General features: G+C 53.4%; 88 protein-coding genes and 2 pseudogenes (1 of these 90 running past the window's edge). 48 read left to right on the plus strand and 42 right to left on the minus strand.

Annotation, left to right across the window (positions count from 1 at the left end):
• From CEK71_RS18970 to CEK71_RS18975, 3 genes are all read left to right on the plus strand, one after another.
• On the plus strand, window positions 1–34 hold the 3' end of the coding sequence (locus tag CEK71_RS18970; RefSeq protein ID WP_088620849.1) for an Rpn family recombination-promoting nuclease/putative transposase. Its footprint begins 878 nt before the window's first position; the window shows 34 of its 912 coding nt (coding positions 879–912); its start codon lies beyond the left edge, outside the window; the stop codon is at window positions 32–34.
• 375 nt (window positions 35–409) lie between these two features.
• The gene (locus CEK71_RS22830; RefSeq protein WP_157679422.1) at window positions 410–622 is read left to right on the plus strand and encodes a hypothetical protein; all 213 of its coding nucleotides are present in this window, start codon (window positions 410–412) and stop codon (window positions 620–622) included.
• Between the two features lie 350 nt (window positions 623–972).
• Window positions 973–1,347: a DUF7674 family protein gene (locus CEK71_RS18975; RefSeq protein ID WP_088620850.1), complete on the plus strand. Its 375-nt coding sequence runs from the start codon at window positions 973–975 to the stop codon at window positions 1,345–1,347.
• 1,142 nt (window positions 1,348–2,489) lie between these two features.
• On the opposite strand, the gene hxlAB is transcribed toward CEK71_RS18975, so the two are convergent.
• The 11 genes from hxlAB to CEK71_RS19035 form a co-directional block, all read right to left on the minus strand.
• A complete protein-coding gene (hxlAB, locus tag CEK71_RS18985; RefSeq protein WP_088620852.1) occupies window positions 2,490–3,665 on the minus strand; it encodes a bifunctional 3-hexulose-6-phosphate synthase/6-phospho-3-hexuloisomerase in 1,176 nt (391 codons plus the stop codon).
• A 249-nt stretch (window positions 3,666–3,914) separates the two neighbouring features.
• Window positions 3,915–4,913, minus strand: a complete 999-nt coding sequence (locus CEK71_RS18990) for a chemotaxis protein CheB (protein ID WP_232463840.1) — start codon at window positions 4,911–4,913, stop codon at window positions 3,915–3,917.
• Between the two features lie 24 nt (window positions 4,914–4,937).
• A complete protein-coding gene (locus tag CEK71_RS18995) occupies window positions 4,938–7,082 on the minus strand; it encodes a hybrid sensor histidine kinase/response regulator (protein ID WP_103975732.1) in 2,145 nt (714 codons plus the stop codon).
• 417 nt (window positions 7,083–7,499) lie between these two features.
• The gene (locus CEK71_RS19000; protein WP_088620855.1) at window positions 7,500–9,296 is read right to left on the minus strand and encodes a methyl-accepting chemotaxis protein; all 1,797 of its coding nucleotides are present in this window, start codon (window positions 9,294–9,296) and stop codon (window positions 7,500–7,502) included.
• Between the two features lie 23 nt (window positions 9,297–9,319).
• Window positions 9,320–10,360 carry a chemotaxis protein CheW gene (locus CEK71_RS19005; RefSeq protein ID WP_088620856.1) on the minus strand — a complete coding sequence of 347 codons (1,041 nt, stop codon included), beginning with the start codon at window positions 10,358–10,360 and terminating at the stop codon, window positions 9,320–9,322.
• Between the two features lie 9 nt (window positions 10,361–10,369).
• A complete protein-coding gene (locus CEK71_RS19010; RefSeq protein ID WP_088620857.1) occupies window positions 10,370–11,731 on the minus strand; it encodes a CheR family methyltransferase in 1,362 nt (453 codons plus the stop codon).
• Between the two features lie 5 nt (window positions 11,732–11,736).
• The gene (locus CEK71_RS19015) at window positions 11,737–12,744 is read right to left on the minus strand and encodes a diguanylate cyclase (protein WP_232463692.1); all 1,008 of its coding nucleotides are present in this window, start codon (window positions 12,742–12,744) and stop codon (window positions 11,737–11,739) included.
• Window positions 12,745–12,955: 211 nt separating this feature from the next.
• Window positions 12,956–13,789: a thymidylate synthase gene (gene thyA / locus CEK71_RS19020; protein ID WP_088620858.1), complete on the minus strand. Its 834-nt coding sequence runs from the start codon at window positions 13,787–13,789 to the stop codon at window positions 12,956–12,958.
• 567 nt (window positions 13,790–14,356) lie between these two features.
• A complete protein-coding gene (locus tag CEK71_RS24000) occupies window positions 14,357–15,892 on the minus strand; it encodes a calcium-binding protein (protein ID WP_198328333.1) in 1,536 nt (511 codons plus the stop codon).
• Window positions 15,893–16,081: 189 nt separating this feature from the next.
• Window positions 16,082–16,921 (minus strand): formylglycine-generating enzyme family protein, encoded by an 840-nt coding sequence (locus tag CEK71_RS19030; protein WP_157679426.1) that lies wholly within the window; start codon window positions 16,919–16,921, stop codon window positions 16,082–16,084.
• Window positions 16,922–16,951: 30 nt separating this feature from the next.
• Entirely contained in the window at window positions 16,952–18,682 is a 1,731-nt protein-coding gene (locus CEK71_RS19035; protein WP_088620861.1) for an NACHT domain-containing protein, read from the minus strand.
• Window positions 18,683–18,911: 229 nt separating this feature from the next.
• On the opposite strand from CEK71_RS19035, the gene CEK71_RS19040 reads away from it, so the two are divergent.
• From CEK71_RS19040 to CEK71_RS19065, 6 genes are all read left to right on the plus strand, one after another.
• Window positions 18,912–19,913 (plus strand): helix-turn-helix domain-containing protein, encoded by a 1,002-nt coding sequence (locus tag CEK71_RS19040; RefSeq protein WP_088620862.1) that lies wholly within the window; start codon window positions 18,912–18,914, stop codon window positions 19,911–19,913.
• A 195-nt stretch (window positions 19,914–20,108) separates the two neighbouring features.
• Complete coding sequence (locus CEK71_RS19045; protein WP_088620863.1) at window positions 20,109–21,398, plus strand: SDR family oxidoreductase; 1,290 nt, start codon at window positions 20,109–20,111, stop codon at window positions 21,396–21,398.
• Window positions 21,395–21,868, plus strand: a complete 474-nt coding sequence (locus tag CEK71_RS19050) for a DUF2269 family protein (RefSeq protein ID WP_088620864.1) — start codon at window positions 21,395–21,397, stop codon at window positions 21,866–21,868. The genes CEK71_RS19045 and CEK71_RS19050 overlap by 4 nt, the downstream gene beginning before the upstream one ends.
• Window positions 21,869–21,871: 3 nt before the next feature.
• Window positions 21,872–22,501 (plus strand): DUF4166 domain-containing protein, encoded by a 630-nt coding sequence (locus CEK71_RS19055; RefSeq protein ID WP_088620865.1) that lies wholly within the window; start codon window positions 21,872–21,874, stop codon window positions 22,499–22,501.
• 129 nt (window positions 22,502–22,630) lie between these two features.
• The gene (locus CEK71_RS19060) at window positions 22,631–23,581 is read left to right on the plus strand and encodes a ZIP family metal transporter (RefSeq protein ID WP_088620866.1); all 951 of its coding nucleotides are present in this window, start codon (window positions 22,631–22,633) and stop codon (window positions 23,579–23,581) included.
• 168 nt (window positions 23,582–23,749) lie between these two features.
• Window positions 23,750–24,445: a TMEM165/GDT1 family protein gene (locus CEK71_RS19065; protein ID WP_088620867.1), complete on the plus strand. Its 696-nt coding sequence runs from the start codon at window positions 23,750–23,752 to the stop codon at window positions 24,443–24,445.
• Here CEK71_RS19065 and CEK71_RS19070 read toward each other — a convergent pair.
• Window positions 24,442–26,376 (minus strand): heavy metal translocating P-type ATPase, encoded by a 1,935-nt coding sequence (locus CEK71_RS19070; RefSeq protein ID WP_088620868.1) that lies wholly within the window; start codon window positions 26,374–26,376, stop codon window positions 24,442–24,444. The two genes, CEK71_RS19065 and CEK71_RS19070, sit on opposite strands and share 4 nt — an antisense overlap.
• The gene (locus CEK71_RS19075; RefSeq protein ID WP_088620869.1) at window positions 26,373–26,942 is read right to left on the minus strand and encodes a cytochrome b/b6 domain-containing protein; all 570 of its coding nucleotides are present in this window, start codon (window positions 26,940–26,942) and stop codon (window positions 26,373–26,375) included. Before CEK71_RS19075 ends, CEK71_RS19070 begins: the two co-directional genes overlap by 4 nt.
• Window positions 26,943–27,712: 770 nt before the next feature.
• Here CEK71_RS19075 and CEK71_RS19080 point away from each other — a divergent pair.
• Window positions 27,713–30,847, plus strand: a complete 3,135-nt coding sequence (locus CEK71_RS19080) for a hypothetical protein (protein WP_088620870.1) — start codon at window positions 27,713–27,715, stop codon at window positions 30,845–30,847.
• A gap of 124 nt (window positions 30,848–30,971) precedes the next feature.
• Here the strand turns inward: CEK71_RS19080 and CEK71_RS19085 are convergent, their stop codons facing one another.
• Together CEK71_RS19085 and CEK71_RS22835 are read right to left on the minus strand one after the other, a co-directional pair.
• On the minus strand, window positions 30,972–31,502 hold the full coding sequence (locus CEK71_RS19085; protein WP_269766574.1) for an RtcB family protein: 531 nt from the start codon (window positions 31,500–31,502) through the stop codon (window positions 30,972–30,974).
• A gap of 710 nt (window positions 31,503–32,212) precedes the next feature.
• Entirely contained in the window at window positions 32,213–32,389 is a 177-nt protein-coding gene (locus tag CEK71_RS22835) for a hypothetical protein (RefSeq protein ID WP_157679428.1), read from the minus strand.
• A 226-nt stretch (window positions 32,390–32,615) separates the two neighbouring features.
• Between CEK71_RS22835 and CEK71_RS19090 the strand changes: the two genes are divergently transcribed.
• The 7 genes from CEK71_RS19090 (at window position 32,616) to CEK71_RS22845 (ending at window position 40,665) form a co-directional block, all read left to right on the plus strand.
• Window positions 32,616–33,425 carry an alpha/beta fold hydrolase gene (locus tag CEK71_RS19090; RefSeq protein ID WP_088620872.1) on the plus strand — a complete coding sequence of 270 codons (810 nt, stop codon included), beginning with the start codon at window positions 32,616–32,618 and terminating at the stop codon, window positions 33,423–33,425.
• A 203-nt stretch (window positions 33,426–33,628) separates the two neighbouring features.
• Entirely contained in the window at window positions 33,629–35,221 is a 1,593-nt protein-coding gene (locus CEK71_RS19095; RefSeq protein WP_088620873.1) for a multicopper oxidase family protein, read from the plus strand.
• A gap of 527 nt (window positions 35,222–35,748) precedes the next feature.
• Window positions 35,749–35,934 (plus strand): hypothetical protein, encoded by a 186-nt coding sequence (locus CEK71_RS22840; RefSeq protein WP_157679430.1) that lies wholly within the window; start codon window positions 35,749–35,751, stop codon window positions 35,932–35,934.
• Window positions 35,931–36,479, plus strand: a complete 549-nt coding sequence (locus tag CEK71_RS19100; RefSeq protein WP_088620874.1) for a hypothetical protein — start codon at window positions 35,931–35,933, stop codon at window positions 36,477–36,479. Before CEK71_RS22840 ends, CEK71_RS19100 begins: the two co-directional genes overlap by 4 nt.
• Window positions 36,480–36,712: 233 nt before the next feature.
• Window positions 36,713–39,532 carry an excinuclease ABC subunit UvrA gene (gene uvrA, locus CEK71_RS19105; protein WP_088620875.1) on the plus strand — a complete coding sequence of 940 codons (2,820 nt, stop codon included), beginning with the start codon at window positions 36,713–36,715 and terminating at the stop codon, window positions 39,530–39,532.
• Between the two features lie 367 nt (window positions 39,533–39,899).
• On the plus strand, window positions 39,900–40,244 hold the full coding sequence (locus CEK71_RS19110; protein WP_088620876.1) for a hypothetical protein: 345 nt from the start codon (window positions 39,900–39,902) through the stop codon (window positions 40,242–40,244).
• Between the two features lie 247 nt (window positions 40,245–40,491).
• Entirely contained in the window at window positions 40,492–40,665 is a 174-nt protein-coding gene (locus CEK71_RS22845; protein ID WP_157679432.1) for a hypothetical protein, read from the plus strand.
• A gap of 142 nt (window positions 40,666–40,807) precedes the next feature.
• Here the strand turns inward: CEK71_RS22845 and CEK71_RS19115 are convergent, their stop codons facing one another.
• Complete coding sequence (locus CEK71_RS19115; protein WP_088620877.1) at window positions 40,808–41,164, minus strand: hypothetical protein; 357 nt, start codon at window positions 41,162–41,164, stop codon at window positions 40,808–40,810.
• Between the two features lie 212 nt (window positions 41,165–41,376).
• Here CEK71_RS19115 and CEK71_RS19120 point away from each other — a divergent pair, with 212 nt between their 5' ends.
• On the plus strand, window positions 41,377–42,345 hold the full coding sequence (locus CEK71_RS19120; protein WP_198328335.1) for a uroporphyrinogen decarboxylase family protein: 969 nt from the start codon (window positions 41,377–41,379) through the stop codon (window positions 42,343–42,345).
• A complete protein-coding gene (locus CEK71_RS19125; protein ID WP_088620879.1) occupies window positions 42,335–44,692 on the plus strand; it encodes an AMP-binding protein in 2,358 nt (785 codons plus the stop codon). The genes CEK71_RS19120 and CEK71_RS19125 overlap by 11 nt, the downstream gene beginning before the upstream one ends.
• Before the next feature lie 131 nt (window positions 44,693–44,823).
• Here the strand turns inward: CEK71_RS19125 and rsmD are convergent, their stop codons facing one another.
• Both rsmD and CEK71_RS19135 read right to left on the minus strand, forming a co-directional pair.
• Window positions 44,824–45,384: a 16S rRNA (guanine(966)-N(2))-methyltransferase RsmD gene (gene rsmD / locus CEK71_RS19130; RefSeq protein ID WP_088620880.1), complete on the minus strand. Its 561-nt coding sequence runs from the start codon at window positions 45,382–45,384 to the stop codon at window positions 44,824–44,826.
• Window positions 45,374–46,675, minus strand: coding sequence for a M16 family metallopeptidase (locus CEK71_RS19135; protein WP_088620881.1), 1,302 nt, complete (start codon window positions 46,673–46,675; stop codon window positions 45,374–45,376). Before CEK71_RS19135 ends, rsmD begins: the two co-directional genes overlap by 11 nt.
• Window positions 46,676–47,302: 627 nt before the next feature.
• Here CEK71_RS19135 and CEK71_RS19140 point away from each other — a divergent pair.
• Complete coding sequence (locus tag CEK71_RS19140; protein ID WP_088620882.1) at window positions 47,303–48,910, plus strand: MFS transporter; 1,608 nt, start codon at window positions 47,303–47,305, stop codon at window positions 48,908–48,910.
• Window positions 48,911–49,159: 249 nt separating this feature from the next.
• Here CEK71_RS19140 and CEK71_RS19145 read toward each other — a convergent pair whose 3' ends face one another.
• Complete coding sequence (locus CEK71_RS19145; RefSeq protein WP_088620883.1) at window positions 49,160–50,710, minus strand: cytochrome c family protein; 1,551 nt, start codon at window positions 50,708–50,710, stop codon at window positions 49,160–49,162.
• A gap of 65 nt (window positions 50,711–50,775) precedes the next feature.
• Window positions 50,776–52,488, minus strand: coding sequence for a hypothetical protein (locus tag CEK71_RS19150; RefSeq protein ID WP_088621698.1), 1,713 nt, complete (start codon window positions 52,486–52,488; stop codon window positions 50,776–50,778).
• Between the two features lie 1,044 nt (window positions 52,489–53,532).
• On the opposite strand from CEK71_RS19150, the gene CEK71_RS19160 reads away from it, so the two are divergent.
• The 11 genes from CEK71_RS19160 (at window position 53,533) to CEK71_RS19210 (ending at window position 61,940) form a co-directional block, all read left to right on the plus strand.
• Window positions 53,533–54,609, plus strand: coding sequence for a hydrogenase small subunit (locus CEK71_RS19160; protein WP_088620884.1), 1,077 nt, complete (start codon window positions 53,533–53,535; stop codon window positions 54,607–54,609).
• Window positions 54,609–56,405 (plus strand): nickel-dependent hydrogenase large subunit, encoded by a 1,797-nt coding sequence (locus tag CEK71_RS19165; protein ID WP_088620885.1) that lies wholly within the window; start codon window positions 54,609–54,611, stop codon window positions 56,403–56,405. The genes CEK71_RS19160 and CEK71_RS19165 overlap by 1 nt, the downstream gene beginning before the upstream one ends.
• A 13-nt stretch (window positions 56,406–56,418) precedes the next feature.
• Window positions 56,419–57,018: a HupE/UreJ family protein gene (locus CEK71_RS19170; RefSeq protein WP_088620886.1), complete on the plus strand. Its 600-nt coding sequence runs from the start codon at window positions 56,419–56,421 to the stop codon at window positions 57,016–57,018.
• A gap of 9 nt (window positions 57,019–57,027) precedes the next feature.
• The gene (gene cybH / locus CEK71_RS19175; RefSeq protein ID WP_088620887.1) at window positions 57,028–57,738 is read left to right on the plus strand and encodes a Ni/Fe-hydrogenase, b-type cytochrome subunit; all 711 of its coding nucleotides are present in this window, start codon (window positions 57,028–57,030) and stop codon (window positions 57,736–57,738) included.
• 2 nt (window positions 57,739–57,740) lie between these two features.
• On the plus strand, window positions 57,741–58,412 hold the full coding sequence (locus CEK71_RS19180; RefSeq protein WP_088620888.1) for a HyaD/HybD family hydrogenase maturation endopeptidase: 672 nt from the start codon (window positions 57,741–57,743) through the stop codon (window positions 58,410–58,412).
• A complete protein-coding gene (locus CEK71_RS19185; protein WP_088620889.1) occupies window positions 58,412–58,720 on the plus strand; it encodes a HypC/HybG/HupF family hydrogenase formation chaperone in 309 nt (102 codons plus the stop codon). The genes CEK71_RS19180 and CEK71_RS19185 overlap by 1 nt, the downstream gene beginning before the upstream one ends.
• Window positions 58,717–59,136 (plus strand): thioredoxin domain-containing protein, encoded by a 420-nt coding sequence (locus CEK71_RS19190; RefSeq protein WP_088620890.1) that lies wholly within the window; start codon window positions 58,717–58,719, stop codon window positions 59,134–59,136. The genes CEK71_RS19185 and CEK71_RS19190 overlap by 4 nt, the downstream gene beginning before the upstream one ends.
• A gap of 83 nt (window positions 59,137–59,219) precedes the next feature.
• Window positions 59,220–60,068 carry a hydrogenase expression/formation protein gene (locus tag CEK71_RS19195; RefSeq protein WP_088620891.1) on the plus strand — a complete coding sequence of 283 codons (849 nt, stop codon included), beginning with the start codon at window positions 59,220–59,222 and terminating at the stop codon, window positions 60,066–60,068.
• A complete protein-coding gene (locus CEK71_RS19200) occupies window positions 60,065–60,286 on the plus strand; it encodes a rubredoxin (protein ID WP_088620892.1) in 222 nt (73 codons plus the stop codon). The genes CEK71_RS19195 and CEK71_RS19200 overlap by 4 nt, the downstream gene beginning before the upstream one ends.
• Window positions 60,286–60,756 (plus strand): [NiFe]-hydrogenase assembly chaperone HybE, encoded by a 471-nt coding sequence (gene hybE, locus CEK71_RS19205; protein WP_088620893.1) that lies wholly within the window; start codon window positions 60,286–60,288, stop codon window positions 60,754–60,756. Before CEK71_RS19200 ends, hybE begins: the two co-directional genes overlap by 1 nt.
• Window positions 60,753–61,940, plus strand: a complete 1,188-nt coding sequence (locus tag CEK71_RS19210) for a Ni,Fe-hydrogenase I large subunit (RefSeq protein WP_088620894.1) — start codon at window positions 60,753–60,755, stop codon at window positions 61,938–61,940. The genes hybE and CEK71_RS19210 overlap by 4 nt, the downstream gene beginning before the upstream one ends.
• 233 nt (window positions 61,941–62,173) lie before the next feature.
• Here the strand turns inward: CEK71_RS19210 and CEK71_RS19215 are convergent, their stop codons facing one another.
• The 3 genes from CEK71_RS19215 to CEK71_RS19225 form a co-directional block, all read right to left on the minus strand.
• Window positions 62,174–62,617 carry a hypothetical protein gene (locus tag CEK71_RS19215; protein ID WP_088620895.1) on the minus strand — a complete coding sequence of 148 codons (444 nt, stop codon included), beginning with the start codon at window positions 62,615–62,617 and terminating at the stop codon, window positions 62,174–62,176.
• A 326-nt stretch (window positions 62,618–62,943) separates the two neighbouring features.
• The gene (locus CEK71_RS19220) at window positions 62,944–63,321 is read right to left on the minus strand and encodes a hypothetical protein (RefSeq protein ID WP_088620896.1); all 378 of its coding nucleotides are present in this window, start codon (window positions 63,319–63,321) and stop codon (window positions 62,944–62,946) included.
• 39 nt (window positions 63,322–63,360) lie between these two features.
• Window positions 63,361–63,774 (minus strand): hypothetical protein, encoded by a 414-nt coding sequence (locus tag CEK71_RS19225; RefSeq protein WP_088620897.1) that lies wholly within the window; start codon window positions 63,772–63,774, stop codon window positions 63,361–63,363.
• Window positions 63,775–64,069: 295 nt separating this feature from the next.
• Here CEK71_RS19225 and CEK71_RS19230 point away from each other — a divergent pair, with 295 nt between their 5' ends.
• Window positions 64,070–65,047 carry a type II secretion system F family protein gene (locus CEK71_RS19230; protein WP_088620898.1) on the plus strand — a complete coding sequence of 326 codons (978 nt, stop codon included), beginning with the start codon at window positions 64,070–64,072 and terminating at the stop codon, window positions 65,045–65,047.
• A gap of 59 nt (window positions 65,048–65,106) precedes the next feature.
• On the opposite strand, the gene CEK71_RS19235 is transcribed toward CEK71_RS19230, so the two are convergent.
• Together CEK71_RS19235 and CEK71_RS19240 are read right to left on the minus strand one after the other, a co-directional pair.
• On the minus strand, window positions 65,107–67,233 hold the full coding sequence (locus CEK71_RS19235) for an FG-GAP repeat domain-containing protein (protein WP_088620899.1): 2,127 nt from the start codon (window positions 67,231–67,233) through the stop codon (window positions 65,107–65,109).
• A gap of 294 nt (window positions 67,234–67,527) precedes the next feature.
• The gene (locus CEK71_RS19240; RefSeq protein WP_088620900.1) at window positions 67,528–69,684 is read right to left on the minus strand and encodes an FG-GAP repeat domain-containing protein; all 2,157 of its coding nucleotides are present in this window, start codon (window positions 69,682–69,684) and stop codon (window positions 67,528–67,530) included.
• Between the two features lie 465 nt (window positions 69,685–70,149).
• Here CEK71_RS19240 and nhaD point away from each other — a divergent pair, with 465 nt between their 5' ends.
• The 6 genes from nhaD to CEK71_RS19275 all read left to right on the plus strand — a co-directional run bounded on the left by nhaD (window position 70,150) and on the right by CEK71_RS19275 (window position 76,565).
• A complete protein-coding gene (gene nhaD / locus CEK71_RS19250) occupies window positions 70,150–71,607 on the plus strand; it encodes a sodium:proton antiporter NhaD (RefSeq protein WP_088620902.1) in 1,458 nt (485 codons plus the stop codon).
• Window positions 71,607–72,776 (plus strand): porin, encoded by a 1,170-nt coding sequence (locus tag CEK71_RS19255; RefSeq protein WP_088620903.1) that lies wholly within the window; start codon window positions 71,607–71,609, stop codon window positions 72,774–72,776. Before nhaD ends, CEK71_RS19255 begins: the two co-directional genes overlap by 1 nt.
• A 102-nt stretch (window positions 72,777–72,878) precedes the next feature.
• A complete protein-coding gene (locus tag CEK71_RS19260) occupies window positions 72,879–73,892 on the plus strand; it encodes an FAD:protein FMN transferase (RefSeq protein WP_198328337.1) in 1,014 nt (337 codons plus the stop codon).
• Window positions 73,892–75,454 (plus strand): ATP-binding protein, encoded by a 1,563-nt coding sequence (locus CEK71_RS19265; protein WP_088620904.1) that lies wholly within the window; start codon window positions 73,892–73,894, stop codon window positions 75,452–75,454. Before CEK71_RS19260 ends, CEK71_RS19265 begins: the two co-directional genes overlap by 1 nt.
• Complete coding sequence (locus tag CEK71_RS19270) at window positions 75,451–76,155, plus strand: response regulator (RefSeq protein WP_088620905.1); 705 nt, start codon at window positions 75,451–75,453, stop codon at window positions 76,153–76,155. The genes CEK71_RS19265 and CEK71_RS19270 overlap by 4 nt, the downstream gene beginning before the upstream one ends.
• The gene (locus CEK71_RS19275) at window positions 76,152–76,565 is read left to right on the plus strand and encodes a hypothetical protein (protein ID WP_088620906.1); all 414 of its coding nucleotides are present in this window, start codon (window positions 76,152–76,154) and stop codon (window positions 76,563–76,565) included. The genes CEK71_RS19270 and CEK71_RS19275 overlap by 4 nt, the downstream gene beginning before the upstream one ends.
• A gap of 457 nt (window positions 76,566–77,022) precedes the next feature.
• Here CEK71_RS19275 and CEK71_RS19280 read toward each other — a convergent pair whose 3' ends face one another.
• From CEK71_RS19280 to CEK71_RS19325, 12 genes and pseudogenes are all read right to left on the minus strand, one after another.
• A complete protein-coding gene (locus tag CEK71_RS19280; RefSeq protein WP_088620907.1) occupies window positions 77,023–77,610 on the minus strand; it encodes a LysM peptidoglycan-binding domain-containing protein in 588 nt (195 codons plus the stop codon).
• The gene (locus CEK71_RS19285) at window positions 77,610–78,785 is read right to left on the minus strand and encodes a hypothetical protein (protein WP_088620908.1); all 1,176 of its coding nucleotides are present in this window, start codon (window positions 78,783–78,785) and stop codon (window positions 77,610–77,612) included. The genes CEK71_RS19280 and CEK71_RS19285 overlap by 1 nt, the downstream gene beginning before the upstream one ends.
• A 362-nt stretch (window positions 78,786–79,147) precedes the next feature.
• Window positions 79,148–81,940 carry a hypothetical protein gene (locus tag CEK71_RS19290; protein WP_088620909.1) on the minus strand — a complete coding sequence of 931 codons (2,793 nt, stop codon included), beginning with the start codon at window positions 81,938–81,940 and terminating at the stop codon, window positions 79,148–79,150.
• Window positions 81,941–82,130: 190 nt separating this feature from the next.
• A complete protein-coding gene (locus tag CEK71_RS24005) occupies window positions 82,131–84,956 on the minus strand; it encodes a hypothetical protein (protein ID WP_088620910.1) in 2,826 nt (941 codons plus the stop codon).
• A gap of 279 nt (window positions 84,957–85,235) precedes the next feature.
• On the minus strand, window positions 85,236–87,302 hold the full coding sequence (locus CEK71_RS19300; RefSeq protein ID WP_088620911.1) for a hypothetical protein: 2,067 nt from the start codon (window positions 87,300–87,302) through the stop codon (window positions 85,236–85,238).
• Between the two features lie 177 nt (window positions 87,303–87,479).
• On the minus strand, window positions 87,480–88,190 hold the full coding sequence (locus CEK71_RS19305; protein ID WP_088620912.1) for an NHL repeat-containing protein: 711 nt from the start codon (window positions 88,188–88,190) through the stop codon (window positions 87,480–87,482).
• A 194-nt stretch (window positions 88,191–88,384) separates the two neighbouring features.
• A complete protein-coding gene (locus CEK71_RS24205) occupies window positions 88,385–88,876 on the minus strand; it encodes a M10 family metallopeptidase C-terminal domain-containing protein (protein WP_408630498.1) in 492 nt (163 codons plus the stop codon).
• 81 nt (window positions 88,877–88,957) lie between these two features.
• Window positions 88,958–89,152 (minus strand): annotated as a pseudogene (locus CEK71_RS24210) (hypothetical protein); the annotation flags it as partial.
• Window positions 89,149–90,480, minus strand: coding sequence for a delta-60 repeat domain-containing protein (locus CEK71_RS19315; RefSeq protein WP_088620914.1), 1,332 nt, complete (start codon window positions 90,478–90,480; stop codon window positions 89,149–89,151). The gene CEK71_RS19315 and the pseudogene CEK71_RS24210, both read right to left, overlap by 4 nt.
• Window positions 90,481–90,611: 131 nt before the next feature.
• Window positions 90,612–90,932, minus strand: a pseudogene (locus CEK71_RS19320) (delta-60 repeat domain-containing protein); the annotation flags it as partial.
• Window positions 90,933–91,350: 418 nt separating this feature from the next.
• On the minus strand, window positions 91,351–91,473 hold the full coding sequence (locus CEK71_RS24010; RefSeq protein ID WP_269766576.1) for a hypothetical protein: 123 nt from the start codon (window positions 91,471–91,473) through the stop codon (window positions 91,351–91,353).
• Window positions 91,474–91,678: 205 nt separating this feature from the next.
• The gene (locus CEK71_RS19325) at window positions 91,679–92,500 is read right to left on the minus strand and encodes an FkbM family methyltransferase (RefSeq protein ID WP_088620916.1); all 822 of its coding nucleotides are present in this window, start codon (window positions 92,498–92,500) and stop codon (window positions 91,679–91,681) included.
• A gap of 361 nt (window positions 92,501–92,861) precedes the next feature.
• Here CEK71_RS19325 and CEK71_RS19330 point away from each other — a divergent pair, with 361 nt between their 5' ends.
• Window positions 92,862–93,569: a hypothetical protein gene (locus CEK71_RS19330; protein ID WP_157679434.1), complete on the plus strand. Its 708-nt coding sequence runs from the start codon at window positions 92,862–92,864 to the stop codon at window positions 93,567–93,569.
• Window positions 93,570–93,639: 70 nt separating this feature from the next.
• Entirely contained in the window at window positions 93,640–94,491 is an 852-nt protein-coding gene (locus CEK71_RS19335; protein ID WP_088620918.1) for a sterol desaturase family protein, read from the plus strand.
• Window positions 94,492–94,615: 124 nt separating this feature from the next.
• On the opposite strand, the gene CEK71_RS19340 is transcribed toward CEK71_RS19335, so the two are convergent.
• Window positions 94,616–95,764 (minus strand): PDDEXK nuclease domain-containing protein, encoded by a 1,149-nt coding sequence (locus CEK71_RS19340; protein ID WP_198328339.1) that lies wholly within the window; start codon window positions 95,762–95,764, stop codon window positions 94,616–94,618.
• Window positions 95,765–95,930: 166 nt separating this feature from the next.
• Complete coding sequence (lnt, locus tag CEK71_RS19345; protein WP_088620920.1) at window positions 95,931–97,490, minus strand: apolipoprotein N-acyltransferase; 1,560 nt, start codon at window positions 97,488–97,490, stop codon at window positions 95,931–95,933.
• Window positions 97,491–97,809: 319 nt separating this feature from the next.
• Between lnt and CEK71_RS19350 the strand changes: the two genes are divergently transcribed.
• Entirely contained in the window at window positions 97,810–98,139 is a 330-nt protein-coding gene (locus CEK71_RS19350) for a hypothetical protein (protein WP_232463694.1), read from the plus strand.
• A gap of 97 nt (window positions 98,140–98,236) precedes the next feature.
• Window positions 98,237–100,522 (plus strand): EAL domain-containing protein, encoded by a 2,286-nt coding sequence (locus tag CEK71_RS19355; protein WP_088620922.1) that lies wholly within the window; start codon window positions 98,237–98,239, stop codon window positions 100,520–100,522.
• Window positions 100,523–100,943: 421 nt separating this feature from the next.
• Here CEK71_RS19355 and CEK71_RS19360 read toward each other — a convergent pair whose 3' ends face one another.
• On the minus strand, window positions 100,944–102,377 hold the full coding sequence (locus CEK71_RS19360) for a TolC family protein (protein ID WP_088620923.1): 1,434 nt from the start codon (window positions 102,375–102,377) through the stop codon (window positions 100,944–100,946).
• Window positions 102,364–105,540, minus strand: a complete 3,177-nt coding sequence (locus tag CEK71_RS19365) for an efflux RND transporter permease subunit (protein WP_088620924.1) — start codon at window positions 105,538–105,540, stop codon at window positions 102,364–102,366. The genes CEK71_RS19360 and CEK71_RS19365 overlap by 14 nt, the downstream gene beginning before the upstream one ends.
• A 1,179-nt stretch (window positions 105,541–106,719) precedes the next feature.
• On the opposite strand from CEK71_RS19365, the gene CEK71_RS19370 reads away from it, so the two are divergent.
• On the plus strand, window positions 106,720–107,619 hold the full coding sequence (locus tag CEK71_RS19370) for a heme-binding protein (protein ID WP_157679436.1): 900 nt from the start codon (window positions 106,720–106,722) through the stop codon (window positions 107,617–107,619).
• 97 nt (window positions 107,620–107,716) lie between these two features.
• On the opposite strand, the gene murI is transcribed toward CEK71_RS19370, so the two are convergent.
• A complete protein-coding gene (murI, locus tag CEK71_RS19375) occupies window positions 107,717–108,541 on the minus strand; it encodes a glutamate racemase (protein WP_088620926.1) in 825 nt (274 codons plus the stop codon).
• 542 nt (window positions 108,542–109,083) lie between these two features.
• Here murI and CEK71_RS19385 point away from each other — a divergent pair.
• From CEK71_RS19385 to CEK71_RS19410, 5 genes are all read left to right on the plus strand, one after another.
• Complete coding sequence (locus CEK71_RS19385; protein ID WP_088620928.1) at window positions 109,084–111,000, plus strand: hypothetical protein; 1,917 nt, start codon at window positions 109,084–109,086, stop codon at window positions 110,998–111,000.
• A gap of 134 nt (window positions 111,001–111,134) precedes the next feature.
• Complete coding sequence (locus CEK71_RS19390) at window positions 111,135–111,698, plus strand: YceI family protein (RefSeq protein ID WP_157679438.1); 564 nt, start codon at window positions 111,135–111,137, stop codon at window positions 111,696–111,698.
• 181 nt (window positions 111,699–111,879) lie between these two features.
• Window positions 111,880–112,626: a YceI family protein gene (locus CEK71_RS19395; RefSeq protein ID WP_157679440.1), complete on the plus strand. Its 747-nt coding sequence runs from the start codon at window positions 111,880–111,882 to the stop codon at window positions 112,624–112,626.
• A 214-nt stretch (window positions 112,627–112,840) separates the two neighbouring features.
• Complete coding sequence (locus CEK71_RS19405; protein WP_088620932.1) at window positions 112,841–113,380, plus strand: cytochrome b; 540 nt, start codon at window positions 112,841–112,843, stop codon at window positions 113,378–113,380.
• A 210-nt stretch (window positions 113,381–113,590) separates the two neighbouring features.
• The gene (locus CEK71_RS19410) at window positions 113,591–115,231 is read left to right on the plus strand and encodes a phospholipase D family protein (RefSeq protein ID WP_088620933.1); all 1,641 of its coding nucleotides are present in this window, start codon (window positions 113,591–113,593) and stop codon (window positions 115,229–115,231) included.
• The last annotated feature ends 112 nt before the right edge of the window (window positions 115,232–115,343 follow it).

Here is a 115,343-nt window from a genome sequence, read left to right on the forward strand (position 1 = left end):
AGGATTAGATCCGCAAACGCTGGAGAATTTATAGGGCTAGTTTGGCAAAGCCCCCAAACCCCACGACGTGACCATGAAAAAGTTCGTCATATTCGCCGCCGTGGGATATTCATTTTATTTTTTAAGCTGCCTGTGCGGCAGTAAATAAGCCAACAAAACACCACCCATTATCCAAGAATTTCTAAGCTGCCTGTGCGGCAGTAAACCTCAGTCTTTTGACTTGATAAACCAAGGTATCTTTCTAAGCTGCCTGTGCGGCAGTAAACGCCCAACAAGCGCAAAACCAAAACCGTGCGATTTTCTAAGCTGCCTGTGCGGCAGTAAACTAGACATCTTTCCTAAATATTGCTGACTATATAAACGTTGACAGGTTAAAATATCAAGTTTTACCCTAAACCACCAAAAAGCCATGAAACCGTATGCCCAGCTACCCACCGACAACCCCGAAGAATACAAACGCCTTGTCGGGTTGTCAAAAGAAGATTTCCAGCACCTCAACAGCAAGCTGTGCGTTTACATCGGCCCTTGCTTGGAACGAAAGCACCGTAACCCGCCCAGACAAAAGACATCGGCAAGGGGGTTGCTGAACTTCCATAAAAGGAAGAAAAAACATTGTTTCTGAACAGAATTTCCTTAACTTAATGGCAGTGACAGCGTACCCTACGGTGAATTGTAAAAGCCGAAAACTTGGCCGTTCACAGTTATGCTAAGTTATGGTAGATTGAACTTAAATAGGACTTCCGGTTGGTTGCTGGTGTTGTTGGGATTGGAGGTGTTGTGATTTCCGCGTTGTACGGCAGTGCGGTGTGGCGGGCTTTTCCGGTTCTGGTTTAAATGTCCTTTTTTCATGCCCAATAAGCCAGTTAAAGGGACTGCCCGCTATTCCACTGGCGAAGTTAGTTTTTTCAAAGGTAAGCGGCTGCTTTAGGCCATCAGGCGGGTAGCCTTTTACCGTAACGTTGGGTGGAATATATGCCAGTCTTAGAAATGTACGAAGAATTTAGGGTCGAGTTTCCAGAACTCACCGCAAAATCAGATATTGAACACTGTAAATACTGGGGTGAAGTTGATCCTGAATTTGCTTACAGTTGGTTTGGAAGCCTCGCAAATACATTAAATAAAGAGATGTCACGGGGAATTGATGTAAAAACGTATAAAAATCAGTTTGAGTTTTTTCACAGCAAGTACATAACTGGCGATAGTGAAGTAAAAAACTGCATTGATGTCTCGTTTATAGAAAACCTATTTTGGCAAGTAGTGCCTGAAAAAGCCTTGCCTTATTGGCAAGCCTTACCGCTACCATTAAAGGAGTTGTATCTGGATTTTTATGGGCATTCTCCGCGCTAACTTTTCTATCAAACTGAACTCACTGACCGGAGGTGATTTTGCAGGTTTATTTTATAATCAAGGTCAGTGGCTTCGTTTCGCTGTCGTTAGCGGCGAACCCCTTGCGGTAAGGTTATCCCTATCATAATTAGCTAAGGTCGGGCATACTGTCTACCCGACCTTTTTGCTAACAAGCTACTGAGGTGCAGAAAACATGCCCAGCCTATTCGAAAAAGTTATTCAGCAAGCCGCCTCGTTGCCTATCGAAATTCAGGACGAAATAGCTGGATAATGGCTAGAGGATCTGGCAAAAAACCTTGCAGCAACCGCAGGAGCAGTGGCTGTCAGAACTGGCCTTGGAAGCGTTGCGCCAGTCAGCACGCGGTGAGATGTTGGCAAGGGGATTCGATGAAATCTGAATTGACCCCAGAGTTTTTAGGGCAGTTCCGCGTTTTACCGAATAGGGTCAGACAAACTACCAGAAAAAACTATCGCTTATGAAAACTAAAGAAGATACTGAACCCGATAGGCTAGCCGAATACAATTTTGATTATACAAAGGCAAAACCCAACAGGTTTGCCAGCACCGCACCAACCGTTACGGTCACGTTAGACGCGGATGTCGCGGCTATTTTTACTAAGAAGGAGTACAGGAAGCGAAACGGAAGTGGAGCGGTGTACGACGCCCCCCGCGTAGCCGTAGGGGCCGGGCGTGTTGACGGAGTTGGAGCGCAAGCGGAAGCGTAGTCAACATGCAAGGCCATCCCGAAACGGCGTCAAGTCATTTGCGCAGGCCAGTGGTGCACAGCGTACCGAAGGGGAGTTGTGTATCGCGGCCGGAGCAGGACGAAGGCGGGCAGCCGAAGGCAATAATCGCCAGGAAAATTTTTCGCCGCTAAAATCGGATGGATCCCATTTTAGCTTTCGCGAAAAATCCTGGCGCGCCTGTTCTGAATCGGTAAACAAAGCCCTAAGAGCTATTTTGTCGGCTTTGCCAAGCACAAAAACAAGCTAAATAATGGGCTTAAGTGTGGGGCTTTCCGATTGTGGCCTAAATATCCTCACAAGCCAGCCAAAGAGAAACTCCGCCCATCACCAACAAAAACACCCCTAAACGGGGTGTTTTCAAACAAATCCTTACCAACCAAGTCTAAACCCAGCCGCTTATTCCAAATTCGCGTGGCGGTAACGCATTTCTTCTTCCGCTATACCCTTCTCATGAATCAAATGCGCGATATACGATTCTAAGAAGAACAAGGTGGACAGTTCAAACACCGTACCCATCGGCATTCCATAAACTTTGCTGTATTGCTCAGGCACGCCGATTTGGAACACGTCGTCGGCCATATCGCCAATGGTTGAGCTGCCTTTGGTGGTGATCAGCAAAATGTCCGCCCGCAGTTCCACGGCGCGTTTAGTGAAGGCGATCAATTGTTCGGTTTCGCCGGAGCCGGAGATGATAATCAGCAAGTCGCCGCGTTTAATGCTGGGGGTGACGATTTCACCGACGACGCTGACGGTGTAGCCGCTGTGCATCAGGCGCATGGCGAAGAATTTGGCGATCAGGCCCGAACGTCCCGCCCCGCACAAGAACACACGTTTGGCTTTATCCAACAGCCGGGTCAGGCGGATGGCATTCGCTTGGTCGGTGGCGCTCAGGATGGCACCGATTTTGTTAATGACCATTTGCTGATGGGTGGATTTGCCGTCGGCAATGTCGCGGATTTGTTTGGCGGCTTCGGCGGGGGAGGCCGCGCCGTAAATCGCCGCGCCGACGACGATAATATCCGCGCCGGCTTCCACCACTTGTTTGACGGTGCTGGCTTTAATGCCGCCCGCAACGGAAACGCGGACTTTTAAGCCCAAGGCGGTAATGGCTTGTAAGTCGGCAAACGGGGTTTGTCCGGCGGCTTGGGCATCGAGTCCGGTATGGACACCGATGATATTCGCGCCCAGTTCGGCGGCGGCTTGTGCACAGGCCACTTTGTCGGGGACGTTGATTAAGTCGATTTGCGCTTCGGCCCGGTGGGCTTTGGCGGCGTTAATGACCCCGGCGATGGTTGCCATGCCCGATACGCCCAGCACGGTACAAATGTCGGCCCCGGCGGCATAAAACGGTGTGGCTTCGTATTCGCCCGCGTCCATCGTCTTTAAATCCACTAAGATCAATTTGTCGGGGAATTTAGCCCGCAACGCCTTAACCATGTCCACGCCGTTATGCTTGATGCAGGGGGTGCCGATTTCAAAAATATCAATATACGGCCCGGCCTGTTCGGCTAAGCTGAGGGTTTGGTCAAAATCCAGCGAATCTAACGCCAGTTGTATTAATGGTCTAGCCATGATGTGTACTCCTCTCTTGTAATTATAATTTTTTCCAAGGCTCAGGCGGGCTGTGCGTGTTTATGCGCCGGGCCTGCGCGGGTTAACGCCCACCTAATGGGGGCAAACTGTAAAACAGGACGGTGCGGATGTCAATTTTCTCCCAGCTAGGTAGGCGTGTTTTAACTCTAGTCCAGCTCCCGTTCCCTTCGGCTTCGCTCAGGGAACGGGAGCTTTGCTCGGAGCGGCGTGGATGGCTTTGGCTTTGGGTTAAACCGCCTGGCATAACAGCTCGGCAATTTGTTCCAAGTTAAGGACTTTTTGCGCCGCGCCATTATCAATGGCGGCTTTGGGCATCCCAAACACCACACAACTGGCTTCGTCTTGGACGATGGTCTGGCCGCCCGCTTGGGCGATGGCTTTCAGGCCACCCGCGCCATCATCGCCCATGCCAGTCAATAACACGGCAATGCACAAGCTGCCATAGTGTTTGGCAATAGAATGGAAAGCGACATCCACCGAGGGGTAGTGCAAGTATTCGGGGGCGTGGCTGTAGGCAAAACGGCCATAGCCATCCAGTTCGAGATTGGCATGGTCGGGCGCGAAATAAATTCGTCCGGGTTCAGGAGATTCGCCAACGGCGGCAACACTGACTTTCAGCTTCACTTTGCCGCCTAACCAGAGCAGGAAGGGATCTAAAAAGCCTTTGCTGATATGTTGGATACACACGATGGGCAATGGATAATGGGCGGGCAGTTTCGCCAGCACCGCCTCAAGGGCTTGCGGGCCACCAGTCGACGCGCCAATCATCAAGATTTTTTGTCGGGGGGTAGCACTAACAAGCTGGGCGGCTAAAGCAGGCCTTGCTGTTTGTGGCTGGGCTTTGCGCCTGAACACGCTGACCCCGGCTAAGACTTTCAGTTTGCGGGCCAGCAGTTGGCCCGCTTCCGGGTCGGTGCTTAAGGTAGCGGCGGGCAAGGCTTCAATGGCTCCCGCCGCTAACTGCGCGTTGCTTAGGGCTTGGCTGTCCGGCGTTGCGGGGCTCATGATCAAGATAGGGGTGGGGCATTGATCCATCAATTGTTGGGTTAGTCTTAACGCCCCTATTAATTGCGCGTCGCTCACCACGACATCCGGCTTAAGCAGACTGATTTCTGTCAAAGCTTGTGGCGCGGTGCTGGCGGTGCCGGCCAGCCCTAAACCTGTGGCTAGATTTAAGGCGCTTTTCAAGGTTGTCAACAGAAAAGGATCATCAGTGACTAAAAACACACGGATCAAGGTCAGCACTCCTGGCTAAATAAGGGTTTTTAAGGTGTCCAGCAATAGGCGGTGGTCGAACGCACCTTTGCTTAAATAGGCGTTCACGCCCAATTCCAAGGCGCGTTGCCGATCATTGGGCTTATCCATTGCGCTGAGCAAAATAATCGGTAAATTTTTATACCGTGTTTGGCTACGGATTTTTTCGGTGAGGGCAAGGCCGTCCATATTGGGCATAGTGACATCGCTGACCACGGCGGTAAACGTATTGCCCACTAATTTTTCGTAGGCATCGCGTCCGTCCACCGCCGCTGTGACGGCATAACCGGCTTTTTCCAAGACCCGCTTAATTTGGGTACGCGCGGTAATGGAGTCCTCAGCGTATAAAATATGCGGCTTGACGGTTTGTTGGGCGGGTGGGGCAGGGTCGGCTTTGATGGTAATGGCGGTTTTTTTACCGTAGGCGGTTCTGACCAAGTCATAAGGGTTTAAGACAATGCAGACCTCGCCGTTGCCTAAGACGGTCACGCCGCTGATATTGCGCACCCGCTTTAACAGCCCGCCTAAAGGCTTGAGGAGAATCTCCTGTTCGTCCAACAATCTATCGACCAACACGGCTATCCGTCCGTATTTTACGGCGATAATCACCGCTAACCCATACTGTTTTTTGGTGGGCACATCGGGCAATTCCAGCAGGTCGCTTAAATGTGCCACCGAAACGGCTTGGTTTTCCTGTAACAAAGTTTGGTAGCCGTCGATATTAAACAGTTGCTCGGCGCTGACGCTGCGGATCAGTTCAATGGCTTCCATCGGCAGGGCGTAGTAGTGTTTTTGTTGCTCGACCAAGATCACTTTTGTAGTGGCTAGGGTGATCGGCAAAACGATGTGGATACTGGTGCCTTGGCCTGGGCTGGAATCGATTTCAATATGGCCTTTGAGTTGCTCGACTTTGCTGCGGACAATCGCCATCCCTAAGCCGCGTCCTGAAATGTCATTGATTTGGTCGGTTGTGGACAGGCCTTGGCTAAAGATCAAATCTTGGATTTGCCTATCGCTCATTGCCGCCAGTTCATCCGCCGAATAGAGCTTATGCTGTAAGGCGCGGGCCTTGATTTTTGCGACATCAAGCCCTGCGCCGTCATCTTTGACGACAATGACAATGGTCGAGGGGGTTTGGCGTGCGCTCAGGCGTATCGTACCGACAGTGGGTTTGCCTTGCGCTTGGCGCTGCTGTGGGCTTTCAATGGCATGGTCGATAGCGTTGCGGAGCAGGTGTATTAAGGGGTCTTTAATTTCTTCAATGACCCGTTTATCGGCTACCGTGTCATCGCCTTCAATCAGCAAATTCACTTGCTTATGTTGTTGTTTGGCAATGTCGCGCACCATGCGCGGAAACAGGTTGAACGTGGTCGAGAACGGCAGCAGGCGGATGGAGCGGATACCGAAACCGATTTCGGTGTTTAAATAATCAAAACGGTTACTGTCCTCATGCAGTTGGCTGCGCAAGGTTTGCAGGCGGGTTTCAATAGCGGCCAGATCTGGGCTGTTAGTAGGGTAGTGTTGTTGTTTCCATTCATCCCAAAGAAAGATAATGTCGTTCACATCGTGAAGGCGTTGCGCTAAGCGGTTTTTATTGACGGTCAGCTCACTGACATGGGTCATCAGGCTGTCCAGCTGTTGGGTACCGACCCGTATGGTGTCAATCTTACTGGTATGCCCGCCGGAGGTATAGGCTTCGGTAGATTCCGTCAGTACCTCTTCGCCTGGTTCCGGCTGATTGACGGGTAACGGGCCGCTGGCGCGGGCGGCAGTTCCGGCCAATTCTGCAAAAATAAGCGCTATGTCCTTATTATAGGGGATATCGGTAAGGGCGGCTTCCGCCAACCCCCGCAAATCGTCAACACCATGATAGAGCCGCTCAATGACCCCTACTTCTAAAGGTTGGCCCGTGTGCTGCGAGGCTTTTAAGACGGTTTCAAAATGATGCGCAACTTTTTCCATATTACTGACCCCCAGCATCCGCGCCAAGCCTTTCAGGCTATGCGCTTCGCGGAACACCTCGTCCATAGAGGCGGTCAGGGCCGGCTGTTTTTCCAAATGCAATAAGTGCTGCTCCAAATTGTGCAGACGCTCTTCGCATTCTGCCTTAAACATTTGCCGCAGGTCGGGATCATCGATCATAAGGTTAACTGATGTTACGCAGACATATAAAAACAAATAATGAGTCGCTATCGCGACGGTTTTTTTAATCGGGTTCTCGCACCCGAAGGCGAGATACTTTCTTTTGCTCCGCCAAAAGAAAGTATCCAAAGACAAATCTGCCAGGAGCAGATTTGGATGCATCGCACACGAAGTGCGAGTGCCAGGACGGCACTCGTCAGAAGGCGGCCCGGTTGCCGCTTGATCCTGTGCTTCTCGGTTTTGTCGGGGGTCGGCAGAGAGGGCTCCTGCCTTTATGCCCTTGGGTGCACCTGCCGACGCGCGGCATCCTTGCCGCGCCCCTTTATGCCCTATGGGTATTCGGGCTGATCCCGACAAAACCTGCGATGCTCGGCGCGGCAAACGGGGTAAAGCGACGTTACTGCGTAACGTCAGAGGCTAAATCATATCTTGCAGTTGTCCGGCGGCGTTGTTCAAATTCTGAATCGCCAGTTTGCTTTGGGAAATGCCGTTGGCGGTCTCTTTTGCTCCGGTGTTGAGCATATTCATGGCTTCGACCACTTGGTTGGTGGCGTTGGCTTGCTGTTTGGCGGTTAAGGAAATTTGCTGCAAGACATCGGCGATATTATTGACGGCGGCGGACAAGTCATCATAACTGCGTTTGGCGATGTCTGCCTGTTGGCTGTTATGTTGGGCGGTTTGCGTACCCGCCTCGGCGGCCAGCACCGTCGTGTTGGTGACTTTTTGGATATTTTCTAATAAGTTGCTGATATGTTCGGCGGATTTTTTGCTTTGCTCGGCCAGTTTGCGGATTTCTTGCGACACGACGGTAAAGCCTTTGCCGTGTTCGCCGGCGCGGGTCGCCTCTACGGCGGCATTGAGCGCCAATAAGTTGGTCTGGTTGGCAATATCCTTAACGGCATCGGTAATATGGCCGATTTGTCCGGTCTGCTCGCTCAGGCGGACAATCTGGACACCGATGGTTTCTACCTTGCCTTTAAGCAAATCCATGCTGAAGAGCATTTCCTGCATGGCCTGCGCCCCTTGCCGCGCTTGGCCGACCACCCGTTGCGCGTCTTGGTTGGCGGCATCGGCTTGAAGGATGGACTGTTGTGCGGAGCGCCCCAATTCGTTCATGGTGGCACTGGTCTCATTAACGGCGACGGCCTGTTGCGCGGCTGTGCGTTCATGCTCGTCGGTAGTGATGGACAGTTCACTAGAGGTGGTAAAAATTTCTGTGGCCGCGCCGCTGATCGGGCGGCTGAGGCGACGGCCATACAGCAAGCCGGTCACCGCTGCAATCAGGCCGGTCACTAACCCGAACAATAACACCCAATTGCGTAATTGGGTGATTTCGGCGTTGGCTTCCGGCTCGTCAATCTCCACCAGCAGCAGCCAGCCTAAGCCATAGTCTTTGTTGAGCAACAGCCCTTCGGACGCGCCGACTATCGGCATATTGCGGTAATCGGGATACAGCCCGGCCATGTTTTGCTGTTGGTTTTGGAACAAACGCACGGGTTGGGTATCGACTTTTTGCTTGAGGACGGCATTGGCGATAAAGCGCGATGGGGTGATCATATAGCCGTTTTTATTGATGAGATAAGCCTCTCCCGTCTCGCGTAAGCCTTGGCGGTTGGTGGTGACGGCATTTAAAGCTGCCAAATTGAGGCGGTTGGCAATGACCCCCAACAACCGCCCGCTCTCGCGGTGGCGGATAGGGGCGGATACCGCCAAGGCGTATTGTTTGCTGGCGGTATGATAATAGACATCTTTAAAATATAAGCCGTCTGGCGCGGCGGTAAACAGGTCATTGGCGGATTCGTCCCGGCCTATGGCTTGCGCGTCAGTGGATGCCACTACCTTGCCTTGGGCATCCATCACGACGGTCTCACCACCCTGCTCGGCACCGATTTTCGTCATGGTAGTTTTGGTTTTGATAAACCCCTGCCATTGTTGTGCAGAAATGGCCGTTCCGGCTGCCTGTTGTTCCAATAAGTGATAAAGCAAGTCATCGCCGGCAAAATCGGTGATGCGCATGGCTTCGGCATCCAGATATTGGTGGATCGTCTGGGATTTAGCTTGGGCAATGGCGGTAAAATCGTTTAGAAACTGGCTTTTTAAAGCATCTTTACCAAACTGATAACCTCCAAAGCCAATCAAACTGATGGGCACGACGGAAGTGAGCAGGAATAAAACCAGCAGATTATGGGTTAATTTATGTTTGGCAATGCGCATAGGGGGGATTCTCTCAAAGGCTCTCAAACTTCTTCTTCCACCACTAACTCTCCTTTTTCCAGAATCAGGTTCAGGTCTATCAGAGTCAGTAACTTATCTTGGTAGGGCATTTCTCCAGTCAGAAAACCACCGCTGACCGAAGCCACCGCCGTCGGTACGGGGGTTATTTTCTGCGGGTCGACATAAATGACCTCGCGTACCCCATCGACCATGATGGCGACAGGAAAGTCATCGGCAGCGTTGATGACCACCGCCTTGCTGTCAGCCTGCACGGGTTTGGGCGGCAAATGGATAGCCTGGCGCATTTCGATTAAGGTCAGGACAGCACCGCGCAAGTTAATGCAGCCCAAAATATGCGCCGGGGTGCAGGGGATAGGCACAATATCACCAATATTGGCAAATTCGCGCACTCCCGCCAGATCAATACCGAAATATTCCTCATTGAGGATGATCACCGCTAAGGCCAGATAGGTACTGGCATCTTCGCGGGTTTCCTGCCATTTTAATTTTTCTGCGCGTAAGGCAAACACGACACGGTCATCAGGATTAGCCCGCGCATAAAAGTCACTGTAGCTGCCCGCCTCTTCGGGTACGGTAAACGTTGCCTGCTGTAATAAGGCCTCGACATTCATCAGGGTAATGATTCTGTCGGCTTTTTTCAGGCTGCCGATTAACAGCGGCTCGTCCAGTTCGGCATTAATACGGGCCGAGTATAGCAAGGGGTTGTCATGCACCGAATCGGCAATGCAGACATCGTACACCTCATTGACAATCACGCCAAAGGTTTGTCCGGCCAGATGCAGGATAACAATGCCGTCACTGGCCTGATAGGGCGGGCAAGTTTGCCGGAAACGTAGGCGCACATCCAAAACCGGCACTAAGTTGCCGCGCAGATCAAAGACCCCGACCACATCGGCGGCAGCGGTAGCCAATAAGGTCAATTCCGGCAAATAGACAATTTCTTGGACGATAGGGGCAGGCACTGCGTAAAAATAGCCGTTTAAGGCAAACACAAAATAGGGCAGCAACGGATCAATCAGCGGAGTCGGCAAATGGGCTGTCATGGGCGGCGCCTACTGCAAGTGCAGGATAAGGTCTTGGGCATGGGCGGCAAACTCCTCCAAATACTGTTTAGGCGGCAATTTTTGCAACAGGTTTAAGGCTTGCCCGCGCATTTGTTGGCATTTTAAGGGTTCATCGTATTCATAAAGGGCTGCCAGTTCCAAATAGGCGGGGATGAATTGTTCATCGGCAATAATCGCTTTATTCAGTAATTCCGTTGCTTGCTGACTGTCGCCCTGCGCTTCACGGATATGTGCGAGCAGATAATAACAGGCGGCGGAACGTTTATTTAAAGCTAAGGCCGCATGTAAACGGGCTTCGGCGGCGGGATATTGGCCTAGGCTGGCAAAGGCTTTGGCAGACCAATAATGGGCATCAAAATCATTCTGTTGCGATAATAGCGTTTGGGCGATAGCTAAGACTTGTGCATAATCGCCCGCTTGGTACGCCTGGTCAAGGGCGGCGATACGGGCTTTCGCAATGTCCGGGGCCGTTAGGGTCGGCACTGCCGCAGGGCGCGGCAAGTCGGGTAAGGCGGCGGGGGAACGGGAACTGCTTTGGGCGCTGCGCTGATACACCACCGATTCCAAATACAGCCGGGTTTGCAGGCCGTACAGCGGTTGCTGATACAACTCGCCATGCCCGGTCAATAAAAAGCCTTCGGGGTTGAGGGTCTGGACAAATTTTTCCACGACAGCGGCAATTGCCGCTTGATCAAAATAAATGAACACATTGCGGCATAAAATCAGATCGATTTTATTGATTTCCAAATCAGGAAACGGCGTCTGTAACAGATTGACGCGGCGGAAAGTGACTTTTTCGCGTAAATCCGGATCCAATGCCAATAGGCCTTGCTGGGCGGGCTGGAAGTACGCCAAAACTTCCGGCCCGACATCGCGTAACGACCAGCGGGAATACAGGCCGGCACGGGCTTTCGCCAACACTTTGTCGTTAATGTCAGAGCCTAAAATCAGCACATCCCATTCATGCGCATCAGGCAAGAGCTTTTGCACTAGCATCGCCAGCGAATACGGCTCTTCGCCCGTCGAGCAACCCGCGCTCCAAATCCGCAATTGGCGTTGGTGGCGGTTGCGCTGGATCAGCTCCGGCAAAATATGTTGTTGCAGGATGTGCATCTGCCCTTTGTCACGCAGGAAAAAGCTTTCCGGGACAGTCAGGGCTTGGACGACCAACTGCCATTCTTGATCTGCGCGTAAGCTGTTGGCGGTTAATTGCTGGACATATCCGGCCAAGTCAGGTGTTTTTAGCTCCGCCAAACGGCTTTGCAAGAACTTATAGGCCTTATCGTGATCGGTCTCGCTCAGGGCCAGGCCAGTATAGTGGGTCAATAATTGTTTGAATTGAGTCAGCACTGCACTTAACCTGAAGATAAGGCGATATATTGCACTTGGTTACGGCCTTGTGCTTTGGCTTTATAAAGCATGGCATCGGCTTCATGCAGCCACTTTTCCGGCGTGTCGGCATTGTTGGGAAGTCCTCCGGCTACGCCCAAGCTAGCGGTGACATGGCTGGCCGTCAATGAGCCTAGGTGCGGGATTTGCTCGGCGGCAATGGCGGTGCGGATTTTTTCGGCAATGATTGCACCGCCTGCCGGTTCGGTTTCGGGCAGCAATAAGACAAACTCTTCGCCACCATAACGGGCAACAAAATCAGCGGGTCGGCGTTTTTGCCCTTTAAGGATATGGGCAATCTTTCTTAGGCAATCGTCACCTTGCAAATGCCCGTAAGTGTCGTTATAAAGTTTAAAGTGGTCAATATCAATCATCACCACCGACAGTGCCTGCTGGTTACGCACGGCGCGTTTCATTTCGATGAGGATACATTCGTCAAAATAACGGCGGTTGGCGATTTCGGTCATGCCGTCAAGCTGGCTCAGCCGCAACAATTCGATATTTTGTTTTTCCAGCTCGGCTTGGGCTTTTTGCAACGCCTCAAACATCCGGTCACGCTGGAGCTTATGAATGTGGGATTTGGAATGGTAGCGCAGCCGGGCGATCAGTTCGATTTTATCGGGCAATTTCACCAGATAATCGTTAGCCCCCCACTCGAAGGCCTTCACCTTGGTGGCCGGGTCATCTTCAGTGGATAACATGATAACTGGAATGTCTTGGGTAGTGGGATTTTTGCGGATTTGTTTCAGTAATTCCAAGCCGTTAAGCTTAGGCATAATCAAATCCAGTAAAATGACGGTCGGCTTGATATTTTCCGCCTCTTCAATGGCTAGCGCGGGGTTATGGCAATAATGGAAGCTGATGTCGGTGTGTTCGGCGAGCATATTTTGGACAAGCTTCCCGACGATGGCCTGATCGTCAACCAACATGATCATTATGTCTACACAATAGAGCTCAATTTTATAGCCATCCATAAGTATACTGCCAACTACTTGCAAAAGTAGTAGTGTGCCATAAAACATCGTGTAAAACCAAATATGACACGTCATTTATGGTTATTATTTACTATTTATGGAACCGATTTTGCTATCGACATACGCCGTGCGTTAATTCGGCTATTTTTGCTTAAAAAGGCCGCCGACCGGTCAGCTTATTTGGCAAAAATAAGCGTGAAAATTGCTGGGCCTAAATGGCAATAGCTGCCTTAATGGCTGCATGGGGTTGGTAGCCGCACAGCTCAAAATCATCATAGCCGTAAGCAAACAACGAGTCGGGGCGGCGGTTGATGCGCAGTTGCGGCAACGGGAGGGGCTGGCGGCTTAATTGCAGCCGCGCCTGCTCTAAATGGTTACGGTACAAATGTACGTCACCGCCCGTCCAAATGAACTCGCCGACTTCCAGACCGGCTTGTTGGGCAATGATGTGGGTGAGCAGGGCATAACTGGCGATATTAAACGGCAGGCCTAAAAAAGTGTCGCAACTGCGTTGGTAAAGCTGGCAGGAGAGCCGTCCATCGGCGACATAAAATTGGAATAAGGCATGGCAGGGAGCCAAGGCCATTTTGCCTTGGGCGACGTTTGCTAGGGGGCTGACGCGCTCATCCGGTAAATCGGCGACATTCCAAGCCGAAACGATAATCCGGCGGCTATTGGGGGTGTCTTGCAGTTGCGCCAACACTTGGCTGAGCTGGTCAACGGTACGCCCGTCGGGGGTCGGCCAAGACCGCCATTGCTTACCGTACACCGGCCCCAATTCGCCCTCGGCATCCGCCCATTCATCCCAGATGCTGACCTTATGGTCATGCAAATAGGCAATATTGGTGTCGCCCCGCAGGAACCAGAGCAACTCGTGGATAATGGATTTGACGTGGATTTTTTTGGTGGTCACCAGCGGAAAGCCGTCCTGCAAATTAAAACGCAGTTGATGGCCAAAGATAGACAGCGTACCTGTGCCGGTACGGTCGCTTTTGGCGTGGCCTTCGCGGATAATCTTGTCGAGCAGGTCTAGGTAGGGTTTCATTTAATAGCATTGAGTTATAGATCCATTTGGCTCGCATCAATATATTCAATGTATACGATAACAAGCAAGCATTATAGAAGTTACGCATTGACAGCAGCAACCATATAAAAATCATGTGCTTGAAACTTCTTTGTGAAAAATACAGACCAGTGATAATTTAAAGGAAACCTATAAAATTAAATTTTCAATATATTGATTTTAAACAGTAAAATTTTTTACATCACTTCATATTGGCATGGTTTTCAAAAAGTTTTTTCTGTCAATGCGTAACTTCTACATTATTGTATAGTGAACCCATAAAAACAGACAATCATTTAAGATGGTGTCCATCATAACAATACCTTCGCCAAATGCGAAAAGTGACTCCCCAAAAAAGCCGATAAAAAACCAACGTACTCAGGCAAGATAAGATTTGATGATTAAGTTTTTAAAATTGACTCTATAGGAAGTTGTACAGCAAGCCTTGAATTAACTGCGGCAACCGCTAAAAAACTTATCTATGTCCTCAAAACACAATATGAGCCAACCAAATAAAGGCTCCTGCCATACAAATGCCCTGACAACAGGCTAAACAACCGTAAAATCCGCCGCACTGACATTCAAGCCCCTACCGATCAGGGCAACCAGCACGGCGGCGGCTACCCCGCTGCCATCCGCATCATAAAACACCCCGCCCGAAACAATGTTGTAAAGGATATGGTCATTACTATCTATCACATTACTGCCCCCAATAACCTTAAAAGCGGTGGCGGCTAAGCTGCCAGTGTTCAGTCCAGTAAAAATGTGGTGGTCGAGTTGAATGGCATCGTCAGTAGTGGAAAAATCAGTGATAACATCCCGATTAGCAGAATTCAAGGCCGTATCGAATAAAAAACTGTCTTTCCCTGCGCCACCCACCAGCACGTCAGCACCTAAGCCGCCGTCCAGCACATCATTACCCGCCCCACCCAACAAAATGTTATCGGCGGCATTGCCTGTCAGGGTGTCGTTGTAGGCGCTACCGTTCACCTTTTCGATATTTCTGAGCGTATCCCAGCCGGCACCGGCCGTGTTCTGGCTAACCGTCAAAGCGAGATTAACCGTCACCCCCGCCGTAGCCGTATAGTATTGTGCCACATTGGAGCCCGCGCCGCCATCCAAGACATCGTCACCCAAACCGCCCATCAGGCTGTCATTGCCGTCGCCGCCATACAGCACATCATTACCCGCACCGCCCAACAAAATGTTATCGGCGGCATTGCCTGTCAGGGTGTCGTTGTAGGCGCTACCGTTCACCTTTTCGATATTTCTGAGCGTATCCCAGCCGGCACCGGCCGTGTTCTGGCTAACCGTCAAAGCGAGATTAACCGTCACCCCCGCCGTAGCCGTATAGTATTGCGCCACATCGAATCCCGTGCCGCCATCCAAGACATCATTACCCAAACCGCCCATCAAACTATCATTGCCGTCGGCGCCATACAGCGTGTCGTTACCGCCCAAACCAGACAGCACATCATTACCCGCCAAACCGTAGATAATATCGTGGCTATCTTTAACCAGGGCATCGCCGGATAACACATCATTGCCATCCGTACCGGTCATCGCCCCTGAGACAAGCCCTATCGAACCCGGAGCCGCCAAAGCGACACCGTTTAAGCCGATAGCGGCAACTTGCAACGCCGAATTGACAAAAATATCGGTCTTATTAACAACCCCCAAACCTAAGGTAAAAGTACCGCTTTGGGTAAAGGTATAAGTATAAGACTGATAACCGACAAAGACCGTAGAGAAGGTATCGGCAATCACTTGGGTGTCGGTAAAACCCGCCGCCGCCACCGACAGGAACGCGGTATCATTATAGTGGCTGGTCTGGAAAGCCTCATTGGTCTGAAAATCATAAGACACCACCAACTGGTCGCCCACTTTGGCGGCAACGCTATAAGCGACCGCCGAACCATTGGTGGCATTACCTTTTACCAACGCATCTAACGTCTTTGGGGCTAAGCCCAAAAACGCCTCAAGCTTAGCATCAGTAACTGACCCTGGGCTGTTATTAACGGAATAAGGCAATTCTAACGGGAGTGCCAACGCAGTAAATTTGGCGGCATTATTGACTTGTGACATAGTAGGCGATTCTCTATAAAGGGTTACAGAAGATAATAGCAGACCGGAATTGTAGGGCTTCATATAAATAAAACTGATTGTACCGGATTATGGGGGGGGGCTTACAAGTGTAGGTTTTCTTACCCTCCACCCCCTTCTGCGTAAACAGCCAAAGTCACGCCGTTGATTTCCGTCAAACCGGGCCATGCCTCAGGCCGCCCCGGTTTGACGGGCAGGAGTTGGTGGTTCAGCAAGGCGGCGACAATCAAAGACCAGCCGTGTTGGAAAATGCCGGTAAAAATTAATATCGTCGACGGGATGGAAAGATAGCCGGTTGCAATTGAATTTTGCATGGCCTCTGCAATGCGGCTTAGGATAGCTGCTATGTCCTATTTTTACACGTATGTCGGCTGTACCCCAAGGGTAAGCAAAGCCCGCTTGGGCACTACAGGCCGCCTGTTGCCACTGCCCTTCGGTCGGCAAGGTGATGTCATAGCCTAACCGCGCCGACAGCCAAGCGCAAAAGGCCATCGCCTCAAACCAAGACACGCTGTCGCGGGGTTGGTTAGCTTCTGTCCAGCGCGGTGGCTCAGGCGTTCCGGGCGTGGCATCCAATCCTTCCCACCAGTGCTTGTTGGTATAGCCGTCCGTGTCGTCAAGAAACGCTTGAAATTGGGCGTTGGTGACTGGGTAACGGGCCAGACAGAACGGCGTGACGTAAAAAGTTTGGGCTTTTTTCCCCAAAACCACCGCCCCTCCAGGTACCTCCACCCAATCTATATCAGGCCAGCCTTGGGCGTTTAGACCCACGCCTGGGCGTTGGTCTAGCTTTAGCAAAGCCAATGCCCGTGCAATACTGGCCCGCGCTTCGGGTTGCGGCCATTGTTGTATGTCCAGCATGGCGGCTTGCCAGTGTTGCTGCCATGCCGCAACGACGGGGTGGTCTACAGCCAGTCCGGCCATCAGACAGCAACGGGCAAACATTTCCGGTGGCCCGGACGATAGCCAACGTAACACATCAATAGGGTCGATAGAAGTTAGCCCCGCCAATAATAGTGTGGCTTCTTCCCAACCGGAAGGTTACCAAAATTGTCCGGCAGGCCATAAGCTGTGTATCGGCAATTGCTGGTTTGCCAGTTTGTCGGCCATGGTTAAGGCGGTGAAGTATTCCTGCAACAATTGGTGGCTAAACCGTATGTCATCGCCCGTATCGAGCAGGTTGGCCCGCGCGGCTTGGGTTAAGGTTTGCCCATCCACATGCGTTAAGGCTAGACTTCTGGGCAAGGTGGTCTGCACGGCCCAGTCGGCAGCGGGGTTTTGCTGCTGCATCGCCCAAGCCAAGCCTTTAAGCCCCGATAACAGGCGGGTACGTTGGTCTGCCAACTGTTCGCGGGTTAATAAAATATCGACAAAATCGGCGAATAATGCCGAGCGGTTTTCCGGCAAGGCCTCTTGGCCGCTATAAACGACGATTAACATGCTGAGCATGAAAGGATTAGCAGCCAGCTTTAATAAGCTACGCGGATTATGGACGGCTTGCCGCCATAGTTCATCCTGTCGGACGGATGTTTGGCTATAAACATTGGGGTCAGCACGGGGAATGTCATCGTTGCCCCAGAACTGTTGCTCGCTGGCTCCTGCCCGCTCCCACGTTAACCACGTTTGGCGTACAGGTTCGCCACCTGCCAGCTCCCAAAACAACTGTTCAGCCGTGTCTGGGTTAGCCGCCGGGCAGGCGTTAAACCAAGCGTGGATAAAAGCGCGGATACGCAGCGGGTCTAGGGGGCGGATACGCAGGATGTCCAGCCCCAAATCCAATGCCGCGTAATCCAAATCACGGCAGGAAACATAACAGGCTATTCTTTGTTGGGGTTCTTGCTGGAGCCAATCTTTAATCTGCATGGCTTTATCGCTGCGCAAGTCGGTTGGGGTTTCGTTAAGGCCGTCCAATAACAAAATGCCGCGCTGGGTTTGCAGCAAGGCGGGCAAATAAGCCGCTAAAGCCCCCAGTTTCTGGGTCAGATAAGCGGCAAATGGTTGCCGCGCTTCGCGCCATTCGCCCAAGGCCACCCATAAGGGGATAGGGGCGGTGGGGTCGTTTAGTGCCAGTGTGAGGCTGTCGCTAGCCAGTTTATGCAAGGCCGTAGTTTTGCCCGCCCCCGGCTCGCCCAGCAAAACCGCACGGGGGACTTGGCGAAACGCGGCCTGTATGTCTGCGTAGGTTTGCTGCTGTTCGGGCAGGTCTTTCGCCACCCGTTGGGCGAGGTGTTCAAAAAGCCCCTGATTAATGGCATTGCGTGGGATAGTGACAAATTTTTTCTGACGTTGGCGGCTGTCGCCCGCCAACGGGGTGTAGAGTTTGTACAAATCTTGTTGCAAGCTGTGCAACCACGCCAGTTCGCTCTGGCGTTGGTTGGGTGTTGCGGTAAGGCCAGCAATTAACTGTGTTATGCCGCTATCCCAGCCTTGTTCCAAAAAAATCGCGTTACGGTCGGTAAGATGGAAGGGCAGTTCTTGGCCTTCGGCAATTACCGGAATAATGCGCAGTTGCAGTTTTTCTGCGGCATGGAATTCCCGTTCCATATAAGGGCTGTTTGCTGATGCCGCCCCCCATAAGATGATCATAGCCCGCGCTTGTGCCAAGGCCTTAGGTAGTTCTTCCAGCCATTTGCCACCCGGTGCAATCGCTTCGGTATCCAGCCAACAAGTGATTTTGGCTGTTTCCAAAGCTTGCTTAAGTTTTATGCAGCAAGCATAATCGCTACGCTCATAGCTAAGAAAGACGGGGGCATTGTCAGTAGAGGACTCCATAGGCTTTATACGGATTTTAGGTTGCGGTTTTAAGCGGGATTACTTGGTCAGTATATTTAGGTAGTTTAAAATGGTTGTCGGCAAATTCCAACAAAAACCATTTGTTAAAATCTACCATAGCACTTAGAAATGGACATAAAATAACGGGACAGATCTTCCAGCTTTTTTTTACATCCTCAGAAGACTCCAAAACCTGAAAGGTTTTAACTTATTGCTTATCTTTTATCCCATGCAAACCCTCGCCCTATTAGCCATTGGTTTTTCCCTAGGCACTGCCGTACTACTGATGCTCGGCAATCTCCTGCAACCCCAAACCCCACAATGCCCGCTTGCCAAAGCCGCCGGATTTTTGTTGCTGATCGGTTTGGCGGGTATCCAAATATTGCACTTAGGTGTGTTGACCGGGCAAGCCGATGGTTTCCATACTGTTTTGTATACCGCCATACTGTACGGCATAGCCCCCAGCTTTTATTTTTACAGCCGCCAATTAGTGCAGGCCGAGAGTGTTGACCCACAGCATAACCTTTATCATGGCATCCCCCTGCTGGTCGGGGTGTTGTTGCCGCAGTCCTTAGGGGTTCCGGGGGCGTTTTTGGTGGGTAGCACTTATGTGGCGTGGTTGGCGCGAGTGGTGTATGGCTTGCGCGGGCAACGCCAACGCTTCCGCTTGGAGCTGTTGGCATTGGCGACTTTGTTCGCTATCGCCCTTGCCGTGTTAGTGCTGGGGTTTATCTGGCCGTTGTTAGATGAACGCGCGTTTATCATCAGCTATAGCCTGCTTATCGGGTTGGCATTGTTTGCCACGACCCTGACCTTATTGCGCTTCCCGTCCATCACCGCCGATGTCTCGGAAGCCTTACAAGCGGCTTACGCCGAATCGACGCTGAAAAACATCGACAAACAGGCGGTACTTGCGCAGTTGGCGGTGTTAATGGCGCAAGATAAGCTCTATAAACTGGAAACATTAAATCTGGGGCTGTTAGCGGAGCAGTTGGGCTTAAGCCCGCACCAATTATCCGAATTGATTAACACCGAATTCCAACAAGGCTTTTCCCGCTACATCCGCCAATTACGCGTGGAAGAAGCCAAACGCCTGTTACTGGCCGAACCCCAGGCCTCAGTCTTAGCCATCGGCCTATCGGTAGGCTTTAACACCCAATCCAATTTCTATGCCGCCTTCCGGGAATGTGTCGGTATGGCACCTGGGCAGTACCGTAAAAATGCCGCATAGGTTGCTTGTCTTTCCCATCCACTATTCCTATCTTATCTTTTTGTATAGCCATAAAGGCTATGCTAGCCAATCACTTACAACGTAGATAAAAATTAGTTATTCCATTTTTATCAAATTGGAAGCTGACACCCTGCGTCTTCCCTAAGCTATTGCCAAGGCTTAAGACCATAACCTTACCAACTTAAGGAGACGCAAATGAAGATTTTCCTCACCGGTGCCAGCGGTTTTATCGGCCATGCCCTGTTGCTGGCTTTAGTGCGGCAAGGCCATGAGATTACCGCTGGTTGCCGCCACCCCGAACGCTTGCTAGGCCTATCCGCCCAGGTTAAGCCGTTGTCCATCGACTTTGCCGCCATGCACTCGCCTGAACAGTGGTTGGCGCATCTGCACGGTATTGAAGTGATTATCAATTGTGTGGGGATTATCGCCGAAAGCCCAAGCCAACGCTTTGCACAAGTGCATAGCCACGCGCCGATAGCCTTGTTTACAGCGGGGGTACAGGCAGGGGTGGCAAAAATCATCCAGATTTCCGCTTTAGGGGCGGATGGGCAGGCACAATCGGCTTACCATCTGTCGAAACGTGCCGCTGATGAAGCCTTACGGCAATTGCCTGTGGTGGGATTGGTGTTGCAGCCGTCGCTAGTCTATGGCGGCCGCGCCCAAAGTATGGCCTTGTTACAGGCTTTAGCGGCACTGCCTGTGCACCTGTTGCCGGATGGCGGTAAGCAGTTATTACAACCTATCCATGTCGATGATGTGGCTGCGGCGGTTTGCCAATGCCTTAATCCGGCGGTTAACGCCAGTGCCACGCTACATTTAGTCGGCCCTACGCCGATTTCTTATGCGGTGTTATTGCAAGGGCTTCGGCAGCGGCTGGGCAAACCTGCGGCTTTAGCGTGGGCAGTGCCGCTGCGCTATCTGAGTACCGCCGCGAGTTTAGGCAAATTCTTCGGTGAGCCGATTTTATCTAAGGACAGCATTGCCATGCTCAGCCGGGGCAATAGTGCCGATGCCACCGACATTACCGCCTTATTAGGCCGCCCACCTATCGGTATAGCCCAACAATTATGGCAAAAACCTGCATCACAAGCCGAACGTTGGCACACGCAATTGTATTTGATAAAGCCGTTATTAAGGGTGGTGATCGCTTTGGTCTGGTTATGGAGCGGTATCACTTCGTTGTGGTTTTACCCGCATCCGCTCAGTTATGAACTGCTGGCGGCAACGGGGGTGACGGGCAACGCCGCGCCGTTGCTGCTTTATGGTTTGGCATTTTTAGATATGACGTTGGGGGTGGCGACCTTATGCCGCTACCGTCCGGTGGCACTGCTGACCGGGCAGTTAATGATGGTGGCGTTTTATACCGTCGTGATCAGTGTCGCTTTGCCGGAATTTTGGTTCCACCCGTTCGGGCCGCTGTTAAAAAATCTGCCGTTTTTAATGACGCTGTATATTTACCGACAACTGGAAGGAGAAGGCGCATGATGTATTTAACGCTTAAAGTGCTGCATATTTTCAGCGCGATTATTTTATTTGGCTTAGGGATGGGGACGGTGTTTTACAAAATTATGGCCGATAAGACCCGCAACCATGCCGCGATTGCCGTCACTAGCTGCCATGTTGTGCTGGCGGACTGGTGGTTCACCACGCCGACAGTGCTTATCCAACCACTGACGGGCTATTTTTTGGCGGGGCAATTGTCAACCCCGTTCAGTGACGGTTGGTTATTCTGGTCGCTGTTGCTTTATGCTGTGACGGGTTTGTGTTGGTTGCCTGTGGTCTGGCTACAAATCCGGATGCGGGATTTGGCAGTCACTTCTTTAGAACAGCAGCAAGCCTTACCCGCGCAGTATTTCTATTACAGTAAGCTTTGGTTATGGCTAGGTGTGCCGGCCTTTTTCGGTATGGTCAGTATCACCACGCTGATGGTGTTCCACAATTCACTTTGGAGTTAACGTATGAATGCTTATTTATTGCCCAAAACGGTAGGTGACGCTTGGCAAACTGTGCCGCCTGTCATCCAACGCCATTATGCGGTGCAGGAGGGACAGGGCAGTAGCTTGGTTGGGGTTATGACCATTGCCTACCCCCATTTTATGTTACCGCTAATCGGCTTGATCAGTTGTTTCGGCGGACTGGTGTTCCGGCGCGGCAGCAATGTCCATACCCGTGTCGAGAAAACCGCTGATACCGAAGGTGTCTTACATTGGCACAGGACGCTACGTTTTCCTGACGGTAAAACAGCACATTTCCGCTCGCAAATGACGTATCAGACCGAACATGAACTGATCGAAACCATCCGCTATGGTTTCGGTATCCGGTTGCGGGCAGAAGCGGAAGACGGGCGCTTGGTCTACCGTAGCCAAGGCCATTGCTGGCAAGGCGCGGGGCTACGCATCACCTTGCCCGATTGGCTGCTGTTAGGCACGGCGACCATCAGCGAACAGGCCTTATCAGCCGATAGCTTCCGCTTAGATTTTACCATCCGGCATCCGTGGTGGGGCGAAACCTATAGCTATCGCGGGGATTTCCGTTACGCCAAAACAGAGGTGGAAAGCAAAGGCGTGGAGCCTTTGCCGATGGCCTAACAGCGCGGATGATTTTCAGGGGATCTGTAAAACGGCCAAAAAACCGGGCAACCATTTAATACCCACAAAGAAAACCTGTTATTCGTTATAATAGCTGCTTGCCTTAAAAATAATAATAACAGGAACACTATGAGCCGCTTAACTGATACTGCAACACTCTGCCAACGCCGTATAGAAGACCAATTCGTCCGCTTGCAGGCCACCGCTTCTTACCAACAATGGCTGGCCATGCCGCCGCTACAGCGTTGGCTGGCGGTGGCGGGGTTATTTTCGCTCTCACAGCTTTTAGTGTTCGGCAGCCTATACCTGATATTTGGTAAAGTCGTTGTCATCGGCTTTCTTGCCAGTGTCCTGGCTGGCTTGGCGACTGGGGTAGGGGCGTTGCCCGCGCTGTTTTTTAAAAATATTTCTAAGAACGTCTTCAACAGCATGTTGGGTGCGGCAGCGGGGGTGATGTTGGCGGCGACCGCTTTCTCGCTGCTGGTGCCGGGTATGAATTACGGCAACTTGATTTGGCCGGGGCGAGGCATTTATGTCGTGTCTATCGGCATGTTGATCGGGGCGATGTTTTTGCACTTTGCTGACCGCCAGTTGCCACATGTGCATTTTGACAGTATGCCGGATACCCAGCTGGATTCGTTTAATAAAGTCTGGTTGTTTATCATCGCCATCACTATCCATAACTTTCCTGAAGGCATGTCGGTCGGGGTCAGCTTTGGTTCGGGCGAGTTGAATAACGGCGTGGTGTTAGCCGTGGCGATTGCCTTACAAAATATCCCCGAAGGTTTGGCGGTGGCTTTGCCTTTAGTCGGTTTAGGTTATAAGCCTTGGCGGGCGGTGGCAATCGCCACCTTAACGGGTTTGGTCGAACCCGTCGGCGGTTTGTTGGGCATTACCATGGTGACGGTCTTTAGCTCCATCTTGCCGATAGCAATGGGCTTTGCCGCTGGGGCGATGCTGTTTGTCATCAGTGAAGAAATCATCCCCGAAACCCATGCTAATGGCCGTTCACGCTATGCGACTTTTGCCCTGATGATCGGTTTTATTGTGATGATGATTTTGGATAATGCACTGGGTTAAGCAAACAACAAGCTAAACGTTGCTACACACGGTTAGGCTATCGTGCAATGGCTAAAGACCATTGCACTCCGTTCAGTGCGGCTTCTCAGTGGAGTGCAAAGGTCTTTAGCCTTTGCCGAGAGCTTTAGCCTCGCGCCTAAACCAACAAATCAAATTGACCTTCATATCATGGACACTTTTCTACAATCTTGGCAAACTTTTGTCACTTACATTGCAGCGGCTGATTTTTTAGGGCTATGGCAACAAGGGCTGGCACAGCTCAGCCTACATAATATCAGCACATTGGCAACAACCTCGGCCACCAGTTTTGCCCTGATTGCCGCCGCCGAAATCGGTGATAAAAGCCAGTTAGTGTGCATGACCTTGGCGGCGCGGCATAAACCGCTACCCGTATTGCTGGGGGCTATCGCGGCCTTTATGTTGCTCAATAGCTTGGCGGTGGTGTTCGGCGTAGCGATTGCCAGTTGGCTACCCACCTATATGGTGGCCGCTGGTGTCGCGTTATTATTTGGCGTTTTTGGTGTCCATGCGTTGCGGATACAAGAAGAGGATGCCGATGCGGATGTCACCGAAAAAAGTGGCCACAATATTTTTCTGACCACGTTTTTATTGATTACGGTCGCGGAATTTGGCGATAAAACCCAATTGGCGGTGGTGGCTTTAAGCAGCACATCCGCTCCGGCAGCGGTGTGGCTAGGCTCGACCTTGGCCTTAGCGTTCACCTCCGCCTTGGGCATTATTGCCGGGCGCACGGTACTGCAAAAAATCCCCTTAAGCTTGTTGCATAAAACCAGCGGCGGGATTTTTTTGCTGTTGGCGGCAGTAGCGGCTTATCAGGCGTATCTTAGCTATTTTAAGGGCTAAAAATCCGACAAGGTTTTCGGGGGAATTGCTGCCCTTAAGGCATTTAACACCGCCAACACATCAATAAGCTCTTGTGCCACTGCCCCGGTGACGGGACTGAGGTAGCCAAAACCTGCAAAGCCCATGCCAATCAAGCTTAAAACCATACCGCCCACGGCACTTTGCAAGGCGATTTTGCGCATTCTTGCGCCGATATGGAACAGCTCATCAACCTTTAATAAAGAACTGTCCATAATCACCGCATCAGCGGCTTCGCCTGTTATATCGCTGTTTTGTCCAAAGGCTATGCCGATGGTGGCGGCGGTTAAGGCGGGGGCATCGTTAATGCCGTCACCCAAAAACACGGTTTTTGCCGCTTGCGTTTCCTGACGCACCAAGGCCAGTTTTTGCTCAGGGCTTTGGCTGAAATACACATGCTGTATGCCGACCTGTTCGGCCAGATAACGCACTTCCGACTCCCTATCACCAGAGACCAGCATCACTTTATTAAATAAATGGTTAGGCCGCAGATGGTTAATAAACGACGAACTGTCGCTACGCACTTCGTCACGGAATTGCAGAACAGCGGCATACTCGCCACCAATCAACACCAAGCATTCCAATCCGCCGCTTAGGGCGGGCAGTTCCACAGGCACAGCGGTGGCTTGGGCGGTAAAGTGTTTGCGGCTAATCACTTGCACTTGTTTGCCGCCCACCACCCCTTGCAACCCTGCGCCAGGCAATTCGCTAATCTCCGTCACAGGCAATAGTGCCAAGCCTTTGGCTTCGGCGGCTTTAATAATACTCGCCGCTAACGGATGTTTGGAATAGCGCTCCAGACTCGCCGCCAGTGCTAACACTTGCGCCTGTTCATAGTGTGCGCTAGTCAGCACTGCGGTTAACGCGGGGCGGCCATAAGTGAGCGTGCCGGTCTTGTCAAAAATCGCCGTGCGGCAAGTACCGATGGTTTCTAAGATCGCCGGATTTTTGATGATAATTTCCCGCCGTGCCGCCAAAGAAATGGAACTGATAATCGTCACCGGAATACCGATTAGCAAAGGGCAGGGGGTCGCAATCACCAGCACCGCCAGAAACCGCACCACCTCGCCGCTCATTCCCCAAGCCACCAGCGCCAGGCTAACCGCCAATGGCGTATACCATGCGCCCAGTTGGTCGCCCAAGCGGCGTAAGTACGGGCGGTGCTGGTCGGATTCGCGCATCACCGTCATAATTTTCGCGTAACGGGAATCGACCGCCAACTTATCGGCACGGATCACCAATAAGGCATCACCGTTGACCGCCCCCGACATGACGGTGGAGCCGCTGGTTTTTGACATCAAATACGGTTCCCCGGTCAGATAAGACTCGTCCATAGTGCTGGAACCCGCCAACACCGTGCCATCTACCGGACAAATCTCATGCGGCAAGATGGACAAGGTGTCACCGACCTGCACTTGCCCGATAGTAATATCTTCTAAGGCATCCTTATTTTTCCGATGCGCCACCGACGGCATCCGTTTAGCCAGCGCCTCCAGTACCGACGAGGCTTTACGCACCGCGTAAGCTTCCAGCACCGAGCCGCCGGACAGCATTAAGATCACCAACGTCCCCGCCAAATATTCATGCAGCATGACAGCGGTGACAATGGCAATGCCCGCCAGCAAATCCGCCCCCCAATTACCGTGAAATAGCTTCCTCAACAATTGGCTAATAATCGGTACGCCCCCCAGCAGCAAGGCGAGCAGTAACGGCAAGTCCAGCACCGAGACGCTAAAATTAAGTTGAAGTTGGTAAAGTACCGTCTGCTCGGACAGCAAAGCGTAATACCCGTCCACCGTATAAGGCGGCAGATTTAAGGCCATTCCGTAGCGTAATAACAAATAAGTGCCGATAGCCAACAGGCTTAAGGCAACAATGCTTTTATCAAGCGCAGAGGAGGCGGGGCTAGTCATAGCTTATCGTCTAAGAATTTTTTACTGCCCTGTATCATCGCTTTGGCGAGATTTTCTTTATGTATGACACTTTCAAGAATAACCCCGGCAATATGTAAAACGATCAGAACAACGCTAAAATTGGCAAAAAACTCATGTATTTCTTCCCAGAGTTCTTCGTTATCCGAGCCTATCCCTGCTAACGGCCCCGCCCCTTGGTCAGCACCGTACACAGCAAAACCGCTCAATGTTGTCGCTAACAAGCTGAGCAGCAACAGTACAATCATTGCCGCCCCTGCGGGGTTATGCCCTAAATAGCGTTTGGCTCTGGCAGCAAGCAAGTCTTTAATATAGGCAATTGAGGCGAGTGGGCTGCATAGAAACTGGCTAAACCTAGCATAAGGCGAACCAATAAAGCCCCACACTAGCCGAAACGCCAACAAAGCAAAGACCAGATAACCGGCCCAAACATGGATGTCCAATAATTCATCTTCAGTCAGATAAGCAACCGTAAACCCCAGCACTAGCAGCCAATGAAAAACTCTTAACGGTAAATCCCAAACTTTAATTAAGACGGGCATGTTCATAGCGTTTCCTCTTATAGGCCAATTATGGCGGATTCATTTCCATAAACTATGTAAGTTTATTCTGATTACTATACACGCACCACAATATAAAGCCTAGTGATCAGTCCGTTGAATCTCCGATAGCTAAAGCTCAGATGCTACATTGAGAAATCGGATATGAGGGTTGAAAAACCGCACCAACACCAAAGGGTTCATTGAAGTACGGCAACAGTAAAATGCAGCGCTTTCCGTGGCAAGATAATTGGACAAATACAAGCCACAGCTTCCAATTAGGTTAAGTCTTATCTCGACAAGATATTTCCATTCGACCTAATAATCGCTTGTAAAACCCTGCCATTGGTATTAACGCGAAAAAACTATTTTATCTGTACATGGATGCTTATTATCGTATTGGATTCAGATTAGATTCATAACTACAAGTCAAAATAACACCGCCATAGCCTTTTTATGATCTTAATTTGACTAACCAAGGAAGTATTAGCTATTATAATTCACTAATTTTATATCAAAGAACAAATTTATTCTTTTAAAGAAATTAATTTATGAATAAAATATGAAAAACTACCTTTTTCTTTAGTAAGTTAAAAATTAGAAAAGTTACTGATTAGTAGGTATTTTTGCTATATCCACTCCCTAGAGTACAGATAAAAATAGAGCCATGGATTACTTTTAAATAGGCTTTAAGAAATTCCAAAAATGAGTGGCCATTAAGATGGCTAGGCGTTATTTAACCGAAGTTCCTTTATCAACCAAACAATAAGGCAATTCAGATGACGAACAAGAAAACAGCAGCAATGGCAGTGAGCGATAATCTGGCTACTGTGGCGACACCCGTATATGGGTCGGCGGCGGATGTGCCGTTACCGACTTCGGGGGTGAATACCGCGCCAAGGTTTTCGTCCAGTTTTAAAGTTTTCGCGACGACAGATTTTGGTGGCACTGATGATGGTCGGGCACTTGCCATACAAGCTGATGGCAAATTCGTGGTGGCGGGTTCCGGCAATGGCGACTTTGCCTTAGCGCGTTACAACACCGACGGTAGTTTGGATAGCAGTTTTGATGGTGACGGTAAGGTCACCACCGATTTTTCTGGCCATCAAGACACGATTAATGCGATGGTTTTGCAGACAAATGGTAAAATTTTGGTCGCTGGTTCTAGCGTTAATGGCGTTTACAGTGATTTCACCTTAGCGCGTTACAATGCCGACGGCAGTTTGGACACCAGTTTTGACGGTGACGGCAAGCTCACCACCGATTTTTCAGGTTATGACGATAGTATCAATTCCCTGGTCGTCCAAGCTGATGGCAAAATCCTAGTTGCAGGGAAGAGCTTTTCTAACAGCGTTTTTGGTGGTTATGATAACTTTGCTTTGGCCCGTTACAATACTGACGGTAGCTTGGATGTCAGTTTTAGTGGTGACGGCAAACTCACCACTGATTTTTCGGGTTTTAATGACAGTATTAACTCTGTCAATTTACAATCCGACGGTAAAATTTTAGTAACGGGTTATAGCTATGCTGGCAATTATAGCGACTTTGCATTAGCGCGTTATAACGCTGACGGCAGCTTAGACACCAGTTTTGATGGTGACGGCAAACTCAACACTTATCTTTCGGCTTATCACGACGGTATAAATGCGACTACCCTTTTAGCGGACGGCAAAATTTTAGTTGCAGGTTATAGTAATAATTACGGTACTTTTGCTTTGGCACGCTACAACAGCAATGGCAGCTTGGACACCAGTTTTAATGGTAGCGGCACAGTGACCACCGACTTTTCGGGTTCTCAAGACATCGTCAATTCTATCACTGTGCAAGCGGATGGTAAGATCCTCGTGGCGGGTTGGAGTTACGGTGCTACCGGTGCGGATTTCGCTTTGGCACGCTATAACACCGACGGCAGCTTGGACACCAGTTTTGATGGCGACGGCAAACTCACTACCGACCTTTCGGGTAAGAATGATTATGGCAACTCCGTTGCTGTACAAGCCAACGGCCAAATTGTGGTGGCGGGTAACAGTGACGGTAACTTTGGCTTAACATTATACAATTCTGATGGTAGCTTGGCGAATAAATCACCGGCGGGAAGTTATGTTGAAAATGGTGCGGCAGTTAAGCTGGATAATTTTTTACAGCTCAACGATGATTCTCTCAACAGCCTCAATAACTACGGCGGTGCGACCGTTACCTTGGCACGGCAAGGCGGAGCCTCTAGCGATGATGTGTTCGCATTAGATGCTACGGGCGCGTTATTTACCGTATACCAAAATTTTCTTTTATCGAATGGCGAAATTTTTGCCGATTTCACCAGCAGCAACGGTGTGCTGACTTTACATTTTTCCAGCCTAGGTACAGCGGCAACCCAAGCCTTGGTTAATGATGTGCTACACCATGTCAACTACAGTAACACGGCGGGGGTCTTACCCGCCAAGGTGTTGCTGGATTGGACGGCGAATGACGGCAATACAGGTAGCCAAGGCAGTGGCGGCGCTTTAAGCACTGTATACACCAGTACGGTGAATATGGTGGCGGTCAACGATGCCCCTACAGGAACCGATAAGATCGTCAATACGCCTGTCAATACCGCTTATACGGTGACGGTCAACGATTTTGGCTTTTCTGATCCAAACGACAACCCGGCGAATACGTTAAACAAAGTCATTATCAGCCAATTGCCGACGGCGGGCAGCTTGACCTTACTGGGTACTGCCGTGACCGTAGGTCAAGCCGTCTCGGTCGCCAATATTACGGCGGGCTTGCTGAAATTTACGCCTGCCACGGGCGCAAGCGGTGCCCATTACGCGCAAATCGGTTTTAAAGTGCAAGATAATGGCGGCACAGCAAACGGCGGTGTTGATACCGATACTGTCAGCCACTTTTTGACGGTCAATGTCGGGTTCAGCAATCACGCACCGACCGGAACGGTAACCATCAGCGGCCTTGCCACACAAGGCCAAGTGCTGACCGCCAACAATTCGTTAGCCGATGTGGACGGTTTGGGGCCTATCACTTACACCTGGAAATCCGGCACTACCGTATTAGGCACAGGCAACACTTACACACTGAAAGCAACGGACATTGAGACCAAAGTGACGGCAACAGCAAGTTACGCTGACCTTGCCGGAACAGCAGAAAGTGTCATCAGCGCGGCAACAGTGCTGGTCGGTACCGCAAGCACTGGCACAGCCAATGCCGATGTCTTGCTCGGCTCGGCGGGTAACGACATATTACTCGGCGCGGCAGGTAATGATGTCTTGGTAGGTGATCTGGGCGATGATCTGTTAGATGGCGGCAGTGGCATAGATACACTGGTAGGCGGGGCGGGCAATGATACTTATATCGTCGATAATGCCGCCGATATTGTTGCCGAACTTAACAAAGGCGGCACAGATACGGTCGATGCCTCAGTTAGCGTGACCTTAACCCTCAATGTCGAAAATCTGGTGTTGACAGGGACGGCGGCACTGAACGGTACAGGTAATGGCTCTAACAATGACCTGCTCGGCAATGCCGCCGCCAACGTATTGTCGGGTGGAGCGGGCAACGATACGATTAATGGTGGGGCAGGCAACGATAACTTAACAGGCGGTACGGGTAAAGATACCTTTATCTTTAACAGCCCGTTGACGGCGAATGTCGATACCATCACCGACTTTAAGGTCGTTGATGACTCCATCCAATTGGAAAATGCCGTATTTACCCAGCTAACCGCAACCGGGGTTTTAAATGCGGCTAATTTAAAGATAGGTACTGGGGCATCTGATGCTAATGATTTCATTGTCTACAATCCCACTACAGGCGCGTTATTTTATGATGCTGACGGTAGCGGGGCAGGGGCGGCGGTGCAAATTGCCACTGTGGGTGTGAATTTGGCAATGACCAATGCGGATTTTATGGTCAGTTAGGCAAGTCGGCGTTTGGGGTTGGTAAACTCCCAAACGCCTTATCTTAAGTATCGGCCCTACGTTTCAAGCTATACCAAAAACCCCTGTCTGCACAGACGCTGAGCGGACAAGGGTTTATTTCTGCTTAACCCTTAATACATAAAACCTGCCTTAAAGTATGCACAATTTCCACCAAGTCGCTTTGGTGCGCCATGACTTGGTCGATGTCTTTGTAAGCTGCCGGAATTTCATCAACCACGCCGCTGTCTTTGCGGCATTCAATCCCGCGCGTTTGCGCGTCGACATCATCGCTGTCAAAGCGTTTTTTGGCGGCACTGCGGCTCATCACCCGACCTGCACCATGGGAGCAGGAGCAAAAGGACTGCGGGTTGCCTTTGCCGCGCACGATATAGGATTTTGCCCCCATACTGCCGGGGATGATGCCCAATTCACCTTCACCCGCCCGGATTGCGCCTTTGCGGGTGATCCAGACCGACTTGCCGAAATGTTCTTCCCGCACCACATAATTGTGGTGGCAGTTAATGGCTTCTTTGGTGATACCGAACTTGGGCAGTTTTTTGCGCAAGGCTTCGCAAATCAAATACATCATCTCGCGGCGATTAGCCAGCGCGTAATCTTGCGCCCAACCCACCGCCTCCAAATATAGCCAAGCCAATATAATTTGATATGATAATAGGCTATTGTAAAAACGATCATCTTGAATGGAAAACGAATGGCTTATCCAGCGGCATTCAGAAAAAAACTGCTTTCAGTGATGAAAGAACAGGGCCTGACCATCCCGGAAGCCGCTAGGGGCGGCGGGGGATGGCGTCACCATTAACGTTGGGAAATAAGCTATAGGGCTATAGCCATCAAAGCGTTTTCGCCACCCCGCCTTTTGGCGTATCTACGGCCGCCTAAGTGCCGTTTTTTGTCCGACAGCAGAATCCACAGTAACGCTCTGTTAGGCTTGACTGATAATACGCACGTTAAGTAGGTGTGCGTCTATCTTTTAACATTTTTATCTCTGCCTTGCCCTGAGCGAAGCCGAAGGGTTGAATTCACGAATATTAAACAACATAGGCACACTCACCTACTACGTCCATGACCGGATGAAATTAACTGTTCAAGCAAAGCGTTTTGCTTTAGATAACACCAATATTCCGCTTCACTTTTCCCCCAAGTTCTGAGGCAATGCTTAAGGGCATTGAATTCTCGAAGCCGCCTACGATGCAATCTCTCGATTCTTGTGCGCGGTTTACCGTAAAGCGGTGTCCCAATAGCTGGATGAACGCCAACCCAGTCCGCCGTTTTTATATTCAAAAAGACATCGGCAACCAATAACGGATATTCCATATCCGAATAGAAAAAGTTATCACAAGGCATCTATTCTTCGTCTAATAACGAAATACCCCATTGTTCTTTAAGTTTTTTTCCAACCCTGTACATAAAACCCACCCCTCGGATCTGCAATGATGAGCGCAAACCATTAGGAAGTTTCCATGCTACATATCCAAGTAAAAATAAGCGTTCCGAATATCTTGCCTCTGGCATTTCTTTCATAGTATAGACCTGCTATTAGGGTAACGTGAGGATGCCTCCCAAACTTAGGCATCGTCATCAATCTTGTAAAAAACCCGATACTCAAAAGTACCAAAAAGAAGCGGCCCGACCCACGCGGCCATCAGGGTTACCGACAGAACCTACGACTGGCTGGGCAAGCCCGTATCCGGTACAATCAGAAACCAAATCCATAGTTATCCAATTTTAATACGCACAAGATCAAGGCATGACGGCCAACCCATTCAAAAAAAACCATGTCACCGTGCTTGGTGATCCGAATGCCCGCCATAGCATAATTTTTGTCCATGGTTTTGGCACAGACCAAACGGCATGGCATACCGTGGCGGGCGCATTCTTGACAGGGTTCCGGGTGATTTTGTTCGACAATGTCGGGGCAGGACAGTCAGATCCGGCGGCGTTTGTGCAACACCATTACCTTAACCTCCACCCGTACGCCACCGATTTGCTGGATATTTGTCAGGTATTAGAGGTAAAAAACGCCATTTTGGTTGGCCATTCTGTCGGAGCCATAATCAGCGTCTTGGCGGCGCTCAAACAGCCTGACTACTTCTGCAAGTTGGTGTTGATTGGCGCTTCTCCCCGTTATTTAAATGCGGATGATGGCTATTACGGCGGTTTGTCGGCGCACGATTTAAACAGTATCTATAGCACTATAGTCAACAGCTTTTCATCTTGGAGCAGTGCATTTGCAAAAACGGCGATGCCGCACCCCGACCAGTCCGAACTGGCCCAACATTTTGCCTATGCCATTAAAGCTATCCCGCAAGCCCATGTCCTGACCGTGTTGTGTTCAATATTCCAGTCAGACCACAGGGCCGACGTGGCCAAATTGACCAAACCGACACTGCTGATCCAAACCCAAGAAGACGCTTTTGTGCCTTTGGCTGTGGCCGAATACCTTCATCAACAGATTATTGGCAGCCGCTTGTCGGTCATCAATACCATCGGCCATTGCCCCCATATCAGTGCGCCCGATGAAGTGATCGCCGCAATACGGGCATTTCTTGCTGAATGATACGGTTGTCGGGAGTGGGGCAACCACCAACAGCTCATCGCCTTTACACTATTGCGTAAGGCCTTATATTACCCTAAGTCATTGTTGCCCAGAAGCTACTGGCCTTTTTGCAGCCGATTTGCTACCCTACAACGGCGGTTAAAAAGCAGTTTCTTCACCAACAAAAGCTGAGCATCATCAGCAATAACAATAGGGGACGCATTATGAACCATCAGCATGACAGCCAAGACCTCCATACCACGGACACCATAGACAGCACCGAAACCATCGACCAAGGCCGCCGCCGGGTATTATTATTGGGAATGTTCGGCACCGTCGGCACTTCCGCCGCCGCATTCGGACTGTTACCCAAAAACCTGTTAGCGGACAGCTTACCGGCCAGTACCGCCACCGCCCCCCTAAAGGAACCGATAGTCTTCGCCAGCAGTGGCGGCACTCTTCAGGCTACTTTACGCGCGACCACCAAAGCCACCAGTGTGGCCGGGCAACTCATCAGCGGCACCATGACTTACAACGGCCATTATCCTGGCCCGACCTTGCAGGTCAAACCAGGCGACCAGATCTTGCTGAAAGTCCATAACAACCTCGACCTGACGGCGGCAGCGACACCCAATCCCCACCCAGGCGCCACGCACAACCATGCTGCCGCCATGACCGTGCCGCCCGCCAACACCCTTAACACCCATTTCCACGGGATGCACGTCTCGCCCTTGCCTAAGGCTGATGACATTTATTTGGCCACGCCCTTCGGCGGCTCTTACGATTATGATTTCCAAATCCCCGCCAACCATCCGGGTGGCTTGTATTGGTACCATCCGCATGTGCATGGCGTGGTTGACAACCAAATCTACGCAGGACTGGCAGGATTGCTGGTGGTCGAGGGTGGGGCGGCGCAAATCCCCGCCTTGCAAGGGGCGCGTAAACGCCTAATGGCCTTAAAAAACATCGCCATCGCCAACGGTGCGCTGGCGACCGGGGTTGCCCCCGCCGACCAACTGCACACCCTCAACGGCCAATTGGCGCCGAGCATTGGCATACATCCCGGTGAAACCCAGCTCTGGCAAGTGGCGAATATCGGCAATGAGCCGTATTACAAACTGAGCTTGGACGGGCATCGCTTTACCGTGGTCGCCGAAGACGGTGCCATGCTCTGGGAAAGCTACACCACCGACACCTTATTAGTACCGCCCGGCAAACGCTTCGAGTTCACCGTCACTGGCGTTAAGGCAGGCAGTTATGCGTTTAGGACATTAGGCTACAACTCCGGGCCGTTCGGCGACTGGAGAGCGGCACAACTGGCAACAATGGTTGTGGCCGGAAAACTGGACACCCCCCGCACCGTACCCGTGCAACTGGACGAACCACCCGCTTATCTGACCGGCCCGATAGTCAAACGCCGTTATCTGAGGTTTAGCGAGGGTTTTGACCTGAGTACCAACACGCCCTATTTCGACATCAACGGCAAAACCTTCGAGGCCTTGCGCAACGGTACGCAAGTCAAGTTAGGCACGACCGAGGAATGGCTGATTTACAACGATTCCAACCGTTCCTTAAACGAGGGCGGTGTCGCCGAAGACCATCCTTTCCACATCCACGTCAACAGCTTCATCGTTACCGAAATCGACGGTATGCCCGTCAAAGCCTACGGTACACAGGATGTGGTAAACGTGTTGCCAGGACAAAAAGTCCTGATCCGCATGGCCTTCCCCGATTTCATCGGCAAATCGGTGTTCCATTGCCATATCCTGTTCCACGAAGACAACGGCATGATGGCTAATTTTGAGATTGTGCCTTAGGGGAATTGTTAGATAAAACGGTGTCGGGTGAGGCGGTTTTTGCCCGGCGCCGCTATGGGTTGGAATAACACGGCAAGGCGCAATATGCTATCGTTTTGCGCCCTATGGGATGCACTTTACTGTGTAAATTTATAAAAATTTGTTACTACTCAGCACCCCTTAGTCACTATATATGCCGTTAGTGCTTGAATGGTGACACTAAATATAGGCTAGCCTCACAAAATTTTTGTGATTATTGCTGGAAATTACCAAAAATAAAAGGTAATATCCTGTGAAATGTAGCAAATGAGGTCAGTTTTAAATATTAAATCATTGTTTATTAATACATAATTTTTTGCAAGTGGGCTGAGTAGTAACAAAAATTTAGAATATAAGTGGAATTTTACAGTAACATTGTGCAGATATTCAGGGCATAGAACAATTTAAAAAGTCAAATGCGATTGCCCTAAGGAATAGATACGGTTAGAATTGATTGACTTCTAAAAATATCATTAAGATCATTAAGATTATTAAAATTTGGATTTGAAATGGCAGACAAAAATAAAAATGAATCAACATCTTCAACTGGGAAAAATCCCACACAACCTATTTTTGACCCAGGTATAAAGCCATCCTTAGAGGAGTATAGAGATAGAGATAGAGGTATACAAGTGAGAAATACCATGCCTCAAATACCAAACCCAAATAGAGGCAATGATAAAGAGGAAAAATGAACATAAAAGAGCAACTAAATTTATCTGATGAAAATTACAATCTCTTATTTGATATAAGAAGATCAATCAGATATCACGAGCGCAGAAAATATTTTTTCTACTGTATTCAAAATTTAGTTAGTTTTTTTGCCATTGTCATGGCTGGTGTTGTTATTATGGATACTGTAAAAGACGGCATTACGCCGCGCTGGATGATGTGGGTTGGAGTATTTGCCGCAGTGCTGTCGGCACTTGATTTAGTAATCGGCTTTTCAAAAAATGCTGATCTTCATTCGAAATTGCGGGAAAAATTCGCTGATCTTGAAATTGATATTATCACTGGCCCACCGTCTGGAGACGAATGGATTGAATATCAAAAAAGAAGGCTAATAATAGAAAAAGACGAGCCAGCCACATATTTTGCAATTGATGCGTTATGTCGTAATGAATTACTAATCGCTGACGGATTCTCACAAAAACAAAACGCTTCTCATTTTGCAAAAATCACATTTTTTCAAAAAATCACATCTCAATTATTCCGCTGGGAGAATTCCATCAATTTTTAACGCGGTAAAGCGCATTCCATAGGACGCACAATAGCGATAGCATATTACGCTACATAAATCAGAAGCAATTATGCAGAGCAACGTGCCTTACACCGTTCTGGGAGCGCGGTCATCTTGCCAGCAAAGCCCCCGAACGAGACACTCTTCTTGAACATCCGCCAAACGCCCCTAAAGTTGCGCCCTAACCCCCTTTAACCGTATCATGGCTCCCTTTACCAGCGGCGGGTTTTTTAATGGCGACAATTAGCATACGCGGTGCGAGAACGCATAATCTTAAGAATATTGATCTGGATTTGCCTAGGGATAAGCTGATTGTCATTACGGGCTTATCCGGGTCGGGCAAGTCTTCGTTGGCGTTTGATACTATTTACGCCGAAGGCCAGCGGCGTTATGTCGAGTCGCTGTCGGCGTATGCGCGGCAGTTTTTGTCGATGATGGAAAAACCGGATGTCGACCATATTGAAGGCCTGTCGCCCGCCATTTCTATCGAGCAGAAATCCACGTCGCATAATCCGCGTTCCACCGTCGGCACGATTACTGAGATTTACGATTATCTGCGCTTGCTGTACGCGCGGGCGGGTACGCCGCGCTGCCCGGAACACCAAGTGTCTTTAGAAGCGCAGACCATCAGCCAGATGGTCGACCAGGTGTTGGCGCAACCGTCTGAGCAGCGTTGGATGCTTCTGGCCCCGGTGATTAGCCAGCGTAAGGGCGAATACCTGCAATTGCTTGATGATTTACGCGCCCAGGGCTTTATCCGAGCGCGGATTGATGGGGTGGTTTATGATCTGGACGAGCCGCCGACGCTGGATTTAAAAAAGAAGCATACCATTGAGGTGATTGTCGACCGCTTTAAGATCCGCCCTGATATGGCCTTGCGCTTGGCGGAGTCGTTCGCGACGGCGTTGCGTATTGCCAACGGCATTGCGATTGCCGCCAGTTTGGAAGAGGACGCGACCGAGTTGCTGTTTTCCGAGCGTTACGCCTGTCCGCATTGCGGTTATAGCCTGAGCGAGTTGGAGCCACGGCTGTTCTCGTTTAATAATCCTAAAGGCGCGTGTAGCGATTGCGACGGTTTGGGGGTGCGCCAGCATTTTGACCCGTCCTTGGTTATCCATAACCCCGACATCAGTTTGGCGGGTGGGGCGATACGCGGCTGGGATCGACGCAATGGTTATTATTATCAGATTATTTGCGCCTTGGCAGCGCATTATGGCTTCGACCCCGAAGCCCCTTATTCCAGCTTGCCGGAACGTATCCAAAACTTGTTGCTGTATGGCAGCGGCACGGAGAGTATCGACTTTAAATACCCGCAAGCCAGCGGCGGTTTTAAGCTGAAACAGCATCCGTTTGAGGGTATTATCGCCAATATGGAGCGGCGTTACCATGAGACGGATTCGGCGCTGGTGCGGGAAGAGTTGGCGAAATATCTGGCGCAAAAAGTTTGCACCGCTTGTGATGGTACGCGCCTGAACACGGCGGCGCGTAATGTCTTTATCGACGGCCAACCTTTGCCGCGTATCACCCGTTACCCGATCCGCGCCGCGTTGGCGTTTTTTGCGGCGCTGAATTTGCCGGGGCAGCGCGGGGAAATTGCGGTGAAAATCGTTAAGGAAATCCAAGAGCGTTTGGAGTTTTTGGTCAATGTCGGTTTGGATTATCTGACTTTAGAGCGCAGTGCCGATACCTTGTCCGGCGGCGAGGCGCAGCGTATCCGCCTCGCCAGCCAAATCGGCGCGGGGCTGGTCGGGGTGATGTATGTCTTGGATGAGCCGTCCATCGGCTTGCATCAGCGCGATAATGACCGTTTGTTGAAAACCTTGTTCCGCTTGCGCGATCTGGGCAATACGGTGATTGTCGTTGAGCATGATGAAGACGCGATCCGCGCCGCCGACCATATTGTCGATATAGGCCCCGGGGCGGGGGTGCATGGCGGGCAGATTATCGCCCAAGGGACGTTGGCGGATATTCTGGCGCAAAGCGCGTCGTTAACCGGACAGTATTTGTCCGGCCAGCTAGGTATTGCCGTACCCGCCACCACGACACCCGTCAATCCCGATAAGCAAATCACCTTGCGCAACGCGTCTGGCAATAACCTGAAAAACGTCACCATCCGGTTTCCGGTCGGCTTGCTGACCTGTGTCACCGGCGTGTCCGGCTCCGGCAAATCGACCTTGGTTAACGATACCTTATACAGCCATGCGGCGCGGCTGATTAACCGCGCCAGCCTTATCCCCGCCCCGTGCGAGGCGATTGAGGGGCTGGAGCATTTCGATAAGGTAGTGGATATAGACCAAAGCCCGATAGGCCGCACCCCGCGCTCTAATCCGGCCACTTATACAGGCTTGTTTACCGCCATCCGTGAGCTGTTCGCCGCCACGCCGGAAGCCCGCTCACGCGGCTACACCCCTGGGCGGTTCAGCTTTAATGTTAAGGGCGGACGGTGCGAGGCGTGTACGGGCGATGGGGTGATTAAGGTGGAGATGCACTTTTTGCCGGATATTTTTGTCCATTGCGAACACTGCAACGGCAAACGCTATAACCGTGAGACTTTGGACATCCGTTATAAAGGCAAAACCATCCATGAGGTGCTGGAGTTGACGGTCGAAGACGCGGCGGCGTTTTTCAGCGCCGTGCCGAGTTTGGCGCGTAAACTGCAAACGCTGATGGAAGTCGGCCTGAGCTATATCACCTTAGGCCAAAACGCCACGACCCTATCGGGCGGCGAGGCGCAACGCATCAAGTTGGCGAAGGAATTGTCCAAACGTGATACGGGCAAGACCTTGTACATCCTCGACGAACCGACCACCGGGCTGCATTTTCATGATATTAAGCAGTTGCTGGGTGTGCTGCATACTTTGCGTGACCACGGCAATACCGTTATCGTCATCGAGCATAATCTGGATGTGATTAAAACCGCCGATTGGCTGATTGATATGGGGCCGGAAGGCGGCGACGGCGGCGGCACGTTAGTGGCCGAGGGTACGCCGCAAACGGTGGCGGCGTGTCCGCAGTCGCATACCGGGAACTATTTGCAACGGTTTTTTGTTTAATGATAGGGGTCTTGCTCGGCAAGCCCCGAAGGCTATGGATAGGCAGGACAATTCCACGGCGATTCAACCCCGCCCTGCTTGGGGTTTGGTTGATTTGCCCTAGCCTACCCACAGCAACTGGCTCATAAGCACCCGATAACCGCCAGAATAGGGTATAAAAATCTATAACCCATTGATTTATATATATGGCTCGGTACTTGCTTTAAGCTGCTGAGTATCGGCTGCACTTACTTAACTACCGCCCTCCAACGCTGTAGCCTAGGTGCTCCAGAAAGTCAGCCGATACCCAAAAACCGTCTATCCTGCTTGGCTGTTGTGCCAAGCCGCTTGCGGACATTTTCCAAACCACACATCACGAGGCATTATAATGACTAAAAAACTCACCCAATCTGTGGCCGTAGCCGTTTGTTTGGCCGCCAGCATCCTATTGGCAGCCCCAGCCCAAGCAGGAGGTGTCACTGAACCCATGCCTACCGAGGCACCTGCACCAAGCAATATGCCTGCTCCTGGCAAAGCCGATAAACAGGCGGTAGACAGTGCTTGCGCCCAAGACGCAGTAACCGCAGGCTGCACCGATCAAGTCGTCGGCAAAGGCTTGCTGAAATGCCTGCACGCTTATAAAAAGGCCAATAAGTCCTTTCAATTCTCCGAAGCGTGCAAAGCATCTATGACGACATTAAAAGCGGACAGAAAAGCCAAAAAACAGCAGTAAGGCTTAACAGTGGCTAAGCCATCAGCGCAAAGGCTGCAAAAATCTGATGGCTTAGCCAATAAATTGGCTAAGCCCGGCAGGCGGCTAGGCTTTGCACGACAACAGCCAGCCACCTGAGGACAAAAAGGGCTTAGCGGTGAAAACCCGTTTATGTACAAGCAAGTGACCGGAGCCATTCCCGCTGCTTGCCCCTGTAAGCCATTACGCTACCGCCCCACTCCTTGTAACTATCCAGCTCCCCAAGCCCATGTCCCATAACACCGCACAAACCGCAACCAAGCCCAGCGCAAGCAAAGCGTTGCCGACCAAGGTAAGGCATGACAAATACAGCCATTGCCTGTTATATGCTTGTGAATGTATGAAAGAATACCGCCACGCCGCCACTGCCCACCGCTTCAAAAAAGCCGCCGACAGCGCGTAAACCCGATAACGGGCAGCAAGCCCGTTAATAAAGCCACTGAAGCGGGAAACTGGCTTATGCGGCGGTTTCCGCTTTGGGGCGCGGGCATCTTTCCTACCCTTACGGGCAAGACGCCCGCGCCCCAAAGATCCGTACCCTTTAGCTAACGCGGCCCATACACCCTTAACACCCAATGGTAAAAACGTAATGGCCGGATGATGATGACGGCAAAGGCGATGACGGGAGTCACCGGAACGGGGGCAATATCAATGATAAACAAGGCCAATAAACTCAAGAAACCTTTTACCCGTGCCTGTTGGGTTTGCTGGGGCGTAATGTCGGTATAGGCCACTTGGGCGGCGGGCAGGTTGGCATATAGATGCTGGCTAAGCGTCAAAAACCATTGTGGCCGCAGGACAACGACAGACAGGCCTATCAGGCAACCGGGAGAAATCGGCCCGAAGCCGATGACGGCAAAGACCGCAAAAACGGCGAGGCATTTTACTTTTGTCAGGTTCATAAAAACAGAGGTGGCTTAGTGGGGTTAAAAGTACCGTTGCCGTTAGGGATAACGTGCAACTATAAATGCTTGGGGTTTAGCTATCCTTGATAGGCCCGCCGCTAAAATAACGCGAATCCATTCTCGCCTAAAGCATGGCTTTTTTACCGCCAAACCAGTAGACTGCCTAGCGGATTCATCATCATAATACGCTTGCCATGCCTCCAACCTGCTTGACAACTTTCTTTCAGCACGACACCGCCGAAGCACCTTTAGCCCCGCCGCGCTGTCTGGCAGCCTTTTGGCGGCACCATCCGCTGGCTGACCAAGCGGGCGAAACGCTGGTCGCCGCCACCTTAGCCTTTCAGCGGACAACTGGGGTGCAACTGGTTAAGCTCACTCCCGCAGGTAATTATCAGGTGGCGGGGCGCGGTGGCCATGCCGAATGGCGCGGCGATGCGATGGGGCGGCGCACGTTTCTCCGCCGGGCCATTACCCGCCCCAGCGATTGGCTAAATCTGAGCGCTAGCCTTACTCCGCTGGAACGGGATATGGTCGCCGCCGCCCAGTGCCTGCGCCAAGCCCTACCCGCCGAGGTGCCGCTGTTGGCGACAGTGTTCCCGCCGCTGACCCAAGCCTTAATGCTGGCGGGGCCGGAACAACTGCGGGCGCATGTGCAGAGCGCACCGGACGCGGTATCCAGCGGCCTGGCGACACTCCAAACAGGTACCGGACGGCTACTGGCGGCTTATCAGGCAGCGGGGGTAGACGGCATTTATCTCGCCGCCCAACACCTATCCGAAGCCGTCTTGCCACGCGGTCTCTACCGGCACATCGGATGTGCGGGCGACCTAGCAACCATGGCAGCCTGTGACGGCTTTAGCGGCAATATCCTGCATATCCACGGCCCGAACATCCACTTCGACGGCCTACCCAGCAACGGACGGTGGCTGATCCATTACGAATTGGGGGCGGCTAACCCCCCTGCTAGCGCGTATCGGGCCATCAGCCACCTCCCCGCCGTTATCGGCCTGCCCTTCACAGTATGGGATACACCGGGGCGGCTGCATCCGGCTATCCATAAGCACTTAGCGGGATTTCAGCAAACCGGGGCGTTATTAACCGGCCCCTGTGTCATACCGCTGGCGATACCTGATGCGCATATCGCCACTTGGATAAGGATGATTAACCATGGCGCTTGAGCTTCCCCTAGATTATCGCGGCCCGGCCGGACGGCCTTTTGCGGCGTGGCCGCGCCAGCACCTAGACCAGCCTGTCTTCGCCCGGTTCGCCGCCTTTGCCAGCACCCAGCCCGACCAGCCTGCCGTTATTGAGGCCGAGCGTAGCTGGACGTATCAGGACATTTACCAGTTGGCCTTACAGGTCGCCGCCGCCGTGGCGCAAGCCTCGCCCGACCCGGTCGCGGTGCTGTTACCGATTGGTGGCCCCTTAGCCGCCGCCTTTCTGGGTTTGCTGGCTGCTGGCCGCCCTTATGTGCCGATAGACCCCAGCTTTCCGGCGGCGCGTAATCGGCTGATTTTAGAGCAGGCAGGTGTCACCTGCGTCATTAGTGACCTTAACCGACAACAGGCCGCCGCCGCTTGGCTGGGCCAGTTGCCCGTTATCGACATTCACGCTTTGCCCACACGGCCTGCATCCAGACTGGCAGGGCAGGCCGACAGTATCGCCTATATCCTCTATACCTCAGGCAGTACCGGACAACCTAAGGGCATCTATCAGAACCAGCGCGGCTTGCTGCATGACGTTTACCAATACAGCCACGCCATCCACCTCAGCCCTGACGACCGCCTGACCAGCCTGTACTCGCCTAGCGTCAACGGGGCTATCCGCGACATTTACGGGGCGTTGCTGAACGGCGCGGCCTTGGTCGGCATCCCGGTGCAAACGACGGGGCTGGCCGGGTTAAGCGCCTTGGTTGCCCAGTATGGCATCAGCGTTTTCCACGCCATCCCGCCGTTATTGCGGGCGTTTTTGCACAGCAGCCCGCCCGCCCAAGACTTGGTTTCGGTACGCTTGACGTATCTCGCTGGCGACCGCTGTTTCGCCAGCGATGTCGCCGAGTTTTACCGCCATTTCCCCGACGATTGCCTGATTTATAACGGCATCGGCTCCAGCGAGTGCGCGACGCTGTATCGGCATTGGTTCATCAACCGCCAACAGCATTTTGATACCGCCCTGATTCCGGTCGGCTATGCCATTGCCGAACGCGACACTTGGTTGCGGGGGGCAGACGGGCAGCCTGTTTCACCGGGTGAGATTGGCGAGGTGGTTATCAGCAGCCCCTTTATCGCCCAAGGCTATTGGCGTAATCCTGCGCTGAGCCGTGAGAAGTTTTACGGGCATCCAGAACGCCCCGGATGGCGATGTTTTGTGTCGGGTGATTTGGCGCGTGAACGGCCAGACGGCTTGCTGGAATTTGTTGGCCGCAATGATAGGCAAGTCAAAATTCGTGGCCATCGGGTCGAACTGGATGCCATTGAAGCCGAGTTACGGCAAATCCCCGGCATCCAAGACCTAGCCTTGGTCGTGGTCGGCACGGCGGAAAGCCCCGAACTGGCGGCCTGGCTGGTCGGCACAACATTGCCGACGGACATTTTACGCGCCCGGCTGCAAGCCAAACTGCCCGCCGCCTTCATTCCTGCCCATATCCATTGGCTACCAGAGTTACCTCGGCTACCCAACCATAAGGCCGACTTAGCGACCCTACAACAGCTAGTCCCTGTTAAGCCCATCGCTGCCCCGCCCAATGCCCCCCAAACTCTCGCCGAGCAATTGGCGCATTGCTGGATGCAGGTACTGCGGCTCACCCCGCCGCTTAATCCGGCACAGTCTTTCGCCGACCAAGGCGGCGACTCGCTCACCGCCCTGATGGTGCTGGTACGCATGGAAACCATCCTTCAGCGGCGGCTACCGCGCGACTTACTGCAAAGCCAACAGACGTTTGCCGGATTGCTGCAAGCCGTACTCGCACCAGCCGCCGCCGAAGCGACACTGTACGTCATCATGGCAGACGGCGACGCTTATCCCCATTGGCTAGCGTTTGCCGAACACCTGCCGAACACCGTTGCCCTTGATACGCTCACTTTGCCGTCCGGCGAGGCAACCATTATCCAGCAGGCGGATTATATCAGCAGCCATATCCGTACCCGCGCCAATACCCAGCCCCAGCATTTACTGGGCTTCTCCCGCACCGCCTTGGCCGCGTTTACCGCCGCTTGCCAACTTAACGGCTCCGGCCAGCCGATACAATCGCTCATCATGGCGGACATTGCCGAACCCAGCTCCAACGATAACTGGCAACCGGGCTATTTTTCCGGCCCGTTAACCGTATTGGCACCCCGAACGCCTGACACGGCTAAGCGATGGGACTGGGCGGCATCTGCACAAACCATTAACGTCTTACCGATAGATTGCGGTACGGGGCAACTGCTGGGCATAGCGACTGCCGCCCACGTCAGGCAAGCCTTATTGGTTGCCATGGGCATGGTTGATGCCCCCATACGCCGCCACATCAGAAAGGCCTTTTAACCGCAAGGAACGGGCATAAATAACTTTCTGTGGAGCGCGGGCATCTTGCCCACCTTTGCGGGCAAGATGCCCGCGCTCCAAGACTTGTGCCCTTTAAGGCAGATAAGACGCGCAATAGCGCGGTACATACATCACGCGCCTTCGTTACGCCCAAACAATTGATAAGCCACTTCGCCCGCCACCTTGCTTTTCAGCACCTGCCAATTCGTTGGTAAGTCCATCAGCGGCACGTTGCTGGCCGATTCGACATAGATTTTCGCGTGGGGACTGAGCCAGCCCTTATCTTCTAGCCAGTGGCAGCTTTGCGCCGCCACGCCTAGGCTAAAGGGCGGGTCGATAAACACCACATCAAACGGTTCGGCGTTGCCCGCCAAATAGCGGAAGGCATCGGTTTGGACGATCTGAATCTGAGTCGCGGCAAGCTTGTCGGCATTGCTTTTTAGGCATCGGCACACGGTCGGGTTTTGCTCGACCAGCACCACCTGTTTCGCGCCCCTAGAAGCCGCTTCAAAACCCAAGGCACCGCTGCCCGCGTATAAATCCAAGCAACGGTGGCCTAACAGGTCGTAGTGCAGCCAGTTGAACAAAGTCTCGCGCACCCGCGCGGGTGTGGGGCGCAGGCCGGGAGCATCGTCAAACAGCACTTGGCGGCTGCGCCAGTCGCCGCCAATAATCCGCAGCTTATTTTGCACGCTTACCGACCGTAACGGTTTGCAACAGGTCTACAGGTACCCGGCGTTTTAAGGCATCGGTAATGGCGGCGCTGGTGACGTTGTCAATGTTTTGTTGGAAGGTATCCAGATAATCCAAGGGCAGTTCATAAAAGCCGATCATGCCGACATAGCTGGCCAATTTCTTATTGGTGTCAAAGCGCATGGCGAAACCGCCCGTGATGTTTTGCTTGGCGGCTTTCAGCTCCGCGTCACTAGGGCCTTGGGCGATAAAATCGGCCAGGGTCTTATGCAGGACTTTTAAGGCTTCGGGCGTTTGGTCGTTGCGGGTTTGCAGGCTGATTAAAAACGGGCCCGGCTTTAACAAGGGCACAAAGGCACTGGACGCGCTATACGCCAAGCCGCGTTTTTCGCGCACTTCATCAAATAACTTCGACACCAAACCGCCGCCACCCAAGATATGGTTGCCGACATACAGAGTGAAGTAATCGGGATCTTTGCGGAAAGTACCCGGCAAACCGACTAAGACATGGGTTTGCGTGGACGGGAATTCGATATGTTGCTCACTGCCTTTAACTGGCGGGGCGACCTCCGGCAAAGCGGGCGGTTTTTGTCCGGTAGGCAAATGTTGCACCAACTGCTCGGCTGTGCGTTTGGCCTGCTCGGCGGACAAATCGCCGACAATGACGATGACGGCGTTGGCGGCGACATAGTAGCGTTGGTAAAACGCCTGTACATCGGCAGCGCTTAAGGCGGCGACTGTGCTTAAGGTGCCTTCATCAGGGTGCGCGTAAGGATGGTTGCCGTACAAGGCTTGATAAAAAGCGATTTTTGCCAAGTCGCCAGGCGATTCTTCCTGTTGCTTCAGTCCGGCCAAGGTGCGGTTTTTTTCGCGCTCAAAATCAGCGGCGGCAAAATGCGGCTTGCTGAGGATGACTTCCATGGTCGCCAGAGCTTTGTCGAACAGCGGCTTGTCGGTCAGTGTCCGTAAGGACACGGTGGCGTTGTCTATCGCGCTAGCCGCGCCAAAGTTGGCCCCGACGCTTTCAAAACGGTCGGCAATGGCATTGGCATCCCACTCGCCCGCGCCAGTGTCCAGCAAGCCGGCGGTTAACGACGCTAAGCCAAACTGCGCCCCATCCCGCGCACTGCCTGCGTCAAACAGCACTTGGATGTCCGCCATCGGCAAGCCTTCGGTATGGACATAATACACCCGGCTACCTTGCGGGGTTTGCCAATGCTCGATTTTAGCCGCCGCACTGGCCGTTTGGCTAAGTAGGAAGATCAGGAAACTGAATAAGTAAAAACGCATAATGTTAGCAATCCTCTAGGATGAATGCGGTTGTGGGGGGATGGCGGCTACTTTAAACCCAATGATCAAGTTTTTCATAAAGTCACCTCTTAATAGTGGGGGAAACTAGCGGAAAGCTAAGGCTTATCAAGGTGGACGCTCCCTCCCCTGATGGGGAGGGTTGGGGTGGGGAGAATAAAATCAATGACTTATACATATAGCTCAGAGATTTTAACCTTGCTTGGAACGAAAGCACCGTAACCCGCCCAGACAAAAGACATCGGCAAGGGGGTTGCTGAACTTCCATAAAAGGAAGAAAAAACATTGTTTCTGAACAGAATTTCCTTAACTTAATGGCAGTGACCCCAGCCCTCCCCATCAGGGGAGGGAGCCGTCTTACCCTACACGCGTGTGTTTTTAACAAACTCCCTACCCTATTCAGGGCGGGCTTTATGAAAAACTTGATGATCGAGTTAAAGGTATCCGCCCGTTAAGGTTGGACTTAGTACGCCCCGTGTTGTTATGATTTCGCCTAGGGTCAAATAAGGCCTTGGCGAAGGGCAGGGGAAGCTTTATCCCTAACCTTGCCGAGGCTTTCTTTGGTTATTTTTGTGGAATCACTGCTCGCGTTTAGCGAAGGTATGGGATATGCAAGCAACGTCGTCACCTAATGATAGCCAGACCTATTCAGCTTGGAGCCCGTTGCGGCATAAAATATTCCGGGCGTTATGGCTGGCGACCATTGCGTCCAATATCGGCACTTGGATGCAGGATGTGGGGGCGGCTTGGTTAATGACCTCGCTGTCGGCCTCGCCGTTGATGGTCGCCTTAGTACAATCCTCAACCACCTTGCCTATTGTGTTACTGGCCTTACCCGCCGGGGCGCTGGCGGACATTGTCGATCGCCGCCGTTATTTGCTCATTACCCAATTATGGATGCTGCTGGCGGCGGCGGGTTTAGGTTTTTGCACCTTAACAGGCCAGACGACGGGCTGGCTGCTGCTGGCGTTTACTTTTATGCTCGGCTGCGGCAGTGCCATGAACTTGCCTGCCTGGGCGGCCATTGTGCCGGAACTGGTGCCTAAAGCCGAACTGCAAGCCGCGATTACCCTGAACGGGCTAGGTATCAACATTGCCCGCGCCATAGGCCCAGCCTTGGCCGGGCTGCTGATTGCCGCGTTTGGCCCGGCCAGCGTATTTTTGTTAAACGCGGTCTCCTTTTTTGGGGTGTTGGCGGTGTTGGTCGCCTGGAAAAGGGACTACCGTACCAGCAGTTTGCCCGCCGAGCGCTTGTTCAGCGCCATCCGTTCCGGTTTACGCTATGCCCGGCATTCCCAGATGCTGCAAGCGGCGCTGATCCGAGGGGCGGCATTTTTCCTGTTTGCCAGTGCCTTATGGGCATTGCTGCCTATTTTTGTCCGCCAGCACTTGCTGGCGGGGCCTTCGGTTTATGGCGCACTCTGGGCCTGTGTGGGGCTGGGCGCGGTGTCCTGCGCGTTTCTCCTGCCGCATTTGCGTCGGCATCTTGACAGTGATAACAGCATTAGGCTGGCTTCACTCGGCTATGCGGCCATACTGGCGGTGCTGGCGAGCCTGAATAACCTGTACCTGCTGGGGGTGTTGATGTTTATTATTGGGGCAAGTTGGCTTATCGTCATCTCTTCCCTACAAGTCGCCGTCCAGGCCAGTTTGCCGGAATGGGTCAGGGCGCGGGGCATATCGGTTTTTATGATGGCGTTTATGGGCAGCATGGCGGGCGGCAGTATCTTATGGGGCTATCTGGCAGACATTGGCGGCTTGCCTTATGCTTTGGTGTTGGCGGCGGCGGGGATGCTGTTAAGCATTCTTGCCACTTGGCGGCAACGTATCAGCGGTTATGAGAATTGTGATTTCACCCCTTCGCTGCACTGGCCCGCACCGATCACCGAACAAGTGCCACAACATGACCAAGGGCCGGTATTGATTACCTTGGAATACCCGGTCGCCCTTGATAAGCGCCAGGACTTTTTACGCCTCAGTTTGCCGCTACAAAAAATGCGCCGTAGAAATGGGGCTTATTTTTGGGAGTTATTCCAAGATACGGCACAGGCGGATCATTTTATCGAATGCTTTATGGTGGAATCTTGGCTTGAACATCTACGCCAACATGAACGCGTCTCTAAAGCAGACCAGGCGGTTCAGGATAAAATCAACCGCTGCCTTATCGGAGCTGCCATCAGCAAAGTGTCCCACTATATCGCGGTTAAGCATAGCTGACGTTACCCGGTAACGGCAGATCTTAAATACCAGCCGTCAAAAACCGCCGCTTCCCTGCCCCGGCAGGCAGTAATGTGCCGGGCAAAGTCCAGTTATAGCATGGCGGCTTAGGGACGGGCATAAAAATAACCTCGGCAAATTTGGAGCGCAGGCATCTTGCCCGCAAAGGAGGCAGGCAAAATGCCCGCACTCCAAGCACCGTACCTTTTAGCGTTTGCCTGAATGATTTCCTGCCCGTCCCTTATCGCTTCAATGGGCCTTAAATATACGTTTCAACCCCAGCACGTTGGCTTGGGCAGGGCCTACTTGCCCGAATAAAAAGCTGAAGTCTGAACTGCACGACCCGCTGTTGCCGCCAGAACTTGCTGGTGGACAAGTGGCGGTTTTCGGCGCGATGGCGGCATACTCGTGGCAACTTGTACACGTTGTGTTTTGCACATACGTTTCTAGGGTGGTGTTCGCCACCAAACCCCCACTGCCTGAGGTCATGCTGGTCAACGGGTGCGGTACCGCATAGGGTTTACTGGGGTCTTGCGTGGGATTGGTCGACCATAGCACGTCAACTAACTGATAGTATTGCCAAACCGAATTCGGATAATTTTGCCTGATGCCGTTTTGCACAGTTTGGTTGGCCGTTTGCGCATTACTGTCCAGTTGGGTGGTGCGCGTCACTTGGATAGGCACAGGCTTGGGGCAACCTTGGCCCAAATAATAGGGCGGCGATTGGTTGGCGGTGCAACTGACCGTGACCGGAACGGTGCCGCTGCCGCCCTGAGTGGTGCAAGCCGCCGGCACAGAGAGTGTTTGTGTCTGGCAATTGGCGTTATAAAAGTTATAGCCGCCGCTAGGTGCCTGCACATTGGCCGTAGGGACATTGTCAATATGTTCGAAAGTCGCCCAAACCCAAGTTGGCTGGTTAGTGGTTTTATGCAAGATATGCAAACCGACCAAGGCAAGATTAGTCTGGCGGCATTGCTGGGTGCTAGGATCAATGACCAAACCTTCGGTGATTTTATAACGGCTCCATTTTGGGTTACTGCCATAATCCGGCGCTTCCATCCACGCCGCCTTCATTTCCACCGCGCCGAGCATCGAACCGTTCGGACAAGTTTGCCCAAGCTCTGTAGAGCAGCCTTTAGGCAAAACTACAGGGGAGCCTTGCCCGTTGTTGACATAGCTGGCTTGGGTGTTGGCATTGTACAGGCCGTTGTTGACGACATAATTGTATTCGTCTTGGCTGACGGTTATTTCATACCACGCATTGCTGCCGTTTTGCGCACCTAACCAGTTCGGCGCATTTTGCGGGGCGGCCTGGCCTGTCGAAAACGGCGAATCGGTTTTACCCGTCATTGAAAAAACCCGCATTCTTTTGCTGGATGCGGTCAGCTTGGCTTGGCTAGCGCAATTTTCCGGCAAGGCGGGTTGGCTACCCCATGGCGGTGGGGTCGAGCCGTCGCTAGGGAACAGTAATCCGGCATCCATATAGCTTTGCCATTGTACGGGGGCGGTGTCGCCGGGATCACCAAACCCTGTGCCGCTGGTGGGCCAGTTTAGCGAAACAAATTCTGACCAAGCAAAGCAATCCACGGTCAGTTGGTTGGAAAAGGTTTTCAGATCATAAGGCACGGCGGCCGAGAAATTGATGCTGACGGGCGGCAAGCCCGTACCGCAGGTGATCGATGTGGCAGCCGTGGTGGTGGTTTTCGCCGTTGCGGGCACTTTGGCCGTATCTTGCAAGGCGCACACCGGACCGCCTACACCGAGCAATACTGCGCTTAACAATACGCTGTAGATATTCATAATTCGTTCCTGTCATTGGGTAGGGCTTGGCCTCTTGTGGTAAAGGCAAGAGGCCAATAATACCTTTAGATGGCGCTGACGATATTCAGTAGCGATGGCATCGGGGCTTGTTGCGTTTGCCCGACATTGGTGACATAGACATCTTGTAACCCTAAGCTTGCGCTGGCGCCGACCGACACGACAATATTCAAAGCCGTGTATTCGGACGGATAAGTGTTGCCAGGTACGGCATAAGTGACCGGCATGGCCGACACCACTGACACGCTGATGGCCGGGTCGGAAAAACTGACGGCGGGCAGCTGGCCGCTTGCACCCAAGGCGACGGTGGCGCACACCAGCACCATCGGCACGTTGACCGCCCCTTGTGCCACCAGCGGTGCGATGAGGGTGCTATTGCTGACCAAACTCATCGGGAAATCGACACCGGAAATGCCAGTGGCGTACAGTCCTGTGAATACGGCTTGATGGAACAGTTGCGCCGGCTGTGCGTAAGACACGTCGGGGGTGCCAACGCAAGGGATTGCCGCTGCGACAGGCGCGGCATAGCCCATTGCGACAATTTGCATAAGAATTTGCTGGACGATCTGTCCTCCCCAATTGATCGGCTGTCCTTGGATGGTCATGTCGCCTACCGTGAAACCCAATTCCGCCGGCACTTCATAAGCCGCATGAAGAATAAAATTGCCGGGCATGGTGTTGCCGAACTCATCTACCAAACTATCGGAACCGCGTACCACTTGCCAGAAATCAGCAGGATTGGCGGTTTGTCCCTCAGGTACGGCAAACGTCGAAAAATTCGGGGTTTGGATATACAGGCCGGGCGGGTTGGCTAAACTGACGCTGTAGCCGCCGCTGACGGTTTGGTTCGTCTGATAGCCAATGTTCGGATCGCTGTTACGGTGCAATTGCCCATATTGCGCACAGCAAATCAAATCATTTTGCGGGCTGCCGACATTCGGTTCGCAACTTTGGATGCGCTGCACCGTTGCCGCCCCGGCCAGGCCAATTTCCGTTTGTAAGGTGTTAGGCGTGCTGGTCAAGTGCATCGCCCCGCCGTAGCTGTCAGTGGACACGGGGCCTGAGTTCCACTTGTTGAGCGGGTTGTAAACCGGGCGGCCTGTGGACGGGTCAATGACGGACTGCCCGTTGCTGCCCATGAGTTGCAAGTCCGCCAATTGGATTTGCGGCTTGCCTAAGGTTTGTTGGTACAAAGCTAAAACTTGGTCAGGGTCTATCATCCATAAGGTGTTCCAATATTCGGGGTTTTCGCAAGTAAAATCGATACGGATGATTTTATTGGTGGCAGCATCACGGTAAACAGACCATTCGCAATATTCGTCTTGCCAACCGCGCGGGCCATAAGGGCCATAAGGGACTTGTTCGGTGGCAACGGGTGTGCAAGGGGTTTGCGGAATATTGCCGAATGGGGTGTAAACGGTTTGTCCGGCGGCATTGCTTGAGGACAGATACCCGGTGTCGCCCAACTCCAATTGCTGGGTGCTGCTCAGTGTTGGGAAATACGCGGCAATCCGCCCCGGAAAAGCCGACCAAGTAATCTGCACATAAGCGCTGCTTGAAGCCGACGGATCCGTCAAAGGATTAAAATAATTGCTGGCGACGGGCGAATTGGTGGCATTCCATGGATTGCCGGCGATGCCTTGCTGGGTGAAACCATTCAAGTTGGTGTTCCATTGCGCATCCATCGCAGTTTGCTGGGTGGTATTGTTGCTGAAGTCTTGGATATTGGCGGGTGTCCAAAAACGGCTGATTGTACTCATGAGCATAGTTTCCTTATCAAAAAAGTTGAAAATAAACGCAGACATGTCGCCCTTGTTCTATGATGGGGCATCAGTATAATCCGTCAACACCTTTAAAAAAACTAAAAGTTTATTTCTTGATGATTTTTCGATATTTTTAGTGATAAACTACATCTGTACTCAGGTATGATTTCACAAACCGATAGAAAACACCTATTTGATACTACCTGTTAACCAACAAGAAACCGTTATTTAAGGTAAGCGGGGGGTTTTATCTTTTTACACCGCCATTCCGGCAAGCGTTGCCGTTTATTGGCGGCAATCCTGGCCAGATTCGGATTTAACAGCTTCCTCGTCCTATAACGGTCATGGCGTTTGGTGAAGCCGAAACGTCCGCGTAGGCTTTCAAGCAATTCACCCCGCCATTTGTCACTTTTGTCATATAAGCGACATGACGTAACCGCTTTTACAGCGGCGGCACCCCCTATTTCCCCTGCTTTTATAAAGGTTTTTAGTCTGGCATTTATCCGGCATAAATGTTGCTTTTTGACTGCAAAGCAGGATCAGCTATTTGGCAATAGCCATCACTGTGCCAAAACAATAATAACTGACGTTACGCAGTAACGTGCTTTACCCCCCGTTTGCCGCGCCGAGCATCGCAGGTTTTGTCGGGATCAGCCCGAATACCCATAGGGCATAAAGGGGCGCGGCAGGGATGCCGCGCGTCGGTAAATGGGCAGGAAGCCCATTTTACCGACCCCCGACAAAACCGAGAAGCGCAGGATCAAGCGGCAACCGGGCCGCCTTTTCTTTGGATACTTTCTTTTGGCGGAGCAAAAGAAAGTATCTCGCCTTCGGGTGCGAGAACCCGATTAAAAAAACTGTCGCGACAGCGACTCATTATTTATTTTTCAAATCGCAGAAAATGTCTGCGTAACATCAGAAAATAATAAGCAAATACATCAGCGCTTCCAAGCGACAAAGCCACCGTTCTTATCAGGCGGCGGCAGATCAAGAAAAAAGTCGGGTCGGAAATGCGGTACTGAGAACGCCAGGAGTTCCTGAATGAATGAGACTTTTTACGATGTCATGCGCAGGCAAGGCATTACCCGCCGCAGTTTTCTTAAATTCTGTAGCCTGACGGCGGCATCCTTAGGGCTTGCCCCCGCTTTCGCCCCCAAAATCGCCCATGCGATGGAAACCAAGCCGCGTATCCCGGTGCTGTGGTTACATGGCTTGGAATGTACCTGTTGCTCGGAATCGTTTATCCGTTCCGGCCACCCGTTAGCCAAAGACGTGATCTTGTCGATGTTGTCGCTAGATTACGACGACACCATTATGGCGGCGGCCGGGCATAATGCCGAAGCCATTATTGATGAGATTGTCGAGAAATATAAAGGCAACTATATCTTGGCCGTGGAAGGCAATCCGCCGCTGGCGGAAGACGGCATGTATTGCATTATCGGGGGCCGGCCTTTTGTCGAGCAGCTCAAATATGCGGCGGAAAGCTGCAAAGCCATCATTTCTTGGGGGTCTTGCGCGTCGTGGGGATGTGTGCAAGCCGCCAAACCGAACCCTACCCAAGCCACACCCGTACATAAAGTGCCGGGACTGGCCGACAAGCCGATCATCAAAGTCCCCGGTTGCCCGCCAATTGCCGAAGTGATGACGGCGGTGGTGGCGTATTTGTTGACCTTCGACAAATTGCCGACTTTGGACAGGCAAGGCCGTCCGCAAATGTTCTACAGCCAGCGCATCCATGACAAATGCTATAGAAGGCCGCATTTTGATGCCGGGCAATTTGTCGAACACTGGGATGACGAAGCGGCACGGCAAGGCCATTGCCTGTACAAAATGGGCTGTAAGGGGCCGACCACTTATAACGCTTGCTCAACCGTGCGTTGGAACGAGGGCTTGTCCTTTCCTATCCAATCCGGTCACGGCTGTATCGGTTGTTCTGAAGACGGTTTCTGGGATAAAGGCAGTTTTTATGAACGCCTCACCGATATTAACCAATTCGGCATTGAAGCCAACGCCGATACGGTCGGCGGTACGGCGGCGGCTGTCGTCGGGGTCGGCATTGCCGCCCATGCGGGCTTGACCGCACTGAACCGTGCCAAACAACCAGGAGCAGAACGCTAATGACCGTCACCAAAACCCCTAACGGCTTTAACTTAAATGACGCGGGCCGCCGCGTTGTGGTCGATCCGGTCACCCGTATCGAAGGCCACATGCGCTGTGAAGTCAATATTGATGAGGATAATATCATCCGCAACGCCATTTCCAGCGGCACGATGTGGCGGGGCTTGGAAGTGATCCTCAAAGGTCGCGACCCGCGCGACGCTTGGGCGTTTGTGCAGCGTATCTGCGGGGTCTGCACCGGGACTCATGCCTTGACTTCGGTACGCGCTGTTGAAGATGCGTTAAAAATACAGATTCCTGAAAACGCCAATTCAATACGCAATCTGATGCAGTTAAGCCTGCAAGTGCAAGACCATCTGGTGCATTTTTACCATTTGCACGCCTTGGATTGGGTGAATCCGGTCAATGCCCTGAAAGCTGACCCGGCGGCGACTTCGGCGTTACAACAGTCCATCTCGCCGCATAACCCCAAATCGTCGCCCGGTTACTTCCGTGACACTCAAAACCGCTTGTTAAAATTTGTCGAATCCGGGCAGTTAGGGCCGTTTAAAAACGGTTATTGGACAAATCCGGCTTATTTGTTGTCGCCGGAAGCCGATTTGATGGCGGTGACGCATTATCTGGAAGCTTTGGATTTTCAAAAAGACATTATGAAAATCCGCACGATCTTTGGCGGTAAAGACCCGCATCCGAATTGGCTGGTCGGTGGTGTGCCTTGCGCGATTAATATTGACGGCATCGGCGCAGTGGGTGCGATCAATATGGAACGCCTGAATTTGGTGTCGTCGATTATCGACCGCACCATCACCTTTATCGACCAAGTGTATATCCCCGATTTGCTGGCGATTGCCCAGTTTTACAAAGGCTGGCTGTACGGCGGCGGCATCTCCGGGCAAAGCCTGTTGTCTTACGGTGACATCCCTGATAATGCCAACGATTATTCGGCGGCAAATTTGCTGATGCCGCGCGGGGCGATCATCAACGGCGATTTGACGAAAGTCCATGAAGTCGATTTGACCGACCCTGAGCAAATCAAAGAGTTCATCCCGCACTCGTGGTACCGTTACCCTGACGAATCATTGGGCCTGCACCCTTGGGACGGCATCACCGAACCTAATTATAAGCTGGGGCCGAATACCAAAGGCGACCGCACCCATATTAAAGAACTGGACGAAGCCGCCAAATATTCTTGGATCAAGGCCCCGCGTTGGCGCGGCCATGCGATGGAAGTAGGGCCGTTGGCGCGGTATGTCATCGGTTATGCGCAAGGCGATAAGGAAATCACCGAACAAATTAACGTTGTTTTGAAAACGCTGGACGTACCCGTCACCGCCTTGTTCTCGACCTTAGGCAGGACGGCGGCGCGGGGTTTGGAAGCACAATGGGCGGCTGGCAAGATGCGCTATTTTATGGACAAAATGATGGCCAATATTAAAGCGGGCGATTTGGCGACGGCCAATGTCACCAAATGGGACCCGCAAACCTGGCCTAGCAGCGTCAAAGGGGTGGGCTTCACCGAAGCGCCGCGTGGGGCGTTGGGGCATTGGTTGAAAATCGAAAATACCAAAATCGCCAATTACCAATGCGTAGTCCCCACCACTTGGAACGGTTCGCCGCGTGATGACCAAGGCAACATCGGGGCTTTTGAAGCCGCCTTAATGAACACCAAGGTGGAGCGTCCCGAAGAACCCGTGGAAATTTTGCGTACCTTGCATAGTTTCGATCCGTGTCTGGCGTGTTCCACGCATATCATCAGCCCGGACGGCAGCGAATTAACCCAAGTCAAAGTCCGTTGAGAGGAGATTTTTTATGAACGATTGGCACAGAATCACGTTGCAATGCTTGTCCTTGGGCGGTTTGCTGGCGTTTTCCCATAGCGTATCGGCACATACTGGCCTGTTAGCTACCGATGGCTTTAGCCACGGCTTTTTGCATCCGTTTTTGGGGCTGGATCACTGTCTGGTGATGTTAGGTTTAGGTCTGTGGGTCAGTACCCAGAACCACCGTCTGGCCGGCCTAGCCGTTTTGCTATTTTTGGTGTTCATGGTGGCGGGGGCGTTATTCGGCTTGGCGGGTGGGCACTTTGTTTATGCCGAAACCGGGCTTATCGTCTCGTTGCTGGCGGTCGGCACTGCGTTGGGCTGCGGTACACAGCGGGTACCACAGCCCTGGCTTTGGGTGGCGGTGGCGGTTTTTGCCGCCCTGCACGGCTTGGCGCACGGCAGCGAAATGCCGCTTGCTGTGTCCGGGGTGGCTTATATGACCGGAATGGTGGCGGCTACGGCAGTCCTGTTAGGCTTAGGGTGGATTTTAGGCTGGGTCGCCCGACGCGGCCATGCGATCGGCTTGCTCCACCTTTACGGTACGCTGACCGGCCTGACCGGGGTTTGGCTGTTATTCAGCGCCTAAGGAATTGCCATGACCGAGCCTACAGTAAACACCCCGCTGCCAGCGGTATATGTCTATGAAAAACCCGTCCGGTTATGGCACGGCTTAAACGCCCTGCTGATCCTGACCTTGATCTTAACAGGCTATTTCATCGCCGCGCCGCTGGCTTCGGTAGGCGGTGAAGCCTCCGAACATTTTCTGATGGGTTACATCCGCTTCGGGCATTTTGCCGCTGGCTATCTGTTGGCGATAGGCTTGTTGTTCCGGCTGTACTGGGCGTACGCGGGGAACGGCTATGCCAAGGAAATCTTTCAGCCGCCGTTATTGTCCAAGGTGTTTTGGCAAGGTGTCGGCCATGAAATCCTCTGGTACGCCTTTTTAGCCAAAGAGCCGCGCAAATATGCCGGCCATAACCCTTTGGCCTTGCTGGCTATGCACTTCGCCTTTGTCTGGGGTTCGCTGTTTATGGTCATCACTGGCTTTGCGCTGTATGGCGAAGGGACTGGGCAAGGCACTTGGCAATATAGCTTATTCAGCTCTTGGGTTTTGCCGCTGTTTGGCGGTAGCCAAAGCGTACATAGTTGGCATCATCTGGTCATGTGGCTGATCGTCTGTTTTGTGCTGATCCATATTTATGTCGCGGTGCGGGAGGATAAAGTGTCCCGGCAAAGCATCTTATCGACGATGGTGACGGGCTGGCGCACGTTTAAAGACGATAAACCGCTGGATGATATGCATTGACTATGAAGGTGTTACTGTTAGGCATAGGCAATGTGTTGTGGGCTGATGAAGGCTTTGGTGTCCGGGTCATCGGGCATCTGCAACAGCACTACCGTTTCCCGGATAACGTCACGGTGTTGGATGGCGGCACCCAAGGTGTCTATCTGGTCGAACATGTACAGGCAGCCGATATTTTGGTCGTGTTCGACGCGATAGATTACGGCCTGCCGCCAGCAACGTTAAAATGCCTGGAAAACGCCGATGTGCCGAATTTTTTGGGCGCAAAAAAAATGAGCCTGCACCAGACCGGCTTCCAAGAAGTGTTGGCGATGGCGCAAATGCTCGGTGCTTATCCGCAGCATTTGTTGTTGGTTGGCGTACAGCCAGTGGAACTGGACGATTATGGCGGCAGCTTGCGGCCACAGATTAAAGCCCAAATCCAACCCGCCATAGCAATGGCTTTGGTTTATCTGGCAGGTTTTGGCATCAGTGCCGAACCTACCCGGACGGTAGCCAGCTTGGCCGACCCGGTGCTGGATCTGCGCCGTTACGAACAAGAACGCCCCAGTGCGGACGAAGCTTGCCGGATGGGTGACGGGCGGGTTTTACAAGCCGTTGATTTTACCGTATCTGCGCCGCCTTCGGCGGAAGGCTGCACCTTGCGGGTGGATGTCGATTATCGGGGCAAATACTGATGTGTATCGGCCTGCCCATGCAAGTTATCGGTCTACAGGGCGATACGGCCCTGTGCCGCTACCGTGGCGGTGATACGCTGGTTGATCTGCTGTTGGTCGGTGCGCAACCTGTCGGCACTTGGGTGTTGGTGTTCCTTGACACCGCCAGGGAAGTGCTGAGTGAAGAAAAAGCCCGGCAAATCGCCGATGCCTTGGAAGCCATGCACTTGATCATGGGCCAACACCCTATAGAACAAAGCCAAATAGATGACCTTTTCGCCGACTTGGTCGGTCGGGAACCGCCCTTGCCGGAGTTTTTATTATCATGAGTTCACCCTTGCTTGCCCAATTGACTACCCGGTACGGTTATCCGGTGCTGGATGCCGACAATTACGATTTCTTTGTCTATAGCCATAAAACCGTGGTGCTGTTTTTCAGTAACGACCCCAGCCAATTTCCCGAAAGCAACGATGTCGCGGTGATTCTGCCGGAATTGCTGAAAGCGGTTGGTGGCCAGTTACAGGCGGCGCTGATCGCCAAACCTATCGAACGCGAATTACAGGCGCGGTTCCGCTTTACGGGTTGGCCGTCGCTGGTGTTTTTGCGTAATGGCGATTATTTGGGCGTTATCACGGGTATCCGCGACTGGCAGGAATTTATGCAAGAAACCGCCAAGATTCTCAGTAGCCCCCCTAGCATACCCCCCAAATTTGATTTGGATAGGGTTTGCCAAGCCGCCCATTGAGTCGTGGCAGCGCAGCCTGTGGTTTTGCCAAATAACCAAAGCCCCCCCAGCCTATCTTTTCAGCCTTTTAAGCCCCGATTATTATGACCTCAATCTCTCTGCCAATTTTTGGCCAAGGTAGCCAGCCGCCGGAACAAGACGGCGTTGCCTTGGCGTATTTGCCGATGCCGGAGGATATGGCGACGTATCGGATGCCGCAGTTATCAACGCAATTAAGCCTAACGCAGTTGCCGCAGGCCAAAAATGCGGTGCAGCAATTGCAACAAGCCTTGAACGCCTTCCCCTTGTTGACGGCAGAAAATGACTTGAGCGGATTGTCTGCCGATAACCGCCAGTTTATTGACGAACTGCTGGGGGAGGGGGAAGTCAGCGCCATCTGTTCGGGTAGCCAAGAAATCCGTATCCAAGAATCGGTACTGGCTGGTGTTTGGCGTTTGCAGACCCTCAATAGCGAACGGCACATCGTCAAAGACACGCTGGAGGTCGGCATTATCCCCGCACAACTCCTGCACGGGGCGTTTGCGGGTATGGCAACGCAAATCGACACCCACTGGACAGAACTGCCTGTGGGGGTGATGAATGCGCCGCCGTTACTGGCGGAGCTGAACGCCAAAATTGCCGATTATCAGCCGGGCGGGGAGGTGCATACCATCAATTTGAGTTTGTTGCCGCAAACCGAACAAGATTTGCTGTTCTTGGCGCAACGGCTAGGCACAGGTACGGTGACGATACTCTCGCGGGGCTACGGCAATTGCCGGATTACCGCGACGGGTACGGCGTTTGTCTGGTGGGTGCAGTATTTTAATTCGCAGGACACCTTAATCCTCAATACTTTGGAAGTGAGCGATGTGCCTAGCGTCGCCTGCGCTTCACCGGAAGACATTGCCGACAGTTGCCAGCGTTTGCAGGACATTATGCAGGTCTACTGGTGAGCGTGCCGTTTTTTGCCGGGTCTTATGCGGGCGATGCCTTAAGCTTGCCGCCGGAGACTACGCTGGAATGCAAAATATGCTGGTATGTCTATGACCCGGCAGTGGGTGATGAAGTCTGGCAAATCCCGTCCGGTACGGCGTTCGCCGACTTGCCGGCACATTGGAGCTGCCCGCAATGCGGCGCGGCAAAACAAGATTTTTTATTGGTAGACGGCTGATGCGTTGGCAGAACGGCAAGCAGCTCGGTTGTACCTTGGAAACGGTGTTTAACAACATTTTAGCGACACGTATGCAGGGAATGCCGGTGCTGAATAACGCCTTGTCTGTACAAGCCATTGGCTTTAGGGCGGTTGAGACAGATTGGCTGGGTATAGTGGTTACGCCGTGGTTTATGAACTTGCTGTTAGTGCCCGGACAGCATGGCACTTGGCAGGGGCTGGTGCCGGGCGGTAAAATCGAGCGGCATTTCCCTTATGGGCTGTTTGAGTTTACCGTAGCCAGCGAAGCGGCCATCGGCCTGTATGCGGCCTGTTCCCTGTTTTCGCCGATGTTCCAGTTCGATAGCCAAGCCGCCGCCGTCATTTCGGCACAAACGGCTTTGCAAGGCTTATTGGCAGTGCCTGCACCACACGGCATCAGCCGCCGGAATATATTGCGCGGTTCTATGCGTAGCAACAGCCCTGAATGACGCTGGCAGGCTCCCTCAGTATTGATCTTTACCACCAAGAAGGCAAGCCCTGCCGGGTGGCGATAGCCTCCAGCCGTCCTATAATAGCGGCCAGCCAACTGTTGTTGGGCAAAACCCCGAAGCAACTGCTCGACACCGTGGCCTTGCTCTTTACGCTGTGCGGCAATGCCCAAGCCTATACCGCCTTACTGGCCTGCCGTGCCGCCTTAGGCATAGCAGCCGACCCCGCCGCCGATAATGCCCACACTATGCTGGTGCAACTTGAAACCTTACGCGAACACGCATGGCCAATTTTATTAACTTGGCCGGGTCTTATCGGTGCGGTTCCCGATAAAAAACCCTTGGCGGCATTATTGCAATCCGTAGCGTTGTTTAAACAGCAGTTATTCCGGTACGGCGAGGCGTTCAAACTCGATAGCCGTGCCGAGACCGATATTGTGCCGCTACAGCGGCTTATTGACGGATTGGCAGCCCTGATTGACACGGCACTTTTTAATGGTGGCTTGGCCGACTTTCAGCAGCTAAGGACGGACGCGCAATTACGCGCTTGGCTACGGCAAAGCAATGCCTTGCCTGCGCGTTTGTTGGCGGAAGTTTATGACAGGGAATGGGCGGCATCCGGCCAAAATCAGGTCGCTTGCTTGCCGCCGTTGGAGGCGGCGGCGTGGCTAGAATATATCCGGCAACAAGATTTAACTGCCTTTAGCCGCTTGCCGCACTGGCAAGGCCGTTGTTTTGAAACGACGTTATTAAACCGCCAACGGGCGCAACCGTTAATAGTCGAATTGCAAGGCCGTTATGGCAACGGCCTGATCGTGCGCCTAGTGGCCCGTTTATTGGCGGTGGCCGATACGCCGACCCGTTTAAGGCAGTTGTTAGGTTGCCAAGATGCTGGGGCGGTATCTGCCCACAGCATAAGCTGTGACGGTCACGCCTTGGCACAAATCCAAGCAGCGCGCGGTTTATTAATACATCGCTTGGTGTTGAGGCAAAATAAGGTGTACGATTACCGGATTATCGCGCCTACCGAATGGAATTTCCATCCCGATGGGGTGGCCGCCCAAAGCTTGTTGCAATTAAAACCCGCCGCCCCTGCTGAGCTAAAATTGCAGGCGGAGTTGCTGCTTAACGCGCTAGACCCTTGCGTCCGTTACACCGTAAACCTAACCGATAGTGGCAGGTAAAACTCGATGATCAAGTTTTTAACATTAAAATAAATAGCTCAAATTTTAGGCAACAGATGAGTCATTATATTTAATTAAAACAATAGATTGCAATGGAATACGTCTCCATCCCAGACCTTAACCCTATCGAACACAAATGGGCACAGCTTAAATCCATCCGCAACCAAGCACGATGTTCCGTTGACGACCTCTTCACTGGGGCGGTTACAGGACATCTTTTTATATCGGATTAGCTATATAAGGTTCATGACCCCTTTACCCCCCAGCCTATCCGTAAACATATAATACGCCGCTAGCTGTCGGCCTTTAGATGATACGCACCAAATAGGATGCCGGGCAACACCATTCGTCAATAATAACAAAGCGCAATCGCCTTGCCGCAAATTCGCCGTGTTTCGGTTCGCTATCGCCAGTTGCCACGGATTACCCAATGTCCTATGCGGATAATGCTTGAAGCTCCAAAAAATATCGGCGGCCCAATGGCTGCTCATGGCCTTAGGGTCTTTAAAATACAGTGCCATATAGCGGTTATGCTGATAACACCAATCTTCATAAGACCAATCTTCTGAGTCATCAGGAATAGCCGCAATCGCTTGCGCATGGCGTTGCAGCCAAGCTTGTGCCAGTAACACTGTCTTCTGCCATTGTGTGGCGGGATCAAGATAGGTTTTGCCCATACGCTAAGGTCTCCACTGTTAAAATCCGCTACTCCCAAACTTGTTTTAAAATTAAGTTTGCTTTTAGTTAACAATCACACTTCAGGATATATAGCGTCCGGCGTTAAGCAAACGACAGGCTAAACGTTGGTACACACGGTTAGGCTATCGTGCAATGGCTAAAGACCTTTGCACTCCGTTCGGGGTGGCCTCTCCAGTGGAGTGCAAAGGTCTTTAGCCTTTGCCCGAGGGCTTTAACCCCGCGCCTAACCGAACATGTCAAGTTGGCCTGTCTCTATGTCGCTTAATCAGTGACGGTATCTATAACAACACGCCCGGCTATGTGGTTACGCCTTACGCGTACATTCAGCGAACCCAGCTTTAAAGATAGGCGTTATCCCAAAAATTAAAATACAAGTGATGCCATTAATCCCCCATGCGAAAGCCAAGGATAAGCCCATTATTATGCCTGACAAGAACAGGCTCTGTGCCGGATAACGGGCGTTGCTGACGGTATGCAGCGACAACAAGCTCATAAACGTGATGATGAGAAGGGCGGTCAAAGAAGCCCTATCGGTTAACGCCGCCCCAAACAGCGCGGGCGGAAACCAATGCTGGCTATGCCCAAATAACACTAGGCTGAGGAGGCTTGCCGACAGCCACAGCAAGTGGGTCTCGCGCAACCGCTGCCAATTTGCCGTCCGCTTAGCCGTTTTTATCGGCATCGGGTTCGACAATAGGGTAATAATAATGCAGGACGTTCACTAAATGTCCATTTGCAGATGCCATTTCGCGCCAATCGCCGCTGCTTGCTCCAAGACACTAATAAATTCGCCCAAATCTTCGCTAATGCCCTCGGCGTTTGGGGTTGTTGCGCCGTCGTTTTCAAAATGGGCTTTCAGCGTTCCGAAGTAACTGATGCCCTCGGCAGGGTCGAACCAGACATATTTGCTGGGGTCAAACGGTGGCCCGTCGCCTTCTTCTTCTTCTTCGTATTCATCACCGCCTTCGCCGAACAACGCTTCGGCATCGCCGTCTACATAGCTATAGATATCAGCGATCCCCAGCTTTTGGGTTATCTCTTCCAAGGTTTCGCAGTGGGCAAAATCCTTGCCGTTGACAAAAGTGTCAAACCCCGGCTCTTGGTTATCCAGCACGATAAAATACCCCAAACTCATAAGCCTCTCCTTCTTTGTGTTAACGGTTACGGAACGGTGTTGTAAAACAGACCTTACCACTTGGGAATGTGCAATAAGCGGGACTAATAATACCCGTAAATGCAGGAAGTAATCAAGTGGTGCTAGGTAATAAATAGCGGGGGCCGCCTAGGTTGGATTTTTGCGGCGGGGCTTGCCAACAGTGCGCTAATGCGGCAAGCTGTCCCCGCCTACTCTACGCACTGGCGGGAGGGGACAATGTCGGGTAAATAAATCCCTTGCCCGACCGACGATAATTTACGGCCAAGCCGCTATTATGCCCAAAAAAATCACCCTTACCCTAGACCAGCAAGCCCAGCTTTTCCAGCAATTGGCGCATTTGGAGCAGGCGGGTTTGCCTGCCGCCGAGGCGTTCGCGTTGGTCGGCAAAAATACTCCGTTGTTGCGCAAGGCTTTAAACACCCTGCCGACGCGCCTGAGAAGCGGCCAGAAAATCAGTGAGGCGGGTTTTCGGGCAGGGTTGTTTGACGATAACCAGCGGCTGGTGTTGGCGGCGGCGGAGCAGGGCGGCTGTTTGGCGGCTGTGTATGCAAAGCTGGCGGCGTATTATGCCGCGACAGCACGGCGGCGTAAGCAAATGCTGTCGCGGTTGTATTTACCGGCGGCGGTGCTGGTGATCAGTTTGTTTGTCCAGCCGTTGCCGGATTTGGTCGCCGCGCGGATCAGTGCGGCGGACTATTTGGCGCAAAGCGCGGGTACCTTAGCGATGCTGGCGGTGGGTATTGGCGCGTTGCTGAAACTGCCGACAGTGTTGGTGGCTTTGGGGGTGAGCGGCGCTTGGCATTCCCTGCAACTGAGGCTGCCGCCCGTTGCGGCGTGGTTGACGGCACGCCAGCTTAACCGTTGTTATTTTCTGTTGGCGTTGCTGTTGGAGGCGGGTTTGCCTTACTCGCAAGCTTTGCCGCAAGCGGTCGCCGCGATACCGAACACGCGCTTAAGGGCGCAGTTCCGCCCGGCGTTGGCGTTGTTGCCGACTGGGGCGAGTGTCTCGGAAACGTTGGCGGCGGTCAGTTTGGTCAAGCCCGCGACTTGGCAGATTATCAATACCGGGGAGTACAGCGGCCAGTTGGCCGAGACCTTACAGCATTTCACCGAGCTGGACGCGCAAACCTTGGCCTTGCAGGATGAGGCGTTAGCGGAGTGGTTGCCGCGTTTGGTGTATACGGCGATAGGGTTGTGGATGGCTTATGGGATTTTGGCGAGGGGCTTGCCGTTGCCGCCGGTTTTAGCTTAAGCGCGGCACGGGGCTGGGGCTACCGTGCCGCTGGGTGTTAAAGCCGTAGGTAAGGCGGCTTACGGTGCGCCGTTGTACAGGATGCTGATGTTATTGAGGAAGATGTTGGGGCTGGCCAGGTCGGGTTTACCGTCCCGGTTTAGGTCGCTGACCATCAAAGTGCTTGGGTTGGCAAAGACGGCATAACTGGCTTTATTGAAAAAAGTGCCGTCGCCTTTGCCTGCCAATAGGGTAACATTGCCGTCAAAGCGGTTGCCTACCAATAAATCGGCTTTGCCGTCGGCATCCATATCCGCCACCAGTAAGCCTGACGAGTCGTTACCCGTGGGGTAACTGGCTTTACTGACAAAGCTGCCGTTGCCTTTGCCTAAAAAGACGTTGACGGTTTTATGTAACGGATCTGTCAGCACCACATCGGTGTAGGCATCGGCGTTTAATTGCGCTAACTCAATAGCGGCGCTACTGAAGCTTAGGGTAAGCGCGGTTTGGGGCGGGGCAAATTGTCCGTCGCCTTTGCCTAGCATCACCTGTAATGCTGTGCCGTTCGGAATTACCAGATCCGTCTTATTATCATGGTTGATGTCGCCTAGCGCAAACAGGCTGGCGTTGATAGCGAGGTCGGTTTTAGGCATTAAGCTGCCGTCGCCATTGCCTAAATAGATGCTCAGCGTTTCTGTTTCTATCGATAAAGTCAGTAAATCGGTTTTTCGGTCATTATTGAGGTCGGCCATTTTCAGCACATTGGTGGCGGAACTGACGGCGTAGCTGTTCTTGGCGGTAAATGTACCGTCACCGTTGCCTAAGGAAATGGCCAAACTCCCGCCCAATACCGCCACATCGGGCTTGCCGTCGTTATTGAGTTCGACGACCAGTGCCGAGACCGGGAACGGCGTGGTGGGGTAGTCCTGTTTATCGGCAAAGCTACCGTCGCCGTTGCCCAGTAAGACGCTCAGCGTGTTGTCTACATAATTTGCCGTCAGCAAATCCGGTTTGCCGTCATGGTTAAGGTCGCTGGCCGCTATGGAGAAGGGGCCATTGCCTACGGTCAATGCTTCGGGGGCTTGCAGTTTCCCTATCGGCTGGAAGCTGGTTTTGTCCAGCAATACGCTGGCCGAGCCGCCTGTGCTGTTGGCGACCAGCCAGTCGGGCTTGCCGTTGCGGTCAACGTCGGTGGCGGCGAGGGCGAACGGGCCGGTACCCGTGGCGAAATCGGCCTTGGCTTGGAAGCTGCCGTCGCCGTTGCCCAGTAACACGCTGATGGTGTTGTCTTTATAGTTGGCGGTGCTGACATCGGGCTTGCCGTCGTTGTTAACATCGCTGACGGTCAGGCCGCGCGGGGCGGTGCCGGTGGGATAATCGGTTTTGCCTTCGAAGCTGCCGTCGCCGTTGCCCAATAATACGCTGACGGAATTGCCGTTCGTGTTGGCGACCAACAGGTCAGGCTGGCCGTTGCGGTCGGCATCGGTTAACGCCAAGTCTTTGGGGATTTTGCCCGTGGCGTAGTCGGTTTTGGTTTTAAACGTGCCGTTGCCGTTGCCGAGCAGGACGCTGACAGTGTTGGCGGTGCTGTTGGCGGTCATCAGGTCGGCCTTGCCGTCGTGGTTGATGTCGCCGACCACCACTTGCAACGGTGCGCTGCCCGTGGCGAAGTCGGCTTTTGCGCCAAAGGTGCCGTCGCCGTTGCCGAGCAGGACACTGGCCGAATTGCCGCCGCTGTTGGCGGTGAGCAGGTCAAGCTTACCGTCGCTGTTGACATCGGCGGCTTTCACGCCGTAAGGCTTAAGCCCGACCGCATAATCCACCTTGGCCTTAAACGTGCCGTTACCGTTGCCGAGCAGGACGCTGACCGAATTGCCGCCGCCGTTGGCGACCAGCAAGTCCGGTTTGCCATCGCCGTTGGTGTCGGCCACCGCCACCCCCAACGGGACTTTGCCCGTGGCGTAATCGACCTTGGCCTTGAATGTCCCCGCGCCTTTGTCGATCAGGACGCTGACGGTGTTGCCGCCCGCGTTGGCCAGGATCAGGTCGGGGCGGCTGCTGTTGTCGACATCGGCGGCGGCGATGCTGTAGGGCTGCGTTCCGGCGGCGTAGTCCGCTTTGGCGGCGACGCTTAAGGAAGCGGCCTGTAGGCTGGTGTAGGGGGCTAGCACGAACAGGGCGAAGGGCAGGGCGGTTAGGGTGCGCATAATAATTCCGGTGAGGGCTGGTTAGTCGGTTAGTCGCCCAAAGGCGATGCTATTAATAATAGCCAACTGCTTGGTTTTATCAAGGTAATTGTCGCTTTTAGGTTTTATGTTTCGGTGCCGCCAATTCGGCCAGTAAGCCAACAGCCGCCGTTCGCTTTGCCGCCCCTTCGCTAAGCCATAGCGTTTAACGCGGGTATTTTGACGCTGGCGATAGTGAGAAAGGTCGGGCAGAACCGCTTGCCCTGCCCGTACCCGCCCACTTCGCTACGCCATGCGGTTTTAGGTCAATTGGCGTTACGGCGCACCGTTAAAAAAGAGGCCGATTGTGCCGTCAATATTGTCAGGAATTGCCAAGTCTGGCTTGCCGTCACGGTTAAAATCACCGATTGCAATATCTTCCGGCGTATTGATGGCGTAAGTGGTTTTGCCCTGCAATGTGCCGTCGCCTTTGCCGAAATAGACAGTGATGGCAGGGTCTCCAAGGCTTTGCACGATCACATCGGTTTTGCCGTCGGCATTCAGGTCAGCGGTTTTGACGGCGGCGGGCAACCTACCGGTAGGATAATCGACACTGTTTTGGAAGCCGCCACCCGGTTTGCCCAACATAACACTCACCGTGTCGTCAAATCTGTGGGTCAGCACTATATCCAAATAGTGGTCGGCATTTAGCCGGGCTAAGGTTATGCCTGACATGAGTGTGGGGCTGGGGTAGTCGGCTTGGGCACTAAACGAGCCGTCACCCTTGCCGAATAAGACCCTGACAAAATAGCTAGCCGTATCGGTAAACGTATTGATAGTGGCCGCCACATCCAGCTTGCCGTCATTGTTTATATCGCCTAAGGCTAGGCTGACATTGTTAGCGGTGGGCGCATTCATGGGGAAAACCTGTTTCGGCAAGAAGGTGCCGTCGCCGTTGCCTAAAAATACGCTGATATTAATGGTCTCGTCCGCCAGCACTATGTCAGTGTGGCCGTCACCGTTAAGGTCGCCCAACTGTATGTTGTCCGTACTGATGTCGATAGCATAATTCATCTTGTCCATAAAAGAGCCGTCGCCTTTGCCTAGCAGTATTTTTAGGTCAGCTTGTAGGACAGCGGCTAAATCGGCATAGCCGTCATGGTTTATATCACCCAAAGCTATCCATTCAGGGCTACCTTCGGCGGGGTAACTAACCTTATCGGCAAAGCTGCCGTTACCCTTGCCCAATAACACATTGAACGTATTGGCGCTATAACTTGCCGCCACCAAATCGGGCTTGCCATCGTTGTTAATGTCGCCTGCTACTGTGCTGCCCACGCCTGGGCCAACAGGTACGGACACCGCCGCCTTAAGCTTCCCTATCGGCTGGAAGCTGGTGGTGTCCAGCAACACGCTGGCCGAGTTACCTGTGCTGTTGGCGACCAGCCAGTCGGGCTTGCCGTTGCGGTCAACGTCGGTGGTGGCGACGGCGAACGGCCCTGTGCCAGTGGCGAAGTCGGCCTTGGCTTGGAAGCTGCCGTCGCCGTTGCCCAGTAACACGCTGATGGTGTTGCTGTTGAAGTTGGCGGTGCTGACATCGGGTTTGCCGTCGTTGTTGGCATCACTGACGCTCAGGCCGCGCGGGGCGGTATCGGTGGCATAGTCGGTTTTGCCTTTGAAGCTGCCGTCGCCGTTGCCCAATAATACGCTGACGGAATTGCCGTTCGTGTTGGCGACCAGCAGGTCTGGCTGGCCGTTGCGGTCGGCATCGGCTAGGGTTAAGTCTTTGGGTGCTGAACCCGTAATGTAGTCGGTTTTGCCTTTAAAGGTGCCGTTGCCGTTGCCGAGCAGGACGCTGACGGTGTTGGCGGTGCTGTTGGCGGTCATCAGGTCGGCCTTGCCGTCGTGGTTGATGTCGCCGACCACCACTTGCAACGGTGCGCTGCCCGTGGCGAAGTCGGCTTTTGCGCCAAAGGTGCCGTCGCCGTTGCCGAGCAGGACACTGGCCGAATTGCCGCCGCTGTTGGCGGTGAGCAGGTCAAGCTTGCCGTCGCTGTTGACATCGGCGGCTTTCACGCCGTAAGGCTTAAGCCCGACCGCATAATCCACCTTGGCCTTAAACGTGCCGTTACCGTTGCCGAGCAGGACGCTGACCGAATTGCCGCCGCCGTTGGCGACCAGCAAGTCCGGTTTGCCGTCGCCGTTGGTGTCGGCCACCGCCACCCCCAACGGGACTTTGCCCGTGGCGTAATCGACCTTGGCCTTGAATGTCCCCGCGCCTTTGTCGATCAGGACGCTGACGGTGTTGCCGCCCGCGTTGGCCAGGATCAGGTCGGGGCGGCTGCTGTTGTCGACATCGGCGGCGGCGATGCTGTAGGGCTGCGTTCCGGCGGCGTAGTCCGCTTTGGCGGCGACGCTTAAGGAAGCGGCCTGTAGGCTGGTGTAGGGGGCTAGCACGAACAGGGCGAAGGGCAGGGCGGTTAGGGTGCGCATAATAGTTCCGGTAGGGGCGGGTTAGTCGGGCGGTTGTCCAAAGGCGGTGCTTTAATGATAACCAACTGCCTGGAATTATCAAGGTAATTGTGCTTGGGCGGGTTTTGCTTAAAGACTTCGGCCAAGGCTAAAGGCCTTTGCCCGCCGCCGGATGGGCTTGCGTCATTAGTCAACTCTTCTTGTCAGTTAAGCCTTATCTTCTGTGCCGCTCAATGCGTAACGGTATCTGTAAACAGCCAGGCAACAGACTGTTGAGCAAAACAGCGCAAACCTAAACAGAATCTTTATCCGCTAAACTCTACTATGCCCGCCAGGGTAAGCGTCTGGGCTTTCGGCCCCATCGGCGATTAGTCCTAAGCAAACCTGTGTTTCCTTTTTTGGCATTCAGGCTGGGCAAGGGTGTCTCCATCACTGCGCCGCTGCAATGTCTTGGCTGGCCCTTATTGAAGAGTAAAGCGAGTTCAAATGAAAAATTCCCCCCCGCCCCTCCTTACGCGCTATGGCTTAGTCTTGGCTTTGGTGTTGCTTGTGCCGTCGCTGGCTTACGCGGACGATGTCGCCGCTACCGTCGTGCAACTGGACTTGAAGCGGCATGTTGTCGGTTATCTGGCGGTCGCCATCACGGTCATGGCTTATGCCATCGCCATGACCGAAGACCTGCATCAAATGAGTAAGGCAAAACCCATGGTTTTGGGTTCGGCGCTGATTTGGTTTGCGATTTTTATGTATTATTCCTCGGAATACGGCACGGCGAAGCATGTCGCGGTCGTTTTTCAAAGCAATTTGACGGCTTATGCGGAATTGTTTTTGTTTATCACCGTGTCGATGACGTTTTTAAACACCATGACCGAGCGGGGCATTTTTGATGCCTTGCGCATTGTGTTGGCCAATCGGCAGTACAGTTACCGGCAATTGTTTTGGATTACCGGGGTGCTGGCGTTTGTGTTGTCGTTGGTGATCAGCAGCTTGACGGTCGGTTTGTTGATGGGTTACATCATCTTGGCGATAGGTAAGGACGATGCCAAATTTGTCGGCTTGGCGGGATTGAATGCGGTGGTCGCGGCCAATGCGGGCGGGACGATGAGCCCGTTAGGCGGCATTTCGACATTTTTTGTCTGGCAACAAAATATGTTGCACTTTACGCAATTTTTCGCCTTGACCGTGCCGTGCATCGTCAATTTTTTGGTGCCTGCCATTATTATGCACTTTTCGGTGACCAAAGGGACACCGCGCTTTTCTAAAGAACAGCCGCTGTTAAAGCGCGGCAGCAAGCGGGTAATTTTTATCTTCGTGCTCACGTTTAGCATCACTATTTTGTCGAATGTGTTTTTTGATATGCCTGCGATAGCCGGCATGATGCTGGGCTTGGCGTTGTTGCAGTTCTTTGCCTATTTTTTGACCAAAACCGAAAAGTTAAGCCATTTTTCGCCGCCTGATAGCCAAGAAACCCCGGATTCGCAAAAAGGCTTTGATGTGTTTAAGTGTATTGCCGGGGTGGATTGGGATACTTTGCTGTTTTTCTACGGGGCGATGATGATTGTCGGCGCCCTCAATTTTTTAGGCTATTTAGATGCCATGGCGCAGTATTTGTTTACCGAGATCAACGCCACGCTGGCGAATATTATGATCGGCTTGGCTTCTTCATCTATTGATAACGGCACACTGATGTTTGCGGTGTTAAACATGCACCCTAAGCTGCCTATCGGGCAATGGTTGTTGTTAACGTTAACGCTGGGGGTGGGCGGGAGTCTGTTGGCGATCGGTTCGGCCCCGGCGCTGCATGTCTTGGGTTTGATGAAAGGGGTGATGAAAGAGGGCGAAGGCTATACCTTCACCTTGCATTTGCGCTGGATGCCAGCGATATTATTAGGCTTTTTTGCCAGTATCGGGGTGTTGTTTTTGATGAACGGGGGGCAATTTTAATGTCGGGGCGTAAGGGATTGTGGGGTGTTTGCAGTATTTTGCTGCTTAACCCGATGGCAGGGGCGCAGGAGTCGCCTTCTGGGTTGGTTGCCGCGCTGTCCGGTCAAGAACCGGCCAGTTGGGCGGGGTTGCAAGCGGCTGGTTTCACGTTGGGGGGCTGGGCGGCGGCGGGGCTTAACCATAATATGGACACCCCCGCTGACCGCAGTAATGGCCCGGTGTCCATGACCGACCGGAGCGATGAGTTTAATCTGTATCAGTTGGCGCTGTTTATGGAGAAGGCCGTTACCAAGACGGCGGCTTGGGATATAGGCGGGCGTTTTGAGGTGATGTTCGGCACAGATACCCGCTATACCCAAGCGACCGGGCATTGGGATATGGGCTTGCTTAGCCCAAGAGATGAGCGTTTTTATCGTCTTGCCCTGCCTCAGGCTTATGCCGAAGTGTTTGCGCCGGTCGGTAACGGTTTGAGCGTAAAGCTAGGGCATTTTTATACGATTATCGGTTATGAGTCGGTGCAGTCCGCGCTGAATTTCTTTTCTTCGCATACTTATAGCTTTAAGTCTTCGCCCTTTACCACGACCGGTGCGTTGTTCAGTTACGCGCTGAACGGGCAATGGCGCGTTAATTTGGGGGCGGTGACCGGGGCGGATAATGTTGACCGCGATTTTGGGGCATGGAGCCAGATGGACGGCTTGACCTGGACAAATGCCGCCACCGACACCAGCGTGTCTTTTTCGGTGCTACAGGGCGATGTCTATCTGCACCAAGCCTCGGATTTGTTGTATTACTCGGCGATTCTCCAGCAAGGCTTCGGTAAGTGGCGTTATGTGTTGCAGCATGATTTTGGGGCGCAACAACAGGCATTGGCTAACAACCACGATGCGCAGTGGTATTCCGTTGTCCAATATCTGACCTATCAGGCAACCGATAGCTTGGGGGTGGGGGTGCGCGGCGAATGGTTCCGCGACCAGAATGGTTTCCGTTATTCGGCAGGAACCGCCAATTATTATGCCCTGACGGCGGGTCTGAATTGGCAGCCTAAGCGGTGGTTGATGGTACGCCCAGAAGTGCGTTATGACTGGAGCCACGCCCAATTGGCCGCGTTCGATGGCGGTCAGCGGACGGATCAGGTTTTGTTGGGGATTGATGCGGTGGTGCAGTTTTGAGAGGGTGTCTTGCTGCTATAGCTTATCAATGGAATGGCTTGTCAGCGGTAGGCTCTGCAAGCGGGTTTTCCCGAAACGGTCGGCTTTTATTTAGAGGATGTGATGAAAATAAAATCTGTTTATGGCTGGTTAAGCATAGCCCTGCTGTTGGGTTGCCAACCGCCGCCGCCGTCTGAGACCGCGTTGTCGGGTGAAGCTCAGGGGACGACTTACCATATTAAATTGGTCATGGCGGGGGTGGCTACGCCGCTGGCGGAAATCAGGCGGCAAGTCAGCGGCACATTGGCTGATATTGATGCGCAATTGTCCAATTATCGGGACGATTCGGCAATTTCCCGGCTGAATAACCAAGAAACACGGGAGTGGTTGCCGGTCTCGCCGGAGATTAGCGGTTTGTTGCGTATTGCCCAACACGTTTATGAGCGCTCCAACGGCTGCTATGACCTTACCGTGAAACCGTTGTTTGATTTATGGGGCTTCTCGCGCCATCAGAACCGGGTGCCGGATGGGCAGGAAATTGCCCGGCTGTTGCCGCATATCGGCATGGCGTTGCTGGAAATCGACCCGGTTCAGCCTCGGATCCGCAAGAAAGACCCGCTGCTGAAAATTGATTTGTCGTCCATTGCCCAAGGTTATAGTGTCGGGGTGTTGGCGCAGCGCCTTGAAGCGTTGGGGGTGTCTAATTATTTGGTGGAAATCGGCGGCGAAATGGTGGTGAAAGGCCGGAAAAGTAACGGCAAAGACTGGCGGGTCGGCGTGGAAACCCCGACCTCGCTCAGCCGCGAATTAGGCAAAATTCTGGATATAACCGAGCAACGCGGCACGGCGGTGATGACGGCAGGCACTTATCGACACTATTTTACCGACCATGGCAAAACCTATTCTCATATTATTAACCCTAAAATGGGTCGCCCGGTCACCCATCATTTGTTGTCGGTGACGGTGCTGCATGACGATCCGGCTTGGGCGGACGCTTGGGATACGGCCCTGCTGTGTGTGGGCGAGGCGGAGGCGATGCGTATCGCCGAAGCGGAACACCTTAAGGTATTGCTGATTTATCAACAGGGGCAAACACTGGCCGAATATGCCAGCAAAGCCTTTGCGGCGGGCCAGTAATGGTCGGGGCTGCTCTGCCTGTGCTGCCCAAGCCTGCGCCGCGCTGGCCGCTGCTGAACAGCTTGTGGGGTGTTGCTGTGCCGTTAGGCTTGACGGCGCTCGATTGGCCGGTTCGGGCGTTGCTTACGCCCGGCAATATTTTGCTGTTTTATTTGCTGGGGGTGTTCTTTGTCGCCATCCGCTTTGGCTTGTGGCCTTCCATTATCGGGTCGTTAACCAGCGTCGCCGCGTTTGCGTTTTTTTTCGCGCCGCCGATTTTTTCATTTGCCATTGCCGACCCGGAAAATTTGGTGGGCGTGTCGGTGATGCTGGTGGTCGGGATTGTCACCAGCAAATTGGCGGAAACTTTGCGTAGCCAAACCCAGGTGGCCGAACACCGCGAACGCCGCGCCTCGGCGTTGTACCGGCTCAGTAAGGCCTTGGCGGAAGCGCGTTTGGGTACTGGGGTTATTGCCATTGGCGTACAGCATATCCAGGCCGAGTTTGGTGGGCGCAACACGCTGTTATTGCCCGGCCCTGATGGCAAGCTCTGTTACCCCGATGCCCCGGCTTTGGCTATGTCGTGGCGGGGTGCCGATTTGGGGCTGGCGCAGTGGGTGTTCGGCCATGTCCGCTTGGCCGGGCGCGGTACGGATAATAATGCCGACAGCCCGGCAGTGTATGTGCCGTTGCAAGGCGGCGGCGGGATGCTTGGGGTATTGGTGTTAGAACTGGCCGATGTCCGGTTGCTGCATGTCCCGGAACAGCGCCAGTTTTTGGACACTTTTGTCGGGCAGATTGCCCATAGCCTAGAACGTGCCCAGTTGGCGGAACACGCCAAATTGGCGACTTTAAAAATGCAGGAGGAAACCCTGCGCAATTCCCTGCTCAGCAGCATTTCCCATGATTTGCGGACACCGCTGGCGACGATTATCGGTGCGGCCAGCACCTTGGAAACGGACGGGCAGTTGGCCGAGGCCAGCCGCCGGAATTTGGCGGCGGCAATCAGCGAAGAGGCGTTGCGCATGTCGGAGCTGATGGTGAAAATTCTCGATATGGCACGTTTGGAGGCGGGTGAGGTGGTGCTGAATCGGCAGTGGTACGCGCCTGAGGAAATTGTCGGCAGCGCTTTGCGCCGCCTCGACAAAAAGCTGCACGCCCGGCAGGTGAATGTCAATATGGTGGATGGCTTGGCGCTGGTTCAGGTTGATGCGGTGTTGTTGCAACAGGTGTTGGTGAACCTGTTGGACAATGCCGCCAAATACTCCCCGGCAGGCCGACCCATTGATATTGCGGTTGAAACCCAAGCGCAGGGGCTGACGATTAGCGTCGCCGATAATGGCCCAGGGATTGCGCCGGCCTTGCAGGATAAGGTTTTTGAGAAGTTTTTCCGCCTCCATCCTGAGCGTGCGCAAGGTGGGGTCGGGTTGGGTTTGTCGATTTGCCGCGCCATTGTCGGGGCGCATGGCGGCGACATCCACGTCAGTAACCGGCGCGGCGGCGGGGCGATGTTTCAGATACATTTGCCTTTGCTGTCCGCACCCCCAACGATTACCCCGGAAGAAAAAGGCCTGCCGCTATGACTGAGCAAACTCCCTTATTGTTACTGATTGAAGATGATCCACCCTTCCGGTCTTTGTTGGCCACGACGCTGGAAGGCCAGGGTTATCGGGTGCTGGCCACCGACACGGGGCGGGAGGGCTTGTTGGCTGTGCGCAACCGCTCGCCTGCGTTGTTGCTGCTGGATTTGGGGTTGCCGGATATGGATGGGCAGGATGTGATCTGCCGCCTGCGCAAATCGTCTGAGTTACCGGTCATTGTGTTGTCGGCGCGTCACCAAGAAAGCGATGTGACCCAGGCCTTGGATAACGGCGCTGACGATTATCTGACCAAGCCGTTCAGCAATGCCGAGCTGATGGCGCGGATAAATGCCTTGCTCAGGCGGGTCGCCAAGTTGCCGGGCGGGGTTCAGGAGGTGTTTCAGGTGGGGGGGCTGAAAGTGGAACTGACTAAACGCCGGGTGTTTACGGACGGGTGTGAAGTCCATCTGACCCCTTTAGAGTTTAGCCTGCTCAGTGTTTTGGTGCGCCATGCCGGTTTTGTCGTGACCCATCGGCACTTGCTGGAAAAGGTCTGGGGTGCGTCTTATATCGAGCATAGCCATTATTTGCGGATTTATATGGGGCAATTACGCCATAAGCTTGAGGCCGATCCGGCGCGTCCGCGCTATTTGCTGACCGAAGCGGGTATCGGCTACCGGCTGTTTACGGACGATGCGCCATGATGCGTTTAGGCTATTGCGTGTGCCCGCATTGCGGTAGGGCCACTACCGTCACCGGACGCTTCGGCACGGCTTTGCAGTGCCGGTGCGGCGCATGGTTGCCGCCCGCGCTGCTGGACAGGGTGAGGCATTATTGGCTGGTGCAGATTGCCTTGGCTTTTGGCGGCGCAGCCTTGCTTTTCGCGGTGGCGGTGTTTTTCCCGGACTTGCCGCGCGGGCCTTGGCAGCGGTTGTTTAGCCCTTTAGTGCAAGGGCCGGCCATTAGCGCGTTCCTGCTCAGTTACCTGGTGCTGGTATGCCATAAGCGGCGTTGTGGCCATGACCGGGGCATCTACCGGGCTTTTCTGGGGGCGGTTCTGCTAATGGCCAGCGGTTTTCTTGCCGCTTTGGTGCGGGCATTCATCCGGGTTTAAGGGGATAGGTATCTTGCCTGCCTTTTACTCGATCATCAAGTTTTTCATAAAGTCACCTCTAAATAGTGGGGAAGATTAGCGGAGAGCTAAGGCTTGTTAAGGTGGGCAGCCCCCTCCCCTGATGGGGAGGGTTGGGGTCACTGCCATTAAGTTAAGGGTTTTTGTGGCTATATGGACGATAATAAACGAATTTTTTAGATTATTAACATGGTTAAAAAAAGCGGGCAGTTGAGCGGAGCCGGGATCTGATCGATGCGGACAGCTTCGGCCTTGATGTCTATTTTTGCCAATATAGGATTGCCTTTATTGACCTAAAGGCCCCACAATAACCCGAAAAAACCGTCACCCATGTCCCCGAACATGTGTTACCTATGTCCCACGTCCATACACCCTTGGCAGGGGAGGGAGCCAATGTCTTTCCTTTTGTACAGGCGAAAGTACAGGACTCGCGCCAATCTCAGCCCAATACCCCCGCCCGCTGAAACGCCACCGCTTCGCCGGATACCGGGACGATTTGCGCTTGTACGGTGATGCTGTCGTTGATTAAGGTTGGGGTTAGGTTGGCGACGCTTTGGACACGGGGGTCTTCGAGTAAGGCGGCTTGGATGTAAAATCCTGCCAATTGCGCCAGCGCATTGCGGTTGACCGAACCGATGAGGGTGAAGGCCCAGCAGCCGTAATCGGGGTGGAACAATAACGAGCGTTTGGGCACGACGACCCGCACCGCCAAGGCTTGGCGCAGGTTAGCCACGCCGCTGACGGTCAGTAAGTCTTCGCCGTCCGAGTGTAAGAAACCGTTTTCATCCAACTGCAAATCGGTCAAAAATACATCATCTGCCGCCGCCAGTGCGTCCGCCTGATAAATCGGCAATAGCAGGGTGTCGCCATAGGCCGCCACCCCATTGTCCGCCAACTCCGCGCAATAGGGCGGTATCAGTCCGTTTAATAAGGCAATGTCCGGCCAGCGTTCTGCTGAGCCTAATTCCCGCAAGGCCAGCCGTTGCAGGGTGTCGCCGTATTTGACTGTCGCGCTGCGCCAAGCCATTAAAACCTCAGTCCGTCGGTAATCGCCTTAGCCGCTTGGTCAAGCTGCGCTTGTGGCTGCGGCACGGTGGCGTCACGGCTGACCAGCCCGTTTAAGGCCTGCCGCGCTGCGTCGGTCATGGACACGCTGCCCGAATCCAACAGTAATATCTGCTCAAAGGTATTGCTGTCCTGATAGATTGACACAGGCCGCCCGCCTGCGGTAGATGAACACAAAGACGCGCCGTACAGGTCGCTCAGGTCTGGCAACTGCTGTTGCGGTTTCAGGGCGTTGTTAAAAATACAGGCCAGATTTAAAAACGCCGACCCCACGCCCATCAGCTCCGCTTTGATTTGTCCCGGAAACTCGGTAATCGCCAACACCGACGAGACGGCATGGTGGACGGCAAACGCCAAGCCGCTGGCAATATCCATTAGGCTTTGGGTGACGTGGCTAATTGCGCCATTGACGGTCTCTAAGGTCTCGCGTACTAAGGTATTGAGCCGATAGGCCACCGCCATTAATGCCCCCACCCCATTTTTGAGCGGGGCTAAGACTTTATCGGCCACGTTTTTGATTTTATCGACAAAGGCCTTAATCTTTTTCAGTGCCGCGTCCATTGACGCAAACACCGTGGCGAGAAAGCCTTTATCCGCCGCTGGGCTTTGCGGCTTATCCAGCACCTTAACCGGCGCTTGGCTCAGAAACGCTAAGTTGATTTCGTAGTAGTACAGCAAGGGATTGGCGACGCCGCGTTTGAGGACAAACGATTGTGGGGCGCATAGCCAACTGATGCCGTCCAGCAAATCGCTGAACACCAGTTGTATGTCCTCAACATTACCGCCCGAACGGGCAATATCCGCCCGCTTGCTAAACCATTCCTGATAAAATGTCTTATGCAGGTCTTGGATACGCCGCAAACCGTGGTCTTCTTTGCCATCAACTGAGGTGCCGCGCCAGCCGGTATGTCCGGCAATTTTAATGCCGGGTAAACCTTCGCCAAAATTATCCACCCACGCCCCGCCTAAGGTCTGATGCACCATCACCCTGGCGGTTTTGCTCATGGACAATTCTTCTGGGCGCACTTTCATCTGCCACTCGTCAACTTTCGGAGGGCTTTTGCTCAAATCATTGAGCAAGAATGAAATCGGCTTAGTCGCCGGGCTTTGGTCGGTAGTGGTGTATTGTGTGTTCATGGCGGGGTATTATGCCGTCACGACGTTTCGGGGGGGGGGCGTAGGTTTTTAACAGCCGAGTGTTAAACCTCACCCCCCGCTCCACTGTCATTAAGTTAATGGTTTATGCCTTATATTTCAATAACGTAGAGATTATGTTAATCCGTTCGTGGTGAGCCCTTCGACAAGCTCAGGAGAGCCCTGTCGAACCATGGACGGATTAACCGCCCACCCTTCGACAAGCTCAGGGCGAACGGTTAATCCTACTTGGCGTTATGCGAACAGATAACATACCGATTAATAATACTAAATTCTTAACTTAATGGAGTGACCCCCCGCTCCCTTCGGCTTCGCTCAGGGAACGGGGGGTGGGGTACGAAAACTTATACGACTATAAAGTCGGCGTTGGTCATGGCTAGGCCTGTACCCAGAATGGCGATTTGCACTGCCGCCGCTGCGCCGCTGCCGTCGGCATCGTAAGACAAGGCTCCGGTGGCGGTGTTGTAGAGGAGGTGGTCGGTGCTGTCGGCCACGCCGCCGTTGCCGATGATTTTGAAGGCTTCCGCCGCCAATACGCCGGGGGTGGTCAGGGTGGTGAAGATGCCGTTTTCCAAGCGGATGGTATCGTCGGCGACGTTAAAGTCGGTGAGGGTGTCAATATTGTTAATGCCTAAGGCGCTGTTGAAGGCGAAAATGTCTTTGCCTGCGCCGCCCGTTAGGGTGTCGTTACCGAGGCTACCCGCCAGCACGTCGTTGCCGTTGCCGCCTAATAGGGTATTGTTGGCATAGTTGCCGACCAAGACATCGTTATAGGTGCTGCCGTTTAGGCTTTCGATATTTAACAGGGTGTCGGTGCCTGCGCCGTGGGTGTTTTGCGCCGTGGTCAAGGCTAAGTTGACGGTCACGCCAGTGGCGGCGCTGTTGTAGTAGGCCATGTCGGTGCCGGTGCCGCCGTCCAGCCTATCATCACCTGCACCGCCGGTCAGGCCGTCGTTGCCGCCGCCGCCGTTAAGGGTGTCGTTGCCTGCCTGGCCGAACAGGCTGTTGGCGAGGGCGTTGCCTGTGAAGGTGTCGTTATTGAGGGTGCCGATAAGGTCTTCGATGTTCAGCAGGGTGTTCATGCCGACAGCAACGGTATTTTGGGCGGTGGTCAGCGTCAAGTCAACGGTTACGCCAACGTTGAGGATGTCGGCGGGGCTATAGTCGACCACGTCTTTGCCGTTGCCGCCGTCCATCAGGATGCTGTTGCTATGGCCGTAGGTGCTGCTGTAGCTGTATAAGTGGTCATTGCCGTCCATACCGAATTTGGCGTCGCCACTGAGGATGTTATCGTTACCGCTAGTGCCTTGGACAGTGGTTATGCTTTTGGCCGCGCCCTGTTGGTCGGTATAGGAGTCGGTCAGGCGGATTTGTTGGCTGAGCATGGCTTGGGTCACTACCAGTGTCGGGCCGCTGCCGAGGTTGCTCCAGGTCGTGCCGTTGCTGCTGCCTTGCCATTGGTAGCTAATCGTCCCCAAGCCGTCGGGGTCGGTGAAGTTGTTGCTGGTGGTCAGGGTTTGGCCGACGGTTCTGCTGCCGTTAATCATGGCATAGCCAGTGGTGGCATCATACTGGGGCGAAATGTCCACGGTGGTGTTGCCGACTGTTGACAACGCGCCGTCGCTAAACGTCCAGTCGATTTGCAAGGACGGCGGGGTCAGGTCGGAGGTGTTTTGATAGGTCAAATGCTGTAAGGCGCTGTTGACCTGTTGGGTGGTCGCGGCACCAAACGTTAAGGTCAGTTGGCCGCCGCTTTGCTGGTAAGTGCCGATATTAACCCCGGACACGGTGATAGCGCCGTTGCTCAGGGCCAATACGCCGCTACCGCCAAACACGTCGTCGGTATTGGCGCCGCCGTGGCGGGCTAAGGTCAGGCTCGCGCCGCTGTAGTCGCCCAAGCCGCCGTTTAAGGCATCCAACTCGGTGTCTCTGATTTGGGCTAACTCAGCCAAGTAGGTGGCCGGATCGTTTTCGGTGATGGAGAGGGGGAGCCTTAAGGAATCGTTGCTTTGGGTAAAGGTGGTGTCTAAGGAGCCGTCGCTATTATAGCGGGCGGTATAAAAGTCGTAACGGTAATAGCTTAAATAGGCTTGGGGATAGTTAAAGCCATAACCGGTAACGACGATTTTGCCGTCGGCCTGTACGGTGGTGGCGTTAATGGTGAAGCCAATAGTGATTTTGCCGTCACCGCTAAAACTGGTGTCCAAGCTGCCGTCACTGTTATAGCGGGTCAGTTCCGAGTAGTTGTTGGTCGTCAACAGCTTACCGTCGCTTTGCAAGAGCAGGGTGTTGGCCCAGACATCCGTCACTTTGCCGTCGCCGCTAAAACTGGTGTCTACAGAACCGTCACTATTATAGCGGTCTAAGGTACCGTCGGCTTCCGTCGCCAGCAATTTGCCGTCAGTCTGTAACGCTAAGTTAGTGATCCCGCTGGTGGATAGCTTGCCGTCACCGCTAAAGCCAGTGTCCAGACTGCCGTCCGTATTGTAGCGCACCAAGCCGCTGCTGCCGCCTAAGACAATTTTACCGTTGCTTTGCAGGACAATGCTGTTGGCTTGCTCGAAATCCGCCCCCATGTCGGTGGCGACTTTACCGTCACCGCTAAAGCTGGTGTCTAAGCTGCCGTTGCTGTTGTAGCGCACCAGGCCGTAGTCATGCCCGGATTTGCCGGCGGCCAAAATTTTGCCGTCGCTTTGCACGGCGATGCTGTAGGCGATGTCGTTGGAGAGCAAGAAGTTGGTGGTCACTACGCCGCCGTTACCGAAGGTGGTGTCTAGGCTGCCGTCGCTGTTATAGCGTTCGATATCAAAATCGTAAAAATCAAACGAGGTGCTGGCGGTGCCTGCCACTAAAATCTTGCCGTCGGCTTGTAAGGCTTGGGCGTGGATCAGTCCTCTGGTATCCAATTTGCCGTCACCGCTAAAACTTAAGTCCAGGCTGCCGTCGCTGTTATAACGTAACACGGAGGAACCCATGAGGCCTTGGCCCATGTCGGCCATCATGTCGAGATAGACGGTGCCGGAGATCACTAATTTGCCGTCGGTTTGTACGGACACGTCGTAGGCTTGGTCGCTGTAGCCAAAGTCGGTGGTGATGGGGTCGTTTTTGGTAATAAAAGAAGGGGCGGTATTGCTCATAAAAATCTCGATGCTAAGAAAGCGTTAATGGTTGGGTTCTGATGCGGCAAGCGGTTCTGCCTGACGTTTTGTTCATTCTGCTAGCTCCAGGATAGTGCTTTAAGGCACTGGGGTTGGCGGCAGGGTACAGGCCGCCAACGGTGGTAGGCCGGGCAGAACCGCCTGCCCGGCCTACGTTGTTTTGCTTGCCTTACACCACCATAAAGTCGGCGTTGGTCATGGCTAGGCCTGTACCCAGAATGGCGATTTGCACTGCCGCCGCTGCGCCGCTGCCGTCGGCATCGTAAGACAAGGCTCCGGTGGCGATGTTGTAGAGGAGGTGGTCGGTGCTGTCGGCCACGCCGCCGTTGCCGATGATTTTGAAGGCTTCCGCCGCCAATACGCCGGGGGTGGTCAGGGTGGTGAAGATGCCGTTTTCCAAGCGGATGGTATCGTCGGCGACGTTAAAGTCGGTGAGGGTGTCAATATTGTTAATGCCTAAGGCGCTGTTGAAGGCGAAAATGTCTTTGCCTGCGCCGCCCGTTAGGGTGTCGTTACCGAGGCCACCCGCCAGCACGTCGTTGCCGTTGCCGCCTAACAGGGTGTTGTTGGCATAGTTGCCGACCAAGACATCGTTATAGGCGCTGCCGTTTAGGCTTTCGATATTTAACAGGGTGTCGGTGCCTGCGCCGTGGGTGTTTTGCGCAGTGGTCAGGGCGAGGTTGACGGTCACGCCTTTGCTGGCGGAGTAGTAAAAAGCCATGTCGGTGCCGGTGCCGCCGTCTAATCGGTCATTGCCCGCGCCGCCGATCAGGCTGTCGTTACCGCCGCCGCCGCTGAGGGTGTCGTTGCCTATCCCACCAAACAGGCTGTTGCTGGCATTGTTGCCGATAAGGGTGTTGCTATAGGGGCCGCTGTTGCTGCTATTGCTGCTGCCTGTGACATTTTCAATATTCAGTAGCGTTTCCTTATTCGTTCCGACGGTGTTTTGCGCCGTGGTCAGCCCTAGGTTGACGGTGACGTTGCCGTAGGTTTTTGAATAGTCGGCGGTGTCTGTGTCGCTGCCGCCGTCCAAAATCCCGTTATCGAAACCGCCATAGAGGCGGTCGTTGCCGGCCATGCCGTTCAGGTAGCTACCGGGTTGCTCTATCAAGAAGTCGTCGCCCGCCGTACCTAGAAAGTTGTTTACCGTGGTATGGAAGCCTTGGCCGTCGGTATAGGAGGCGACCAATTGGATGGTTTGGTTGAGCATGGCTTGGGTTAGCACCAGCGTGGCGCCGTTGCTGAGGGTGGTGCTGTGCAAGAATTCATCGCTGCTGCCTAGCCAGCGGTAACTGACCGTACCCACGCCGTTGTCGGGGTCGGTGAAGTTGTTGCTGGCGGTCAAGGTTTGGCCTACCGCGCGGTTGCCGCTAATAATGACATGACCACTGTGGCCATTATCGTCCTGATGAATGGTGATGGGGGTGCTGGCGGTAGTCGATAAGGGGTTGCTGGGGTCACCGTCGCTAAACGTCCAGTCCAGTTTTAGGGCAGTCGGGGCATTTGGGTTGCTGTTGGTGTAGCTCAGGTGTTGCAGGATGTTGTTGACTTGGGCGGTGGTGGCGGCACCGAACAGGATAGTCAGTTGTCCGGGGCTTTGCTGGTAAGTGCCGACCGCCGTGCCGTCCAAGATTACCGTACCGTTTTGTAGGATAGGCGTGTTGTTCATAGACGCGTCAAACACATCGTCGGCATTGGCGCCGCCTTGGCGGGCTAAGGTCAGGCTAGCGCCGCTATAATTGCCGAGACCGCCGTTCAGGGCATTTAGTTGGGCATCGCTGATTTGGGCGTGGGGGGCAATCAGGACAGCGTATTTGCTGTTTTCGTAGGCGACGTTGGTAGCGCCGACGGTATTGATGGTTTGGGTAAACGAGGTGTCTAAGGTGCCGTCGCTGTTATAACGTGTGGTGTAAATATCGTCCGGGTAGGCACCATCTGGGGTATTGCTATAGGTGGGGCCAGAGCCGACCACGACGATTTTGCCGTTGGCCGTTAAGGCTATGTCGCTACCAAAAGTTTGAATTTTACCGTTGTTACCAAAGCTGGAGTCGATGCTGCCGTCACTGTTATAACGCAATACGATGCCCGCGCTTTCTACGAGGAGCTTGCCGTCGCTTTGGACTAAAATCTTATCGGTATAATATAACGGCGTTTCGACTATCCCGTCACCGCTAAAGGTGGTGTCCAGGCTGCCGTCGCTGTTATAACGGATGAGGTTCGCCCCTTCGCCCGCCAGCAGTTTGCCGTCAGCCTGTAGGGTGAGGCCGTTGATGATGTGGGAGGTGGTGAGGATACCGTCACCGCTAAAGGTGGTGTCCAGGCTGCCGTCGCTGTTGTAGCGCACCAGGCCGCTGCTGCCGTCTAAGATAATTTTACCGTCACTTTGGACGAGGATGCGGTAGGCGTTTTCGGTGCTGGACCCCAAGTCGGTACTGACTTTGCCGTCGCCGCTAAAGGTGGTGTCTAAGCCGCCGTTGCTGTTATAGCGCACCAAGCCGTAGTTTGAGCCGATGGCACCGGCAACTAAAATTTTGCCGTCGCTTTGTGTGGCGACGCTGTTGGCCTTATAGTAGCCGGACAAGATATTGGTCGTATCTATCGTGCCATGAATGCCAAAGCTGTCGTCCACGTTGCCGTCGCTGTCATAGCGCGTGACGATAAAACGCCCCGTATAGGCCCCATCCAATCCGGTCACTAAGATTTTGCCGTCTTGTTGTACGGCGAGGCTATAGACGGTATAACGGGTGTCGGCGAATGCCAGTATGCCCTGATTGCCAAAGCTTAAATCCAAGCTGCCGTCGCTGTTATAACGCACCATACTGTGGCTGATGCTGGCTTGGCCAATATCGATAAACCTATCGTCCCAGATTTGGGCTTCAACTAACACTTTGCCGTCGGCTTGCACGGCAACATATTGGGCGGAATCGGTATAGCCTAAGTCGGTGATGATCGGCTGGTTATACAAAAGAAACGTAGGGGCGGTGTTGGTGGTCATAATGGCCTCGTTTTAATAGAAAAATAAGTGTATTGGGAACGGGCATAACATAACGTCGGCAAGCCGTGACCCTGAGGCGGCCCCTTGGTATGGGTGGGCATCTTGTTGTGGGCAAGCTGCACGCGCCCCGCTGTTTGTGCCGCTTTTTGTCCAAGCTATGTTATGCGCATTCCTTCGTCAGTTAACGCTTCCGCCGGGCAGCTTGTTGCTGCCCGGCGTTGTCCTGTTTTTGGCGTAGGCCGGGCAGTAACCGCTTGCCTGGCCTACGCCCGTTTTGTTTTACACGACCATAAAGTCGGCGTTGGTCATCGCCAAGCCTGTACCTAAAATGGCGATTTGTACCGCCGCCGCTGCGCCGCTGCCGTCGGTATCGTAGGACAAGGCCCCGGTGGCGGTGTTGTAGAGGAGGTGGTCGGTGCTGTCGGCCACGCCGCCGTTGCCGATGATTTTAAAGGCTTCTGCCGCCAACACGCCGCTGGTCAGGGTGGTGAAAATGCCTTTTGACAGGCGGATAGTGTCGTCGGCGACGCTAAAGTCGGTGAGGGTGTCGATGTTGGCCGCGCCTAAGGTGCTGTTGAAGGCGAAGGTGTCTTGGCCTGCGCCGCCTGTGAGGGTATCGTTACCCAAGCCGCCCGCCAGCAGGTCGTTGCCCGCGCCGCCCAACAGGGTGTTATTGGCGGTGCTGCCGAGGAGGACATCGTTGTAGGCGCTGCCAGTCAGGTTTTCGATATTCAACAAGGTGTCTGTGCCGGCACCGAGGGTGTTTTGGGCGGTGGTCAACGCCAAGTTGACGCTCACCCCTAGTGTTGCGGACGAATACAGCGCCATATCAATGCCCGCGCCGCCGTCCAAGGTATCGTTGTCCGCACCGCCATTAAGGGTGTCGTTGCCGTCGCCGCCATTGAGGGTATCGTTGCCGTTCATGCCAAATAACGCGTTGGCGGCGGCGCTGCCGGTAAGGGTATCGCCATAGTTGCTGCCGATGAGGTCTTCAATGCTTAAGAAGGTGTTGGTAAAGCCTGCGCCTTTATCTTGTGCGGTGCTTAAGCCTAAATTGACGGTTGCGCCAGCCGATGAGAAGGACAGATTGACCAAGTCTTCGCCGTTGCCGCCGTTAAAAAGCTCGTTAACATAATTTGCACTATAAAACTGGTCGTTACCGTCCAAGCCTATCAGGTTGCCCCGGGTATGGTAGCCTAGGACATCATTGCCCGCCGTGCCTTGGACGTGGACGGCGTTGGTGCTGTCGGTAAAGCCTTGGGCATCGGTGTAGGTGGCGGTCACTTGGATTTGTTGGCTGAGCATGGCTTGGGTCAGTACCAGGTTGGCGCCGCTGCCCAAGGCCGTCCAATGGGTGCCGTTGTCGCTACTGCCTTGCCATTGGTAAGTGAATACGGTGTTCGCCACCATGCCGTCAAGATCGCTGATGGTGTTGGTGGCGGTCAAGGTTTGGCCGACGGCGGCGGTGCCGTTAATGGACACAAAGCCGATAGGGGCACTGTCATGCGCGGTGATGGTCACTGGGGTGGTGGCGGTGGTCGATAGCGGGTTGGTCGGGTCGCCGTCATTGAATGTCCAGTCCAGTTGTACTGAAGACGGGGCGGTTTCCGAGCTGTTGGTATAGGTCAGTTGGTGCAGGACGCTATTGACTTGGGCGCTGGTGGCGGTGCCGAACAGGATGCTCAGTTGTCCGGGGCTTTGTTGGTAAGTGCCGACCGCTGTGCCGTTCAAGGTGACCGTGCCGTTTTGCAGGACAAGGTCGCCATAGTGGTCTGCGCCAAACACATCTTCGGCATTGGCGCCGCCATGGCGGGCTAAGGTCAGGCTCGCGCCGCTGTAATTGCCTAAGCCGCCGTTTAAGGCATCTAATTGGGCATCGCTGATTAAGGCATGGAGGGAAATATCGACAGGCTCTAAGCCGCCTTCGCTGACGGTGACGGGAAAGCCCACCGTATTGAGGTTGGTGTTAAAGGTCGTGTCTAAAGAGCCGTTGGCGTTATAACGCGCCGTATAAAAATCGTGGTCATAATATAGCGTGTTCCCGAAGGCCAGCCCGGTGCCGGTGACCACAAGCTTACCGTCCGTTTGTACGGTGACGCTTTCGATCGTAAAGCTTGTTTGCACTTTGCCGTCGCCGCTGAAGGTGCCGTCGCTGTTGTAACGGGCCACGCCGATGTGGCCGCTGGTTTGCCCAAAGTCTGAGTTTAAATCGTCGAGGCTGATGCCGACGACGACAACCTTGCCGTCTGCCTGTACCTTAACGCTGTAGGCGGTATCGTTATAGCCCAAATCGGTGATGACCGGGCTGTTTTTAATCAAAAAAGTCGGTGCGGTATTTTTGCTCATAAAAACCTCAATTAGTTGAAAGTGCTAGGTTTGTGGTTGATTGGCCGGGTAACGGTTCTGCCCGGCAGTTTTTAACGCCGCCAGTTTCAACACTTGTTGTAAGGTGCTGGGCTTGGCGGTAGGGTGTCGCTTATTTAAGGGGCGTAGGTCGGGCAGAACCGTTTGTCCGGCCTACGCCTACTTTGCTTTACGCCACCATAAAGTCGGCAGGGGTCTTGCCAAGCGCTCACCTAAGGCGGAGGTGGTGGTGTTATAGAGGATATGGTCAGTGCTGTCGGCCACGCTGCCGCTGCCGATAATTTTAAACGCCTCAGCGGCTAACACGCCGGGGGTGGCCGGGGCGGTGGAGAGGTTTTTTGGTCGGCGGATGGTGTCGTCGGTGACGCTAAAGTCAGTGGTGGTATCGATGTTGTTGGCACTTAAGGCGCTGGTGCAGGCAAAGGTGTCATTACCCGCCGCATCCTGGATGGTGTAAGTGTTGTTGGTGTAGGTCAGTTGGTGCAGGATGCTGTTGACCTGGGCACTGGTGGCGGTGCCGAACAGGATAGTCAGTTGTCCGGGGCTTTGTTGGTAAGTGCCGACGGCGGTGCCGTCCAGCGTCACCGTGCCGTTTTTTAAGGCCAGCGTACCGCCGGCCTGGACACCCAACACCTCTTCGGTATCGGTGCTGCCATGGTGGGCTAAGGTCAGGCCCGCGTCGCTGTTGTAACGGGCTACACCGAAAGAGCTGTCCACTGGGCCGACATCCAGTAACATTGAACCGAAGCTGATACCGACCACGACAATTTTGCCGTCCGCCTGCACCTTAATGCTGTAGGTGGTGTCGTCGAAGCCCAAATCGGTGATGACCGGGCTGTTTTTAATCAGAAAGGTAGGGGGAGAACTCATAAAGACCTCAATAATGTGAACGTGTTGTGTTTATGGTTTATTGGCCGGGCAAACCATTTTGTCCGGCATTTTCCCAGCCCTGTCAGCTTCAAAATATCCGCTCTAAGATGGTGGGAATGGCGATAAGGTGCCGCTTGTTTAGGGTGACCCGTCGGGCAGATTTTTTCTGCTCGACGGATGTTGTTTCACTTGCTTTACGCGACCATAAAGTCGGCGTTGGTCATTGCCAAGCCTGTACCTAGGATAGCAATCTGCACCGCCGCGCCTGCGCCGCTGCCGTCGGCATCGTAAGACAATGCCCCGGTGGCGGTGTTGTAGAGGAGGTGGTCGCTGCCGTCTTCCACGCCGCCGTTGCCGAGGATTTTGAAGGCTTCCGCCGCCAATACGCCGCTAGTCAGGGTGGTGAAGATGCCTTTTGACAGGCGGATGGTGTCGTTGGCGACGTTAAAGTCGGTGATGGTGTCGATGTTGCCCGCGCCTAATGCGCTGTTGAAGGCAAAAGTGTCTTGGCCTAAGCCGCCCGTTAAGGTGTCGTTACCGAGGCTACCCGCCAGCAGGTCGTTGCCGTTGCCGCCTGACAAGGTGTTGTTGGCGGTGTTGCCGAGCAGCACATCGTTAAAGTAGCTGCCGTTAATGGCTTCGATGCTGAGCAGGGTGTCTATGCCGCTACCTTTGGTGTTCTGCACGCTGGTCAGCGCCAAGTTGATGGTTACGCCGCTGGCGGCGTTGCCATAATCGGCACTGTCTTGGCCGTTGCCGCCGTCCAAAATGTCATTATAGGCACTGCTATATAAGCGGTCGTTACCGTCTAGGCCGCTTAAGTGGGTATTGCTATAGCCGGTGTCTTTTAAGGTGTCATTCCCCGCCGTACCTTGGATGGCACTGGTGCTATTGGTGAAGCCTTGGGCATCGGTGTAAGTGGCGGTCAGTTTGATTTGTTGGTTGGCGGTGGCTGGGGTCACGACCAGGTTTGCGCCGCTGCCGAGGTTGTGCCGTTACTGCTGCCTTGCCATTGGTAGGTGAATACGGTATTTGCCGCCATGCCGTCGGGGTCGGTCAAATCGTTGCTGGCGGTCAGGGTTTGCCCCGCTGCGTGGTTGCCGTTAATCCAGACATGGCCGTCAGCATGGCTGTTGCTGGCCATAATGGTGATCGGGGTGGCTAAAGGGTGGGTCGGGTCGCCATCGTTAAATGTCCAATCCAATTGGATTGCCGTCGGGGCGGCTTGCGAGCTGTTGGTGTAGGTCAGTTGGTGCAGGACGCTGTTGACTTGGGCGCTGGTGGCGGTGCCGAACAGGAGGGTCAATTGTCCGGGGCTTTGCTGGTAAGTGCCGACAACCGTACCGCCCAACACCACCGAACCGTTGCTCAGGGTCAGTGTGCCGGAGACACCCAACACATCTTGGGCATTGGCGCCGCCATGGCGGGCGAGGGTGAGGCTGGCGCCGCTGTAATTGCCTAAGCCGCCGTTCAGCGCGTCCAATTCGGCATCTTGGATCAGTGCGTGAGGGGCAATGGCGGTTGGGGTTGCGCCCCCTTCTTGCGCCACCACCGCTGTGCCGACGGTATTGAAGGTGGCGTTAAAGGTGGTATCTAAAGAGCCGTTGGCGTTATAACCCGCGGTATAAAAATCATGGTCATTGCCGGACAACGCCCCGCCAAAAGTAGGCCCGCTACCTGTCACCAGAATTTTACCGTCCGCCTGAACGGTCACGCCCGCCGCCGTAAAGCCGACTTGCGCTTTGCCGTCGCCGCTAAAGGTGGTGTCTAAGCTGCCGTCGCCGTTATAGCGGGCTAAGGTGCCGTCGCCGACCACCACTAATTTACCGTTAGTTTGTACGCTGATGGCCGCGACCGAAAAATCGGTGCTGACTTTGCCGTCACCGCTAAATGAGGTGTCTAAGCTGCCGTCCGCTTTATAACGGTCGATAGTATTGCCGCCTGCCGCGACCAGTTTGCCGCCCCATACCGACACCGCACCGCTAATGCTGTAGTCGGTAGTCAATTTGCCGTCGCCGCTAAAGGTATTGTCTAGGCTGCCGTTACTGTTATAACGCGCCAAACCGCTATGCCCGGCCAAAACAATTTTGCCGTCGCTTTGCACTAAGGTGCTGAAGGCGGCATCGTTAGCCGAACCCATGTCGGTGGTCACTTTGCCGCCGTTGCCAAAAGCTGTGTCCAAGCTGCCGTCCGTATTGAGGCGCACCAAGCCAAAGTTATAGCTATTCGTACCCGAAGCCGCCCGCCCGGCCAGCAAAATTTTGCCGTCGCTTTGTAAGGCGACGCTCAACGCCCCGTCGTTAACGTAGGGGAACCAGGTGTGGACAATACCGCCGCTGCCGAACGTGCTGTCCAGGTTGCCGTCGCTGTTGTAGCGGCTACGGTAAAATCGTAGGTGCTGCTAAAGTCAAACGTGGATGTGCCGCCGCTAGTGCCCGCCACCAAAATTTTGCCGTCACTTTGCAACACGGAGCTGGTGGCAGAAAAATCATCGCCGGTTTGCTGCTTGTCGTCATCGCTAAAACTGGTGTCTAGGGTGCCGTCACTGTTGTAACGGACGACCCCAAAGGCACTCGAACCATAGCCGAAATTCGTGAATAATGCCGTATCGAAGCTAGTGCCGACCACGACAATCTTACCGTCTGCCTGCACTTTAATGCTGTAGGCGGTGTCGTCTAGGCCTAAGTCGGTGATGATGGGGCTGTTTTTAATCAGAAAAGTCGGGGCGGTATTGGTACTCATAAAAACCTCAATAAAAGAATAAAATGCTGTGCGGATGGTCTATTGGCCTGTTAAGCCGGGCAACTACTGCCGCCCGGCATTTTGTTGCTACTCGCCAAGGTGGCAGTGCCTAGCGTTACCATCCCGTTGCTGTTATAGCGCGGGAGTGCGATGCCAACTGTGCTGGAGACCAACATGAATCCTCTTAGTGCGTGTGCCCGCCACAACGGTTTTGCCGTTAGTTTGGACGCTAATGCTGGAAGACGTTTCATTCCAACCCAAATCAGTTGTTAAGGGGCTGCTATAGATGGCAAAAGTGGGTGCGGTATTCACAGTGCTAGGCTTATTCACTGATGTTACGCACCCCATCCCAAAAAGAGTATCATTGACGGATGGAAAAAGAAAAAATAGAACTCTACACAGACTACCTGATCTGCAATCAAGGCTTTGCAACGGCGACGGGCTTGTCGGCGATGCGCATCGCCGACAAGCCCGTCGCCGTTGCAAAGCCTTGATTGCAGATCAGGTAGTCTGTGTAGAGTTCTATTTTTTCTTTTTCCATCCGTCAATGATACTCTTTTTGGGATGGGGTGCGTAACATCAGTTAAGAAAATAGATTTTATCAGTGTGTTTTGTGCTGGCCCCTAAGTTCCGGTTTGTATTCACACATAAGTAGAGGTGCGAAAACCCGCTCTTGCCGAAAGGTGGGCGGCATGGGCAAACGGCGGGCAAGATACCCGCGCTCCTCGGTTCGTTCGCCTTAGCGCTTACACGGATAGGGTCATTCGGTCATTAACAACGCTGATTTGCTGCAAAGTCGGGTCGGTGCTGTGGACGGCGAGCAGGTTGATGCCGACCGGGAACACCTGATAACCTAGGCCGCTAAGGAAAGCCTCCAGAGCGGTGCGGTCGGATTTGATGATTTCGACCAGCATAATCGGGCGGTGCCGTGCCAGTGCCGTACTGCCGCCGCGCAATACCTCCAGTTCCATGCCTTCCACATCCAGCTTAAGCAAATCCAACCGCGCTAAGGCCAGTGCGTCTAAGTTGACCATCGGCACGATAGTGGTGGCCTCTGGCGCGTAGGAAATGGGCTGGCCGATAAATTCGGTGGTGGGGCGTTGGCGCAATTCCAAGCTGCCGAAACTGGCGGGCGTACAATAATCCGGCTGCGGCACCGCCAATTCGCCGCTGCTCCCGCCCAAAGCCGCCAGCCTGACCCGCGCGTTAAAGCAATTGTTGAGGGCGACATTGCCCGCCAAGGCATAAAACACCGTCTCCTGCGCCTCAAACGCCGTCACCTGCCCCCAACCGTGCATGTGCCGCGCCCATTCGACGGTATGCACGCCGATGTTCGCCCCGCCGTCAATCGCCACCACGCCGTCGCCAAAATGCTTGCGGCGGCAATTGAGCAAGCCCAACACAAAGCTCACCTCGTTGACATCAAAGCCGGAGGTGTTAAGGATTTGGTAGCCGACCCCAAAGCCTTTGCCGGGGGCGGTCATCCGGTAGTCGTTACGGTTGACGATCAGGCTGCCGTGGTTACTGGCGGCCAAGACAAAAGCAATGGGGCGGAGCGGTAAAGACATCGGGAGATTCCTTAACAAGTGGGGGGAAAGCTGGGAGGGGGAGCCGTGCTGCCGTATTTTATTCATGCACGTTCCTTATCGGTTTTCAGACCCTATTATAAGCGGTTTTTAGGCAAATGAAGGGCTTATGATTGCCCGTTATCGGAGGCGGGGTGTGTAACGGTGTTTTTTGAGCCAGGCCATCAGGATAAACCACCGTGCCGGTAGCATCCCGCGCTTGTCGGTATGTCCTGCAATGTATTGATTTAAAACTGATGTGCGGCGAATTAATTTTGTGATAAATGGCGCACTAACGTACAATTAGCCCATAAATACCTTGGCATCGCCAGGGCTGCCCCCCAAAATAAAATCCGGTTTTAAGATGATGAAAATAAAACGTAATTTACTCCTTGCCCTAGCGCTCAGTTCCGGCGTGGCCCATGCCAATATGGTTAACAGTAACCTGTCTGGGTTCACAGCCATCGGCAGTGCCGAACTGTCGTCGGTTGACTATATCAATAATCAAGACAAGGGTGCGGCGTTTCAGGCGAACCGCATTCAGGCCGTTCCCGGCAGTGGCGGCAATACCAGTGTCGTCAACATGGCGGACACTTGGAATATCCATGACGGTGTCCATAACAACGCTTATTCGGGTGTCAGCACCGTTGTTAATGGCCTGATTGCCGGACGGACGTACGCACTGAGTTTCTACGAATCGGCCGCCAACCGCACACCGGCTGGTTCAGGCAACCCAAGCTTCACGACAACAGGCGCGAACACCACCTTGTATTGGGCCGTTTCGCTAGGCGGTGGCTTGGTTGTTAACAGCACCCGTGTCACCATGGACACCAGCAAAGATTATGCGTTGCCTTGGACATTAGTGACGGTGAATGTCACGGCGGGGGCGGGCAACAATTTGTTGCAATTTCTTGCCAACTCAACACTGGGCGTTTCTCCTGAACCGCTGTTGTTACTGGGCAATGTCGTTCTGACGACGAGTAACCTGCCCGAACCCAATATCATCTGGTTGTTATTTTCTGGAGTCTTGGCAGCTTCAATCGGCCTAAAACGCCGCAATACCACGGTTTGATTGCAATACCCTCAAATCGGTAGCCGGTATCGCTGCCAGCAGATGCGCAGATTTTACAAATGAGTGCTTGATGTCCCCAGAAATAATAATGAACCAGTGGGCGCATCTGCTGGAAGGTATGGACCAAAAAGCCTTGTCGCTGGCGACATGGTTTTTGGTTGCCTTGTGTGCCATTGCCCCGTTAGAAAAAATCTTTTATATCAAACGGCAAGATTTGTTTAGGAAAGATTTTATCAGCGATGTGGCCTATTTTTTTCTCAGCGGCATCTTGCCGTCTTTTTTGTTGGTCATTACCACCAGCATTATTGTGCTGGGGTTCCGGTCAGCACTGCCCGCCGAATGGTTTGCTTATGGGCAAAGTTTGCCCGTCGGTGCGCGTATGGTGGCGATTATTGTCGTGGGCGATTTTGGTTTTTATTGGGCGCACCGTTGGGCGCATGAAATCCCTTGGGTTTGGCGCATCCATTCTATCCACCATAGCCCAACCGCCGTTGACTGGTTAGTCGCCACGCGTGTACATCCCTTAGAAGTGGTGTTTCTGCGCAGCATCAGTTTTATTCCGGTTTGCGGCTTAGGTCTGGTGGACTTTTCCGGCGCTAAGGCCGATCTGCCCTCATTGCTGTTATTGTCGTTTAATAATATTTGGGGCATTTTTATCCACGCGAACGTTAAGTTCCGCTTCGGCTGGCTGGAACAGCTTATTTCTACCCCCCACTTTCACCATTGGCATCATGCGAATGGCAGCGCGTTGGTGGTTAACAAAAATTATGCGGCGCTGTTGCCTGTTTATGACAGGCTGTTCGGTACGCTGCATCAGCCCAAAACACATTTTCCGGCGGCTTATGGCATATCAAGCTACTTGCCCGAAGGCTTGCTCAAACAATTGGTTTATCCTTTTACTTGGTTTTTGCTAAGAAAATAATCCTGATATCCGATGCTCAAGTTTTTCATAAAAACCGCATTGTCTGGATGTCGTCACTCATCAAGCAACGACCTGCTTGTTGCGCTGTTCGGTGATGGCTTGCCAATGCTGGATAATGTTCAGGCTACCCCTGCTTACCCCGTCCTTGTCCGGCGGCTACCGTTACGCCCATCGCCAGTTGTGCGGCGATAAACTGTTGGATTTGCTCTTTGTTGGGCAATTCCAGCAGGTATTTTGCCACAAAAATGTCATTATCAATCCCAGCCAAGGCGTATTCGACCAAGGCATGGTCTTTTTGGGTACACAACAAAATACCGATAGGCGGGTTATCGCCCTCCAGCATCATGTTTTTGCGATACCAGCTCACATAGGTATTGAGCTGGCCGATATTCTCATGGTTGAATTCAGCCAGTTTCAGCTCAACCAGAATATGGCATTTAAGGATACGGTGATAAAACACCAGATCAATGAAATAGTAGCCATCGCCAATCAGAATGCGCTTTTGCCTCGCTTCAAAACAAAAGCCGTGACCGAGTTCCAGTAAAAATTCCTGCAAATTATCGAGAATGGCATCCTCAACGTCCGTTTCATACATCACGTCTTTGGGCTTGAGGCCGAGAAACTCGAACACATAAGGGTCGCGCACATTCAAGATGACCGCCTGTTCCGCTCTCCCCTGCACATAAGCCGCCAGCTTGTCCTTGTCGGTCGAAAGCCCGCAACGTTCGTAATACAGGCTGGCGATCTGGCGTTTTAGCTCACGCACCGACCAGTGGCCACGCAGGCACTCAACTTCGTAAAAACGCCGCTTGAGCGCGTCTTCCACCGCGATCAGCTCGGCGAAATGGCTAAAAGATAGGGACTGTATCAGGTGCATGGGTGAAATGGACAATTCGGGGGGCAATGTCCCCCGAATGTCCGCTGCCGCCTCATTTGCCGTCATGGAAGTCAGGGACACAGGTCTTATGTCATCGGATAAACTCCCCTGCCAGCCTGATTCGGGGGACAGCGTCCCCCGAATCTCCGGGTATGCCACATAAAACGTCCGGCAACGGCGCAGTTCTCTCGGATGATAACGCACCACTCCCGTTGTCTGCAACGCCTGGCTCAGACGCTCAAACAACACCTCGCCATACTGTGCACGATCAGCACCCTGTTGTTCATACTCCACGATATACGCACCAATTAGCCAATTACGCAAGGTCAAACACTTATTCACCGCGCGACTGGCTTGCAGGGTCATTTCGGTATGAACTTGACTAATGGTAGCCACTAGCCTTTCAAAAGACGGGGTTTGCGTCATAATTACATTTTTTGTTGTTAGATTTTTGCCCACGAAAGACACGAAAAGCACAAAATGTTTAAGGTTCTATAGGGGTTAAGGGGCTTTTTGCCCTTAATAACTCACCTTACGCAGTAATGTCCGCAATAAGCCGCGCCTAACCGCCCCTACGCCCAGGCCACCACAGCACCGCCGCCAACGCCGCCCACAGCAGCCCCGGCAACAACCAGAAATAAGTTTGGTAAAAAGTCGCTTGCGGCTGTTGGCGGTAGGGGATTTTATACAGCCCCGCCCACGGTTTATCTATCGGCGACAGTTCCAGCACTTCGCCGGAAGCCAGGCCGACGGTGGAAATTCCGCTATTGGTCACCCGCAGCACCGGGCGGCGAAACTCCACACCGCGCCCTAAGGTCATATACAAATGCTGGTAAGGCTCCTGCCAATCGCCGTACCATGAATCATTGGTGACATTGACGATAAACTGCGCCCCCAATTGCGCCAGCGACCGCGAGAAACGCGGGAACAGGCTCTCGTAACAAATCTGCGCCCCCATCTTAAACCCATGCAGCTTTAACAGCTCGGAAGGCCCCGCGCCCCGCGCAAAATGGCCGGTGGCGGGTAGCCATTCGCGGATGACCGGAAAATAATCCTCGCCGGGGATAAACTCGCCAAAGGCCAACAAAATCGTCTTACTGTAATGCGGCGGCTGTTCGTGGCCGTTTTCGTCAAATACAAACAGCGAATTGGTGATGCGTTTGGTGCCGGTTTCGACACTGTAGGCGCCAGTCAGCAACGGCACTTGCTGCTGGCGGACAAACGCCGTCAAGGCTTGCGATTGCGGCGACTGCCGAAACCAATCGCCAAGCAAATACGGGAAAGCGGTTTCCGGCCACATCACCAAATCAATTTTGGTGTCCTTGTGCGCGGCAATCGCTTCGGCGGTCAGCGTTTGGTAACGCTGCCAGATCACCTCGCGCAAATTCTTGCCCAACTCCGCCGCCAGCTTATCCTCGCTGTTGATACTGCCTTGCACCAGTAAGGCGTTGACGGTCGCGTCCGGCGCAGGCAAGCGCGATTTTAGCCACAGCCCGCCGCAGTTGAGCAGGACAAAGCCTATCAAGACGGGCAGGGCGGGCAACCAGCCGCCCTCGTTGCGGCGGTTTTGCCACGCCAGCAGCAAGGGCAGGTTGGTCATGACCGTCAGCGCACTTAAGCCGCTAAAGCCGATACACTCCGCCCACTGGTACACGGGCAGACCTGCACCGTACCAAGAATAACCAAAATTCCAATCGAACAGGGTATAAGAATTGGCCTCGCACAGCGTCGTCACCAAGGCTAAGGCCAGCAGTGAGCGTGCGCCCGTACGCCCCCACCAGCGTTGGCCGGCGAACCACAGCAGCCCGGCCACCGGAACGTAGAGGTTGGCGACCAGCGCGTATACCATCAGCCCCAGCACCGCCCATGGCCAATCCAAATGCGCGAACTGGTGCAAAGTCAGGGCGACCCAGTTAAAACCGATCAGGGTAAACACAAACGCGCTCAATAAGCCGCCCAGCAGCACCCCCAGCCAGCCGGTTTGTTGCCGCCAAAACAACCATAACGGCACAAAGCCGAACAAAGCCGCCCACGGCGGGAAGGGGATATAGCTGGTGCCGATGAAAATACCGGCGTAAACCGGCAGTAGCCACGGGTGTCGGAAGCAGGCGGGTAGGGTCATTTATGGAGTTAGGGTAGTGGCGGAAAGGCCTTACTTTAGCATATTTCGGTTAAAAATAGGTGTCCTGGCCAGCGGTTTGGGGGGCTGGCAGAAACGGCGGGTAAGGGTTTTTAAGTAACCACTTATTAATCATTTTACTTTTTTATCTCTGCCCTCCCCCTAACGTCCACCTGTAGGGTGGTTAACCTTTACCCTAGAAAAGTAGGGCGGCAAAATATAAATAGTCACTCTTAAGTTAATGAATTAAAATCATCTACCCGGTTCGTGGGCATTTATTTATTGCCAAGCCAATGATTATTTTCCTAAAGGGATTGTGCCCGTGAGAAACAGCAAGCATTTCATCCAAACCCGCATTAAAGAATTTATTTTGCCGCCTTTCCGTGACGGTTTGGTGCTGGGCAAAAATTCGCCCATCGGCAGCAAGGCGATGCGCCAAGCCTTAGAATTGTTGGTCGCCACACCCTTTGAGCATATCGAGATAGAGGATGACATTATCCAATATATTCTGGTCAGAAAAACCCTGTTACGGCGGATTGACCAAGACAAATTGGTGGACTTTGTCCTAAAGAGCATTAAGCCGTTTATGGGCGACGAGGAGATCCTCTACCTTGAGCTGGACATCGAAGTCCAATTTGAGACGGAGTTATAGCGTTATCGGGTTGAGCCCGTTCAATGCCCATGCCGCCGCTGGTCGGCCAAATCCGACCCCAACCCCTACGCTTGTTATCATCTAAATCCCATGAGTTATGAAAGAACTGATTGCCGCTGATGCCTACGCTGCTAATGTTGTGCATGTCGATGCCCATACCCGGCCCGCCCCCAACCGTACCGCCGGGACAGTGTACGCCGTTTTTTCCACGGCAATATTAGGTGATGCCGAAGGCGAGTTTCAGGGTTTGGTCACCGATATGGACATTTCGTTTACCCCGCAACGCATATTTGCCGATTTGGTCAACCCCCATCCCTTAGATCCGGTCAATGCCAATACGCCTTTAACCGAAGTGGAGGCCTTATTTAACAGCTTTGTGGAAGCTTTGGCGGTTGTTGACGGCAACGGCCATTTTGTCGGGGCGGTGACGCGCAACAGTGTGCTGAAAGCCTTGCTGAACCGCGAACGGGAGTTGCTGATAAAAACCCGGGAGCTTAACCTCCAAATTGCCGAAGATCATGAAAAGCTGACCCTATGGTCTGCCCGCCTGGCCGAGCTGCATCTGGCCTCCCGCACGTTGTTAAGCGTGTTGGCGCATACTCAAATCGAAAACGACATTTTGCAATCGGGCATTGAGGCCTTGTGCCACCTTTTGCAGGCGCAATATGGGGCGGTCAGCCTCATTAACGACGCGGATGAACTGACGCATTTTTTGCATACTGGCCTGAGCGAAGCGCAAATCAACGGCATAAGGCAACTGCCGCAAGGGCGGGGGCTGTTGGGCGCAGTAATCAATGAAAGCACCGCCATCCGCTTGGAGAATTTGGCGGCTGACCCGCGTAGTGTCGGCTTTCCGCCCGGACACCCGCCGATGACTTCATTATTGGCCGTACCTATCGCCAACTTAGGCCGGGTTTATGGGCGGATTTACCTGTGCGACAAATTGGACGGTACGCCGTTCCTGCCTGAAGACGAGCTGTTGGCGATGAGTTTCGCCACCTCGCTGTCGTTGATTTTGGATAATGCCCGCGAGATCCAAGAAATTAAGCGCGGGCAACAGCATTTATACCAATTGGCGCATTTTGACCGCCTGACCGGCTTGCCCAACCGCGAACTGGCCCATGACCGGATTCGCCAAGCCTTGGCCAACAGCCACCGCCACCAGACCAAGTTAGCGGTGATTTTTGCCGATCTGGATAATTTTAAGCATGTTAACGATTCGCTAGGCCATGCGGTCGGCGATGAATTGTTAAAAGCGGTGGCCGCGCGGCTTAAGCAGTGTATCCGCGAAAGCGACACCGTCGCCCGCTTAGGCGGCGATGAGTTTTTGATTTTGTTGCCCGGCATTACCGATGTGCAGCACATTATTGCCGTCGCACAAAAAATTAAGGACACCTTGCAGCCTCTTTTTAAAATCGCCGGGCAGGAAATTTTTATCAGCATCAGTATCGGCATCAGCATTTATCCCGATGACTCCATAGAAATTGGCGAATTGTTGCGCGATGCCGATACCGCGATGTACCATGCGAAAAATAGTGGCCGCAACAACTTCCAATTTTTTACCGAGCAAATGAACGCCATTGTCCAGCGGCAGATGCGTTTGATCTCGGTGTTAAGCGGGGCTTTGGAGCGCGGCCAGTTCTTGCTGAAATACCAGCCCCAAATCGCCTTGCGGACGGGTAAAATGATAGGGGTAGAGGCGTTACTGCGCTGGCACAGCCCCGAACTGGGCGACATTTCACCCAGCGAATTTATTCCCGTGGCGGAAGCGGCAGGGCTGATCATTGCCATCAGCGATTGGGTGCTGATGGAGGCCTGTCTTCAGGGCAAGCAGTGGCTAGACCAAGGCTTAACAGGCCTGCGGGTGGCCGTTAACCTGTCGGCGGTACAATTCCAGCAACCCCACTTAGCCGAAAAAGTCCGGCAAGCCCTCGCCGCCACCGGATTTCCGGCCGAGTTGCTGGAGCTGGAGATTACCGAAAGCATTATGATGTCCGACAAAAATGCCATTATTACCCTGCTCGACGAACTGAAAGCTCTAGGTACACAGATTTCCATCGATGATTTTGGCACCGGCTACTCTTCGCTAAGCTATCTCAAACGCTTACCGATTGACCGGGTTAAAATCGACCAGTCTTTTGTCCGCGATGTCGTCATCGACCCTAACGATGCTGCGATAGTCACCGCGATTATCGCCATGACCCATGGCCTGAATTTAGAAGTGATTGCCGAAGGCGTAGAAACCCAAGCGCAATTGGAGTTTTTGCTCAGCAAAGGCTGTTACTATGCCCAAGGCTACCATTTCAGCAAACCCGTCGGGGAGCAAACCATACCCGCACTTTGGCATAGCGGTTTTGCTGTTAGTCGGGGTGAAGATTGTTAAGGAATGTGCATAAAATTAAGTCGGCGTTCCATTGCGTCTGTGCATCCGTGCAGGCGCCCTTCGCAGGGGAGGGAGCATTTTCCCCGTCATACAGGCGAAAATCAGGGGAACAAGCTCCTCCCCCTGGCAAGGGGGAGGCTGGGAGGGGGTTACAGAGCTACCAATATTAAATGTTAAAAAATATATGAACACCTACTTATTAGCGGCAAAATGTCCCTGAAACCCATCCAAGCCTCAATTAAACTTGTGTAGATACTTATGCCTTGGCAGGGGAGGGAGCTTATGTCTTCCCTGCCGTACAGGCGAAAGTTAGATAAAAAAGCTCCTCCCCCTGACAAGGGAGACCCCTTCGGCTTCGCTCAGGCGGGAGGGGGTCGCCGTACTTTCGCCTGCACAACAGATTTTATTTCATGCGCGTTCCTTACAGCCACCCACCGCCCAGCGCTTTATACAAATCCACCATAGCGACAATCTGCTTCTGCTTAGTCTCAATCAACTCTTTCTTCGCCTCTAAAGCATCGCGTTGGGTCAACAGCACATCCAGATAGTCGGCGCGGGCCGACTTAAACAACTGCGTCGACACATCAATGGATTGCACCAGCAAATCCACTTGCCCCCGCTTAAGCTGATAATTCTTATCCAAATTGGCGATATTCGCCAATTGGTTAGCCACTTCATTATAGGCCTTAATAATCGTTTGCTCGTACTCATAAGCCGCCTGAACCTGCTTGGCGTTGGCGTTTTTATAGGTTGCGATAATGGCGTTTTTATTAACCACAGGCGCGACCATTTCCCCGGCAATCATCGCCGCCAAAGACTCCGGCGTATTAATCAGGTATTTCAGGTCGAAGGCATCAAAGCCCAACCCGGCCTTCATGGCAAACGACGGGTAAAAATTCGCCCTCGCCACCTGAATATTCAAATCCGCCGCCGCCAGCTCCAACTCGGCTTGGCGAATATCAGGGCGGTTTTGCAGCAATTGCGAGGGAATGCCCACCTGAAGCATTTTCGGCTGCATGTCCATAAAACCCGCCGCCGCGCGGGGGATGGCTTGGGGCGTGCGCCCTAACAGAAAGTTGATCCGGTTTTCGGCCACCGTAATCTGCTGTTTAACCTCATAAATCCGGCTTTGGTTCTTCGCCACCTCCGCCTCGTAACGTTTGACGGCCAGCGTGGTGGAGCGGGCATAAAACTGCAATTGCTTGACCACTTCCAAACCGTTTTTCTGGATAGCAATATTTTGCTCCAAATTCTTCAACTGATTATCCAAGGCCAGCAGCTCATAATACGAATGCGCCACTTCCGCGACCAGATTAGTCACCAAAAAGTTTTTGCCTTCGCTGGTCGCCATATATTCCAGCGCCGCCACCTTGGTCGCATTGCGCAGCTTTTTCCAAACGTCCAGCTCCCAGGTGGAAAACAGCCCAAACTGATAATTGCCCAAGAAGGTAGGAAAGGCCTGTCCATTGCTGATGTCCAGATTATCTTCCACCGCCCCGTTGCGGGTATATTTACCGACTTTTTCCCCGTCCGCCCCCGCGCCAAACTTCACAAACGGCAAATACTCCCCTTTCCGCGCTTGGATCTCATTTTGCGCCATGCTAATGCGTTGCAGCATCATGTTCACCTCCTTGTTATTGGCGACCGCCGTACCGATCAGGCTGACCAGCTTCGGGTCATCAAAAAACGTCTGCCACTTCACCGTCGCCGAACTGGTCTTTTTGACCAACTCCGGCTGAAAACTACTGGGCAGTTGCACATCGGGTTTTTTGCTGGCGATGTCGGGGATGCTGCACGCTTGCAACAGCGCCCCAACGGCCAGTGCTATAACAGGCCATGCTTTACTCTTTGACATCGTGCGTACCAAATTGATAAGTTTCTGTTAACGGATTCAGGTCTTCGTCCTTAATTAAGGTCTTGCCTTCGGTCATTTTCGCGAAGATGTAATACAGCCCCGGAATCAGCAGCACCCCGAACACCGTACCAAACAACATGCCGCCCAAAGAAGACGTGCCTATCGTCCGGTTACCGACCGCACCCGCTCCGGTCGCCATCGCCAACGGCACCAAGCCCGCGATAAAGGCAAAAGAAGTCATTAAGATAGGCCGGAACCGCGCTTTAGCCCCGGCAATCGCCGCTTCCCGCACCGACAGGCCTTGGGTTTGCTTCTGCACCGCAAACTCGACAATCAACACCGCGTTTTTGCCGAGCAAACCGATCAACATCACCAAGCCCAATTGCGCATACACGTCATTGGCAAGGCCCAAGGTTTTCAGTAAGAAGAACGCGCCGAAAATACCCGGCGGCAGCGAGAACAACACCGCCAACGGCAAGACAAAGCTTTCGTACTGCGCCGCCAACACCAAGTACACAAACACAATCACCACCAAGAAAATCACCAACGCCTCATTGCCCCGCGCCGCTTCGTCAAAAGACAAACCTTCCCAAGCAATGTCAAAACCGCGCGGCAAGGTCGCCGCCGCTACTTCTTGCACCGCCTTAATCGCCGCGCCGCTGGTATAACCGGGCGCAGGTACGGCACGGATAGTCGCAGAATTGTACAAGTTGTAGCGGGTAATCTCGTTAGGGCCGAGCTTTTTCTTCATGGTCATAAAAGCCGAATACGGCACCATTTCGCCGTTTTCGTTTTTCACATAATAATTCAGCACATCGGTAGGGAAACGGCGGAACTCCGGCAGGGCTTGGGTATAGACCTTGAAAAAGTTATTGAAGCGGATAAAACCCTGCTCATAGGTACTGCCGATCATAATGTCCAGATTATTCATCGCCTTATCAATGGACACACCTTTTTGCATGGCTAACTGATTGTCGATGACCAACTCATATTGCGGGTAATTGGCGGCATAAAAGGTAAACAAGCCCGTCAACTCTTTACGTTTGCGCAATTCCGCCATAAAGTTTTGGTTGATTTTGTCAAACTCCTGATAATTGGTATCAATCGTCTTATCCAATAAGCGCAACGCCAAACCGGAGGCCGCCCCGTAACCGGGTACGGCAGGGGGTTCAAAAAACTCAATAATCGCCCCGAAATCATGGGTTTTTTCTTCCAACTCGTGGATAACCTCTTGGACAGAATGCTTACGCTGCGCCCAATCTTTCAGGTTGATAATACAAGTGCCCGCATTAGAGCCGCGCCCTTCGGTCAACACCTCATAACCCGCCAGCGAAGACACCGATTGCACACCGTCAATCTTACTGGCGATGCCTTCCAGCTCACGCGCCACCTTATTCGTCACCTCAATAGTGGAGCCGGGCGGGGTTTGGATAATCGCATAAATCATGCCCTGGTCTTCGCCGGGGATAAAGCCGGACGGCAAGGTGAGGCTGACCGAATAAATGCCGAAAGAAAAGCCCGCCAACACCAAAACCGTGACAATCCGCCGGGTAATCACCACATTCAGCACCTGAATATAGCGCCCGGTGGCTTTTTCAAACACATAGTTAAAGGCATCAATAAACAGGCTGACCGGGGTCTTGCGCTTCGGTTGGCCGTGGGTGTTTTTCAAAATCATCGCACACAATACCGGGGCCAGCGACAACGCCACCACCGCCGAAATGATGATTGACGAAGCCATGGCTATCGAGAACTGCCGATAAAACACCCCCACCGGCCCCGACATAAAGGCAATCGGCACGAACACCGAAGTCATCACCAAGGTGATCGCGACAATCGCGCCGCCGATTTCCCCCAACACCTGTTGCGCCGCGACATAAGGCGACACATTCTCCGCCTCCATCTTGGCATGGACAGCCTCCACCACCACAATCGCGTCATCGACCACAATCCCGATAGCCAGCACCAAGGCAAACAAGGTAATCAAGTTAATGGACAGCCCAAACGCTTGCATCACCGCAAACGAGCCGACCAGCGACACCGGCACGGCCAAAATCGGGATCAGGGTCGAACGCCAATCCCCCAAAAACACAAACACCACCAAAGACACCAACACAAAGGCTTCCGCCAAGGTGTGCAAGACTTTTTCGATAGACGCGTCAACAAAGCGCGACACATCATAGTTAATCTCGTAATCCATGCCTTCCGGGAAGGTCTTTTTCAGCTCCTCCAACTTTTCCTTAACGTTCTCAATCACCTTACTGGCATTACTGCCATAGTTTTGCTTCAGTACGATAGACGCGGACGGATAACCGTCCTTATCGGAATAAATGTTGTAAAACTCGCTGTTAAGGTCAACCTTGGCAATGTCTTTCAGATGCAGGATCTCACCTTTTGAATTGGCGCGGATAATAATGTTTTCGTACTCTTCCGGCTTGTTATAGCGGCCTTGATAGGTCAGCACATACTCTTTCGACTGCGCCGCCATCCCGGTACTTTGGCCTATCCGGCCAGGACGGCCAATAATGCTTTGGTTAGCAATCGCATCCATCACCTCTTCGGTCGAGACGCTATACGCCCGCATCCGGTCAGGATTCAGCCAAACCCGCATCGCATATTGGCGGCTACCCAAAATTTTGGCTTGGGCAATACCGAAAATACGCTGAATTTCCGGGATAACCGTGACGTTGGCATAGTTGAACAGAAATTTCTCGTCGGCGTTTTTGTCCTTACTGAACAGGTTGACGTACATCAACATACTCGGCTGTACCCGCTCGACAATAATCCCCTCCAACTGCACCAACTTCGGCAAGCGGCTCATCACCGTATCCAGCCGCGTCTTGACGTTAACCATCGCAATATTCGGATCGACACTCAAATCGAACAGCACCTGAATCGTCGATTCCCCCGCGCTGGTCGCATCCGAGATCAAATATTTCATCCCCGGCACACCGTTAATGGCGCGTTCGATGGTAATCAACGACGACTGCACCAACACATCCGCACTCGCGCCAGGAAACGATAAAGAAATCGTCACGCGGGGTGGGGCAATATCGGGAAACTGGGCAATAGGCAAGGATTTAATCGCCAACAACCCCATAAACAAAAACAGCACCGATAACACAATCGCCATTACCGGTCTTTTGATAAAAATATTAAACATAATAAGCCTATGATTAAAAAGGTGGCTTTAAAGTAGGTGTGTATTTTTTAACATTCGTGAATTAAACCCCACCCCAGCCCTCCCCTTGGCAGGGGAGGGAGCTTATGGCTTCTCCGTCGAACAGACGAAAATGGGGGAAAAAAGCCCCTCCCCCTGCCAAGGGGGAGGCTGGGAGGGGGTTGCCGTACTATCGCCAGTACAACAAATATCATTTTCTCGTTCCCACGCGCTGTGTGGGAAGGAGAGCCTTGCTTGGAACGAAAGCACCGTAACCCGCCCAGACAAAAGACATCGGCAAGGGGGTTGCTGAACTTCCATAAAAGGAAGAAAAAACATTGTTTCTGAACAGAATTTCCTTAACTTAATGGCAGTGACCCCATCCCTCCCCATCAGGGGAGGGGGACGGATTCCATTGCAGCTTGTTGTTTTTACTTAATTAAAATACTAATCCAATATCTAGTGGCTAAGTTGCTTATTCTAATATTAAAAACTTGATGATCGAGTAATAGGGGTCATCTGATTCAGGGGATAAATCAAATTGCCGATATAAAGACCTAGGCCATAAAGTGCCGATATTTCACCCTGACATCGTTAACCCCCTGTTCTATTTTCTTCAACGCCCCCTGCCCTGCCGCCAAAGACTGTCAGCTCAGTTAAGCCCCTAAGACAGCATTTGCCTGCGCTTGCCCAGTTTTGGCGTGAATGGCTAAAAAAAAAGCCCTGTAGCCACGCTATCGTTAAAAAAACCAGTCATTTTTTTACCTTAAATATCAATAATATAAACAATTGGTTTTTAATAGTGTGGAAAATTCACTTTTTAAGCGAGTAATTGTTAATTTAACCGACCAATTTGTTGTTGTATAGTCTCTAAAAAATCGCTTTATGTCTAGAAAAAAGGGCTTTATGGGCTGGCAGTAATTAATAAGCCTATTATTAGGTAAGCCATCCACTGTAACGCCCGCCCCTTTTTGACCCGGCCACTATTATACAGATCCGGTGCAAGTATCCGTAGCTGCACCGAATTGTCGCTGACGGCATAACAGCACCCAAGAAATCTATGGCGTTCGCCATAACCAGCGGCTCCACCCCCTGCCTACTGAACCACAACGGTAGATGCGCAGTGGGTGAAACCGTTATACCCCTCCGTTTATTTTTGCCAAACCGACCTAATGAGGAGATATGATGAGCTATCAACAAGATGCAACGAATCCTAGCGACGATGTACCGACCAATTGGGCGACCGCCTCGCGCTTAGGGCCGCTTCAGGACTTGCCCGGCTTTTGGGAAGGCACAGGCTTTAGCCTGATTGCCCGGCCTAATTTTTCCGGCGGTAACCCCAACAAAATCTTTTTACAACTGAACCTCTTGCGGGAATCGCTAGAAATCACCACCATCGGCTCCCCTGTGACAGACCGTGGCAGTCTTCAAGATGACATCAGCATTTATGGCCTGAATTATCTGCATCGGGTCACGGATGGGGTAACGGGTGCGCCCTTACATATTGAGCCGGGCCAATGGCTGTATATCCCGCCCACCAGCGAGCCTAAGGCGGATGCCAGTGTCGTCAGGCAGGGCTGCATACCGCACGGCAACGCTTTTTGTTCGGTGGGGTTTTCGGAAAATGCGGTGTTTGAAGGTTTGCCGGACATTCCGCCCGCCAATACCGTGCCTTTTGCGATAGGCGCGACCCCGCCGCCAGCGGGCACGAAAAACCCGTTTATAGAATATGATTTGAGTGTGCCCAGCCCGTTCCGTTCCGATAACTTACCCGCACAAATCACCCAAGCCTTGGTTAACGACCCTAACCAGATGCTCAGGGACGATCTTATTGGCCAAAAACCGCTGAAAATCGTCCGCTTGATTACCATGACCCCACCCGCAGGCGGCATCGGCAATATCCCCTTCATCACCTCCAACGCCGATGCCGGCAGTGTCGAGTCGGTGTTCGCCATCGAAACCATGGCAACACCTAACGGGCAGACCTTTTTGCAGTTGCAATACTCGCAAACCGTCCTGCTTAACTTTAACGGCATGAGCTTCCCGCATGTCACGGTCGGCACGCTGATCAAAGCCTTTTAAGCCTGTCCGAGCCACCGCCCTAAGTAACCGCTTATAATCATGCAACCTTTTTAGCTCCGCGTGCCCTGAGCGAAACAGTCTTACCCTAGGCCTGCGCCTAACAAACGCTATGCACCTCAACACTGGCCCCCCAGAGCAGAGAGACGAGGGCGTGGGCTTGGTCGGCGGGGCCGGTGGTGAAAAAACGTGCTTGGGGGATGTTAGTATCATCCCCTGGGTTCAGGCTGCCCGCCAAACGGTGCTGGAGTTGCCGCGCCACCGCCGCCGAGGATTCGACAATGGCGACACCGGGGCCGACCAGCTTGCGGATCTGCGGCTCCAAAAACGGGTAATGGGTGCAGCCCAGCACCAACGTGTCGGCTCCGGCGCTGAGCAGGGGCGCAAGATAATGCTCAAGAAGCTGGCGCGTAAAGTCGCTGTCGGCATCGCCCCGCTCGACCTGTTCGACCAGACCGGGGCAAGGTTGCAGCATGATGCGGGTGTCTTGGCCGTATAAGCGGCAGAGCTGGGCGACCGACGGGCTTTCTAGCGTCCGGCGGGTGGCGAGTACGCCAACCACCCGCGATTGGCTCAGTTCGACGGCGGGCTTGATTGCCGGTTCCATTGCCACAATCGGCAAGGGATATAAGGCGCGGAGTTTTTTGATGGCGACCACGGTGGCGGTGTTACAGGCGACGACAATGGCTTTGGCGTTGGCGCTGACCAAAAACTGCGCCATCGCCAACGCCCGGTCTTCGATAAAGCTGGCGTGGCGGTCGCCGTAAGGGGCGTTGGCGGAGTCGGCGACATAGAGCAGATGTTCTTGCGGCAACGCTTGGCGCACCGCTTTCAGGACTGACAAACCGCCCACCCCCGAATCGAACACGCCAATGGGCGCGGTCGGCGATGGCACAGGGATGTGGTGGGCTTTAGCTGTCGTCATAATCGGCTTTATCAGAACGGGGTAAGGTATCTGGGTTTATCAGGGCTAGGTAATATCCCCTGGCGGGGCATTTTCCAAGCAATTTTTGTGGGATATGTTACCGCCAATACCCTTGCCTTGCCAGTCTTCGGCGGAGGCTGGGAGGGGTTGCCGTACTTTCGCCTGTGCAACAGGTTTTATTTCATGCACATTCCTTAGGAATGTGCATGAAATAACCTCGTTGTTTAAAGTCCGCAGCAAAAAAAAACGCCCCTCGGTTAGGCTAAAGACGGTAGAAACGTTGCAGTGCAACGTCTCTACAACAGACTTTATTTCATACACAATCATAACTTATTGTTAAATAACCACAAAAAACTTGAGCGCAGCACTGCCGCTGTTCCGGTTTTGCGCCGCCATCCGTATCCCAAACACGCCCCCTAACTAAAAAATTACCCGAATAAAACCATTAAGCTGGCGTTAATTCTCGCTGTTTTATGCTGATAGCCGCATTACCCCGCCGCATCCCCCGTGCGGATCTTTTGACCCCAACCTCCAAGGCTCTCATGAAAACAGTATTACTTATCGCCACCTTAAGCGTGGCGGCATTGGCAGCGACCTCGTGCGACACCGCCAACCGCGACACCCCAGCCCCGCAGGCGCAGGCCACAGCCACCCCGCCCGAACCGCAACCTCCAGACAACGCCGCCACTGTCACAGAATCTAAGCCGTTAGTGTCTGATTTACCCGCAACGCCGCCGCCCGCTACCGAATTAGCCGAGCAGGACGGACAGCCCAGCTGGGAAGCGCAAGTGCTGGCCACTGAACAGCAGGCGCAACAGCAAGCCCGCGCCCAACAAGAACATGAAGCCCGGCAGCAGGCCGTCCAACAGGCACAAGCGCGTCTACAAGCCATCCGCGAGCAAGCCGCTTTAGCCAGAGAGCGCACCGCTGCCACCGCCCAACCGCAAGCCTTAGCCTTGCCGCTGCCCGCCGCCACCTACCCGCAACACGCCTGCCAAACCCAGCCATCGCCCAAACACTCTACCCGCCATCATCGCCGCAAACTCAGCCGCGCCCAACGGCAAGCCGCCGCGTTGCGCGAAGAGCAACGGCTGGCGGAAGAACGGCGAATTAGAGACTTGTCTGATCAAGAATACCACTTCAAACAACAAGCTGAAGCGGCGCAAGCACAGGCAAAAGCCCTGGCAGAACAACAGGAAAAACTCCGCAAACAGCAGCAAGAAGAAATCAAACGCTTTGAAGAACTGGCTAAAAAAGACCGCGAAGCCCAAGAGCAGCATTACCGCGAAGAACAGGCGCAACGCGAACGCCAGGTGCAGGCTTTGAAAGACCAACAGGAGCAATTGCGCAAGCTGGAGGAAGAAAACAAACGCCTTGAGGAAAAAGCCAAGAAAGACCGCGAAGCCCAAGAGCAGCATGAGCGCGAGGAACAGGCGCAACGCGAACGCGAGCGCGAAGCGCGGGACAAAGCCTTAAAAGAGCAGCAGGAGCAACAACGCAAACTGGAAGAAGACAACAAACGCCGTGAGGAACAAGCCAAGAAAGACCGCGAAGCCCAAGAACAGCACTTCCGCGAGGAACAGGCGCAACGCGAGCGCGAGCGCGAAGCGCGGGACAAAGCCTTAAAAGAGCAGCAGGAGCAACAACGCAAGCTGGAAGAAGAAAGCAAACGCCGTGAGGAAAAAGCCAAAAAAGACCGCGAAGCCCAAGAACAGCATGAGCGCGAGGAACAGGTGCAACGCGAACGCGAGCGCGAAGCGCGGGATAAATCGTCAAAAGACCAACAGGAGCAATTGCACAAGCTGGAGGAAGAAAACAAACGCCGTGAGGAAAAAGCCAAAAAAGACCGCGAAGCCCAAGAGCAGCATGACCGCGAGGAACAGGCGCAACGTGAACGCGAAACGCAAGCGCGGGACAAAGCTTTAAAAGAGCAGCAGGAGCAACAACATAAGTTGGAGGAAGACAGCAAACGCCGCGAAGAACAGGCCAAGAAAGACCGCGAAGCCCAAGAACAGCACTTCCGCGAGGAACAGGCGCAACGCGAGCGCGAGGCGCAAGCGCGGGACAAAGCGTTAAAAGAGCAGCAGGAGCAACAACGCAAACTGGAAGAAGAAAGCAAGCGCCGTGAAGAGCAGGCCAAGAAAGACCGCGAAGCGCAGGAGCAGCGGTTCCGCGAGGAACAGGCGCAACGCGAGCGTGAGGCGCAAGCGCGGGACAAGGCTTTAAAAGAGCAGCAGGAGCAACAACGCAAACTGGAAGAAGAAAGCAAGCGCCGTGAAGAGCAGGCCAAAAAAGACCGCGAAGCGCAGGAGCAGCGGTTCCGCGAAGAACAGGCGCAGCGCGAGCGCGAGGCGCAAGCGCGGGAAAAAGCCTTAAAAGAGCAACAAGAGCAACTGAACAAATTGGCGGAAGAAGCCAAACGCCGTGAAGAACAAGCACGGAGCCAGATGCCGCATTAAGCCGTCCACTCTCCGCAAGCGGTAGGTGCAGGCCATCCCCTGCACCTACCGAAAACAGAAATCGCATTTATGTGCAACTAAAAGGCCTTCACCAAGGACAAAGGGGCTTTAATCCCTTACAAATGCAGGCTGATATGCACAAGTTTATCCCCTTATTGGCGCTCTTATCTGCTCTGGCGACGAATGCCAGTGCCGCGCCCCAAACCTTAGTCAGCACAGACAGCCACATCGGCTTTACCGTCAAAGAAATGGGCGTGCCGGTCGCCGGACAATTTAAACAGTTTACCGCCACCATCTCACTGGACCCGCTAAAACCGGAACAAGCGTCCGCCGAAATACGCATTGACATCGGCTCGTTGAGCACAGGCACGGAAGAAGCGGATGCGATAGCCCTATCGCCGGACTGGTTGGACAAAGCCCACGCGCCCGTGGCGACGTTTAAGAGCGTGGCGGTACGCGCACTCGGCGACGGCGACTATCTGGCCGATGGCGTATTAAGCATCCGTAACCAAAACCGCGACCTTAGCGTCCGCTTTCACCGCGCCGCCCAGAGCGACGGCAAAACCGTCATCACAGGCGATTTTGTCATCAAGCGTTCTCAGTTTGGCATTGGCGGCGGGTTGTGGAATGAAGAAGGTGTCGTCGCGGAAGAAATACCCGTTAACGTCCGGCTGACCTTAGCCGCTCCGGCGCAATAAGCGGCGCTGGGCTTTAAAGTCCGTATAGCCAATAAAATCGGGCGGCACACATTGAGCAACCGCCCATTAACCATTTAACCTAACCCCCTCCCAAGCTCCGCGTTCCCTGAGCGGCACCGCAAGGCCGCTCAGGAAACAAGGGATGAGGTTAGTTAAAGCACACCTACTCAGAGGAAGCCAAATGCAGATAAAAAACCCCCTGATGGCTTGGCGGCACATAACCGCCGCCTTTATCCTAAGCGGCTGTAGCACATTAGCAACCACCACCCCATCGGATAGCGCCGCCGACCAACATAGTCAAGCGCCGGACATGCAAGCACGGTATGCCCAATGGGGACAAGCGGGCGGTAAAGTGTTTGCCTTAGACCCTAATGCCTCCCAAGTGCTGATCTACGCTTTCCGCGCAGGCCGTGCCGCCAAACTCGGCCATAACCACGTCCTGTCCGCCCCCGTGTTTACCGGTTTTTTTAACTGGCCTACTAGCGGTGCGCCAGCTTCGTGCTTTGATTTGGAATTTCGCCTCGACCAATTGGTGCTGGACAATCCTAAGCACCGTGCCGGGCTAGGCGGCAACTTTGCCGCCGTATTATCGCCCGAAGCCATAGCCGCCACCCGCGAACACATGCTGGGCGCAGACAATATGCAAGCCACCGCCTTCCCCTTCGTCCGCATCCATTCCCTGCAAATTGCCGGGGAAGCGCCGAAGTTTGCGGCAAAAATCGCAGTCGAACTGCACGGGCAAACCCGCGAAATGTGGCTGCCCCTCAATGTAGACGGCTTGCCCGAACGCCTTAGCGTCACTGGCGCGTTAGTGTTACGCCAAAGCGATTTTGGGGCGCAGCCATACTCGGTATTAGGCGGGATGCTGGCGGTGCAAGATGAACTGGTGGTTGAATTTACCCTACAAGGTGTGCCTGTCCGACCCTAGAGCAAGCCCTTGCCGCCTGATACTGAATACCCCATTAAGGAACGGCCAGGAAATAAATCCGGCAAACCTTAAACGGCAGCGGCCTCGGAGCGCGGGCATCTTGCCCGCCCCTCCAAAGACGAAACCGCCGCACAATAGATTGACCAGACTTATTTTATCCGCCTTCCTAAAGCCACGCCCCTTCCCTTTTATATCCACTACCCAGGAAATGACCATGACCACTACCCAACCACGCTACAACGCACCCGCCATGTTTCTGCATTGGCTAATGGCGTTATTACTGATTAGCTTGTTTGGCATCGGCCTGTATATGGCCGACCTGCCGCTGTCGCCGTGGAAACTCAAAATCTATTCCTGGCATAAATGGCTAGGGGTCAGCGCCTTTTTGCTGGTGTTATTACGGCTGGTTTGGCGGTTTCGCCATCGGCAACCGCAACTGCCCGTCACCACCAGCCCGCTGATGCAGACCGCCGCCCATATCGGCCATACCGCGCTGTACCTATTGATGGTGATCGTGCCCCTATCAGGCTGGCTGATGAGTTCAGCCAAAGGTTTCCAGACCGTGTATTTTGGCGTGTTGCCTATCCCTGATTTACTGGCAAAAGATCCGTCCTTAGGGGAGTTGCTGCAAGAGACCCACGAAATCCTCAACTACCTGTTCATCGGCTTGGTACTGATCCACCTCGCCGCCGCCCTTAAGCACCAATTTATTGACAAAGATAATGTCCTGGCGCGTATGCTGCCTGGGCGTTAAGGCTTACCATCATAGAGCGCGGGCATCTTGCCCGCGCCCCACTGATACCCCCATCGGCAAAAATACCTCGCCAATATCAGGACACTTGCCAGATAAAGGCATTTACTGCCACAATGTACTTATCCGCATTTATAAAGCCAGCATAGCGGCCATGATGAAAAACATCCAGACCTTCACGCCAAGCCCGCCGTGTAATAGGCTGATTTTATAATGGCAACGGTCGGCAAGCCATTACAGTTCTGGACGCTTGACCAGACAACCTGGATAGCCGGACACTTGGGCTTGTGGCTTATCCTCCTGGCCGTATTATTGTGCCATGGCTGCGCGTCACTCCCCCCCGGTTACGGCTTACCCAAAACCGTCTCATCGGCTCTCGCCCATCCCGAACAGACCCGGCTAGGCCAGCAGTTCAAGGCGGGGAGCCATCAACATAGCACTAACTCCGGCTTTCGGATGATCCAAGTGGGTGCAGACGGCTTCTGTATCCGAATGCAAATGATCAATGCCGCCGAGCGGACACTGGATGTCCAATATTATATTTTTCGGGGCGACACCTCCGGGCGCTTACTCACTGACGCAGTGTTGCGGGCGGCTAAGCGCGGGGTGCGCGTGCGGGTGCTGGTCGATGACGGCGAAACGCGAGCCGGGGATGAGCAGCTTAACGTCTTTAATGCGCAGCCTTTGATCGAGTTACGCATATTCAACCCCTTCGCGTATCGCGGCCACACCACCCTGTTCCGATCCCTTGAATTCATGGCCAATGCGTCCCGGCTCGATTACCGGATGCACAATAAATTGCTCGTCGTTGACAATGCCGCCGCCCTGCTCGGCGGGCGCAATATCGGCGACCCGTTTTTTCAGATGAACCCCGAAAGCCAATTTGCCGATGACGATGTCTTTGCTGTCGGCCCCATTGTGCAAAAACTGTCCGCCTCGTTCGACGAATACTGGCACAGCGACTTAGCCATTCCGGCCACCGCCCTGACAGACCACAGCCCCGCACCCGACCCCGCAAACGGACAAGACCAGCCGACGAGCAGTTCGGACAGGCTAATTTATAGCAAGCGGGCGGCCACCGGCGAGCCTTTTAACGGCATCCTCTCCGGGCGGTTGCCGCTGGTTTGGGCGGCTGCGCAACTGCTCTACGACAGCCCCGACAGGAAGCAACTGACCCAGGGCGCGGAGAATAGCCTGATGGAGCGGCAACTGGCCGATGCCATTAAGGCGGTACACACCGAGTTATTGATGGTCACCCCCTATCTGGTGCCTGACGGCGAAGGGATGCAGTTATTCCAGTCCCTGCGCCAACGCCAAGTCCGGGTACGCATTTTGACCAACTCCCTCGAAGCGGCGGTCGACGAATCCAGCATGTTATTGGCGCACTCAGGCTATAGGCACTACCGGATACCGCTGCTGGAACAAGGGGTGGAGCTTTACGAGGTACGCTCATTATTGGGCAACGTCAAAGGCAGCGGCGAAACGGCACGGATAGCGCGGTATGGCAATTACGCCCTACACGCCAAACTGTTTGTCTTCGACCGCCAAAAGCTGTTCTTAGGCTCCATGAACTTCGACCAACACTCCATGCACCTGAATACCGAAATTGGCCTGATCATTGACAGCCCTGTCCTGGCCGAACAGCTTGCCGCGCGTTTCGCAGCGATGACCCAACCCGCCAACGCCTACCAACTGGTGTTACGCCCGGACGGCACGGCAGATTCGCCAACATTGCTCTGGCGCACCCAAGAACACGGCAAAGCCATTGACTACACCACCGAACCTTCCCGAAGCACCTGGCAAAAAGCCAAAGCCGGCTTACTGTCGTTATTGCCGCTGGATACGGAGTTATGAGGCCGATCCGCAGGTTTTTCGCTCGATGTTCAAGTTTTTCATAAAACCCGCCCTGAAATTTTGTGCTGGTTCCCAAGCTCCGGCTTGGGAACCAGCCTACACGAAGCTCTTG

This window comes from Methylovulum psychrotolerans, from assembly GCF_002209385.1.
In the GTDB taxonomy this organism is placed as follows: Bacteria; Pseudomonadota; Gammaproteobacteria; order Methylococcales; family Methylomonadaceae; genus Methylovulum; species Methylovulum psychrotolerans.

Excerpts from the sequence above, each read along its gene's own strand:
- CEK71_RS22830 (WP_157679422.1), top strand. The coding sequence starts at position 410 with ATGAAACCGTATGCCCAGCTACCCACCGACAACCCCGAAGAATACAAA.
- CEK71_RS18975 (WP_088620850.1), top strand. The coding sequence starts at position 973 with ATGCCAGTCTTAGAAATGTACGAAGAATTTAGGGTCGAGTTTCCAGAA.
- hxlAB (WP_088620852.1), bottom strand. The coding sequence starts at position 3,665 with ATGGCTAGACCATTAATACAACTGGCGTTAGATTCGCTGGATTTTGAC.
- CEK71_RS18995 (WP_103975732.1), bottom strand. The coding sequence starts at position 7,082 with ATGATCGATGATCCCGACCTGCGGCAAATGTTTAAGGCAGAATGCGAA.
- CEK71_RS19000 (WP_088620855.1), bottom strand. The coding sequence starts at position 9,296 with ATGCGCATTGCCAAACATAAATTAACCCATAATCTGCTGGTTTTATTC.
- CEK71_RS19005 (WP_088620856.1), bottom strand. The coding sequence starts at position 10,360 with ATGACAGCCCATTTGCCGACTCCGCTGATTGATCCGTTGCTGCCCTAT.
- CEK71_RS19015 (WP_232463692.1), bottom strand. The coding sequence starts at position 12,744 with ATGGATGGCTATAAAATTGAGCTCTATTGTGTAGACATAATGATCATG.
- thyA (WP_088620858.1), bottom strand. The coding sequence starts at position 13,789 with ATGAAACCCTACCTAGACCTGCTCGACAAGATTATCCGCGAAGGCCAC.
- CEK71_RS24000 (WP_198328333.1), bottom strand. The coding sequence starts at position 15,892 with ATGTCACAAGTCAATAATGCCGCCAAATTTACTGCGTTGGCACTCCCG.
- CEK71_RS19035 (WP_088620861.1), bottom strand. The coding sequence starts at position 18,682 with ATGGAGTCCTCTACTGACAATGCCCCCGTCTTTCTTAGCTATGAGCGT.
- CEK71_RS19040 (WP_088620862.1), top strand. The coding sequence starts at position 18,912 with ATGCAAACCCTCGCCCTATTAGCCATTGGTTTTTCCCTAGGCACTGCC.
- CEK71_RS19045 (WP_088620863.1), top strand. The coding sequence starts at position 20,109 with ATGAAGATTTTCCTCACCGGTGCCAGCGGTTTTATCGGCCATGCCCTG.
- CEK71_RS19050 (WP_088620864.1), top strand. The coding sequence starts at position 21,395 with ATGATGTATTTAACGCTTAAAGTGCTGCATATTTTCAGCGCGATTATT.
- CEK71_RS19055 (WP_088620865.1), top strand. The coding sequence starts at position 21,872 with ATGAATGCTTATTTATTGCCCAAAACGGTAGGTGACGCTTGGCAAACT.
- CEK71_RS19060 (WP_088620866.1), top strand. The coding sequence starts at position 22,631 with ATGAGCCGCTTAACTGATACTGCAACACTCTGCCAACGCCGTATAGAA.
- CEK71_RS19065 (WP_088620867.1), top strand. The coding sequence starts at position 23,750 with ATGGACACTTTTCTACAATCTTGGCAAACTTTTGTCACTTACATTGCA.
- CEK71_RS19070 (WP_088620868.1), bottom strand. The coding sequence starts at position 26,376 with ATGACTAGCCCCGCCTCCTCTGCGCTTGATAAAAGCATTGTTGCCTTA.
- CEK71_RS19075 (WP_088620869.1), bottom strand. The coding sequence starts at position 26,942 with ATGAACATGCCCGTCTTAATTAAAGTTTGGGATTTACCGTTAAGAGTT.
- CEK71_RS19080 (WP_088620870.1), top strand. The coding sequence starts at position 27,713 with ATGACGAACAAGAAAACAGCAGCAATGGCAGTGAGCGATAATCTGGCT.
- CEK71_RS22835 (WP_157679428.1), bottom strand. The coding sequence starts at position 32,389 with ATGAAAGAAATGCCAGAGGCAAGATATTCGGAACGCTTATTTTTACTT.
- CEK71_RS19090 (WP_088620872.1), top strand. The coding sequence starts at position 32,616 with ATGACGGCCAACCCATTCAAAAAAAACCATGTCACCGTGCTTGGTGAT.
- CEK71_RS19095 (WP_088620873.1), top strand. The coding sequence starts at position 33,629 with ATGAACCATCAGCATGACAGCCAAGACCTCCATACCACGGACACCATA.
- CEK71_RS22840 (WP_157679430.1), top strand. The coding sequence starts at position 35,749 with ATGGCAGACAAAAATAAAAATGAATCAACATCTTCAACTGGGAAAAAT.
- CEK71_RS19100 (WP_088620874.1), top strand. The coding sequence starts at position 35,931 with ATGAACATAAAAGAGCAACTAAATTTATCTGATGAAAATTACAATCTC.
- uvrA (WP_088620875.1), top strand. The coding sequence starts at position 36,713 with ATGGCGACAATTAGCATACGCGGTGCGAGAACGCATAATCTTAAGAAT.
- CEK71_RS19110 (WP_088620876.1), top strand. The coding sequence starts at position 39,900 with ATGACTAAAAAACTCACCCAATCTGTGGCCGTAGCCGTTTGTTTGGCC.
- CEK71_RS22845 (WP_157679432.1), top strand. The coding sequence starts at position 40,492 with ATGTCCCATAACACCGCACAAACCGCAACCAAGCCCAGCGCAAGCAAA.
- CEK71_RS19115 (WP_088620877.1), bottom strand. The coding sequence starts at position 41,164 with ATGAACCTGACAAAAGTAAAATGCCTCGCCGTTTTTGCGGTCTTTGCC.
- CEK71_RS19125 (WP_088620879.1), top strand. The coding sequence starts at position 42,335 with ATGGCGCTTGAGCTTCCCCTAGATTATCGCGGCCCGGCCGGACGGCCT.
- CEK71_RS19135 (WP_088620881.1), bottom strand. The coding sequence starts at position 46,675 with ATGCGTTTTTACTTATTCAGTTTCCTGATCTTCCTACTTAGCCAAACG.
- CEK71_RS19140 (WP_088620882.1), top strand. The coding sequence starts at position 47,303 with ATGCAAGCAACGTCGTCACCTAATGATAGCCAGACCTATTCAGCTTGG.
- CEK71_RS19145 (WP_088620883.1), bottom strand. The coding sequence starts at position 50,710 with ATGAATATCTACAGCGTATTGTTAAGCGCAGTATTGCTCGGTGTAGGC.
- CEK71_RS19150 (WP_088621698.1), bottom strand. The coding sequence starts at position 52,488 with ATGAGTACAATCAGCCGTTTTTGGACACCCGCCAATATCCAAGACTTC.
- CEK71_RS19160 (WP_088620884.1), top strand. The coding sequence starts at position 53,533 with ATGAATGAGACTTTTTACGATGTCATGCGCAGGCAAGGCATTACCCGC.
- CEK71_RS19165 (WP_088620885.1), top strand. The coding sequence starts at position 54,609 with ATGACCGTCACCAAAACCCCTAACGGCTTTAACTTAAATGACGCGGGC.
- CEK71_RS19170 (WP_088620886.1), top strand. The coding sequence starts at position 56,419 with ATGAACGATTGGCACAGAATCACGTTGCAATGCTTGTCCTTGGGCGGT.
- cybH (WP_088620887.1), top strand. The coding sequence starts at position 57,028 with ATGACCGAGCCTACAGTAAACACCCCGCTGCCAGCGGTATATGTCTAT.
- CEK71_RS19180 (WP_088620888.1), top strand. The coding sequence starts at position 57,741 with ATGAAGGTGTTACTGTTAGGCATAGGCAATGTGTTGTGGGCTGATGAA.
- CEK71_RS19185 (WP_088620889.1), top strand. The coding sequence starts at position 58,412 with ATGTGTATCGGCCTGCCCATGCAAGTTATCGGTCTACAGGGCGATACG.
- CEK71_RS19190 (WP_088620890.1), top strand. The coding sequence starts at position 58,717 with ATGAGTTCACCCTTGCTTGCCCAATTGACTACCCGGTACGGTTATCCG.
- CEK71_RS19195 (WP_088620891.1), top strand. The coding sequence starts at position 59,220 with ATGACCTCAATCTCTCTGCCAATTTTTGGCCAAGGTAGCCAGCCGCCG.
- hybE (WP_088620893.1), top strand. The coding sequence starts at position 60,286 with ATGCGTTGGCAGAACGGCAAGCAGCTCGGTTGTACCTTGGAAACGGTG.
- CEK71_RS19210 (WP_088620894.1), top strand. The coding sequence starts at position 60,753 with ATGACGCTGGCAGGCTCCCTCAGTATTGATCTTTACCACCAAGAAGGC.
- CEK71_RS19215 (WP_088620895.1), bottom strand. The coding sequence starts at position 62,617 with ATGGGCAAAACCTATCTTGATCCCGCCACACAATGGCAGAAGACAGTG.
- CEK71_RS19220 (WP_088620896.1), bottom strand. The coding sequence starts at position 63,321 with ATGCCGATAAAAACGGCTAAGCGGACGGCAAATTGGCAGCGGTTGCGC.
- CEK71_RS19225 (WP_088620897.1), bottom strand. The coding sequence starts at position 63,774 with ATGAGTTTGGGGTATTTTATCGTGCTGGATAACCAAGAGCCGGGGTTT.
- CEK71_RS19230 (WP_088620898.1), top strand. The coding sequence starts at position 64,070 with ATGCCCAAAAAAATCACCCTTACCCTAGACCAGCAAGCCCAGCTTTTC.
- CEK71_RS19235 (WP_088620899.1), bottom strand. The coding sequence starts at position 67,233 with ATGCGCACCCTAACCGCCCTGCCCTTCGCCCTGTTCGTGCTAGCCCCC.
- CEK71_RS19240 (WP_088620900.1), bottom strand. The coding sequence starts at position 69,684 with ATGCGCACCCTAACCGCCCTGCCCTTCGCCCTGTTCGTGCTAGCCCCC.
- nhaD (WP_088620902.1), top strand. The coding sequence starts at position 70,150 with ATGAAAAATTCCCCCCCGCCCCTCCTTACGCGCTATGGCTTAGTCTTG.
- CEK71_RS19255 (WP_088620903.1), top strand. The coding sequence starts at position 71,607 with ATGTCGGGGCGTAAGGGATTGTGGGGTGTTTGCAGTATTTTGCTGCTT.
- CEK71_RS19260 (WP_198328337.1), top strand. The coding sequence starts at position 72,879 with ATGAAAATAAAATCTGTTTATGGCTGGTTAAGCATAGCCCTGCTGTTG.
- CEK71_RS19265 (WP_088620904.1), top strand. The coding sequence starts at position 73,892 with ATGGTCGGGGCTGCTCTGCCTGTGCTGCCCAAGCCTGCGCCGCGCTGG.
- CEK71_RS19270 (WP_088620905.1), top strand. The coding sequence starts at position 75,451 with ATGACTGAGCAAACTCCCTTATTGTTACTGATTGAAGATGATCCACCC.
- CEK71_RS19275 (WP_088620906.1), top strand. The coding sequence starts at position 76,152 with ATGATGCGTTTAGGCTATTGCGTGTGCCCGCATTGCGGTAGGGCCACT.
- CEK71_RS19280 (WP_088620907.1), bottom strand. The coding sequence starts at position 77,610 with ATGGCTTGGCGCAGCGCGACAGTCAAATACGGCGACACCCTGCAACGG.
- CEK71_RS19285 (WP_088620908.1), bottom strand. The coding sequence starts at position 78,785 with ATGAACACACAATACACCACTACCGACCAAAGCCCGGCGACTAAGCCG.
- CEK71_RS19290 (WP_088620909.1), bottom strand. The coding sequence starts at position 81,940 with ATGAGCAATACCGCCCCTTCTTTTATTACCAAAAACGACCCCATCACC.
- CEK71_RS24005 (WP_088620910.1), bottom strand. The coding sequence starts at position 84,956 with ATGACCACCAACACCGCCCCTACGTTTCTTTTGTATAACCAGCCGATC.
- CEK71_RS19300 (WP_088620911.1), bottom strand. The coding sequence starts at position 87,302 with ATGAGCAAAAATACCGCACCGACTTTTTTGATTAAAAACAGCCCGGTC.
- CEK71_RS19305 (WP_088620912.1), bottom strand. The coding sequence starts at position 88,190 with ATGAGTTCTCCCCCTACCTTTCTGATTAAAAACAGCCCGGTCATCACC.
- CEK71_RS24010 (WP_269766576.1), bottom strand. The coding sequence starts at position 91,473 with ATGGAAAAAGAAAAAATAGAACTCTACACAGACTACCTGATCTGCAAT.
- CEK71_RS19325 (WP_088620916.1), bottom strand. The coding sequence starts at position 92,500 with ATGTCTTTACCGCTCCGCCCCATTGCTTTTGTCTTGGCCGCCAGTAAC.
- CEK71_RS19330 (WP_157679434.1), top strand. The coding sequence starts at position 92,862 with ATGATGAAAATAAAACGTAATTTACTCCTTGCCCTAGCGCTCAGTTCC.
- CEK71_RS19335 (WP_088620918.1), top strand. The coding sequence starts at position 93,640 with ATGTCCCCAGAAATAATAATGAACCAGTGGGCGCATCTGCTGGAAGGT.
- lnt (WP_088620920.1), bottom strand. The coding sequence starts at position 97,490 with ATGACCCTACCCGCCTGCTTCCGACACCCGTGGCTACTGCCGGTTTAC.
- CEK71_RS19355 (WP_088620922.1), top strand. The coding sequence starts at position 98,237 with ATGAAAGAACTGATTGCCGCTGATGCCTACGCTGCTAATGTTGTGCAT.
- CEK71_RS19360 (WP_088620923.1), bottom strand. The coding sequence starts at position 102,377 with ATGTCAAAGAGTAAAGCATGGCCTGTTATAGCACTGGCCGTTGGGGCG.
- CEK71_RS19365 (WP_088620924.1), bottom strand. The coding sequence starts at position 105,540 with ATGTTTAATATTTTTATCAAAAGACCGGTAATGGCGATTGTGTTATCG.
- CEK71_RS19370 (WP_157679436.1), top strand. The coding sequence starts at position 106,720 with ATGATGAGCTATCAACAAGATGCAACGAATCCTAGCGACGATGTACCG.
- murI (WP_088620926.1), bottom strand. The coding sequence starts at position 108,541 with ATGACGACAGCTAAAGCCCACCACATCCCTGTGCCATCGCCGACCGCG.
- CEK71_RS19385 (WP_088620928.1), top strand. The coding sequence starts at position 109,084 with ATGAAAACAGTATTACTTATCGCCACCTTAAGCGTGGCGGCATTGGCA.
- CEK71_RS19390 (WP_157679438.1), top strand. The coding sequence starts at position 111,135 with ATGCACAAGTTTATCCCCTTATTGGCGCTCTTATCTGCTCTGGCGACG.
- CEK71_RS19395 (WP_157679440.1), top strand. The coding sequence starts at position 111,880 with ATGCAGATAAAAAACCCCCTGATGGCTTGGCGGCACATAACCGCCGCC.
- CEK71_RS19405 (WP_088620932.1), top strand. The coding sequence starts at position 112,841 with ATGACCACTACCCAACCACGCTACAACGCACCCGCCATGTTTCTGCAT.
- CEK71_RS19410 (WP_088620933.1), top strand. The coding sequence starts at position 113,591 with ATGGCAACGGTCGGCAAGCCATTACAGTTCTGGACGCTTGACCAGACA.